At 34.3% G+C, this 115,343-nt stretch carries 95 protein-coding genes, 1 other RNA gene and 2 pseudogenes (2 of these 98 only partly in view); 57 read left to right on the top strand and 41 right to left on the bottom strand.

Features of this window, described 5'->3' with window-relative positions:
* The 6 genes from ugpE to BJB63x_RS04555 form a co-directional block, all read right to left on the bottom strand.
* Positions 1-98: the start of a sn-glycerol-3-phosphate ABC transporter permease UgpE gene (gene ugpE / locus BJB63x_RS04580; RefSeq protein ID WP_078719191.1), read on the bottom strand. It extends 754 nt beyond the left edge of the window; only the first 98 of its 852 coding nucleotides appear in the window; its start codon is at positions 96-98; its stop codon lies beyond the left edge, outside the window.
* 10 nt (positions 99-108) lie between these two features.
* A complete protein-coding gene (ugpA, locus tag BJB63x_RS04575) occupies positions 109-993 on the bottom strand; it encodes a sn-glycerol-3-phosphate ABC transporter permease UgpA (protein ID WP_078719190.1) in 885 nt (294 codons plus the stop codon).
* A 98-nt stretch (positions 994-1,091) separates the two neighbouring features.
* Complete coding sequence (gene ugpB / locus BJB63x_RS04570; RefSeq protein WP_078719189.1) at positions 1,092-2,417, bottom strand: sn-glycerol-3-phosphate ABC transporter substrate-binding protein UgpB; 1,326 nt, start codon at positions 2,415-2,417, stop codon at positions 1,092-1,094.
* A 300-nt stretch (positions 2,418-2,717) separates the two neighbouring features.
* The gene (locus BJB63x_RS04565; protein ID WP_078719188.1) at positions 2,718-3,671 is read right to left on the bottom strand and encodes a metal ABC transporter solute-binding protein, Zn/Mn family; all 954 of its coding nucleotides are present in this window, start codon (positions 3,669-3,671) and stop codon (positions 2,718-2,720) included.
* Entirely contained in the window at positions 3,638-4,555 is a 918-nt protein-coding gene (locus tag BJB63x_RS04560; protein WP_078719187.1) for a metal ABC transporter permease, read from the bottom strand. Before BJB63x_RS04560 ends, BJB63x_RS04565 begins: the two co-directional genes overlap by 34 nt.
* A gap of 24 nt (positions 4,556-4,579) precedes the next feature.
* Complete coding sequence (locus BJB63x_RS04555; RefSeq protein ID WP_078719186.1) at positions 4,580-5,311, bottom strand: ABC transporter ATP-binding protein; 732 nt, start codon at positions 5,309-5,311, stop codon at positions 4,580-4,582.
* A 701-nt stretch (positions 5,312-6,012) separates the two neighbouring features.
* Here BJB63x_RS04555 and nrdH point away from each other — a divergent pair.
* The 4 genes from nrdH to nrdF are packed head-to-tail and all read left to right on the top strand — an operon-like array spanning position 6,013 to position 9,750.
* Positions 6,013-6,234: a glutaredoxin-like protein NrdH gene (gene nrdH, locus BJB63x_RS04550; protein WP_078719185.1), complete on the top strand. Its 222-nt coding sequence runs from the start codon at positions 6,013-6,015 to the stop codon at positions 6,232-6,234.
* Positions 6,234-6,626: a class Ib ribonucleoside-diphosphate reductase assembly flavoprotein NrdI gene (gene nrdI, locus BJB63x_RS04545; RefSeq protein WP_078719658.1), complete on the top strand. Its 393-nt coding sequence runs from the start codon at positions 6,234-6,236 to the stop codon at positions 6,624-6,626. Before nrdH ends, nrdI begins: the two co-directional genes overlap by 1 nt.
* 17 nt (positions 6,627-6,643) lie before the next feature.
* Entirely contained in the window at positions 6,644-8,764 is a 2,121-nt protein-coding gene (nrdE, locus tag BJB63x_RS04540) for a class 1b ribonucleoside-diphosphate reductase subunit alpha (protein WP_442855954.1), read from the top strand.
* An 11-nt stretch (positions 8,765-8,775) separates the two neighbouring features.
* Positions 8,776-9,750: a class 1b ribonucleoside-diphosphate reductase subunit beta gene (gene nrdF, locus BJB63x_RS04535; protein ID WP_078719184.1), complete on the top strand. Its 975-nt coding sequence runs from the start codon at positions 8,776-8,778 to the stop codon at positions 9,748-9,750.
* Here the strand turns inward: nrdF and prmC are convergent.
* From prmC to secA, 4 genes are all read right to left on the bottom strand, one after another.
* Positions 9,747-10,613 (bottom strand): peptide chain release factor N(5)-glutamine methyltransferase, encoded by an 867-nt coding sequence (gene prmC / locus BJB63x_RS04530; protein ID WP_078719183.1) that lies wholly within the window; start codon positions 10,611-10,613, stop codon positions 9,747-9,749. The genes nrdF and prmC overlap by 4 nt on opposite strands.
* Positions 10,610-11,689: a peptide chain release factor 1 gene (gene prfA / locus BJB63x_RS04525; protein WP_078719182.1), complete on the bottom strand. Its 1,080-nt coding sequence runs from the start codon at positions 11,687-11,689 to the stop codon at positions 10,610-10,612. Before prfA ends, prmC begins: the two co-directional genes overlap by 4 nt.
* A 179-nt stretch (positions 11,690-11,868) precedes the next feature.
* Entirely contained in the window at positions 11,869-12,282 is a 414-nt protein-coding gene (locus BJB63x_RS04520; protein WP_078719181.1) for a Fur family transcriptional regulator, read from the bottom strand.
* Between the two features lie 16 nt (positions 12,283-12,298).
* A complete protein-coding gene (gene secA, locus BJB63x_RS04515) occupies positions 12,299-15,013 on the bottom strand; it encodes a preprotein translocase subunit SecA (protein WP_078719180.1) in 2,715 nt (904 codons plus the stop codon).
* A gap of 414 nt (positions 15,014-15,427) precedes the next feature.
* Here secA and BJB63x_RS04510 point away from each other — a divergent pair, with 414 nt between their 5' ends.
* The 4 genes from BJB63x_RS04510 to BJB63x_RS04495 all read left to right on the top strand — a co-directional run bounded on the left by BJB63x_RS04510 (position 15,428) and on the right by BJB63x_RS04495 (position 19,895).
* Positions 15,428-16,381 carry a peptidylprolyl isomerase gene (locus tag BJB63x_RS04510; protein WP_078719179.1) on the top strand — a complete coding sequence of 318 codons (954 nt, stop codon included), beginning with the start codon at positions 15,428-15,430 and terminating at the stop codon, positions 16,379-16,381.
* A gap of 79 nt (positions 16,382-16,460) precedes the next feature.
* Positions 16,461-17,699: a bifunctional glutamate N-acetyltransferase/amino-acid acetyltransferase ArgJ gene (gene argJ / locus BJB63x_RS04505; protein WP_078719657.1), complete on the top strand. Its 1,239-nt coding sequence runs from the start codon at positions 16,461-16,463 to the stop codon at positions 17,697-17,699.
* A gap of 130 nt (positions 17,700-17,829) precedes the next feature.
* On the top strand, positions 17,830-18,243 hold the full coding sequence (gene mutT, locus BJB63x_RS04500; protein ID WP_078719178.1) for an 8-oxo-dGTP diphosphatase MutT: 414 nt from the start codon (positions 17,830-17,832) through the stop codon (positions 18,241-18,243).
* 296 nt (positions 18,244-18,539) lie between these two features.
* Positions 18,540-19,895, top strand: a complete 1,356-nt coding sequence (locus tag BJB63x_RS04495) for an L-cystine transporter (RefSeq protein WP_078719177.1) — start codon at positions 18,540-18,542, stop codon at positions 19,893-19,895.
* A 1,034-nt stretch (positions 19,896-20,929) separates the two neighbouring features.
* On the opposite strand, the gene BJB63x_RS04490 is transcribed toward BJB63x_RS04495, so the two are convergent.
* The 8 genes from BJB63x_RS04490 to BJB63x_RS04455 all read right to left on the bottom strand — a co-directional run bounded on the left by BJB63x_RS04490 (position 20,930) and on the right by BJB63x_RS04455 (position 28,311).
* Positions 20,930-21,424 carry a F0F1 ATP synthase subunit B gene (locus tag BJB63x_RS04490; RefSeq protein WP_078719656.1) on the bottom strand — a complete coding sequence of 165 codons (495 nt, stop codon included), beginning with the start codon at positions 21,422-21,424 and terminating at the stop codon, positions 20,930-20,932.
* 11 nt (positions 21,425-21,435) lie between these two features.
* Positions 21,436-21,981 carry a F0F1 ATP synthase subunit B gene (locus BJB63x_RS04485; RefSeq protein WP_078719553.1) on the bottom strand — a complete coding sequence of 182 codons (546 nt, stop codon included), beginning with the start codon at positions 21,979-21,981 and terminating at the stop codon, positions 21,436-21,438.
* Between the two features lie 225 nt (positions 21,982-22,206).
* Entirely contained in the window at positions 22,207-22,437 is a 231-nt protein-coding gene (locus BJB63x_RS04480) for a F0F1 ATP synthase subunit C (protein ID WP_006589457.1), read from the bottom strand.
* A 51-nt stretch (positions 22,438-22,488) separates the two neighbouring features.
* Positions 22,489-23,247, bottom strand: a complete 759-nt coding sequence (locus tag BJB63x_RS04475) for a F0F1 ATP synthase subunit A (protein ID WP_078719175.1) — start codon at positions 23,245-23,247, stop codon at positions 22,489-22,491.
* A gap of 2 nt (positions 23,248-23,249) precedes the next feature.
* On the bottom strand, positions 23,250-23,675 hold the full coding sequence (locus BJB63x_RS04470; protein ID WP_078719655.1) for an AtpZ/AtpI family protein: 426 nt from the start codon (positions 23,673-23,675) through the stop codon (positions 23,250-23,252).
* Positions 23,676-23,951: 276 nt separating this feature from the next.
* The gene (gene der, locus BJB63x_RS04465) at positions 23,952-25,385 is read right to left on the bottom strand and encodes a ribosome biogenesis GTPase Der (protein ID WP_078719174.1); all 1,434 of its coding nucleotides are present in this window, start codon (positions 25,383-25,385) and stop codon (positions 23,952-23,954) included.
* 4 nt (positions 25,386-25,389) lie between these two features.
* Positions 25,390-26,061, bottom strand: a complete 672-nt coding sequence (locus tag BJB63x_RS04460; RefSeq protein WP_078719173.1) for a DUF2659 family protein — start codon at positions 26,059-26,061, stop codon at positions 25,390-25,392.
* A 477-nt stretch (positions 26,062-26,538) separates the two neighbouring features.
* A complete protein-coding gene (locus tag BJB63x_RS04455; RefSeq protein ID WP_078719552.1) occupies positions 26,539-28,311 on the bottom strand; it encodes an SLC13 family permease in 1,773 nt (590 codons plus the stop codon).
* Positions 28,312-28,704: 393 nt separating this feature from the next.
* Here BJB63x_RS04455 and BJB63x_RS04450 point away from each other — a divergent pair, with 393 nt between their 5' ends.
* Together BJB63x_RS04450 and nhaA are read left to right on the top strand one after the other, a co-directional pair.
* Positions 28,705-30,405: a hypothetical protein gene (locus BJB63x_RS04450; protein ID WP_078719551.1), complete on the top strand. Its 1,701-nt coding sequence runs from the start codon at positions 28,705-28,707 to the stop codon at positions 30,403-30,405.
* Between the two features lie 148 nt (positions 30,406-30,553).
* On the top strand, positions 30,554-31,930 hold the full coding sequence (gene nhaA / locus BJB63x_RS04445) for a Na+/H+ antiporter NhaA (RefSeq protein ID WP_078719654.1): 1,377 nt from the start codon (positions 30,554-30,556) through the stop codon (positions 31,928-31,930).
* Positions 31,931-32,403: 473 nt separating this feature from the next.
* Here nhaA and BJB63x_RS04440 read toward each other — a convergent pair whose 3' ends face one another.
* Positions 32,404-33,657: an aspartate kinase gene (locus BJB63x_RS04440; RefSeq protein ID WP_078719171.1), complete on the bottom strand. Its 1,254-nt coding sequence runs from the start codon at positions 33,655-33,657 to the stop codon at positions 32,404-32,406.
* Positions 33,658-33,842: 185 nt separating this feature from the next.
* On the opposite strand from BJB63x_RS04440, the gene ubiG reads away from it, so the two are divergent.
* Entirely contained in the window at positions 33,843-34,586 is a 744-nt protein-coding gene (gene ubiG, locus BJB63x_RS04435) for a bifunctional 2-polyprenyl-6-hydroxyphenol methylase/3-demethylubiquinol 3-O-methyltransferase UbiG (RefSeq protein WP_078719170.1), read from the top strand.
* 24 nt (positions 34,587-34,610) lie between these two features.
* Here ubiG and grxC read toward each other — a convergent pair whose 3' ends face one another.
* Both grxC and BJB63x_RS04425 read right to left on the bottom strand, forming a co-directional pair.
* Positions 34,611-34,865, bottom strand: coding sequence for a glutaredoxin 3 (grxC, locus tag BJB63x_RS04430; protein WP_078719169.1), 255 nt, complete (start codon positions 34,863-34,865; stop codon positions 34,611-34,613).
* Between the two features lie 32 nt (positions 34,866-34,897).
* Positions 34,898-35,653, bottom strand: a complete 756-nt coding sequence (locus BJB63x_RS04425; protein ID WP_236823847.1) for a ComF family protein — start codon at positions 35,651-35,653, stop codon at positions 34,898-34,900.
* Between the two features lie 238 nt (positions 35,654-35,891).
* Between BJB63x_RS04425 and BJB63x_RS04420 the strand changes: the two genes are divergently transcribed.
* A complete protein-coding gene (locus BJB63x_RS04420) occupies positions 35,892-36,761 on the top strand; it encodes a methyltransferase domain-containing protein (protein WP_078719168.1) in 870 nt (289 codons plus the stop codon).
* A 233-nt stretch (positions 36,762-36,994) separates the two neighbouring features.
* Here the strand turns inward: BJB63x_RS04420 and glyS are convergent, their stop codons facing one another.
* The 4 genes from glyS to BJB63x_RS04400 all read right to left on the bottom strand — a co-directional run bounded on the left by glyS (position 36,995) and on the right by BJB63x_RS04400 (position 43,069).
* The gene (glyS, locus tag BJB63x_RS04415) at positions 36,995-39,223 is read right to left on the bottom strand and encodes a glycine--tRNA ligase subunit beta (protein WP_078719167.1); all 2,229 of its coding nucleotides are present in this window, start codon (positions 39,221-39,223) and stop codon (positions 36,995-36,997) included.
* Entirely contained in the window at positions 39,223-40,167 is a 945-nt protein-coding gene (locus tag BJB63x_RS04410) for a glycine--tRNA ligase subunit alpha (RefSeq protein WP_078719166.1), read from the bottom strand. Before BJB63x_RS04410 ends, glyS begins: the two co-directional genes overlap by 1 nt.
* A 106-nt stretch (positions 40,168-40,273) precedes the next feature.
* The gene (locus BJB63x_RS04405; protein WP_078719165.1) at positions 40,274-41,956 is read right to left on the bottom strand and encodes a tetratricopeptide repeat protein; all 1,683 of its coding nucleotides are present in this window, start codon (positions 41,954-41,956) and stop codon (positions 40,274-40,276) included.
* 96 nt (positions 41,957-42,052) lie between these two features.
* Positions 42,053-43,069, bottom strand: a complete 1,017-nt coding sequence (locus BJB63x_RS04400; RefSeq protein ID WP_078719164.1) for a polyprenyl synthetase family protein — start codon at positions 43,067-43,069, stop codon at positions 42,053-42,055.
* A 212-nt stretch (positions 43,070-43,281) separates the two neighbouring features.
* Between BJB63x_RS04400 and BJB63x_RS04395 the strand changes: the two genes are divergently transcribed.
* The 8 genes from BJB63x_RS04395 to serS all read left to right on the top strand — a co-directional run bounded on the left by BJB63x_RS04395 (position 43,282) and on the right by serS (position 50,645).
* Positions 43,282-44,070, top strand: coding sequence for a tRNA1(Val) (adenine(37)-N6)-methyltransferase (locus BJB63x_RS04395; protein WP_078719163.1), 789 nt, complete (start codon positions 43,282-43,284; stop codon positions 44,068-44,070).
* Positions 44,071-44,169: 99 nt separating this feature from the next.
* Complete coding sequence (locus BJB63x_RS04390) at positions 44,170-45,018, top strand: S49 family peptidase (RefSeq protein ID WP_078719162.1); 849 nt, start codon at positions 44,170-44,172, stop codon at positions 45,016-45,018.
* 252 nt (positions 45,019-45,270) lie between these two features.
* The gene (locus BJB63x_RS04380; RefSeq protein WP_078719160.1) at positions 45,271-46,176 is read left to right on the top strand and encodes a 4-(cytidine 5'-diphospho)-2-C-methyl-D-erythritol kinase; all 906 of its coding nucleotides are present in this window, start codon (positions 45,271-45,273) and stop codon (positions 46,174-46,176) included.
* A gap of 307 nt (positions 46,177-46,483) precedes the next feature.
* Complete coding sequence (gene nagZ / locus BJB63x_RS04375; protein WP_078719159.1) at positions 46,484-47,515, top strand: beta-N-acetylhexosaminidase; 1,032 nt, start codon at positions 46,484-46,486, stop codon at positions 47,513-47,515.
* A 208-nt stretch (positions 47,516-47,723) separates the two neighbouring features.
* Positions 47,724-48,023: a twin-arginine translocase TatA/TatE family subunit gene (gene tatA, locus BJB63x_RS04370; RefSeq protein ID WP_078719158.1), complete on the top strand. Its 300-nt coding sequence runs from the start codon at positions 47,724-47,726 to the stop codon at positions 48,021-48,023.
* A gap of 73 nt (positions 48,024-48,096) precedes the next feature.
* Positions 48,097-48,465, top strand: coding sequence for a Sec-independent protein translocase protein TatB (gene tatB / locus BJB63x_RS04365; RefSeq protein ID WP_153300773.1), 369 nt, complete (start codon positions 48,097-48,099; stop codon positions 48,463-48,465).
* Between the two features lie 64 nt (positions 48,466-48,529).
* Positions 48,530-49,309 (top strand): twin-arginine translocase subunit TatC, encoded by a 780-nt coding sequence (tatC, locus tag BJB63x_RS04360; RefSeq protein ID WP_078719156.1) that lies wholly within the window; start codon positions 48,530-48,532, stop codon positions 49,307-49,309.
* A 58-nt stretch (positions 49,310-49,367) separates the two neighbouring features.
* A complete protein-coding gene (gene serS / locus BJB63x_RS04355; RefSeq protein ID WP_078719155.1) occupies positions 49,368-50,645 on the top strand; it encodes a serine--tRNA ligase in 1,278 nt (425 codons plus the stop codon).
* A gap of 345 nt (positions 50,646-50,990) precedes the next feature.
* On the opposite strand, the gene BJB63x_RS04350 is transcribed toward serS, so the two are convergent.
* The 5 genes from BJB63x_RS04350 to BJB63x_RS04330 form a co-directional block, all read right to left on the bottom strand.
* Positions 50,991-52,040 carry a BID domain-containing T4SS effector gene (locus BJB63x_RS04350; RefSeq protein WP_078719154.1) on the bottom strand — a complete coding sequence of 350 codons (1,050 nt, stop codon included), beginning with the start codon at positions 52,038-52,040 and terminating at the stop codon, positions 50,991-50,993.
* Positions 52,041-52,178: 138 nt separating this feature from the next.
* Positions 52,179-53,081, bottom strand: coding sequence for a BID domain-containing T4SS effector (locus BJB63x_RS04345; RefSeq protein WP_078719153.1), 903 nt, complete (start codon positions 53,079-53,081; stop codon positions 52,179-52,181).
* A gap of 235 nt (positions 53,082-53,316) precedes the next feature.
* Positions 53,317-54,099: a BID domain-containing T4SS effector gene (locus BJB63x_RS04340; protein ID WP_078719152.1), complete on the bottom strand. Its 783-nt coding sequence runs from the start codon at positions 54,097-54,099 to the stop codon at positions 53,317-53,319.
* Between the two features lie 94 nt (positions 54,100-54,193).
* Positions 54,194-54,925: a BID domain-containing T4SS effector gene (locus BJB63x_RS04335; protein WP_078719151.1), complete on the bottom strand. Its 732-nt coding sequence runs from the start codon at positions 54,923-54,925 to the stop codon at positions 54,194-54,196.
* A 97-nt stretch (positions 54,926-55,022) separates the two neighbouring features.
* Positions 55,023-56,672 (bottom strand): BID domain-containing T4SS effector, encoded by a 1,650-nt coding sequence (locus BJB63x_RS04330; RefSeq protein WP_078719150.1) that lies wholly within the window; start codon positions 56,670-56,672, stop codon positions 55,023-55,025.
* 1,576 nt (positions 56,673-58,248) lie between these two features.
* Between BJB63x_RS04330 and BJB63x_RS04325 the strand changes: the two genes are divergently transcribed.
* The 6 genes and pseudogenes from BJB63x_RS04325 (at position 58,249) to BJB63x_RS04300 (ending at position 66,607) form a co-directional block, all read left to right on the top strand.
* Positions 58,249-58,908 carry a protein-L-isoaspartate(D-aspartate) O-methyltransferase gene (locus tag BJB63x_RS04325; RefSeq protein WP_078719149.1) on the top strand — a complete coding sequence of 220 codons (660 nt, stop codon included), beginning with the start codon at positions 58,249-58,251 and terminating at the stop codon, positions 58,906-58,908.
* A 166-nt stretch (positions 58,909-59,074) separates the two neighbouring features.
* Positions 59,075-60,280 (top strand): M23 family metallopeptidase, encoded by a 1,206-nt coding sequence (locus tag BJB63x_RS04320; protein WP_078719148.1) that lies wholly within the window; start codon positions 59,075-59,077, stop codon positions 60,278-60,280.
* A 1,574-nt stretch (positions 60,281-61,854) separates the two neighbouring features.
* Positions 61,855-62,313: a preprotein translocase subunit YajC gene (gene yajC, locus BJB63x_RS04315; RefSeq protein ID WP_078719146.1), complete on the top strand. Its 459-nt coding sequence runs from the start codon at positions 61,855-61,857 to the stop codon at positions 62,311-62,313.
* Positions 62,314-62,795: 482 nt separating this feature from the next.
* Positions 62,796-63,182 carry an Mth938-like domain-containing protein gene (locus BJB63x_RS04310; protein ID WP_078719549.1) on the top strand — a complete coding sequence of 129 codons (387 nt, stop codon included), beginning with the start codon at positions 62,796-62,798 and terminating at the stop codon, positions 63,180-63,182.
* Positions 63,179-63,399: pseudogene (locus BJB63x_RS04305) on the top strand (squalene/phytoene synthase family protein); the annotation flags it as partial. The gene BJB63x_RS04310 and the pseudogene BJB63x_RS04305, both read left to right, overlap by 4 nt.
* A 319-nt stretch (positions 63,400-63,718) precedes the next feature.
* On the top strand, positions 63,719-66,607 hold the full coding sequence (locus BJB63x_RS04300) for an autotransporter outer membrane beta-barrel domain-containing protein (protein WP_078719653.1): 2,889 nt from the start codon (positions 63,719-63,721) through the stop codon (positions 66,605-66,607).
* Positions 66,608-66,636: 29 nt separating this feature from the next.
* Here BJB63x_RS04300 and BJB63x_RS04295 read toward each other — a convergent pair whose 3' ends face one another.
* From BJB63x_RS04295 to BJB63x_RS04285, 3 genes are read right to left on the bottom strand one after another with little or no spacing between them, the layout of a single operon-like run.
* Entirely contained in the window at positions 66,637-67,608 is a 972-nt protein-coding gene (locus BJB63x_RS04295; RefSeq protein WP_078719547.1) for a WD40 repeat domain-containing protein, read from the bottom strand.
* 10 nt (positions 67,609-67,618) lie between these two features.
* Positions 67,619-68,653: a CobW family GTP-binding protein gene (locus BJB63x_RS04290; protein WP_078719145.1), complete on the bottom strand. Its 1,035-nt coding sequence runs from the start codon at positions 68,651-68,653 to the stop codon at positions 67,619-67,621.
* Positions 68,654-68,664: 11 nt separating this feature from the next.
* On the bottom strand, positions 68,665-69,408 hold the full coding sequence (locus tag BJB63x_RS04285; protein WP_078719144.1) for a creatininase family protein: 744 nt from the start codon (positions 69,406-69,408) through the stop codon (positions 68,665-68,667).
* A 943-nt stretch (positions 69,409-70,351) separates the two neighbouring features.
* On the opposite strand from BJB63x_RS04285, the gene BJB63x_RS06510 reads away from it, so the two are divergent.
* The 4 genes from BJB63x_RS06510 to BJB63x_RS04270 all read left to right on the top strand — a co-directional run bounded on the left by BJB63x_RS06510 (position 70,352) and on the right by BJB63x_RS04270 (position 76,240).
* Positions 70,352-70,492: a hypothetical protein gene (locus tag BJB63x_RS06510; protein WP_153300758.1), complete on the top strand. Its 141-nt coding sequence runs from the start codon at positions 70,352-70,354 to the stop codon at positions 70,490-70,492.
* A gap of 438 nt (positions 70,493-70,930) precedes the next feature.
* On the top strand, positions 70,931-73,855 hold the full coding sequence (locus tag BJB63x_RS04280) for an autotransporter outer membrane beta-barrel domain-containing protein (RefSeq protein WP_153300757.1): 2,925 nt from the start codon (positions 70,931-70,933) through the stop codon (positions 73,853-73,855).
* Positions 73,856-75,479: 1,624 nt separating this feature from the next.
* On the top strand, positions 75,480-75,665 hold the full coding sequence (locus BJB63x_RS04275) for an ATP-binding cassette domain-containing protein (RefSeq protein WP_078719652.1): 186 nt from the start codon (positions 75,480-75,482) through the stop codon (positions 75,663-75,665).
* A gap of 188 nt (positions 75,666-75,853) precedes the next feature.
* Positions 75,854-76,240 (top strand): hypothetical protein, encoded by a 387-nt coding sequence (locus BJB63x_RS04270; RefSeq protein WP_078719142.1) that lies wholly within the window; start codon positions 75,854-75,856, stop codon positions 76,238-76,240.
* Positions 76,241-76,505: 265 nt separating this feature from the next.
* On the opposite strand, the gene BJB63x_RS06705 is transcribed toward BJB63x_RS04270, so the two are convergent.
* Positions 76,506-76,637, bottom strand: coding sequence for a hypothetical protein (locus BJB63x_RS06705; protein WP_257787798.1), 132 nt, complete (start codon positions 76,635-76,637; stop codon positions 76,506-76,508).
* Between the two features lie 5 nt (positions 76,638-76,642).
* Between BJB63x_RS06705 and BJB63x_RS06505 the strand changes: the two genes are divergently transcribed.
* Complete coding sequence (locus tag BJB63x_RS06505; protein ID WP_194284803.1) at positions 76,643-76,810, top strand: hypothetical protein; 168 nt, start codon at positions 76,643-76,645, stop codon at positions 76,808-76,810.
* 293 nt (positions 76,811-77,103) lie between these two features.
* Positions 77,104-77,241 (top strand): hypothetical protein, encoded by a 138-nt coding sequence (locus BJB63x_RS06500; protein ID WP_153300755.1) that lies wholly within the window; start codon positions 77,104-77,106, stop codon positions 77,239-77,241.
* Between the two features lie 698 nt (positions 77,242-77,939).
* Here BJB63x_RS06500 and BJB63x_RS06700 read toward each other — a convergent pair.
* On the bottom strand, positions 77,940-78,065 hold the full coding sequence (locus BJB63x_RS06700) for a hypothetical protein (protein ID WP_257787797.1): 126 nt from the start codon (positions 78,063-78,065) through the stop codon (positions 77,940-77,942).
* A gap of 12 nt (positions 78,066-78,077) precedes the next feature.
* Here BJB63x_RS06700 and BJB63x_RS06495 point away from each other — a divergent pair, with 12 nt between their 5' ends.
* Complete coding sequence (locus BJB63x_RS06495) at positions 78,078-78,224, top strand: PfkB family carbohydrate kinase (protein ID WP_153300754.1); 147 nt, start codon at positions 78,078-78,080, stop codon at positions 78,222-78,224.
* A 112-nt stretch (positions 78,225-78,336) separates the two neighbouring features.
* Here BJB63x_RS06495 and BJB63x_RS04260 read toward each other — a convergent pair whose 3' ends face one another.
* The gene (locus tag BJB63x_RS04260) at positions 78,337-78,516 is read right to left on the bottom strand and encodes a YegP family protein (protein ID WP_078719545.1); all 180 of its coding nucleotides are present in this window, start codon (positions 78,514-78,516) and stop codon (positions 78,337-78,339) included.
* 306 nt (positions 78,517-78,822) lie between these two features.
* Positions 78,823-79,362, bottom strand: a complete 540-nt coding sequence (locus BJB63x_RS04255; protein WP_078719141.1) for a helix-turn-helix domain-containing protein — start codon at positions 79,360-79,362, stop codon at positions 78,823-78,825.
* Between the two features lie 345 nt (positions 79,363-79,707).
* Between BJB63x_RS04255 and BJB63x_RS04250 the strand changes: the two genes are divergently transcribed.
* A complete protein-coding gene (locus BJB63x_RS04250; protein ID WP_078719140.1) occupies positions 79,708-80,760 on the top strand; it encodes a DUF475 domain-containing protein in 1,053 nt (350 codons plus the stop codon).
* A gap of 53 nt (positions 80,761-80,813) precedes the next feature.
* Here the strand turns inward: BJB63x_RS04250 and pncA are convergent, their stop codons facing one another.
* Both pncA and BJB63x_RS04240 read right to left on the bottom strand, forming a co-directional pair.
* Positions 80,814-81,422 (bottom strand): bifunctional nicotinamidase/pyrazinamidase, encoded by a 609-nt coding sequence (gene pncA / locus BJB63x_RS04245; protein WP_078719139.1) that lies wholly within the window; start codon positions 81,420-81,422, stop codon positions 80,814-80,816.
* A gap of 53 nt (positions 81,423-81,475) precedes the next feature.
* Positions 81,476-82,012: a hypothetical protein gene (locus BJB63x_RS04240; protein WP_078719138.1), complete on the bottom strand. Its 537-nt coding sequence runs from the start codon at positions 82,010-82,012 to the stop codon at positions 81,476-81,478.
* A gap of 154 nt (positions 82,013-82,166) precedes the next feature.
* On the opposite strand from BJB63x_RS04240, the gene ettA reads away from it, so the two are divergent.
* A complete protein-coding gene (gene ettA, locus BJB63x_RS04235; RefSeq protein ID WP_078719137.1) occupies positions 82,167-83,816 on the top strand; it encodes an energy-dependent translational throttle protein EttA in 1,650 nt (549 codons plus the stop codon).
* A gap of 2 nt (positions 83,817-83,818) precedes the next feature.
* Here ettA and BJB63x_RS04230 read toward each other — a convergent pair whose 3' ends face one another.
* Positions 83,819-84,163 (bottom strand): DUF2293 domain-containing protein, encoded by a 345-nt coding sequence (locus BJB63x_RS04230; protein ID WP_078719136.1) that lies wholly within the window; start codon positions 84,161-84,163, stop codon positions 83,819-83,821.
* A gap of 1,273 nt (positions 84,164-85,436) precedes the next feature.
* A complete protein-coding gene (locus BJB63x_RS04225; protein WP_078719135.1) occupies positions 85,437-85,751 on the bottom strand; it encodes a hypothetical protein in 315 nt (104 codons plus the stop codon).
* 644 nt (positions 85,752-86,395) lie between these two features.
* Between BJB63x_RS04225 and BJB63x_RS04220 the strand changes: the two genes are divergently transcribed.
* The 22 genes and pseudogenes from BJB63x_RS04220 to BJB63x_RS04115 all read left to right on the top strand — a co-directional run.
* On the top strand, positions 86,396-86,908 hold the full coding sequence (locus tag BJB63x_RS04220; RefSeq protein WP_078719134.1) for a lytic transglycosylase domain-containing protein: 513 nt from the start codon (positions 86,396-86,398) through the stop codon (positions 86,906-86,908).
* A 97-nt stretch (positions 86,909-87,005) separates the two neighbouring features.
* Positions 87,006-87,395: RNase P RNA component class A (gene rnpB, locus BJB63x_RS04215), an RNA gene on the top strand.
* Positions 87,396-87,640: 245 nt separating this feature from the next.
* Entirely contained in the window at positions 87,641-88,648 is a 1,008-nt protein-coding gene (gene rsmH, locus BJB63x_RS04210; RefSeq protein WP_078719650.1) for a 16S rRNA (cytosine(1402)-N(4))-methyltransferase RsmH, read from the top strand.
* Positions 88,645-89,049: a cell division protein FtsL gene (gene ftsL / locus BJB63x_RS04205; RefSeq protein ID WP_078719133.1), complete on the top strand. Its 405-nt coding sequence runs from the start codon at positions 88,645-88,647 to the stop codon at positions 89,047-89,049. Before rsmH ends, ftsL begins: the two co-directional genes overlap by 4 nt.
* Positions 89,049-90,772 (top strand): annotated as a pseudogene (locus BJB63x_RS04200) (peptidoglycan D,D-transpeptidase FtsI family protein). The gene ftsL and the pseudogene BJB63x_RS04200 overlap by 1 nt, the downstream one beginning before the upstream one ends.
* Before the next feature lie 44 nt (positions 90,773-90,816).
* Positions 90,817-92,283, top strand: coding sequence for a UDP-N-acetylmuramoyl-L-alanyl-D-glutamate--2,6-diaminopimelate ligase (locus BJB63x_RS04195; RefSeq protein ID WP_078719131.1), 1,467 nt, complete (start codon positions 90,817-90,819; stop codon positions 92,281-92,283).
* Entirely contained in the window at positions 92,264-93,685 is a 1,422-nt protein-coding gene (locus tag BJB63x_RS04190) for a UDP-N-acetylmuramoylalanyl-D-glutamyl-2,6-diaminopimelate--D-alanyl-D-alanine ligase (protein ID WP_078719130.1), read from the top strand. Before BJB63x_RS04195 ends, BJB63x_RS04190 begins: the two co-directional genes overlap by 20 nt.
* Positions 93,686-93,707: 22 nt before the next feature.
* On the top strand, positions 93,708-94,778 hold the full coding sequence (mraY, locus tag BJB63x_RS04185) for a phospho-N-acetylmuramoyl-pentapeptide-transferase (RefSeq protein WP_078719129.1): 1,071 nt from the start codon (positions 93,708-93,710) through the stop codon (positions 94,776-94,778).
* 4 nt (positions 94,779-94,782) lie between these two features.
* Positions 94,783-96,189 carry a UDP-N-acetylmuramoyl-L-alanine--D-glutamate ligase gene (gene murD / locus BJB63x_RS04180; protein WP_078719128.1) on the top strand — a complete coding sequence of 469 codons (1,407 nt, stop codon included), beginning with the start codon at positions 94,783-94,785 and terminating at the stop codon, positions 96,187-96,189.
* Between the two features lie 128 nt (positions 96,190-96,317).
* Positions 96,318-97,475, top strand: coding sequence for an FtsW/RodA/SpoVE family cell cycle protein (locus BJB63x_RS04175; protein ID WP_078719127.1), 1,158 nt, complete (start codon positions 96,318-96,320; stop codon positions 97,473-97,475).
* Positions 97,465-98,601 carry an undecaprenyldiphospho-muramoylpentapeptide beta-N-acetylglucosaminyltransferase gene (gene murG, locus BJB63x_RS04170; protein ID WP_078719126.1) on the top strand — a complete coding sequence of 379 codons (1,137 nt, stop codon included), beginning with the start codon at positions 97,465-97,467 and terminating at the stop codon, positions 98,599-98,601. The genes BJB63x_RS04175 and murG overlap by 11 nt, the downstream gene beginning before the upstream one ends.
* Positions 98,585-100,012, top strand: coding sequence for a UDP-N-acetylmuramate--L-alanine ligase (gene murC, locus BJB63x_RS04165; RefSeq protein ID WP_078719125.1), 1,428 nt, complete (start codon positions 98,585-98,587; stop codon positions 100,010-100,012). Before murG ends, murC begins: the two co-directional genes overlap by 17 nt.
* Positions 99,990-100,964, top strand: coding sequence for a UDP-N-acetylmuramate dehydrogenase (murB, locus tag BJB63x_RS04160; RefSeq protein WP_078719124.1), 975 nt, complete (start codon positions 99,990-99,992; stop codon positions 100,962-100,964). The genes murC and murB overlap by 23 nt, the downstream gene beginning before the upstream one ends.
* A 230-nt stretch (positions 100,965-101,194) precedes the next feature.
* Complete coding sequence (locus BJB63x_RS04155) at positions 101,195-102,115, top strand: D-alanine--D-alanine ligase (protein ID WP_078719544.1); 921 nt, start codon at positions 101,195-101,197, stop codon at positions 102,113-102,115.
* On the top strand, positions 102,082-103,011 hold the full coding sequence (locus BJB63x_RS04150; protein WP_236823846.1) for a cell division protein FtsQ/DivIB: 930 nt from the start codon (positions 102,082-102,084) through the stop codon (positions 103,009-103,011). Before BJB63x_RS04155 ends, BJB63x_RS04150 begins: the two co-directional genes overlap by 34 nt.
* Positions 103,008-104,309, top strand: coding sequence for a cell division protein FtsA (ftsA, locus tag BJB63x_RS04145; protein WP_078719122.1), 1,302 nt, complete (start codon positions 103,008-103,010; stop codon positions 104,307-104,309). The genes BJB63x_RS04150 and ftsA overlap by 4 nt, the downstream gene beginning before the upstream one ends.
* Before the next feature lie 66 nt (positions 104,310-104,375).
* Entirely contained in the window at positions 104,376-106,121 is a 1,746-nt protein-coding gene (gene ftsZ / locus BJB63x_RS04140; protein WP_078719121.1) for a cell division protein FtsZ, read from the top strand.
* Between the two features lie 203 nt (positions 106,122-106,324).
* Complete coding sequence (gene lpxC, locus BJB63x_RS04135; RefSeq protein WP_078719120.1) at positions 106,325-107,191, top strand: UDP-3-O-acyl-N-acetylglucosamine deacetylase; 867 nt, start codon at positions 106,325-106,327, stop codon at positions 107,189-107,191.
* A gap of 166 nt (positions 107,192-107,357) precedes the next feature.
* Positions 107,358-108,251 (top strand): outer membrane protein assembly factor BamD, encoded by an 894-nt coding sequence (locus tag BJB63x_RS04130; protein ID WP_078719119.1) that lies wholly within the window; start codon positions 107,358-107,360, stop codon positions 108,249-108,251.
* A 6-nt stretch (positions 108,252-108,257) separates the two neighbouring features.
* The gene (gene recN / locus BJB63x_RS04125) at positions 108,258-109,925 is read left to right on the top strand and encodes a DNA repair protein RecN (RefSeq protein ID WP_078719118.1); all 1,668 of its coding nucleotides are present in this window, start codon (positions 108,258-108,260) and stop codon (positions 109,923-109,925) included.
* 111 nt (positions 109,926-110,036) lie between these two features.
* Positions 110,037-112,193, top strand: coding sequence for an NAD-dependent DNA ligase LigA (gene ligA, locus BJB63x_RS04120; protein WP_078719117.1), 2,157 nt, complete (start codon positions 110,037-110,039; stop codon positions 112,191-112,193).
* Positions 112,194-112,572: 379 nt separating this feature from the next.
* Positions 112,573-115,343, top strand: the 5' portion of a protein-coding gene (locus tag BJB63x_RS04115; RefSeq protein WP_078719649.1) for an autotransporter outer membrane beta-barrel domain-containing protein. Its footprint extends 85 nt past the window's final position; the window shows 2,771 of its 2,856 coding nt (coding positions 1-2,771); the start codon lies at positions 112,573-112,575; its stop codon lies beyond the right edge, outside the window.

The raw sequence follows: 115,343 nt of genomic DNA, 5'->3' as shown, positions 1-115,343 counted from the left end.
GCGATAATGGCAACGTAAACTGGAAAGCAGATAATAAGAATACCAATAATGAGAATGAAATGGGTTAAAAATTTCAAAAAAGGACGATTTTCAACCATAATCTCTTTCCTAATATTGGACGCGACGTTCAATCCAGCGGAATTGGATTAGTGTTAAAATAATAACCATTAGCATTAATATGGTTGATTGCGCAGCTGATGCACCGATCATTTGATTTTTAAAACCATCTTCATACACTTTATAAACGATTGTGCTTGTTGCACGTGCAGGCCCTCCAGAAGTCATGTTATCAATAATACCAAATGTGTCAAACATGGCATAATTGACATTAATAATAAGAAGAAAAAAAGTTGTTGGCGAAATTTGAGGAAATATTATAGTCCAAAATCGTTTAAAAGGGCCAGCACCATCAATAGCTGCAGCTTCTATTTGTGAGTGAGGAACAGATTGAAGACCAGCAAGAAAAAAGAGAAAATTATAGGAAATCTGCTGCCAACTAGCTGCAATCACAATCAGAATCATAGCTTGAACACCGTTAATACGATGATTCCATATAATACCTATTTTTTCAAGGAGGAAAGGAAAAGTTCCAATAGTTGGATGGAAAATAAATAACCATAATATACCTGCTAATACAGGTGCAATTGCATAGGGCCAGAGTAAGAGCATAGTATAAGCTTTTTTTGCATGGATAATACGATCAACAGAAACAGCTAGAATAAGTGATATTGTCATTGAAACAAGAGTGACAGAAACAGAAAATATGATTGTTGTAAGCAGTGATTGTATATAATTGGTGTCAGAGAAAATAGTTATGTAGTTTTCAAGACCAATAAAGGTTGTTGAAAAACCAAAAGGATCTTCACGTTCAAATGATGATTTTATTGCTTGAATGGCAGGCCAAAGAAAAAACAAAAAAGTTATCGCAAGTTGAGGGAGGAGTAGCCAATAAGGAAGGAGGCTATTTCTAAAATATGCATGTTTTTCTTGCATGTGCGAGGCTCTTTAAATAAGAGTCATTGGGAAAAGAAAATTGAAATACGTCGACTTTGAAATCGAATTTTTCAACCTTGAACAATGATCATGAAACTTTAATGATTGGCTTTTTCAAATTCGCGTAAAAGCTTATTACCACGTTTAACTACTTCATCTAATCCCTCTTTTGGTGATTTGGAACCATTCAGAACGGCTTCTAATTCTTGATCGAGAATAGAACGGATTTGCGGTAAGCTGCCAAATCTTATCCCTTTTGAATTTTCTGTCGGTGGATTGAGATTAATTTGTTGAATGGCAATATCCGCACCTGGATTCTTATCATAAAAATTTTGTTTTATGCTTAACTCATAAGCGGCTTTTGTGATGGGAAGGTAACCTGTTTTTTGATGCCATTTAGCTTGATTGTTTACTTGCGAGAGAAATTTAAGAAAAGCTGCTGCACCTGCATATTCTTTAGGTGTATGACCTTTAAAAGCCCAGATAGAAGCACCGCCAATAATTGAGTTTTGTGGAGCATCTTTTACATCAGCATAATAGGGAAGAATACCAAATCCAACATTAAATTGGGCTTCTGCAACAACTCCACCGCGTGATCCTGACGATTGTATCAAAATCGCACAACTTTGCGACATAAACATTGGTACTGAATCAAGCGCACCAGCTGGACCTCCGTAACGAAAGATACCTTGATCTGACCATCTTTTAAGGTCAGTCCACATGCGTATTTGTAAAGGTCCGTTCAATGTTAATTCTGCATCGAGTCCATCAAGTCCATTTCTTTTTGTTCCTATAGGAATATTATGAAATGCTGAAAAATTTTCTATGCCAATCCATTGAGCTGCATAAGTCATTGTAAAACCACAACTTGCAGCTTTGTTATCAAGAATTTTTTTTGAAAAATTTTCTATATCTTTCCATGTTTTGGGGGGGCGTTCTGGATCAAGTCCTGCTTTTTTAAAAATATCTTTATTATAAAAAAGAATCGGTGAGGAAACATTAAATGGCATAGAGAGCATACGTCCCTGAGCATCAGAATAATAGCCACTGATAGCAGGTAAATAGTCTAAAATGTCAAATTTTTGCTTTGTATCAGCCATGAGTTGGTAAAGTGGATAGATTGCACTTTTTGCAGCCATCATAGTGCCTGTGCCAACTTCATAGATTTGAGCAAGAACTGGTTGTTGTTTCCCTCGAAATGCTGCGATAAGCGATATCATACTTTCTTCATACTCACCGCGAAATGAAGGAACAATTTTGTAATCAGATTGACTTGTATTAAAATCGTTAATGAGATTTTCAGTTTGTTTTCCTAAATCTCCACTCATAGAATGCCAAAAGCTGATTTTTGTTCGTGTAAAACCGGTTGTTGTTGCAGTTATAGCAATCATAAATGCTGCTGCAGAAAGATAAAGACAATTCATGATTCACCCTTTTTAAATTGATGGAGTGCGTTTTTCTCAGGACTATTAATATAATTCATCAATATATCATGACGGTTCTATTTCAGAAAGATGTCAGTTCATTTAAACATGAACCATGCAAAGGTCAAACGAATTTGTGTAAATTGACTAGTTTTACAACTTTTATGATTGTCTCGATATCATTGTAAAGTAAACTTGTAAAATAGCCAGTAATTCCGAAAGAAAATTAAAAAAAGATAATAAGAGAGGCAAGCAGTCAAGGGCGCTTAGATGAGGTGATATAATCTTTAGGTTTATTGTTTACATTCCAGTAATATTATGTGTCTTAAGTTTGGTTATCGCATTGATGATGGTGTTAACGTTATACTCCATCATATCAAGATAAGTTGCAGCAGGGCCTTCTTTTCCTGATAATGCATCGGAATAAAGTATACCACCAATTTTTAAACCTGTTTCTTTTGAAATTTGTTCTATAAGACGAGGATTAGAGATATTTTCAACAAATAATGCGGATACTTTATTGTTTTTAATTTGTTTGATAAGTTTTGCAACATCTGCTGCAGTAGCTTCCTTTGAAGCGCTTTCGGGAGCAAGGATGGTGAGATTGTATTCATGAGCGAAATAACCAAAGGCGTCATGAGATGTGATAATGGTTCGCTTGTCTTTCGGAAGAGTAGACATTTTCTTTGTGATGGTTGCATGCATTGCTTTTAGTTTTTGAATATAGATACGAGCATTTTTATTATAATTTTCACATGATTGTTGATCGATTTTACAGAAAGCAATGGCGATATTTTTGATGTAAATTTCAACGTTGGGGATAGTTTGCCAAGCATGTGGATCAATACTACCATGATGATGTATCCGATGTGTGCTGTTGTTTTTTTGGTATTTAATTTCATTAATTTCGAATGGGGAAATATTAGCACTAACTTCCACAAGAAGTGCTTTTGTTCCGGTTGCTGTAGTGAGCCGGTTTATGAAACCTTCTAAATGCAGACCGTTGATGAAAATAATATGAGCATTTTTAAGAGTTTTTGCATCATGAGGAGTAGGCTCGTAACTATGGATGCTTGCATTAGGACCAACAAGGGTAGTGATCGAAATATAATCACCTCCTACATTTTTTACCAAATCTGCAATAATAGAAAAGCTTGCGACAACATTAATTTTTTGATGTGCAGTGACAGAAAGAGGGAAGAGAAGCAACAGGAGAGAGTTCAGCAGAACAAATTGTTTAATAAATTTATGCATTTTGTTTTCTTAATGATAGAAGGGATGTATAAATAAAGGCGGGGCAACAAGGTTATAATAAGTCCGCGTGGGCTTATGAGACAGGTGATAAGATAAATAAATCCGGCTACTATAATAATAGAAGCACCGGAGGGAAGGGACATGTGAAAAGAAAGCAGAAGGCCAAATACACTGGAAATTATTCCTAAGATAACCGATAATATACAGATAGGGCCCAAACGCGAAAGCCAAAAACGAGCAGTGATGGCGGGAATCATCATAATGCCGACTGACATCAGTGTGCCTAGTGATTGAAACCCACCAGCTAGGTTTATTACCATTAGCCCAAGTAATAATATATGAACATATTTTCCTAGCGGAGAGAGTGATTTAAAAAATAATGGATCGAAACTTTCTACTACAAGAGCTCGCCAAAAAATACAAAGACTACTTATTGTTATGAGCATTATAAAAGTAATCAACGAAAGTGCTTGTGTGTTAATAGAAAGTACTGAACCGAATAAAAGATGCAATAAGTCAATTGTTGATTTTTTGAGTGAAATGATCGTGACGCCTGTTGCTAGTGCAAAAAGATAGAAAACTGTCATTGAAGCATCTTCTTTTTGAAAGCCATTTCTTGAAATTAAAACGGTTGCTAGAGCGACAATAATACCTGCTCCAATGCCACCAATAGTCATGGATATGGGAGAAAAACCACAAAAAAGAAAAGCGATTGCAACACCAGGAAGAATAGCGTGTGATATCGCATCACCTGTTAAGCTCATACCACGTAACATTAAAAAAACCCCGATAGGACAGGCACTGATTGTTAATAAAATAGAACCAATTAAAGCATTTTGCATAAATTGAAAATCAATAAAAGGTGCGAGAAAAAATTCGTACACGTATGATGATCCAGTTTAGATAAACTAATTAACAGAAAAAACTTGCTCTTGTGGATTGATATGGAAAAAATTAGGTATGAGAAGTGGTGTGATAAAATGATTGTTAGTGCTTAATAACTGTTTTGTTTCCCCATAAAAAACATGTTGTTTATTGATGTGAATCGTTTGTGGAAAATATTCTTGAACAATAAAGGGTTCATGGAGCGCTATAAGAATTGTTCGACCTTGTTGTCGCCATTGAGTAATCAATGCAAGGAGATCATTTTTGGTCTTAAGATCTACACCGTTGAAAGGTTCATCAAGCAAGATAATGTCAGAATCTTGCACAATAATGCGTGCAAAAAGAGCGCGTTGTAATTGGCCACTTGATAGCGTAACAAGTGGATGGTGTGCTAATTTTGTAAGCCCAACTATTTCTAGTGCATTTTGAATTTTATCTTGATAAGACCGTTGGCTTTTCCATAATCCACAAAAAGACCATAGTCCCATTTTAAGAATTGTTTCTATATCGATTGGAAATGTTCGATCAATATCACAATATTGCCCAAGGTAAGCAATACAACTTCTCGTTGGCTTTTTAATTTTACCACTAATTGGTTTAATTAATCCGGCAATAGTTTTAAGAAATGTAGATTTTCCAGAGCCATTATCACCAATTATTGCAATTAATGAACCCTTTTTTAGCTTTGCTGAAAATTTTTTTATGACAATTTTGTTGGTATAGCCTAATGTCACATTGTCGAACTGTAAGTGCATAATTGATACTATTCCTTATTATTTTCCCCTAAAAGGTTATGTTATATAATTACATTTGTCAATAAAATGTTATATTATTACTTATGTTTTTAGTAAACTGTGTATGGCAGTGTGAAGGTCGTGGAAAATTTTAAATAGCTTTGAATTTTTCTTGACGAAATCATGTGTATGTATACTATATATAGTGTCAGAATGATTGGTGATTCAAAATAAGCGCTAAATTAATCGGATGTCTGTTTCGTTTGAGACCAGATTGTTCACAGTATAGTATAGTACCAATTTTTAGAGTAGCAGTTCAATTAGAATATCGCCTTAGAGGGATTTGTTGATTGTCTATGTATTATTTTACATTAGAAAAACAAATAGATACTTAACAGAGTAGCTACAAAAATAGTTTATAGTGTGGTGCTTTTAATTGGAAAACAGTAGAAGTAAAAAAATGCGAGTAGATAGTTGTTGTGCAACAGAGAGCAATTGTTTAGGCCTTAAAGTCTTTATTTATTTGCATTATTTTTTGTTTTTAAAAAAATGTAGTGATTTAAAGCTGGATCCAGAAGTTTGTTAAGTCATTTTTAATTGAAATATGACTAAGCGTTTTTATTACGTAATTACTATTTTTGTTTATTTTGTGAGTATTGTGAAATTATCAGAATTAATTTTTTTCTGATTTGTTTTTTTTTGAATTATGGAAGTCGGAAAGAATGATCACTATTTATAGTAAACCATCTTGTGTTCAATGCAATGCTACCTATCGTGCCTTTGATGCTAAGGGTATTAATTATAATGTTATTGATATTTCTCGTGATGAACAAGCGTATAGTTTTGTCCAGTCTTTGGGATATCGCCAGGTGCCTGTAGTAGTTTGTGGTGACAATCATTGGTCAGGTTTTAGACCAGATATGATTAATGGTCTCTGTGGCTAATGGGTCTTATTGTTTATTATTCGAGTGTAACGGGTAATACTGAACATTTTGTTTCTCAGCTTGATCAACGGCTTTTCAAAATTGATAAAAAAAATTCATCAATATTGGTCGGTGAGCCGTATGTGTTGGCTGTACCTACTTATGCAGATGGTGAAGGTAGATTGGCTGTTCCAAAAGCAGTTATTCATTTTCTTAATGAGGGAGAAAACCGTAAATTGATTCGTGGTGTCATTGGTGGCGGAAATCGTAATTTCGGTTGTTATTATAATTTAGCGAGCAAGATTATTGCAGAAAAATGCTGCGTGCCTTGCCTATACCGTTTTGAGCTGCGGGGAACTGAAGAAGATGTTATTTGTGTGAAAAAGGGATTGGAAAAATTTTGGAAGCAATAAGTGTAAAAAAACTAGAGATGTCAGATCAAATTACAGATTATCATGCACTCAATGCGATGCTTAATCTTTATGATGAGAATGGTCATATTCAATTTGAGATGGATAGACTTGCTGCTCGGCAGTATTTTCTCCAACATGTTAATCAAAATACGGTTTTTTTTCATAATTTAAAGGAGAAAATAGATTACTTGATAGAAGAAAATTATTATGAGAGAGAGTTATTTGAACTTTATGATTTTTCTTTTATCAAAAAGCTTTTTAAACGCGCTTATGCATTTAAATTTCGTTTTCCTACTTTTCTAGGTGCATTCAAATATTATACCAGTTACACATTAAAGACTTTTGATGGTAAACGCTATCTTGAGCGTTATGAAGATCGTGTTTGTCTTGTAGCTTTATATTTAGCACAAGGGAATAAAGCCCTTGCTGAGGGGTTAGTTGATGAAATTATTACAGGACGCTTTCAACCAGCAACACCAACGTTTTTGAATGCAGGTAAGAAGCAACGAGGTGAATTAGTGTCGTGCTTTTTATTACGCGTTGAAGATAATATGGAATCAATAGGCCGTTCGATCAATTCAGCTTTACAGCTTTCAAAACGTGGTGGAGGTGTGGCACTTTGTTTGACTAATTTAAGAGAAGCAGGGGCACCGATCAAGAAAATAGAAAATCAGTCATCAGGTATTTTACCTGTGATGAAAATGTTAGAAGATGTGTTTTCTTATGCTAATCAACTTGGGGCGAGACAGGGGGCTGGTGCTGTTTATTTGCACGCACATCATTTAGATATTATGAAATTTTTAGATACGAAGCGAGAAAATGCTGACGAAAAGGTCAGAATTAAAACACTTTCACTTGGTGTTATTATTCCTGATATTACTTTTGAGCTTGCTCGTAATAATGAGGATATGTATCTTTTCTCATCTTACGATATTGAGCGGGTTACAGGAAAACCTTTTAGCGATATTTCTTTGACAGAGCATTATCGCTTTTTTGTTGATAATTCAAAGATACGTAAAAAGAAAATAAGTGCACGAGTTTTCTTTCAGACATTGGCGGAAATTCAGTTTGAATCTGGATATCCGTATATTTTATTTGAAGATACGGTCAATCGGACTAATCCAATATCAGGTCGTATTAGTATGAGCAATTTATGCACAGAAATTTTGCAGGTGAGTGAAGCAAGTGAGCTGGAAACAGATTTGACCTATCGTGCTGTTGGTAATGATATATCTTGTAATCTTGGCTCAATGAATATTGCAAAAGCGATGGAGAGTGATGATTTTGGAAAAACAGTGGAAACAGCTGTTCGTGCTTTAACAGCTGTTTCTGATATGAGTAATATTACTTGTGTGCCTTCTATTGCGAAGGGCAATGCCGAAAGTCATGCGATTGGTTTGGGGCAAATGAATTTGCATGGCTTTCTTGCACGTGAAAAGATCTATTATGGAACGCCGGAAGCAATTGATTTTACCAATATCTATTTTTACACAGTCACATATCACGCATTGCGTGCTTCTAATTTAATTGCACGTGAACGCCAAAAAATGTTCGTAGGGTTTGAAAAATCAGCTTATGCAGATGGACATTTTTTTATAAAGTATATTGAGAGAGAATGGAAACCACAATTTGAATTGGTACAAGAGCTTTTTACACGTAATAATATTATTATTCCTGGCCAAAAAGATTGGCAAGAGCTCAAACAATTAGTTGCTCAATATGGGCTTTATAATCGCTATCTTCAGGCTGTACCACCTACAGGATCTATTTCCTATATTAACTATGCAACTTCTTCTATTCATCCGATTGCTTCAAAGATTGAAATTCGCAAAGAGGGGAAAATTGGACGTGTTTATTATCCTGCTCCTTATATGGATAATACGAATTTAGAATTTTATCAGGATGCTTATGAAATTGGGCCTGAAAAAATTATTGATACTTATGCTGTAGCTACGCAGCATGTTGATCAAGGTCTTTCTTTAACGTTATTTTTTCCTGATACAGCAACTACACGTGATATTAATCGTGCGCAAATTTATGCCTGGAAAAAAGGTATAAAGAGCATTTATTATGTACGGTTACGGCAAATGGCATTGAGTGGAACAGAAGTTGAAGGTTGTGTTTCGTGTAGCTTATAGGAGATGATTATATGACCAAAATTACAACCAAAAATCCTGTTGTTTGTGCTGTAAATTGGAATAGACTACATGACGAAAAAGATCTTGAAGTTTGGAATCGTTTAACTGGTAATTTTTGGTTGCCTGAGAAAGTACCACTGTCCAATGATATTCCTTCGTGGGCTAGTTTGACGGAGGAAGAACGAAAACTAACAATTCGCGTTTTTACAGGTCTTACTCTCCTTGATACGGTTCAAAATACTGTAGGAGCTATTTCGCTTATGGCAGATGCTGTAACAGAACATGAGGAAGCAGTATTAACCAATATTGCATTTATGGAAGCAGTTCATGCACGTTCTTATTCTTCTATTTTCTCAACTTTATGTTCGACAATGGAAGTTGATGATGCGTTTAGATGGTCGGAAGAAAATACTTATTTGCAGAAAAAAGCCAGATTAATACTTGAGCATTATGAAGCGAATGAACCGCTAAAGAAAAAAATTGCTTCGACTTTTCTTGAGAGTTTTTTATTTTATTCCGGTTTTTATTTGCCCATGTATTGGTCAAGTCGTGCTAAGCTGACTAATACTGCTGATTTAATTCGGCTTATTATTCGTGATGAAGCTGTTCATGGTTATTATATCGGTTATAAATTTCAATTAGGCTTTGCAAGGCTTGATGAAGCTAAAAAGCAAGAAATAAAAGATTTTGCTTTTAACATACTTTTTGATCTTTATAATATTGAGTGTAAATATACTGAAGATCTTTATGATTCTATTGGATTAACAGAAGATGTTAAGGTTTTTCTTCATTATAATGCAAATAAAGCATTAATGAATTTAGGTTTTGAAGCTCTTTTCCCACCTGAAGTGTGCCGTGTTAATCCTGCTATTTTAGCAGCTTTGTCTCCGAATTCTGATGAAAATCATGATTTCTTTTCAGGATCAGGTTCTTCTTACGTTATTGGTAAAGCAGTTGCAACTGTGGATGAGGATTGGGCGTTTTAATGAGTAAAGGAAAAGAGAAGCGCTCGAGGTATTCCGTTTAAATCTTCGCGTATTTTTAAACATTTAAATCCATTTTTTTCAAATAAATCACAAACTTTTTTTTCCTGAGAAAAGCCAATTTCAACGGCGATATAACCTTTCTCTTTTAAATAATTTTCTGATTCATGGGCCAATTTTCGATAAAAATCAAGGCCATCTTCTCCACCAATCAGAGCGCGCAATGGGTCATGTTGGCTCACTTCTTTTGCAAGATTTTTAATTTCTTTTTCTGGAATATAAGGGGGATTAGAAATAATGAGATCAAACTGTCCTTTGATGGAATCAAACCAGTTACTGAGAAGAGGTGTAAAACGGTGGGCAACATTTGCATGTTGTGCGTTTTTTGTAGCTGTTTTTAAGGCATCTTCGGAAATATCAACTGCTACAGCATAGATTTGAGGAATTTGCTTAAGAATTGCAATGGCGATAGCTCCACTTCCTGTTCCCATATCAAGCAGTGTAGCTTGCTCTGATTTTTCTATATGTGTTTTGAGAATTGGTAAAACAAGATCAACAAGTGTTTCTGTATCAGGACGTGGTTCCAAAGTATCTTTGGACAGAGCAAATGGTATGCCGTAAAATTCTCGTTCTCCTATAATGCGATAGACTGGTTCACCTGAAATACGCCTATTTATAGCTTGTTCTAATTGTACGAGCTGTTTAGAAGATAAATACATATTTGGTCGAATAATTCTATCAAATGCATTAGTGCCTGTTATCCACTCAACGAGTATTTTTGCGTTAAGGTCGGCTTCAGAAATTCCTTGATGTCGAAATTTTTCTCGTGTTTTCTGAATAGTATTGCTGAGGGAATGATCATTCATTTATTATGATCCATTTCAGTAAGGAGTGTTGTCTGATGATCAGAAATGAGTGCATTAATTAGTTCATTTAAATCCCCTTCCATAATACGATCAAGTTTATATAGAGTCAGATTAATACGATGGTCAGTTACACGTCCTTGTGGAAAATTATAGGTACGAATACGTTCTGATCGATCACCAGAGCCAACTTGAGTTTTTCGGGATGCTGAACGTTCACTCTCTGCTTTTTGTCGTTTAATATCGAATAAACGTGCACGTAAAATTTGAAGTGCACGCGCGCGATTTTGATGTTGTGATTTTTCTGCTTGCACAACCATAATCCCTGTTGGTATATGTGTAATACGAACAGCTGAATCTGTTGTATTGACATGCTGCCCACCTGCACCAGATGCACGCATTGTATCAATACGGATATCTTCTGGGCGAATTTCAATATCAATCTCTTCCGCTTCTGGTAAGACTGCAACAGTGGCGGCTGATGTATGGATACGTCCTCCTGTTTCTGTTTCAGGGATGCGTTGCACGCGATGCACACCTGATTCAAACTTAAGCTTAGAAAATACACCTTTTCCTGAAATGGTAGCAATAATTTCTTTATATCCACCGACTTCACCATCACTCAAAGAAATGACTTCAACTTTCCAGTTATGAGTATTAGCATAACGTTCATACATACGGAAAAGATTTCCTGCAAAGAGTGCTGCTTCTGATCCTCCCGTTCCTGCTCGGATTTCAATAATAACACTTTTTTCATCAGCAATGTCTTTGGGCAAAAGAAGAATTTGAAGTTTTTTCTCAATTTGCTGAATTTTTTGATATAATGATAATAGCTCCTCTTGAGCCAAATTACGTATTTCTGTATCTGTTTTTGTATCACTGATTATAGTTTCGAGCTCTGCTATTTCTTTATGGAGAGAATTTAATTCTCGTATAGGAACTATAATTGGCTGTAATTCTGCGTATTCAGAAGCTAATTTTACATATGTTTCCGCATTTGGGTTCTCAGCCATTTGACTTTCAATTATTTCAAAGCGTTTTTCAAGCTGCTTCATACGATCTTGTGGCAAAGAAACCATGTGCAATAGTGGCCTAATTTATTAAATGTTAGAAATTGATAATGATAATATTATACCATTATGTTGTAGAGGGTGATAAAGAAGAAAAATACTCTTTCCAATCAAATTTTAGAATAAATTTATGTATAGACTTAATGTGCATAAGTAATTGCTTTCATTATACACGTAGGTCTATTAATTTAGGAATTGCGTTTTTTCCCGTAAATTTCAAGACGATGATGAACAATATTGTAACCAAGGGAATAAGCAATTTCTTCTTGCAGTTTTTCAATGATAGCAGAATGAAATTCAATAGCTTCTCCTGTTTCTATATCAATAAGATGATCATGATGTTTGCCTTTTGCTTGTTCGAAACGAGAAGGGCCTCCATTGAAGGTATGGCGATGAATTGTTCCATTTTCTTCTAATGTTTTCATTGTGCGGTAAACAGTCGATAGTGAAATACTAGAGTCTATTTTATGAACACGCTGAAAGATTTCAAACGCATTCGGATGATCATCTGTATCAACTAAAACATCAAGAATAATACGTCTTTGACGCGTTATCCTTAGACCGGCAGCCCGTAATTCTTTTTCATAACTTTGTTTATTCATTTAATTCTTTAACTTTTTAGGTAAAGGATCCATGACAATGTTTGTATTTTTTTCTTGAACCACAAGGACAAGATTCATTTCGTCCAATTTTTCCCCATGTTGTTGGATCATTAGGATCACGTTTTTGCGGATTGACTAACATATTTTCGTTTATCTGTGTCCCTGCCGTTGTGTTGTTTTTTCTGCTCTGAGTATTAGAAGAATATTGGGAGAGCAATTTTTCAGGCTTTTGTGATTCCATGGGTTGTTGAATGATTTCAAAATGCATGAATTTAGAAATAAAATTTTTACGGAGATTAATGAGCATAGTTTGAAAGAGTTCAAATGATTCTGTTTTATATTCATTGAGAGGATCTCGTTGTGCATAGCCACGAAAGCCAACAGCAGAACGTAAATGATCTAAATGAACCAAATGCTCACGCCATAACATGTCAATTGTTTCAAGCAGTATAACTTTACTAAAGTAAGCAATTACTTCTGGATTATAGCGTTCAGAGCGCTCCTTTTCAAAGTTTTCAACAGCTTTTGTTATGCGTTCTACAATTTGCTCTTCTGCAATTCCTTCTTCCTTTGCCCATTTTTCTATTGGAAGATCCAAATTGAAAATCTGATATAGTTCCTTTTGTAGATCTTTCACATTCCACTTTTCTGCATATACTCCGTATGGAATATAAGTTTCTACCAGATCTTCAATTACTTCATTACGCATTTCAGTGATCATTTCGGTTAAATTTTCTGCGTTCATGACTTCCATGCGTTGCTCGAAAATAACTTGTCGTTGATTGTTCATCACATCGTCATATTTTAAAAGATTTTTACGAATTTCGAAATTTCGCGCTTCGACCTTTTTTTGAGCTTTTTCAAGAGCCTTATTAATCCATGGATGGGTAATGGCTTCATCCTCTTTTAGTCCAAGCTTTTGTAGCATACTATCCATACGGTCGGAGCCAAAGATACGCATGAGATCATCTTGAAGAGAAAGAAAAAATTTCGAACGCCCAGGATCACCTTGACGACCAGAACGACCGCGAAGTTGATTATCAATGCGACGACTCTCATGGCGTTCAGTCGCGATGACGTAAAGACCTCCAGCAGCTAACACTTTCTCTTTAAGTCGTTGAACATCTTCTTTGATTTCCTCAATTTTAGCATTTCGTTCTGGACCTTCAGGCATATTCTGTAATTCTTGCCGAATACGTATTTCAACATTACCACCAAGTTGTATATCGGTACCACGACCTGCCATATTGGTTGCGATAGTCAATGCTTTGGGAACGCCTGCTTGCGCTATGATATGCGCTTCCTGTTCATGATAACGAGCATTCAAAACTTGAAAATTAGTAATACCTTCTTTCCGCAAGCGTTCTGCTAATTGTTCTGACTTTTCAATAGAAGTAGTTCCAACTAGAATAGGTTGTCCTTTTTCATGAGCTTGACGAATATCACGAACAATAGCTCGATATTTTTCCTCTACAGTTCTATAAATTTCGTCATCTTCATCGCGGCGTTGAACGGGTAAATTTGTAGGAACTTCAACGACATCAAGATTATATGTATTATTAAATTCTTCAGCTTCCGTTGTAGCTGTTCCAGTCATACCAGATAGTTTTTTATACATACGAAAATAATTTTGGAAAGTAATAGAAGCTAAGGTCTGATTTTCTGGTTGAATAGTGACATGTTCTTTGGCTTCTAATGCTTGATGTAATCCTTCAGAGTAGCGTCGTCCTGGCATCATACGACCAGTAAATTCATCAATAATAACGATCTCACCATTGCGGACAATATAATCTTTATCACGGATAAACAATTTATGTGCTTTTAGAGCGTTATTAATATGGTGAACAATTGTAACATTTTCTATGTCGTAGAGGCTTTCATTTTTGAGATGCCCAGCTTTTTTGAGCATTTCTTCAATTTTTTCAGTACCACTTTCAGTGAAAGTTGTTGTTTTTTGTTTTTCATCTATTTCGTAATCTTCTGGTGTTAGGAACGCAATAAATGCATCAATAAGGTTATAAAAGTCAGTACGATTTTCTAAGGGACCAGAAATAATAAGCGGGGTTCGTGCTTCATCAATAAGAATTGAATCAACTTCATCAATAATTGCATAATGATGACCACGCTGCACCATTTGACTACGATCAAAAGCCATATTATCGCGAAGGTAATCAAATCCTAGTTCATTGTTTGTTGCATAGGTAATATCACATGCATAAGCTGTTCGACGAGAATCATTATTAAGATTGTTAAGAATGATGCCGGTTGTCATTCCTAAAAAATTATAAATTTTTCCCATTGTTTCAGCATCGCGACTGGCAAGATAATCATTTACTGTAACAACATGAACCCCTTTTCCTTCTAATGCATTAAGATAGACTGGTAAGGTTGCCATTAATGTTTTACCTTCACCGGTGCGCATTTCAGCAATTCCTTGGTTATGAAGAACCATTCCACCAATAAGCTGTACGTCAAAAAGACGCATGCTATAAACACGTTTCACTGCTTCACGGACAGTTGCAAAGGCTTCTGGTAAGAGCGAATCAATAGTTGTTCCTTCAGTTAATCGTTTACGGAATTCAACGGTTTTTTGACGTAATTGTATATCACTTAGTTTCTGTAATTGTTCTTCTAAGGTATTAATTTGTATTGTTTTTTGGCGCAGTGCTTTAAGGCGGCGTTCATGAGCCGAACCGAACAATTTATGCGTAAGAGCACCTAAATTGACCATTTCTGGTCCTTTCTTTTATTTATTGTCACCGCAATTGGGTGTTTGTATATTGTACCTATTACTCTGACTCACTTAAGATTTTTGATATAATCAAGTGCGAGCAGTGTTTTTATATTGATTTGTGTGTAGTATTTTTCATTTCATTTCTAAAGTAGAGATTAAGGGGCTAAACTCATCGTGTCAACTTTAGTGATATTATTTGAATAGCAGGTTATGTAGTAATTTAGGGTATAATGTGACATTTTTCTATATTATCGTGCTTTGTATTATGTGGAATAAAAGCGTAATTAAGATAAAAGGATGAGTTTTTGTGAAAATAAAATTATCAAATTTATCTATGTTTAGGTTTTAAAGTGCTATGGTAAAAAAGTTTGAATTTGAAAATGCATTTATTTTTTTAAAGGGAGTATATTTATGAAATTCAATTTTAGTGCTCTATTTTTGGCATCAACTTTACTGGTTAACATAAATATGGATGTAATAGCCAAAGAGAATGTAAAGTCTGCAAAAAGTGATTTAGATACTTTAGAGAAAGCTGTTGAAAAAACAGTTCCTCTTTCTCATGTAATAGCAGTGATTGATGGAAAAAATATTACGGCGGGGCAATTGGATGAACTAGCACTCGAAATAAATCCTAATTTAGTTCGTATTCCTGATGAACAACGTCGTGTAACAGTTTTAAAAGCCTATTTAGATATGCAAGCGCTTGCTAAAGCAGCACTAAAGAAGAAAATGGATAAAACAGAAGCTTATGATAAGCGTATGGCAGTAATGCGGGATAATATTCTTCAGCAACTTTATTTTAAAGAAATGATTGTTGATAAGATTGCAGATGCTGATGTGAAAGCTCTTTATGATAAGGAAATTGCTGCTTTACCTAAAGAAGATGAGATTAAAGCGCGTCATATTTTAGTTAAGACAAAAGAAGAAGCGGAAGCAATTATTAATCGTTTGAATAAAGGTGAAAATTTTGAAGAAGTTGCAAAAAAGGACTCAACAGATGGTTCTTCTGCTGTTGGTGGAGATCTTGGTTATTTTAGTCGTGGTCAAATGGTTAAACCATTTGAAGAGGTTGCATTTAATTTGAAAGTCAACGAATATACTAAAAAGCCTGTTGAAAGTCCGTTTGGTTGGCATGTTATTAAGGTAGAAGATCGTCGTTTGAAACAGCCTCCCGTCTTTGATGATGTTAAGGATGTATTGCGTACACAGCTTATAAGAGAACGATATCAAACGCTTATCACTGACTTGCGGAGTGAGGTTGATGTAAAATATCCTGATTCTAATTTTGCAAAACTCATGCAGTCAATTAATGAAAATGGAGCACCATTTTTGGGTGAAACATCCAATTTAGATGGAGGAGAATAATATTTTCCTCTGCTGGGTCTTTTAAAAGACTCAGCAGCTTTATTAAGTTGCATTCAACTGAATTTATGGAAAAGCATATATGGCTGTCAAGATATCGCCTTTGTCACCTAAAAAAATACAAGAGCTTCCAATATTATCCGGTGTGCGGATAGCGACAGCCGAAGCTGGTATTAAATATAAAAACCGTACAGATCTTCTTTTTATTGTGTTTGATGAACCAGCCAACGTAGCAGGTGTTTTTACACGTTCAAAATGTCGGTCTTCTGCAGTAGATCATTGTCGTGCATCGCTTTTTCACGGGGTTGCTAGGGGTCTTGTTGTTAATTCTGGAAATGCAAATGCTTTTACAGGGTATAAAGGTAAGCGGACAACAAATGCAATAGTACATTCTGCAGCCAATACTTTAAAGGCGCAAGAAAATGAAATTTTTATAGCTTCTACAGGTGTTATTGGTGAACCAATGGATGAGGCTTGTATTTTAAATCTTTTGCCTGATATGGCTTTTAAAGCTGAGGAGGGACACTGGTTAGAAGCTGCGAAAGCTATTATGACAACTGATACGTTTCCAAAACTTGCGACACGTCAATTTGATTTTGGGGGGGAGCTTATTACTATTAATGGGATTGCAAAAGGTGCTGGTATGATTGCACCAGATATGGCAACGATGCTTTCTTTTGTGGTGAGTGATGCATCGATTTCTTCAGATATACTCCAAATTATGTTATCAGAAGCTGTTCAGGAAACTTTCAATTCAATTACTGTCGATAGTGATACTTCAACGTCTGATACATTAATGGTCTTTGCAACAGGAAAAGCGAAGGGTTATCTCCCTTGTTTGAAAAGTCAATCTGATCCCCGTTATTTGACATTTACAAAGCACTTGCGTGAGCTTTTGCATGAACTTGCATTACAAGTTGTTTGTGATGGTGAAGGAGCTCGTCATTTAATTGAGGTATCTGTAATTGGCGCTTCAACAAATAGTGCTGCTAAGACTATTGCTCTATCAGTTGCAAATTCGCCACTTGTAAAAACAGCTATTGCGGGTGAAGATGCCAATTGGGGAAGGGTTGTTATGGCAGTTGGTAAAGCAGGTGTTGAAGCAGATCGCGATCGATTGAAAATTTGGTTTGGTGAACATCGTTTGGCTTTCAATGGTGAACGTGATCCTCATTATAGTGAGGAAGCAGTGAGTGCTTATATGAAGGGTCAACACATTAAGATTTGTGTTGATATTGGCCTTGGAAGTGGGAAAGCAACGGTTTGGTCTTGCGATTTAACGAAAGAATATGTTTCGATTAATGGTGATTATAGAAGTTAGTTCATATAACACAAACTTGAATATTTGATATTTATGTACTTTGAGAGAATTACTAGATATTAGTTGTTTATTTTAGGATAGAAATTTACAATAGGAAAAATAATAGTCATCTATTTTTTTGGCCATTAGTATGTATATAAAAAAATCACTTCTTCTTGTTGTTGCATGTGCATTATTAGATCATGATAATCGGGTTTTGCTTGCGCAACGACCTCGAGGAAAATCATTAGCTGGTTTATGGGAATTTCCTGGTGGAAAGATTGAAAAAGGTGAAACGCCAGAGGCATCATTAATTCGTGAATTATTAGAAGAGCTTGACATTCGTGTTCAGCCAAATGATTTATTGCCTTTAACGTTTGCAAGTTATAATTATGAAACCTTTCATCTGTTAATGCCATTATATACTTGTCGTCATTATAAGGGGGTTCCAAAAGGACGAGAAGGGCAAAATTTAGAATGGGTTTTCATTAGTAGTCTTGATAAATATTCTATGCCTGATGCTGATAAGCCATTGATTCAAGCGTTAAAAAATTTGCTGCTTTGATATGTTGATAGAGGAAAAAATATTTATGAACAATAGGGAGCTCTTTTCGCTAATATTTTTTAATTAAGTGATCTTAGTCACTTGGTTTTTTAAACAAGATCTTTGCGATTATTATGAGAATTTCTATATTCTTGAAAATAAATTATTTGATTATTATTGCGTACTTTAATTGTGTATTATTTACGCTGGAATAAAATAAGGAAGTATTCATAAATTTATTTTTTTTTGAAGATATTTTATTTTAGATAAATAATTTTCTTTTTAATTATAAAAAATAATAATACTAGGCATAAGTAATGACATTTAGTTTTTTTATTAATTTAATTTTATTTATTATTTTTTTGTTATGCCTTTTTCATAGCAAGAAAATTAAAAAAAGTCTTACGTTGCACGTTATAATAAGCCTTGTTGCTGGTTTGATTTTTGGTAGTATTTTGCAGATTATTTATAAGGAAGGTAATCCCATTCTATTAGAGTCTGTTGAATGGTTTAACATTGTTGGTAATGGATATATATCGTTGTTAAAAATGATTGTTATGCCATTGGTTTTTGTCTCTATCGTTTCGGCAGTAGCACATTTGCATTCTGTTTATGCTGTTGGCAGGATTGGTATAATAACAATTTCAATACTCCTTTTGACGACATCTTTTTCCGCATTGATTGGTATCTTCGTGGTTAATCTCTTTGGTCTCACTACAAATGGTTTGGTGCATGGAGGAGAAGATATATCGGCTATTCTTGGAAGTCATATGTCTCAGTTTGACAATATAAATATACCAAAGGTGATTTTATCATTTATTCCTCAAAATTTATTTGCTGAATTGATAGGGACAAAGCCTACGTCAATTATTAGTGTTGTTATTTTTTCATCTTTTTTAGGAGCAGCGGTTATTCTTTTAAAAAAGGATGAACCAGATAAAGGAGAAAAGGTTCTTTTATTGATTCAGGTTATACAATCTTTAACTATGCGATTAGTACGTATTGTAATTTCTTTAACACCCTATGGTATTTTTGCACTTATGACTAAGGTGGGAGCAACTTCAAACGTTGCGGATATTTTAAAGTTATTGGCTTTTATTGTCATTTCTTACGTTGGTATTATTCTTATATTTGGAGTTCATATTATATTACTTGGTATATCAGGCATTAATCCATTTCGCTTTTTCAAAAAAGTTTTTCCTGTTTTAACATTTGCCTTTAGCAGTCGTTCAAGTGCTGCTAGTATTCCTTTGAATATTGAGGCACAAACTCAATGGATTGGTGTACCTCAGTCAATTGCCAGTTTTGCAGCTTCCTTTGGTGCGACAATTGGACAAAACGGTTGTGCAGGTCTTTATCCAGCTATGCTTGCGACTATGATAGCACCTTCTGTTGGTATTGATCCTTTTGATCCTATTTGGATAGTTACCCTTGTTGGTGTTGTAACATTAAGTTCGATTGGTGTTGCTGGTATTGGCGGAGGAGCTATTTTTGCTGCGTTGATTGTTTTACCAATTATGGGACTTCCTGTTACTTTGGTCGCTGTATTAATTTCTATTGAACCTCTAGTTGATATGGGACGTACGGCTCTTAACGTAAATGGTTCAATGTTGGCTGGAACTATAACAAGCCAGATATTATGTACAACAGATAAAAGTATTTTTGAGAAATAATTTTCATATTAAGGCTATTGCTTTTTCCTGTTTGTTTCGATTGTTTTTTCAGTGTAGCCTCTATTACCTATTAAAAATTTTATCTCTTTATACAACATAAGATGTAACGTCTTACAAATTTGCATATTGTTTAAAAATCATAATTTTACCGTAAAACTGAATTTTATTAGAGTCTTAGAACTACCAAATTTCGATACTTTTGAAAGTTGTCGCATCTTTAGAAATTTTATAATTTTATCATAAATCTAACAATTGCACTTATTTAATTTTCAAATTCAATAAAACTTATTGGAGTTGCTTTTTTTTATATTTCTTTAATCTTTGGGAGCTCTAGTATAATAAAATTTATAATTGTCAGCTATTATATCTTCTTTTGTAACTTTATATTTTGGATAACAGTTTTTATGTATAAAAGGAAATACTGCTATTTTTTCTTTTTACAAAACAATAATTACAAGATTATAGCAGAACCACTTACTTCAATAGCTATTTTAAGTTGTTATTTCTTAGCTTGATAAAAATTTACTATGATTATAAAATTCTACTGTTCAGTAAAAAATATTGTTTAGTATAATTTTCTAGCTAGCTTATAAATTCAGGTTTCACTACCAAACATTTTTAGAGCTGACGTGAATCAAAAAATTTCTTTAAAGGCTTTTTAGTTATTCAAAAGGGAAATATTTATTATCAGATCCTTATGTCACATTTACTGCGAATAAAAACTTCTAAATTATAACCTCAGTTAAGGCTCTGCATTATTTAAATCAGCAATTTCTAATCATAAAGCAAGATTAATGTTAATTATTATCTTATAATTTAAAACTTGTGGTAAAATTAAAATTAAGTAATAGTCGAATAATCTGTTGTTTTGTTTATTTGTTTCAAAATTCATCAAAAAATTCTTTTCTTAAGATGCATGGTAGGGATAATTTTACATCATAACAATATTTCAACAGTCAATTATAATCTCAATAGTCAATAAATTAAACATCTATTCTCAATAGTTTATTGAACAAATTCTAATCAAGGGCATATCAATTGAAGTATGTTTTTACTTTTTTTAGAGACTCTTTAACAAGAGACTCTTTAATTAAGCTATTCGCTCGCTCAGCGTTTAATTCTTTTATAAGAAGGGTATTTGCAGCAGAAACTGCTAAATCAATGGCAGATAAAGCAACCATTCGCACTGCATTAACTTCTGCTTGAGCAATTTTCTGTTCCGCTAATCTATTACGACTTTTTATATATTCTTCTGTTTTTGCGCGAGTTTCAATAAGAATAACTTCAATTTCACGTTGAGCCTCAGCAATAATCTCTTGCATTTCTTTTTCTATTTCCAGATTTCTACGCTGATATTCAGCAAGTATTTCCTGTGCCTCTTCACGAAGACGAAGAGCTTCATCAAGCTCATCCTTAATACGTTTTGCACGCATATCAAGCTTACGTATCAATATAGCTGGAACTTCAAAATAGATTAAAAGAGCTAAAAAAAGAACTAATCCAATAAAAGCCCAAAATGTATCAGTCATTTTTGTGATCCTTAATGACGTACAGCCTTAACAGCTGAGCTGACAGATTTTTTACTAACATCAACATCAATTAATTTCTTAACGATTTCAAAAGCAATTTCTTCTGCGATTAAACCAACATTCTGCATTGCTTTATTTTGAATTTCTTTAATTTTATCTTCAGATTTTTTTAACTTTTTCTCTAAATCTTCTTCAATTTTTTTTCGTTGAAGATCAGCTTTTATTTTGATGTCATTACGCTCTACCTGTATTAAAGCTTTTGCTTCTAAACGAGTCTTTTCTAATTTTTTTTCATAGAGTTTAACTACAGTATCTGCTTCCTGTTTCAGACGCATTGCCTGATCTAAATCAGATACAATCCGATCTCGACGTGTTTCAATAACACCACCGATACGTGGTACTATTACACGAGAAATGAAAAGATAGAAAAATCCAAAAGAAATTGCTAGCCAAAGAAAATGTGAACCAAAATACATAAAATCGAACGGTGGAAAAGCGCGACTTGTATGCTCTGTAATACTATTAAACTCTACTTCATTACCATGATACTCAGGCATCTCAGTATCTTCATGATCAAACTCTGATTCATCATCAAAACGTTCTGGCATTTTAGTATTTTTTGCATCATCGCTAGAAATCAACATTTAATTTTCCTTCGAAATAATCATTCTGATTCTATTAATAAAAGCCTTTGATGAGCAATAACTCACTTTATTTATTAAGAGTTAAAATTATGTCTGTTCTCAATCAATCGATAAAACAGACATGGTTTTTAGAAATGATTAAACTGCAAAAAGAAGCAAAAGGGCAATAAGCAGTGAAAAAATACCTAAAGCTTCTGTTACAGCAAAACCAAATACTAAACGACCAAATTGACTATCTGCTGCTGATGGGTTTCGTAAAGCACCAGAAAGGTAGCTTCCAAAAATATTTCCAAGACCGAGTGCGGTTCCAGCCATACCGAAGCAAGCAAGACCGGCACCAATATATTTTGCTGCAAGTACTAATTCCATATTATTCTCCTTTGAAGTGAAATTGCATAATTTGACGAAAATCCGTCGGTTTCAATGCCCTGGATGGATTGCATCATTGATATACATACAAGCTAAAACTGTAAAAACATAAGCTTGAAGAAAAGCAACTAAAAATTCAAGAGCAGTAATTGCTACAGTCATAGCAAGTGATAAAATCGCACCGCCTAAACCTATGATTCCAATCCCAACCATTGAAACAATGAAGCCAGAAAATACTTTAAGCGTAATATGACCTGCAAGCATATTAGCAAACAGACGAAATGAAAGACTAATAGGACGAGACAAAAAAGAAATAACCTCAATTATTGTAACCAAAGGTAGAACGATAATAGGAACACCACTGGGAACAAAGAGTTTTAAAAAATTTAATCCATGTTTATAAAAACCATACCCAATTACTGTCAAGATTACCAACATCGCTAATGAAAAAGTAATCACAATCTGAGAAGTAATTGTATAAAAATAAGGGAATAAGCCAATAAAATTGGCAACAAGAACAAAAACGAATAATGAAAAAACTAAAGGAAAAAATTTCATTCCTTGTGTGCCAGATGATTCTCGCAAAGTTGATGCTACAAATTCATAAATCATTTCGGAAATAGATTGCATCCGCGTTGGAACTAACCGACGACTTGATGATGAAATAAAAAGAAACGTTGAAGATAGAACAACCGTCAAAACGATAAAGAACGATACATTTGTGAAAGACAAATCCATATTTCCAATAGAAATATTAATCAGTCGTGAAATCTCAAATTGATGAATAGGATCGGGAGCGTGCGATGTCACTTTTAAACCTCTCTATTATCTTCTTTATTTTTTTGCAAAGCACCACGTTGTTCTAATCGGCTGGGAGCAATATATTTTACAGATCGAAGAATACTTAATGTACCAGCAACAAATCCAAGAAAAAGAAAAAATACTAATCCCCATGGTAATGAACCTAATAATTTGTCAAATCCAAATCCTAAAACAGCTCCCACAATAATATTTGCCAGAAATTCACTCGACAACTTAACAACATATGCCATTTTTTTTTGTTGTTCTTCTCCTTCAACTTCAGATTGTTCCTCCTTTAACACTTTTTTACTGATGAAAGCTAACTCTAAATTGCTGCTACGACGCTCTAAATCTTCTGATTGAAGAGAAGAAACTCGTTTGTGTTTTTGTTTTTCAATATCCCTTTTTGGCATATCGGGTCCATCGCCCTTCGCCATAATTGGCTCCTTAATTAATAACAAGGTTACAATATACTTTACCAGGTCTTGTGTAGCATATTGCTGTCAGATTTATTCGTCAAGTCCTCAAAAGAGGTCTAACACAAAGATTTTATAGATAAATAAAAACACCTAAAATTTATTTTATTGCTTAGAAATCTAATATACATTAAATTTTCAAAGATTTGCAAATACTTGTTTTTTAAACAATTAAGTGACCAAATGTCGGTTTTTAATTTTATAAAATTTAACAATTACTCAATATCTGAAGGAAAATTACTTTTTTATACGTTCTGCAAAAGGATTATCAGATGTTCGCAAAGATAAACGAATTGGTATACCTTGCATATCAAATTTATCTCGCAGTCCGTTAGAAAGGTAACGCAAATATGATTGAGGTATTTCTTCCGATCGCGAACAAGAAATCACAAATCCAGGAGGACGTGTCTTAATTTGTGTTATGTATTTAATCCTAAGTCGACGTCCGGAAACAACTGGTGGTGGATAATTGACAATCATTGTTTTAAGCCAACGGTTAAGCTTTCCTGTAGAAATACGACGATTCCATACACGATGCATCATCATGATATTTTCCATCAATTTATCAATCCCTTGACTATACTGACCTGATAAAGGGACAGCTCTCAAGCCTTTCACTTGAGGAAGAAGACGAGTACATTTTTCATATAAAGTAGTTAACGCTTCATGGTGATTTTCAATAAGATCCCATTTGTTAAAAGCAATTATAGGAACACGCCCTTCACGAATCACAAGATCAGAGATTTGTAAATCTTGCTTTTCAAAAGATGCAGTTGCATCAAAAACAATCACAACGACTTCGGCAAAACGGATTGCTTGTAAAGAATCTACAACAGAAAGTCTTTCTAATTTTTTTTGAACTTTTGATTTTCGACGCAGACCTGCAGTATCAAAAAGTTTAATACAACGATTATTCCATTCCCAATCTACGGAAATAGAATCGCGAGTAATACCAGCTTCAGGTCCTGTCAGTAAACGATCTTGCCCTAACATGCTATTGATAAGTGTTGACTTCCCTGTATTTGGACGACCAACAATTGCTACGCGAATGGTTTTTTTTTCATCGTAAACAGGATCTTCTTCTACTTTGTCATCAATATTATCATTAATAGATGAAATCTGTGTAGCAGTAATATGAGCATTTTCTTTTTCTTTCTGCAGATCAAAAACTTTGTCTGCACCAATAGCATCTACAATAGCATCACGAAGGTCTGAGAAACCTTGACCATGTTCAGCAGATACTGGGCAAGGCTCACCCAACCCTAATGACCATGATTCGTATTCTCCTGCTGTCGCTGTTTTTGACTCAGATTTATTGGAAACGAGCACAATTGGTTTTCCTGATTTGCGAATAAGTGAAGCAAAATCTAAATCACTAGACGTTATCCCACTCTTAGCGTCAAGCACAAATAAAATGAGATCTGCTTCATCAATGGCAATCTTTGTTTGGGAACGCATACGACCTTCAAGTGTATGGTTATCTGCTTTTTCTAAACCAGCTGTATCAATGACATTAAAGTGCAGATCTTGAAGTTTAGCTGGATGTATGCGTCGATCACGAGTTACACCCGGTTGATTATCAACCAGAGCCAGCTTTTGCCCAACCAAACGATTAAATAGTGTCGATTTTCCAACATTAGGTCGACCAACTATAGCAATGGTAAGGCTCATCAATTTATTCCTTGTTTATTTTTCCACTCGCTCGAATAAGATCAAGCATAATTTTTGCTCTATCTGTTACTTTAAATCCTAGAGCGCTCTCTTCAACAATTTTCTGGAAATAATAAATTGCATTGTCCATTTTATCAGCTTTATAAGCAGCTAAGCCTAAGGCTTCTCTTGCAGACATGCGCATAGGATCAATATCATTGGCCATATCCTTAACACGCTGTATCACATCATCTAATGTTCCTATATCAACTAAAATATAAGCTGCCCGAATTTTTGCAACTTTCCGCAAAATCTGCGGTGCTTTTTCATCAGCTGCAATCATATCAAACATTTTTACTGATTTAACAGCATCACCTCGTTCCATCCACAGAGAAGCTTCACGTAAATTAGCAAGAAAAGGATATCCACCAAAATCAGATTTTTTAACACTTTCTAAGTGCTTAATCGCTTCATCGAAATGATGTTCATCCGCTAAATCAAGGCTTTTTATAAATGTATCACCAACATTGCTGGCTTTACTCATCTGCTGCTGCTGATAAATTTGATAGAAAGCTATCATCAAAATAAAAACAATAATTACCCCAATGATTAAAAAACCATAACGTTTCCAAAAAGCGTAAAATTTTTCTTGACGAATTTCTTCATTAACTTCATAAATAAAATTATCATTTGTCATATATTCTACCTTGAAAAAAAATTATTATGCGCTTTTACATAGAATGAATAAAGTTAATAATCTTAATCAACAAAAAATTCTATAATTTCAGTTGATGAAATTAGAGTGAGTGTTTATTTTCATCGATTGAATTTTTTAATTATATACCACTTAAAATCGATCTAAAATCTGTTGATTAGTATTACAGCTTTGATATTTTACCTTATATAAAAGTGTGAAAACTATTTTTAATACCCTCATTTATTGATACTCAATTGATTACTCATTCAAATATAATACAGGTTATTTAATTCTTATTATTTTTTATAATAGCTCTGTAATGTTAAAGTATAACATCTAAGAGAAGATAATTTCATATAAATAATTATCTTTTGAGTATTTATTTTATAGGTCTATATAATTTCAATAATATTATTAAATCTCTCTTTTTTATCTACATGAACTTTTCTACAACTCACATCTAAATTTAAGAGTATTCTATTGCAGTGGCCAAACCCACATTAACATAGGAACAGCAACGATTGCTATTAATATAGCTAATGGAATACCAAAACGTGGATAATCACTAAAACGGTAACCACCTGGACCCATCACTAACATATTGCATTGATGTCCAATAGGTGTAAGAAAATCACATCCAGCACCTATCGCGACAGCCATTAGAAAAGCTTCAGGTTTATAATGAAGAGAATGAGCAAAACTTGATGCGATTGGTGCTATCACCATTACTGTTGCGGCATTATTTAAAAATGGTGTCACCAACATTGCCGTAATTAAAATGAGTGCCAATGCTCCAGATGGTGGTAAAAATACAGCCAATTGACTTAGCCAATGACCAATTAAATTTGTACATCCTGTTTTCTCTAATGCTTCACTCACTGGAATAAGAGCTGCTAATAATACTAATATTTGACCATCTAGAGTTTGATATAAATTCCGTGCCGGAAGAACGCGAAAAATAACCATTGCAACGGCGGCTGCAAAGAAAGATAACGCAGCTGGAATAATCTGGAAAGCTGTTAAAGCAATTGCTATAAATAAAATAGACAAAGCTGCAAGACTATGCCGTAAATTACCAAACATAATATTACGTTTTGCTAATGGTAGACATTTCAATTCCCGTAGTAAATTTGGAATCACTACATCTTGCCCTCGTAAAACAATAACATCTCCAAGACGAAAAATGATATCACTAAGCCTTCCCCGAACCCTTTCATGTTGACGACTTAATGCAAGAAAACTAACATCATAACGCTCAAAGAGTGAAAAATTTTTAGCACTAATGCCAATAAGAGGTGAGTCATGTGCGATAACTGCTTCAATAATATCAAGATCATTGTCTTTGTCGTTGGTAGATATGACACGGCCGGTAAAAAATTCCAAACGGTAAGAATTAATAACAATATCTAACCCCTTGTGCGACCCCTCCAACAAAACAATATCTCCCTCAGAAAAAACAAAATCGGGCAATGGAGAAATAAATACTTGGTTTCTAACCACCTGAATAACCATAACTTCGCCATTTGATGGTTTAACAAGGTCAATAATGGTTTTACCAATAATCGGAGAACAAGCTGGAATATGTATTTCTGAAACATAATTACGTATATCAATAGCATCATCAAATGATACATCTGAATGTGCACGGATAGGTAAACGCCAAGAAAAAAACACCAAATATAATACTCCAGAGGCGGCAACTGCTATGCCGACTGGCATAAAATCAAACATGGTAAAGGGGGCTCCTGTTAAACGCTCTTGCATAGCTGAAATAACAATATTAGGAGATGTGCCTATCTGTGTCATAAGACCACCCAATAAAGAACCAAATGCCATTGGCATTAAAAATACTGATGGTGTGACCTGAGAACGTCGAGCAAACTGAAAAGCTATCGGAAGCATGATAGCCAAAGCACCAATGTTTTTCACAAATGTTGACAAGAATACTACAGAAAGAACTAAAAAAGCTAGTTGAAGCCGTACAGATTTCACATCAGGCCATATATGTTGAATAATCAATTCCATTACACCAGAGCGTGATACAGCTGCACTAACTACAAATACGCTACCGACAATAATGACGATATCATTATTGAAACCGCTAAACGCCTCTTTTGGACTAACAAGACCTACTGTACAGGCAATCAATAATGTACAAACAGCAACAATATCATAACGAAATCGGTCCCAAATAAAAACAATCATCATGAGACAAATCATAGAAAAAGCCATTATTTGATCTTCTGTCATGACATCCATCTCTCCCTATTAACTTAGAATGATTGCAAAGCACATATTGTTTTTAACTGTTCCTGTCATTAGAAACAAGATCAAACCAAATATGGCTACAATTGAATAGGTGATTAAAAATATGAATAGTTGATTAAAAATGATCAAAAGATAATATAAAGCTAATATTTAGCATATACTTTATCATAGTTTTTGCAGAAAATGAAACTAAAGAAAATTGGTGATAGTTAATAAAAGTTTATTGAAAAAAAGATGATAATAACTCTACATGCATGCAAAATGCAAAAGGGGTAAAAATCGATAATTGTTTAATAGATATTACAGTGTATTTGTAATTGTAGGGGAATTTATCTAAATTTTTGCATTATGGATTATAAAATCGAAAGAAAAATGATGGCCAATTTTAGTAGTCAGTATCAAAACAAACAAAAAAACGGGTTGATATATATCATTCGATTTATCGCTATTTTTGTTATCATATTCGTTGGGGGATTTTATATAGCAAAGCCTTATCTTGATAACTTTGTGAAAAAAGAAATGGCTCGTCATTCTATCGATGTTGAGACATCGGAAGTTAGTATTATAGGAAAAGTTAACTTAACTAATATTATTCTCCCAACCCCTAAAGGTATATTACTTAAAATTGGCTCTATTTCAGCTCGTCCTCCTATTACCTTCATTCCAGGAACTTTCAAACTTTATAATATTGATTTAAAATACAATAATATTCATTTACAAATACCCAAAATATCTATCGATAATGTATTTTTAAAGGAAAGAGATATCACAATTAAATCTCTTATTTTGCAGTTGCTTATGCGTCTTCATATCACATCAGTTTTTGCTCCAGACATGTTTCTTTTCATAAACAGTGGAAATAAATCAGCTGAAAAAATCAACATAAAGAACTTTCAAATTTCTGATTTTAAAAATGGGCGCATTCGTTCTATTGGTATCGACAATATGATAACGAATATAAATCTTGTATTAACCTCTGCAAATGACGCTCAGGAAGTACGTCTGATAGCTAAAAGTGATGAAATGAAAGCTTATAATATCAATATTGATTATGCCCACTCTATCATTTTTGGTACAAGTAAAACAAAGAAAAGCAAGACCGTTATTGGTTCCATTACACTCGATAATATAATAGTCGATATTTTTGGAGGAAGCAACAAAAATACCTCTTTCTCTCTTGGTAAGTTTAAAACTTCTTGTCTTAAAATGAAACCGATGGAACGTTCCCCTGAGAAACTTATCAAGGCCTATCTTAATGCAAGAGAGACAAATAATCAGGAAGATGTAAAAGCCGTAAGAAATGACGCTCTCTTAAATAGTTTTTCAGCTATAACATCTATTGATGTTACCATTAATAAAGCAGAAATTAATATGCCGCAGCTTAAAACAAAACTTGAATCATTTGAATTGAGACCAAGTCAATGGCAGCAATCCATACCTCAAAAACTTTTACTTTCTCTCAATGGTTTTTCAATTTTATCTAAAAAAATGGAAAAAAAGGACTTAGATTTTCTTAGAAAAATAAATTTTGAAGATTTGAATCTTTCAGGAAAAATTGATATTTCATACAATGAAGAAGAACGTACACTTTTGCTAAATACGATATCTTTTAATATGAAGGATATCGGGTCTGGGAGTATATCAGCGAAAATAATTAATATTGATAAAGCATTCTTCTCAGGTCAAAAAGATACAATGATTATTGCTTCTCAGGATTTTAGCGTACCTGAAATTGATATGAATTATAAAGATACTGGTTTCATTGATAAATTTTTCTCTTATCTTGCACAAAATTTCGGTGATCATGATTATAATCTCAAAGAAGAGCTTTATGATTATTTTTATCTACTTGTAACCAAAAGTTTGAAAATTTTATTAAAAGATCACGATGAAGCTGAAAATATTTCAAAATCCTTTGGAGATTTTGCTAAAAATCCACAAACATTAAAGATTAAAATGAGAGCAAAAGATAACAAAGGTCCTACAGCTATCGATTTTAAAAATATTTTGCAAAATGATTTATCAAATATTTTAAATAAAATGAGTTTAACCGTCAAAAATGAAGCATCTTTTTAAAAAAATAATTAGTTTTAAATCATTTAGTTATAAATTAAAGGTGATCGTTCCTCTTTTCATCTTTATATGATACTATGAGAAGTATCACGAAGATAATCTGTAAACAAAAATATATATTAGCAAAATTGTTGATATTTGGAGTTGTTTTATGCCTAATGTGTCATCAAACCGCTTACCCAATCGTGTTTCTGTTGTAACCAATCGAGCACTTTCTGCTATTGAAGGTTTTCTTCATATAGAAGCTCTAAGTGGTATTATTCTGTTAATTGCAGCAGCAGCAGCTCTCATTTGTGCCAATTCTAAATATACTTCTCTTTATGAAGCACTTTGGCATACATCTCTTGGTTTTAATTTTGGACATTTAAATCTTTCATGGGATCTGCACTTTTGGGTTAATGATGTCCTTATGACTATATTTTTTCTTGTAGCGGGTATGGAAATTCGGCGAGAAATTCATGAAGGAGCTCTTGCAAACTTCAGGCAAGCAGTTTTACCAATTGTTGCGGCAATAGGAGGAGTTTGTCTTCCTGCTATTATTTATCTTAGCTTCAATTTAAATGGTGGGTATACGTATGGTTGGGCGACACCAACTGCTACTGATATTGCTTTTGCCCTAGGGATTCTTGCCCTTCTTGGAAAAGCAATCCCCTCCAATCTTCATATCATTCTTTTATCATTAGCTATTATTGATGATATCATCGCTGTTTTAATTATTGCTTTTTTCTATTCAACCAGCTTGGATCCTAGTGGTTTAGTTATTGCTGTAACAGGTATTGTATTGGTTTTATTTTTTCAATGGATTGGATTTGCATCGGCATGGCTTTATATTATGCCGGGTGCAATTATTTGGTGGGGCTTAATGGTAACAGGAGTGCATCCATCACTTTCTGGTGTAATTTTAGGCATGATGACTCCAGTTTTTCCTACCCGTCATCTTGTAGCTCCACTTACAATGCTCAGCAATGCAGTAAAATCTCTTCAAGAAAAAAATACTACCAAAGATCTGCATCATATTTCAATTACATTAAAAAAAGTACGTAAAGGACAACGTGATATGATTGCGCCTGTAATTCGTGTTCAAAAAGCGCTACATCCATGGGTAGCGTACGGTATAATGCCAACTTTTGCTTTTGCAAATGCTGGCGTTAGTTTTGCAAATTTCGATCTTTCTTCTGGTAAATCATTTCTAATTGTTCTCGGTATTATTATTGGTTTATTTGTTGGTAAACCACTTGGTATTATTACTGCTAGCTATCTTGCTGTAAAATCGGGTCTTTGCCGTCTTCCACCTAACATGACGTGGGGAGGAATATTACTGATTGGATTTTTAGCAGGTATTGGCTTTACAATGTCTATATTTGTTTCAATGCTTGCTTTTAAAGATATTGTTCAACTTGATTCTGCAAAAATTGGTGTACTTTGTGGGTCTGGTCTATCTGCTTTTATCGGCCTTGGATATGGCCTCTTTTATATCAAAAAAAGTAAAAAACATATGATAAATCCAAATAAAGAAAATGATGATTAAGTCTTAACCGAACCTTTAAAAATAGGGTTGGTTTATTTAGATTAATTTTCTCATAATTGTAAAAATATAATAATTATTTTTCATAATTGAAAGAATAATTGCATTATATGTAATAATAATTCAATTTACAGATTACATAAAATTTAAAAAATTACCAAGCATGTAGAACATAATAAGAATAAAATTCAATCCCTATATTTTACTTAATTTGGCAAATAATTCGATCACATTATACCTCACAATTCGAGTTATATATTTTTATAGTGTAAGACAGGAAAGGTGTGATAGTTTTACGCTTTTTAAAATTGTCGCATATATCCACGAATCACTCAGAAAATAATAATACATGTGTTAAACATTAAACAGAGAATACATGTTTTTCTTTCATCAAAGACTTATTTTGTATAATTTACGATTACTCGACATGTGTAAATACATTTTGTTATTCTAGAGATTTTTAAGATAGAAAATGCTTATTCTTTGTCGAGGTTATAAATGCCATGTAACGTTTTAACCGCGAGTTCAGTATAAGCGCTATCGATCAGAACGGAAATCTTAATCTCTGAAGTAGTGATTGCCTGAATATTAATACCTTTTTCAGCTAAAGCCTTAAATGCTGTAGCCGCAACACCTGCGTGGCTACGCATTCCGATCCCAATAATTGAAATTTTTGCAAGATCACTTTCAGATTGGATAACATCAAATCCAATTTTTTTACGATTTTTTTCAAGAAGTATAACTGCTCTCTCTACATCTGCTGAAGGTACTGTAAAAGTCATATCAGTTTTCGAACCATCTTCAGAAGTATTTTGCACAATCATATCAACATTAATATGCTCTTCGGCTAAAGGGCAAAAAATTGCTGCAGAAATACCTGGATGATCTGCAAGTCGGCGTAACGAAATTTGTGCTTCATCTTTAGCAAAGGCAATACCAGTAACAGTTTTTTGTTCCAAAATTTCATCCTCACTACAAATAAGTGTTCCAAGGGCAGTAATCAGATTGTTCATACAAACAGCATTGGGATCCTCAAAACTTGAGCGTACAAAAATACGAACTTTATGCACCATAGCCAGTTCAACAGAACGAACCTGCAAAACTTTTGCTCCAAGAGAAGCCATTTCAAGCATTTCTTCAAAAGCTACTTTTGATAAACGGCGTGCTTTGGGCTCGATACGAGGATCGGTTGTATAGACACCATCTACATCTGTATAAATATCACAACGATCAGCTTTTAAGGCTGCTGCTATTGCAACGGCACTTGTATCTGATCCACCACGTCCTAATGTAGAAATTCGATTATTTGGAGCTAAACCCTGAAAACCAGCTATAACTGCCACTTGCCCTTTCTGAAGACGTTGTATCAAAGTAGATCCATCAATATCTGTAATTCGTGCACTACCATGAGCATCATCAGTATGAATAGGAATTTGCCAACCAAGCCATGAACGTGCATTTATTCCCATTGACTGAAGTTTAATAGCTAATAAACCCGCTGTTATCTGTTCACCAGAAGCAACAACGACATCATATTCATAAGCATCATTTAATGGTGCAATATCACGTGTCCATTGAACAAGTTTATTGGTTGTACCAGCCATTGCTGATACCACCACTGCAACTTCATTCCCTGCATCTACTTCTCTTTTAACATGCTGTGCAACATTATGAATATATTCAATGTTTGCTACAGATGTTCCACCAAATTTCATGACAATACGCATTATTTATAACACTCTTATGATTTTTTTTAAGTAACAATAAGCATAAAGCTTTGTGCTGCTGCATCAAGTTTCCATTTTGACATAAACAATATCTATCATTTTCACAAGTCTGACATGTTTATGTTAATTTGAGCTTGACTTTAGAAAGAATTCACATGACTTGATAAGTCAAATAAAAGGAGAGCGATATGATAAATGAGATGCCTACAACAATTGATCAGAGTGAAATTGATCATTTTTCGCGTATTTCTGCTGAGTGGTGGGATCCACAAGGAAAATTTCGACTACTTCACAATTTCAATCCAACACGCCTTGCATATATCAAAGAAAAAATCTGTTTGGCATTTGATCGTAATCCTATTTCACTTATGCCTTTTGAGGGTTTGAAAATTCTTGATATTGGTTGTGGAGGTGGTTTGTTATGCGAGCCAATGGCACGCCTTGGAGCAACTGTAATAGGAGTTGATGCTGCTCAAACGAATATTGAAGTCGCAAAAATCCACGCAATGGAAGGTGGTCTTTCAATTGATTATCGCACTACTACTGCAGAAGCCCTTGCAAGTGCAGGTGAACAATTTGATGTAATCCTTAATATGGAGGTTGTTGAACATGTTATGAATGTTGATCTTTTTATAGAGGTTACGGCTAAAATGCTTAAGCCACAAGGACTCATATTTGTTGCAACACTAAATCGCACATGGAAAGCATGGGGGCTTGCCATTGTAGGTGCTGAATATATTTTAAAATGGCTTCCTAAAGGGACACATGACTATAAAAAATTTCTAAAACCTCAAGAACTTAAAAAATTATTGTGCACAAATTCTTTAGCTATCATTGATGAAATTGGTATTACTTATAATCCATTAACTGATAGCTGGAACCCCTCACGCGATATGGATGTTAATTATATACTTCTTGCAAAACGGCCTTAATGAACACATTATAGCAAGCAGTTGTTAAGCATCTTTCAGTAGAGAATCAAGCTTTCCTTCAGTATCTAAAGCATAAAGATCATCACATCCCCCAACATGATAATCTCCTATAAAAATTTGTGGGAATGTATTACGCCCATTTGCTCGTTGCACCATTTGTTGGCGAAGAGAAGTTGATGCATCAATATCAATGTATTTTACTCCTTTTTGATCAAGCAAAGCACGCGCTTTTATGCAATAAGGACAGTTAGGACGTGTATAAAGTGTGATTTCTTTCATGATATTCTCCAATGGTTTTTATGTAATACGCTTTAAATAAATTCCCAATAATAAGGCAAAGTAAAATTGTCTTTTAAGACACGCGAAAATGTCAATACATTAACCTTTTGTGCACCTGCATGTTTTAATGTTTTAGCTGCTACAGTAACCGTTACACCTGTTGTCAAAACATCATCAACAAGCAAAATAGAGCGTCCTTTTAGATGCGTTTTAACTTCACTAGGTACCTTAAAAGCATTTTGCATATTCATTTTTCGTTCTTTGGCATATAAACCAACCTGTGGGCGTGTGTGTCGGTAACGGACAAGCCAGCCAGGTTTGAAAGGTTTTTTCTTTTTTTCTGCAATATAGCGAGCAAGTTCAGCAGATTGATTATAACGTCTCACAAAAAAACGACGAAAATGTAAAGGAATAGGAATAATAAAGTCGCAATCATTAATAATTTCATGTCCAGCAAGTATCATCGAATTCGCCATAAAAGATACTAATTCTAAACGGTCACCATATTTCAATTGTTTTGCTAAAGTTCGCGCTAAACCTTTATGAACAACAGCTGAGCGTAAAGACGAAAAGGGAGGAGGATTCTGAATAGCTTCACCGCTAAGAAAGCCTTCTCCCATATCGTACGCAAAAGGAGTTCCCATAATAGGACAGTAGGGTTTTGTGATGAATTGAAGATCTTTCCAACAGCCAGGACAAATAATCCCATAATCGGAAACAATTTTTGCACATCCATAACAAATTGGTGGATACAAAATTGTTATTAAACGCTTGATTAATTTATTCAATATATCACCAATAATCAAAAAAGTATCTTCAAATTATTTTAAATAAAGTTATTAATTACTATAAATAATTCGCAAAAATTCTTTTATATCTTAAAAGAATAAAATTTAATTTTTTAACTCCTCTATTCTTTTTTGAAATTATTTTTTTTGTATTATAAAATTCATATAGCGTGTATGAAATAATCCTATTATAAATCATATAATCTCAAAATTAAAAGTGCTAAAAGTACTATAAGATATGTCTCCTCCTTTGATCTTTGATTACAATTGTATTGAACAATTTCGTCAACGTGCTTTTAAAAGAGCAAAAAAAGGGTGTGATTTTTTGCTTTCTTATGTGGTTGATGATCTCCACAAACGTCTCAATGCTGTTAATCGTAATTTCATATTGGCCTTAGATTTACATGGTCATACAGGTCTTGCAGTGCAAACTTTAAAAAAATCTGGTAAAATAGGTTCTATAGAACGTGTTGAAACCAATATTCTTTACCAAAATTACGACAATCCATTTCATTTGCGTCATCGAGAATTGCTTGATTTTCCTCAGCATTACTGTGATCTTATTGTTTCACTTCTCTCCTTACAGTTGACTAATGATATTCCTGGTGTTCTCAGTCAAATAAAAAATATCCTTAAACCAGATGGCTTATTTCTTGCTGTTATGACTGGAGCTGGTACGTTAAGGGAATTGCGTGAAAGTTTAATGCAAGCTGAAAACGAAATTTACGGTGGTGTTAGCCCAAGGATTTATCCCTTTGCAGATATTCGTGATGTAGGAGCTCTCTTACAGCGTGTGGGTTTTGCTATGCCCGTAGTAGATGTTGAAGATATCACTATACGCTACAATAGCATGTTTGATCTTATGCGTGATCTTAAAGCTATGGGAATGCAAAATGCACTTCTTAGTCGCTCCCGACGTCCTGTATCAAAGCGATTTTTCTATCTCGCTGATGAAATTTATGCAAAAAAATTCAGTGATCCCGACGGTCGTATTCGTGCGCATTTCTCTTTCATTTGGCTCTCTGGTTGGGCTCCTGACCCAAAGCAACAGAAACCCATACCTCCAGGATCTGCTCAAATGTCTCTTGTAGATTTTTTAAAAAAATAATATTCTGATATATAAAGATAATCTATTATTTTTTTCATACTAAATTAAAAGTCGAAAAAAATAACACTTTCTTATTTTGAAGCAAACAAAACTACTTATTTGCATGTCATTAAACAATTGATAGAGAAGTAGAATTATTTGAGTTATTATTTTTATGGCTTTTATTTTAAGACATTTAGTGTAGAAAGTACTAAAAATAAAAGAGATGCATCGTGTTTTTACTTAGAAGTGCATTAGATTTTAGACTGTAATTTCGAGAAATCTGCAACGTTTTGTGTAATTATGCGAATACATTCAAGAAGAGCAAGACGATTAGCTCGAATATTTATATTGCTATCATTTACAAATACTTTTTCAAAGAATGCGTTAATAGGCTTTTTGAGGAGTACTAAGCTATTCAATGTAGATGATAATTCTTTTACATGAATATGATCAGCAAGCTTTTTTTCTATTTCAATTGTTGTTTGATAGAGCTGTTTTTCTTCTGTTTCAATAAAAAGCTCAGGTCTAACTTCGTTTATTATTATCGTTCCGTTTTTTGTTTCATTTTCAAGAATATTGATAGCGCGTTTTACTGCAATTAAAAGGCTGTTCCCATCATTGGTGTTGATAAAGGAGGTAAGTGCTTCAACTCGGCGCACAATTAATAAAATATCATCGGCATCTTTTGTTAAAACAGCTTCAACAATATCATGGTGCGCGCCTTCATCTTTGAGATAACCTTTTAGTCGTTCATGAAAAAATGCTAATAAATCTAATACAATATTTTCCGTTTTTTCTACAAATATATTTTGAAGTTGTGTAACTTTTGTTTCAGATGTTGCGTACTGAATTTTTTGTTGTAATAAAAAATTCATTGCCTGATGAAAAAGCGGCATAAGGCTTATTTTCCAATTATTTAGAAGAATAAGCTTGATAATTCCCAATGCTGCTCGTCTTAATGCATAAGGGTCTTTTGAACTAGTTGGTTTTTCATTAATGAACCAAAAACCAGCTAGCGTATCAATTTTATCAGCTAATGCAACTGTTATAGCAATAGGTTCACATGGGATACGATCTTTAGGTCCCAGAGGCTTATAGTGGTCTTCAATGGCTTCAGCTACACGCGAATCTTCTCCTTGAAGTAATGCACATTTTCGTCCTATCAACCCTTGCAGTTCAGGAAATTCACCAACAATTTCTGTTTGTAAATCAGCTTTTGCTAATACTGCTGCACGTTTAGCCAATATAGAATCTGCTTGTATTAAAGGTGCAATTGTTTGTGTTAAAGCAACAATTCTTTCTACTCTTGCACCTTGTGTTCCTAATTTAGCATGGAAAGTAACATTCAAATAATCAAGATTTGCTATTCGTTGATCGAGAGGTTTATTTAAATCAAGATCGAGTTTTTTAGCAGAAGATTCTAAATGCTTAATATTGGGTAAATTACACTGATCTGTTTGCCAAAAATAGAGTGCATCAGAAAGACGGGCATTTACGACTTTACTATTTCCCTTAGAAATTTCTATTCCTTTGTCACTGGCAAGAATGTTGGCAACAAGAATGAAATAGTTAGAGAGTTTGTTCTTTTCACCTCGTTTGCGTGTTACAAAGCATTTTTGATGAGTTTGAATGGTCAAACGAATAATTTCTGGGGGAATATTGAGAAAAGTTTTATCAAAGGTACCCATGAGTACAACAGGCCATTCAACGAGTCCTGAAACTTCTTCCAAAAGAGTCTTATCTTCAACTAATTCCAAGCCATTTGCAAAGCAAAGATTTTGAGCATCTGCTAAAATAATATTTTTTCGTCTCTCCGCATCTAAGATAACTTTATGGTTTTCAAGTTGTGTTACATAGTCATCAAAACGGCGTACCTCGATAGGTTTTCCATTACTTAAGAAGCGGTGACCATAGGTTAAGTTATTACTTTTTAGGGAACCAACTGTAAATGGAATAATGTGTGTTTCACCAATTGCTGATCCAAAAACACAAAGAATGTTTTGTAAAGATCGTATCCATCTTAAGGCACCACTTTTAGATGACTCTTGCCCCCAACGCATAGATTTTTTCCATGGGAAATTACGAATAATATCAGGTAAAATATCTGCAATGATTTCTTCGGCTAAACGACCTTTTTTGGTTGTTTTGGCAATATAAAAGTCGCCCTTTTTATTATCATGTATAATGTCTACTTTGGAAATATCATTTAGACCTGTAGCGCGTAAAAAAGCATCAATAACTTGTTTTGGTGATTGTACATTAGGTCCTTTACGTTCTTCATGAACATCTGGCGAACTTTTGGAAAGACCGCGTATATTTAATGTTAACCGACGAGGTGTCCAATATTCACAGGCTGCTTTATAAGTTAAGCCTGCATTAACAAGTTTATCTGTAACACATTTTTTAAGATCAGAAGCAGCTCTGCGCTGCATGTGAGCAGGGATTTCTTCACTAAAGAGTTCAAGCAGGAGATCGGGCATTATACATCTCCGTTTTTTGATATATTACCAGCTTCGGTTAATAAGAAGGCTTCACCGCAGCGGCGTGCAAGATCGCGAACACGAAGAATATAACTTTGTCGTTCAGTAACAGAAATAACACCACGTGCTTGTAAGAGATTAAAGATATGGCTTGCTTTAATACATTGGTCGTAAGCTGGAAAGACGCATAAATGGGACCTATTCTCTTTTTTTGGCTTTCCAGCATCAAGAAGTGCGATGCATTCACGTTCTGCGTTAATGAACTGTTGTTGCAAAAGGTTGATATTAGCAAATTCAAAATTATAATGTGAATATTCTTGTTCTGCCTGTAGAAAAATATCACCATAACTTATTCGGTTTGCACCATCTAAGCCGTTAAAATTAAGATCGTAAACATTACTGACATCTTGAATATACATTGCTAATCGCTCAAGCCCATAGGTGATTTCTCCTGAGACTGGAGAACATTCAATGCCGCATACTTGTTGAAAATAAGTGAATTGAGAAACCTCCATTCCATCGCACCAACATTCCCATCCAAGTCCCCAAGCACCAAGTGTTGGACTTTCCCAATCATCTTCAACAAAGCGGATATCATGGAGCTTCATGTTAAGGCCGATAGCTTGTAGAGAGCCGATATAAAGTTCTTGTAAATTTGGAGGAGAAGGTTTAAGGAGCACTTGAAATTGGTAATAGTGTTGTAAACGGTTAGGATTTTTACCATATCGCCCATCCGTTGGGCGTCGAGTAGGTTGGACATAAGCTGCTTTCCAAGGGCGTGGACCTAATGAACGTAGTGTTGTAGCTGGATGAAAAGTTCCAGCCCCTACTTCCATGTCATAAGGTTGCAAAATTGCACATCCATGCTGAGCCCAGTAATTTTGAAGGCTTAAAATAAGTCCTTGAAAAGAGCATGTGGAATTTAAATTTGAAGGTGGGTTCACTCTTTGAATACCATTTTAATGTTTAACCGATAATAAAGACTAAAGGAATTTCAGCTTTTATTACTGTCTATTGCTTCATATTGTTATGGTCAAGTATCATCATTTTTTACAGACCAAACTTTATTTTTTCTTTAATTCTTTCCGGATTTTCTGGTTCTCCATCAATTGCATGGTTCCACTGAAATATCGCTTCACGTTTGCACCCAACTTGCCAATAAGCATCACCCAAATGATCATTAATTATTGGATCACTAGGTTGTAACCTAACAGCAGTTTCTAATGTTCTAACAGCTTGGGAATATTGTTTAAGTTTGTAATAAGCCCATCCTAAAGAATCAAGAATATAACTGTTTTGTGATTGTAAAGTAATAGCTTTTTTTAGCATATTTAATGATTCTTCAAGTTTTTGATTACGATCAATAAGGGAATAAGCTAAATAATTAAGTACTTGCGGTTGATCCGGAAAAAACGTAAGCGCTTTGCGAAAATCAGTTTCAGCTTTTGACCATTGTTTTAGATAATTAAATGCGATGCCACGTTGATAAAAAAGTTTCCAATTATCTCGTTGAAAGTCTTTTATTTTTGCAATAGCTTGATCCAGGATTTTGATCGCTTCAGGAAAGTTATTTTCCTGCATATAGATAGCAGCTAGGGCAATGATAATATGGCGGTCATTAGGAAATTTTTTCTCTAATAATATTAATAATTTGATGGCTTCATCGCGGTTTCCATTCTTAGTAAGAGTCAATGCAAGTTGGAATTGTCCATCCCTATAATAAGGGGAGTTAGGTGGTAAAGCACGATAAATTTTAATTGCTTGATCATAATCATCGAATTTTGCAGAAATTTTTGCTAATTGAAACAGCGTTGCTTCATTTTTAGGATAAAGAACTAAAGAGAATTGTTGAAAAATACGTGCAATCCGTTCTGAGCCTTTTTTATTAAAAATTGTTCCGAAATTATATAATACTTCGCCAATTCCTTGTTGAGGTGTTGTAATAAGATTTTCTATATTGGCTCCTTTTTCAACTTTTTGACGGATATTTTTTAGTGTTTCATAGCCTAATAATATCTTTTCTCCATACTTGAGAGTTTTTATAGCATCGTTACGCATGTGCTGACGTAATTGGAATGAGGCATAGGCTATAATAACGCGTTCATAGGTATCTGTGGCTGTAATGGCACCTTGTTGGTTTTTTAATGCTTGAATGAAGTATTTTTTTGCATCTTGTGGGCGTTTTGCTAAATCACTCATGAGTGCAAGATGATAATGTATAAAAAAGTTATACCAAGTTGGTCCTAAACGTTTTTCAAGGTCAGTGATTGCTTGAAATTGATTACCAGATTCAAATTTAGTCCAAGCATTGGTTAGCTCAAATATTAGATTATTATCAGAGATGGATGTTTTAGCTTGTAGAAGTAGTTGAGCTTCTTTGTAATTTTTTTTGATAAGATTTTCTATTGATAATGTTAAGGAAATGAGAGGCGTAATAATGTTTTTTTCTTTCAATTTTTTTGCTTGTCGAACAGCTTCTGTGAATGCTCCTACACTTAGCATTGCTTGAAAAATTTCTTTTTGTGTTTCAAGATTATTAGGTTTATAAGTAAGTGCTTGTTGAAAATAATGGATAGCAAGATTCATTTTATTTTCGTAATTCGCAATTCGTCCTGCTAGATAAGCACCTGTAAATGAATTTGTATCAATTTTTTCAGCTGCACTGTAAGTGGGCAGTAGCATTAGTATGATTCCTATGAGAGTAAAAAAATGGGATACTGTTGCACTGCGCATAAAGTTAATCCTTCTTAAAAGATAATTAATTATTTCTATAATTTATAAACTATGTCTGATTGTTTTACTGGAAAATACTGTGATTCTTAAAAAGAATCAGTTTACACGTTCGATACAAAAGTCGATAATATCAATTAATGCATTTTTAGCAGGATTTTCTTTTATTGAAGAAAGAGCATCAATTGCAAGTTTTCCATAAATTCGAGCTTGCTCTATTGTATCGGTTAGACCATCGTATTTTTCTATTAATTGTTTTGCATATTTTAGGGCTTCATCATTGTTATGGTTATTTTCAAGAGCTTGTTTCCAAAATGTTTTTTCTGTGTCATTACCGCGTGTATATGAAAGAATAACAGGCATCGTAATTTTGCCTTCTCGGAAGTCATCACCAATATTTTTTCCTAGATATTGAGCACTGCTACTGTAATCAAGAACATCGTCAATCAATTGAAAAGCTAATCCTAATGATAGACCATATTGATGTAATGCAGAACGTTCTTCATGTCCGTAACCAGCAATAATTGGTCCGACTTCAGCAGCTGCTGAGAAAAGAGCAGCTGTTTTTGCATTTATAATTTTGAGATAGTCTGAGACGTTGGTTTCTATATTTTTTGCGGCGGAGAGCTGCATAACTTCTCCTTCAGCAATGATTGCAGCAGCATTTGCTAAGACAGAGAGTGCTTCCAGAGAACCAACATCTACCATCATTTTAAAGGCTTGTCCTAATAAAAAATCACCAACAAGAACACTGGCTTGATTGCCCCAAATCATTCGTGCAGTAGATTTTCCCCTTCGTAGCTCGCTTTCATCGACTACATCATCGTGTAATAGGGTTGCTGTATGCATAAACTCAACTGCTGTTGCGAGTTTTATATGTTTATCACCTTGGTATCCAAACATATGAGCAGCGGCTAGGGTAATCATTGGGCGTATTCGTTTACCACCGGATGAAATAAGATGATTAGAAATTTCAGGAATCATTTCAACGTTCGATTTGGCCATAGAAATGATCAATTGATTTATATGCTCCATATCTTCTTTAGTAAGATTTAAAAGAGAATGGAGAGAATTCTGCTCTTTTTTTTCATGATTTAGTTTTGTTATGGTGCCCAATTTGTTCACTCCTAAAATATTTCGAATAGATATTTTTTTAGCATAAAGAGGGATGAGTTTTGACTCAAGCTTTGGTGCTGATTTGAAATGAAAGTTTTAATAATATTGAAAAAATATTTTTTTTACACTAACCATATAAATTAAAATAGGGTAGTTTAAATAGAGATCTCAACAATATAGATAACATAATCAGAACAATATTAAGCTTTTAGATGTGTAGGATAAACAATCATAGTGATGAAACAATAGATGCTTTTCATCATGGTAAGTTTTATTTAGTGCAACCACGTTTACAGGGTCATCGTTCTGGTATGGATGCTATGTTACTTGCTAGTTTGGTACCTAGTGTTTTTAAAGGGAAGGTTATTGATTTAGGGGCAGGTGCTGGTGCTGCAGGACTGGCAGTTGCTTCACGTTGTATTGAAGCTCATATTACATTAGTTGAACGGTCTTCTTTTATGATATCTTATGCTCAAAAAACACTCACACTAAAACAAAATGAGAAATTAGCTAGCAGAGTTTGTTTATTAAATGCAGATATTACTTTAAAAGGTAAGGAACGTTTAAAGGCAGGTCTAATGAATAATGCTTTTGATTTTGCAATTATGAATCCGCCTTTTAATAGTTCAGCAGATCGTAAAACACCTGATGAGGAAAAATTAGAAGCACATGTTATGCCTGAATTAATGTTTGAAAATTGGTTCCGATGTGCATCAGCAATTGTTAAACCAGGTGGATATTTAGGATTAATTGCACGTCCACAATCATTGACTGATATATTGTATGCTTTGGAAGGACGTTTTGGTAATGTACATATAATTCCTATTCATTCACACGCTGACACAGCTGCGATTCGTATTTTGTTTTATGCAAAACGGGGGAGTAGAGCAAGTTTATCTATATTGCCAGCATTGATTGTGCATAAGAGTGGTAGTCATGTTTTTTCACCAAGAGTTGATGCGATTAATAATGGATATATCAGTTTGTGGGACAGTTTTTAATACTTGCGTTTTTAAATTTATTTCTTAAATTCAAATGAAGAGTTTTATTTGATAAGAATTGTTTGTCTTTTGGATTTCTTATAGGGAGCTTTTGTTTTGATGGGTTGTATAAAGAATTTAATTTCACGTTGTTTTCATTCTAATACGGTTCAAATCCCTGTAGTACGGCTTCAGGGAGCGATTATATCATCAAATTCATTGATGTCACATACACTGTCATTGGCGAGGTGTGCAAGCCTTTTAGATAAGGCTTTTTCTTATAAAAAATCACCAGTAGTTGCTTTAATTATTAACTCTCCTGGTGGTTCGCCTGTTCAATCGCGTCTTATTTTTCAGAGAATTCGTGATTTGGCAAATGAAAAAAACAAACAGGTTTTCACATTTGTTGAGGATGTAGCAGCATCGGGTGGTTATATGATTGCTTGTGCTGGGGATGAAATTTTTGCTGATCCTTCCTCTATTGTTGGTTCCATTGGTGTTGTCTCAGCTTCCTTTGGTTTTCCTGAACTTTTGAAGAAAATTGGTGTGGAGCGTCGTGTCTATACAGCAGGAAAAAACAAGGTTACATTAGATCCATTTCAACCAGAAAAGAAAACAGATGTTGACCATTTAAAATCTTTGCAACTTGAAATTCATCAGACTTTTATTGATTTGGTTAAGGAAAGGCGCACGTCAAAGTTGTCAGATGATTCAAATATTTTTACAGGAATGTTTTGGAACGGACAAAAAGGTGTTGAGCTTGGCTTAATTGATGAATTAGGTAATGTCCGTTCTGTTATTAAAAAAAGGTTTGGTAATAATGCAAAGTTACGTTTGATTTCTCCTCCGAAAAGTCTTTTATCATCTAAAGTCCCTTTAGGTATTTCTGCTGATGTTGCTTATAAGGCAGTTGATGGCGTTATGATGGCGGTAGAAGAGCGGGCACTTTGGCAACGGTATGGTTTGTGATGAAAATAGTGCTTCAATAAATGCTTAAAAAGTTTTTAATTGTTATCAGAAATGCCAATAGGAGAAAAAATTAACAATGGTACGTTTTATTTTATTTAGTTTGATGTGTACTATAGCTCTTTATAGCTATTGTTTATTGAAGTGCTGTTTACAATCAGTATATCGGTATATCTTTCGTTCAAAAGTTAAATCATATACAAGTATAAAAGCAACATTAGTGAAAGATCCTTGTACAGGTGAATATTACGTTCAATGATATCAAATGCACATGTTTCGCTTAAAAAATGTTTTTATGTATTTACGCCTATTAAATTGAATTTAGCTTTGCACGTTGTAGGGCGGCGTGCTGATGGCTATCATTTGTTAGAAAGCTTGGTTTATTTCAGTCTTAGCGGTGATTGTTTAGGTTATATGCCTTTTGAAAATGATCGCTTTGTTGTAACAGGCCCTTTTGCGAATAGAATTGTTTCTGACACAGAAAATTTGGTTATCCGCGCCCGTGATTTTATGCACGAGAAATTTCCTAAAAATGCTAAACCTAGCTTTTTTCGGCTTGTTAAAACATTGCCTATTGCTTCAGGTATTGGAGGTGGATCGGGTGATGCTGCAAGCGTATTGCATATGTTACATCGGCAATGGAAACTTGATTGTTCTTGTGAAAAATTAGCAGAAATGAGCTTGGTTCTTGGAGCTGATGTTCCGATGTGTTTATTTGCGTTGGAATATCAACGGCCACTTTTTGTTAAAGGAATTGGTGATGATATAACACCCGTAAAGGAAGCTTGTTCTTTTGCAATGGTATTGGTTAATCATGGTCAGCACATTGCTACAGAGACTATTTTTAAAGCTTTAGAAGAGTGTAATCATTCTCATTTGAAAATCGATTTATCTGCTTTCAAGACGGTTTTTTCATTGGTTGAATCTTTACAAGAAACGCGTAATGATCTTTTTATTCCTGCATTAAAAATTGCTCCTCAGTTGACCGAAGTCCTATATGCATTGGATAAAAGTGGAGCTCTTTTTTCTCGTATGTCTGGTTCAGGTGCAACGTGTTTTGGAATTTTTAAAGATCAGCAAGCAGCACAAAAAGCAGCTTGTTTTATTAAATCAATATATCCAGATTGGTTTGTGAAACCTATCATGACTTTAGGTACATGATGATGTTAATAAGAAAATAATTTTGATTTTTTGCGTTTTTGATTAAATTTACAATATAAAAATTTATTAGATTTTTCTTTAAATCGGTAAATGTTTAGCATCATTTTTATTTTATAATATTTTTAATTTGCAATTTTCTAAATGATAGTTTTTATGGGAAAGCAATCCTTGTTATTAAAAGAAGCGATTTTTTGTACATAATATTAAAGATATGACTTTTAAATTGATATTGGGTATAAGGTTATTTTAACTACACTGGGAATTTTTTATAAAAATATTGGGTAGTCAGTATTGGGGAGGTATGATTATGTCAGGAATAAAAGCTATAATTTCTGGTGTTTCTGGTCTTTTTCTGGAAGATTATGAGAAAGAATTTATTATTGAGCATAAGCCTTGGGCTTTTATTTTGTTTGCGCGGAATATAGGTGCAGTGGATGATCTAAAAGCACTTACTACTTCTTTACGTGAATTAAGTAAACGTGATGATGTTTTTATTTTTATTGATCAAGAAGGTGGGAGAGTGCAACGTTTGCGTCCACCTTTGGTACCCAATTATCCGGCTGCTAAAGCCTTAGGAGAAATTTATAAAAAAGATCAAAATAAAGGAATTCGTGCTGCGTGGATTATGTCACGGCTTCATGCTTTTGATTTGATGAGATATGGTATTAACGCGAATTGCATTCCCGTTTTAGATGTACCCGTGGCAGGAGCTCATGATGTGATTGGAACGCGCGCTTATTCTCAAGATCCAAAAGCTGTTGCTGCATTGGGACGTTCTGCTGCTAGAGGGCTTTTAGATGGTGGTGTTTTACCGGTAATGAAACATATACCTGGGCATGGGCGAGCATTTTCTGATACACATTTAGAGCTAGCACGTGTAGATGCATCACTTGATATTTTGGAGCAGAGTGATTTTGTTCCATTTAAAAATTTATCTGATTTACCGGCTGCAATGACTGCCCATATCGTTTATGAAGCGATTGATGATAAATTACCAGCAACGCTATCTAAAAGGGTTATTGAAAATGTTATTCGTAAAAAAATAGGTTTTGATGGGCTTTTAATGTCGGATGATTTATCAATGAAAGCCCTTTCAGGGAGTAAACTTTCAAAAAATCTTTCAGATCTAACAAGTAAAATTTTTTCGGCAGGTTGTGATATTGTTCTTCATTGTCATGGTAAACAACAAGAGATGCATCTTGTTGCTAATGCTGCTCCATTTTTGGAAGGAAAAGCATTGGAGCGTGTATGTGATATTTGCTTTAAAGTTACAAAACCTGATCATTCCGATGAAGATGCTTTAAGAGAAGAATTTTCAAATCTTGTAGCTCTTGTTTAAATGGAAGAAGAGAAGTTTTAATATTAGAGTCCATGATAATATGATATGCAGAATTGAAAATGTTATTTTAAAATAGCAGTTTTGTTGCCTTTAATTTGTGAAGAAAATATAATATTAAGCAGAATATAAGGACATAGTTATGTTTTGAATAATATTTATAGAATGAGTGTAGGCGAATTAAATTAGTCTTAGAGGTATAGATGAAGTAATGGGTAATATTTTTTCACCAACGCATTTAATTGTAATTTTGCTGATCATCCTTGTGCTTTTCGGGCGTGGTAAGGTCTCTGAATTAATGGGTGATGTTGCTAAAGGTATTAAAGCTTTTAAAAATAACATGAAGGAAGAAGAGGAAAATATTGAAAATGAGTTTGAAGTGGTTGATTATTCTAAAACAATAGATGTTGAGTCTCGGCATTCTCCACCATTATCAGCAAAGCGTGCGGTAGGTTCAAAAAACGGCACTTCTTCAACTAAGACGAAGAAGGATTCTGTTTCGAAAGAGTGATGTACGAAGTAACTAAAGATGAGATCATAATTTTAGCCATAGTCTTTGTAAATGGAGAAGTTGAGTATAAGCGATGTTGGGAATTGATGGATCCGAATTTCTAGTTATCTTACTTATTTTCGTCATCGTGGTTGGACCAAAAGATTTGCCTAAAATGCTAAAAGTTATAGCAAAAGCTTTTACATATGTGCGTTCAACAGCTAATGAATTTCGTCATCATTTTGATGATGCAATGAAACAAGCTGAGTTAGATGACTTAAAAAAGATATTGTCAGATACCGGTGATTTTAATTTTAGAAAAGATTTAGAAGCCGCTTATGATTCAATATATGATGAAAAAAAGGGTGTTTCGGATAATTCTGATTTTAATACAACACCCCATAAAAAGGAAAAGATATACAGATTTTTGAATTTGATACAAGTGAAATTAATGAAGATTTGACAGTATCTACTTCTAATAGTCATGAAATTATTTATACATCTTCTAAAAATAAGGGAAATACATCGTGAGTTCTGAAAAAGATGAAGTTGATGTCAAAGGCACACTTCTAGAGCATTTGATTGAGCTTCGTCAGAGGATTATTGCAGCTCTGATTGTGTTTTTTATAGCTTTTATTTTGTGCTTTCTTGTCAAAGATTATATTTTGAATTTTTTGATATGGCCTTATCAGTGGGCGATCGAGATATCAGATGATTATCCTGGAAATATTCGTCTTCAATCAACACAAGTATGGGAAACTTTCTTAACGAAGATAAAACTTGCTGGATTTGGTGCAGTTATTTTATCATTTCCTTATATAGCTTTTCAGCTGTATAGTTTTATAGCACCAGGACTTTATAAAAATGAGCGTAGAGCTTTTTTGCCATTTCTTATTAGTGCACCAATTTTATTTATTATTGGAGGAGCATTTGTTTATGGTCTCTTAGCTCCACTAATGCTGTGGTTTAGTCTTTCTCAACAAGTTTTACCGGATTTTCATTTAAGGATAGAGTTTATAGCTCGTATCTCAGACTATTTAAATTTTATGATATCTTTTATCTTGATTTTTGGTTTGATTTTTCAATTGCCTCTTATCACAAGTCTTTTAACGAGAGTTGGACTATTAACTGGTCATATGTTAGCATCCAAACGAAAGTGGGCCATTCTAATTTCTTTTATAGTTGCTGCTATGGTAACACCATCAGATTTTTTTACTATGTTCGCAGTGGCTTTACCAACTGTCGTTCTTTATGAGGTATCAATTTTGATTGCGTGCTGGATGGAAAAAAACAAAAAATCCTTATAGTGAAATTATATTTTTTACGGTACAAAGTGAGTAGAAATGATGCAAAAGAGGGTTTTTAATGCTTGATATTAAATGGATCCGTGATCATCCTGAGGAATTAGATGCGGCACTTGCAAAGAGAGGTATTGAGCCACAAGCTAAAAATTTGTTGGAGTTTGATCTTGAGCGTCGCTTCCATGTTTCTAAAGTACAACAAGCGCAAGAGTTGCGCAATGCATCTTCAGAAAAGATAAGACAAGCCTTGGCTGTTGGTGACCAAAAAACCGCTGATTATATTAAAGCTCAGGTTGAAGAAATAAAAGTTTTTCTTTCTTCTGCTGTTTTAGAAGAAAAGAGGCTAACAGATAGATTAGAAGAAGCTCTTTCAGTAATACCAAATATTCCATTAGATGATGTTCCAGAAGGAAAAGATGAAAGCGATAACGTTGTTGTGCGCCATTTTGGTACTCCACCGACATTTGATTTTTTCCCAAAGGAGCATTCCGATCTTGGTCAAAATCTTAAGCAGATGGATTTTGAACGAGCTAGTCGATTATCAGGTTCACGCTTTACTGTTCTTTCAGGTTCATTAGCGCGTTTGGAAAGAGCCTTAGGCCAGTTTATGCTTGATCTGCATGTTGATGAACATGGTTATCAAGAGATTTCAGTTCCTCTTCTTGTCCGTGATGAAATTGTTTATGGAGCAGCCCAATTACCAAAATTTTCTGAAGATCTTTTTCGAACGACAGATGGTCGTTGGCTTATTTCTACAGCCGAGGTACCTTTAGTCAATTTAGTCAACGGTGAAATTCTTGATGTAACAGAATTACCTTTGCGTTTTACGTCTCTTACTCCTTGTTTTCGTTCAGAAGCGGGTGCTGCAGGGCGTGATACACGTGGTATGTTACGTCAACATCAATTTAGGAAAGTAGAACTTGTATCGATTACCACAAAGGAGCAATCTTTAGATGAACTAGAACGTATGACAGAATGCGCAGAAAATGTTTTGAAGCGTCTTGGTTTACCTTTTCGTACTGTTGTCCTTTCTACTGGAGATATGGGATTTGCAGCGCGTAAGACTTATGATATTGAAGTATGGCTTCCTGGACAAGAATGTTATCGTGAAATTTCAAGTTGTTCAGTTTGTGGTGATTTTCAAGGTCGTCGCATGAATGCTCGGTATCGTCTAGAAGGTGAAAAAGCATTGCGCTTTGCTCATAGTCTAAATGGCTCTGGTACAGCTATTGGTCGTTGTCTTGTAGCTATTCTTGAAAATTACCAACAAGCTAATGGTTCAATTATTATTCCGGATGTTTTACGACCTTATATGCAAGGGATGAATTATATTACAGCTTAATTGAGTAAAAAGAGATCTGACATATATTTATTTTTGATAAATGATCGCTAATAAATTGTATAAATCGTTTATCGTTTTTTATTGTGCATCAGCGTTTTGAATAGGGTTGTCTTCTTTTCAAAAGAAATCATTGATTCAGAATAGAGAACCGCTTTGTCGTGCGCGATTTATGCGTGCTATTCACTTTCGATAAAATACAGATTTTTATTTTTTAAACTGTTTTTAATGATAGAAAATTTTTTACCAAATTGAAAAATACAAAAACATTCTTTTAAAATCCTTCCTTGAGAATTTTTTCTAAAATATCCCCTCTTTTATAAAGATTGAAAGAAAGATCTCACGTTGTTAACCGGTTATAGCTATCCCTTTTTGGTTAGAAGGCTTTTTTGATTTAATTCCATTATGCAAGTTTTTGGCTTTTGTAACAAGCTTTATAAGTTTTTTTGACTGCTGTTCTGATATATCCATACTTTTAGCAAGCATTTTATGATCACCATTCTTAATCATTGTACGCTCTCTTTTTGAAAGACGATCATTAATTTGATTTAAAAAAGTCGTAAGCTCTTTTTTTAAATAAGTACTATTAATCTTGTGTAAAGCAGTGGCTTGTATACTAGGTGGTAGATTAAGAATATCTTCTACGTCTTTATTAAGCATATATACTGGTCTACTAAAGCGTTTTTGTTTTTCTCTATGATGTTCAAGAACTAGGTCCTTAGAATATTTTATAGTGGTTGCATATTCTCTAATAGCCATACTGAGGTTCAAAGTATGTTTTTCAGCTGTTCTACGTTTTGGACTTTTTATTCCAAATTTTTTAAAACCTGCAAGTTTAGCAAAAGACTTAGGGGAGGTTCTCATTGTATTAGAAAGTAATTTTCCAAACTCTGGATCGCTAATAATCTGTTCCATCTGGTGGTTTAATTGTTCCGAATTTCCGAATACAATTCCTGCAAGACACTTAATTTCTTTTTTTTGTTCTCGAACAGAAGGATTACAGAGAACCTTTTTGATAATTTCCTCTTCAGTTAAAGAAGGTAATCTTTTTCCGTTTAAAAAATATTTAGAATCTTCTTTAACTTGATTCATATAATTACTGTTACGTGTGTTAAAATTTGCATAAACCATATTACTAGATTTAGGAGGGGCTATATTGACATTTTCATAGAAATCTGGCTCGGAATTATAGCCATCCGAATCGGAACTAAAACTGGTATTTTCATAAATGCTTACATTATCAACCTCTTTAGTGTGTGTAATTTCTTCAGTGTGTGTAATTTCTTCATAGAGATCAGAACTTTCATAGTAAATTGGTTCTTCTACTTTATCGATGGCGATATTCTTGTTTAGGTTTCGATTAAGTACTTTCGAGACAATTTGTTTTGCTTTTAACATTTTAAATTTTCCTAATCTATATTTAAAATTCTTGAATAAAGTTTATAAATATACTTTTAATTTTTAATATATTTAACTTAATTTATAAATATCTTATAGCTACAATCCCCTTATATTCATCTAAGGAGATTATAAAAGTTAACTTGTTTGAGATATTTCTATTTTGTAAGGGGTCTTGTCTATCGGAATATTGTAGTACAGATCTTTGACGTCATGAAAGGTATTTATAATATTCTCTGCCTTTTCCTTTGATATCTCCATACTTCCTGCGAGCATCTTACAATTACCAGCCTTAAGCATTATCTTTTCCTCTCTTGAAAAACGACAATTCATCTGATGTAAAAAACTTGCGAGTTCGCTTTTAAGCTTAGAATTATCCTGATTTTGAAGAATCTCGTTCCTTAAGTCTTTTGGAAGATCAAGGATACGTTGTGTTTCAACACTCAGCATTTTTACTGGTTGTACAAGGCGTTTGTTTTTTGCATTATGATGTTTAATAACTCTTTTCATAGAATCTTCCACAGTATCCGCATATTTTTCAATTTCTTGACTGAGTTGAGAAATATGTTTTTCAGCTGCTCTACGTTTTGGACTTTTTATTATTCCAAATATTTTTGAACCTGCAAGCTCACTAATAGCTTCAGGAGAGTTTTGCACTGTATTAGAAAGTACTTTCCCTAAAGTTACATCATCATTGATCTGTTTTAGTTTGGAATCTAATTGGCTCGGATTTGCGAATACAGTTTTTGCTAAATGCATAACTCCTCTTTTTTGCTCTTGAACAGAAATATCAGATGCAGCCTTTTTGATAAGTTGATTCGGAGTTAAAGGATCTAATTCTTTTGGAGCGATGAAAAAATATGCGGGATTTTTTTCTTGAACTTTATTCTCATAATGATTTTTATTGATTTCTATATATTGAACGTTTTCTTCCTTGTGAGGATTTTTATTTTCATTTGACTTAGAATTTATAAGAACTTCTGCATATTGAATGGTTTCATTCTCATGATGAGATTTAATTTTTTGATCCTGTTTCTCCATAATTTTCAACCTTTTTAACAAGATTTATAATTTGTTGTACTTTGTCTTCTGATGTCTCTACGCTATTAACAGTCAATAAAATAATATACACTCCTTTATTTATTTAATTATTTCCAACTATATAAAGCCCTCCACTACGTCTAAACTAAGAAAACATTCTCTTTTAAAATATTTCTTTGAAAGTTTCTTCTAAAACAGTCCTCTTATAAAGATTAAAATGAAAAACTTTACATCTTTATTTGGTTATAGCCAGTCTTTGGCGAGGAGGTTTGATTAATTTAATCTGATTTCGCATCTCCTTGGTTTGCTTAATAATTTCTATAATCTGCTTCGCTTTGTTAGTTGGTACATCAATACTTTTAGCAAATGATCTAAAATCATTACTATTAATCATTTTATGTTCATCTGCTGAGAGACGAGAGTTGACTTGATTTAAAAAAATTGAAAGTTCTCTGTGAAGATTAGGATTCCCCTTTATTTGTAAAACATTTTTACGTGCTTCTGATGACATGTCAAGAAAATGCTTTATTGTTTCTGTAGGTTGCTCTACTATTTGTGCAACGCGGTATTGCTCTTCTCTATGAGCTTGAAGTACTTCTTTTTTAGAAAATTCCAGACAATCCAAAAATTTTCTAACTGCTTCATTGAATTGAACAATATTTCTTTGAGCTTCTTTACGTTTTGGACTTTTTATTCCAAGTATTTTAAAACCTGCAAGCCTAGCATGAGTATCATGTGCAATGTTTATGGAAAGTTGTTGTAAGAAATCTGGATTTTCATGAATTCGTTCTAATTGATTAGTTAACTTCTCCCATTTTTTGAATACAAATTTTGATAAATGCTCAACTTCTTTTTTTTGTTTTTGAACAGAAGGATTATATACAGCTTTTTTTATAAGTTCACTCTGGGTTAAAGAAGCTAGTTTTGAGGAAGGAATAAAAACATGCTCAAAACCTTGTTTTTGAATTTCATTCAACTTGAGATTTATAAAAATTTCTGTTTTTTTTGGTCGCTTCATGTTTTGATTTTTGATATATTTACATTGTCAAATTCCAAACATTTTATATTCGTCTACTGAAGATAAGACACGATTTAAATTCAAAAAATTTTTTTTAAATCGTTAGAGAATGCGATGAATAAAAAAAAGGTTTAATTGGAGTAATTTCTTCTTTCATTTCTTTTACTTTCTTAACAACATCTATAATTTCCTGACTCTTGTTTTTTGATATTCCCAGACTATCAGCGAGCATTCTAGAATTACAATCCTTAAGCATTTTAAGTTCGTCTTCTAGAAGACAAAAATTGATTTGATTTAAAAAAATCGAAAGTTCTTTATGAATTTGAGGTATGTTCTGATCTTTTAAAACTTTCTTCCACTTGTCTTTTGGTAGATCAAGCAGATGCCGCACTTCATCGCTAAGCATTAATACTGACCTTCCGGAATACATTTGTTTTTTTTCATGACTAACAGTGATTTCTTGATGAACAGTTACTATGATATCTACATATTTCTCAAATGCTTCACTGAGTTGAGAAATATGTTTTTCAGCTTCTTTACGTTTTGAACTTTTTATTCCAAGTATTTTAAAACCTGAAAGCTTAGAAAAATATTTAGCATCATTTCTAAGTTTATAGGCAATAGCTCCCACAAAAAGTGGATACTCCTCCACTCGATTTAGCTGATTAGCTAAAGCCTTTCTTTGTCCAAACACAATTTTTGATAGACGCTCAACTTCTTTTTTTTGTTTTTGAACATAAAAATCGTCTAAAATCCCTCTAGCATATGACTCTTCACTTAAAGAAGATATTTTTCGAGGAGAAATAAAAAAAACAAGATTTTCCATATTTTTTTTTAAAACTCATTATCTTTTTTTTGTAAAACTCCGAAGAATTTTCCTAAAAACAGTTTCCTTATAAAGGCAAATGAAAAATTTTACACTTTTAAGCTAAAGCCATTGCTTTTGTACGAGGAGGTTTAGTTAATTTAATCTGATTTTTCATATTTTGAGCTTCTTTAACAGTTTCTATAATCTCCTTCGCTTTATTGTCTGGTATATCAATACTTTTAGCAAGTAAGCTAAAATCATTGTTTTTAATCATTTTATTTTCATTTGCTGAGAGACGAAGACTAACTTTACTTAAAAAATTATGAAGTTCTTTGTAAATAGTAATATTCCCCTCTGTTTTCAAAGCATTTTCACGCTCTTCTTGTGACATACTAAGAAAATGCTTCACTTTTTCTGTAGGGTTTTCTACTGCTTGCCCAGTTCGGTATTGCTCTTCTCTATGAGCTTGAAGAACTTCTTCTCTAGCAGATTTCAAACAATCCGCAAACTTTCTAACTGCTTCACTGAGTGGAATAACATTTTTTTCAGCTTCCTTACGTTTTGGACTTTTTAGTCCAAGCTTTTTAAAACCTGCAAGTTTACTAACAGATTTAGGATCATGTGCAATGCTTACGGAAAGCTGTTGTGCAAGATTTGGATTTTCACAAATCCGTTCTAGTTGATTAGTTAACTTTTCCCGGTTTCCAAACACAAGTCTTGTCAAACGCTCAACTTCTCTTCTTTGTTCTCGAACAGAAGGACTCGTTACAGTATTTTCCATAATTTGATAGTCTGTTAAATTAGGCAACTCTCTTCCTGGGATAAAAACTTGATTAATGTCATCGAGAGCCTTAAATGTAATTTTATCACCTATTTTAGCATTCCGAAGTTTGTCCCTTGGAATAACATGTCTATTGCATACAACCAAAGAATCAGCTGTTCTAATCACAATAGTATCCAGTTTACGGTTTTCAAAAACACCTGTGTAGCTTTTTCCTGGAATTGGTGTTGTAACAATTCGTTCTGCGAGACTTTTTTCTTCATCGTTGGACTTAATTTCATTTATGGCGGCTTTTAAATCTTGAACCTTTTCTGGATTAGAAGCATCTTCAAATAGATGTTTCATAGGTCCTAAATTGTCATTCGCCGCATTGACAACTGCATCTTGCATACGTTTTTGTGTTACAACCGAAAAATCTATCTTACGATTCTCACTTTGAGAGAGTTTTTCCACAAACAATCGTTGCGTAATTTCATTACCATCTAAAAAAGCATGCGCATGACTAAGTAATGCGTAAATAGTTGATATATCTTCGGAAAATTTTTTCTGTTTCTCTTGTTCTTTTGATATATCTTCATTCCTTTTAGCAAGCTTTTCATTAAGTTCAGTTAGGCAGAGTTTTACTCCCTCATCAGAGGCAAAAGGAAGAACTTGTTCGTTCGTTGACACGTTAGCAGTTGTACCATCTGACATTTTAACTGCGGTATCACGAGTTTCTCCAGCCCAGTCAAATATTTTTCCAAATAATTGCTTATGAAGCTGTTTTAGATAAGAGTGATCAATTTTTTTTGGTGTTGGTTCTTGGTGCACATTAACAAATTCTTTTGCTACCATATGTGCACATTTCATCTTAAAGACTTGACTGTTTTGTATATTAAGTTTATTTTTTAATACATTGCTATTTTCACTATAGGTATAATTATTGCTTTGTTCTAATAACGATTGCTTTGCTTGTTTTAAGGCATTATGATCTCTTATCGACATGATTATTCCTTCACAAATTATGTTACATTAAGTACTAAATTTTTTCAGTAAATAATTCCTCATTCACGCTTTTTGTTAAGGTTTCGAGCATTTTATTAATGAAATTTTACCTTCCAATCACATATATAACAACATCTGCACTAAATAACTTAACAATGCTTTTATAATTATTGCGATATGATAGAAACAAAACCAACAGTTTAAGTTATTTTCATGCAACCTTCCTTGATTTTTAAAATCAGCTTTTAACTTTTATAAAGTAAAAAACACATTTTCACTTTACCACGCTATGGTTTAGTAATTAAGATTTAAATAGCATTTCGTTCTTTAAATACTTAAAAATAAAATATTGTCAAGTAGTAAATTTACCTCATTTTAAGTTTAATATCCTTTTTTATTCAATATTATTTACTGCTATTCAATAGTTTTTTTACCATACATACATACATACATACATACATACATACATACATACATACATATAATCATCTCTCCCTTTAATTTCTTAAATACGATAAGTATAATACAGAAATCTATTTATGTTATGTGAGTAATATAGTATAAGTATTCATTGGATTCGCAGTATGTGACATTATTTGATAGAAGATGAAATTATGAAAATTTTCTGATAATAAAACTCTTAAAAAGAGTTTTTAAAAGCGTATATTAAAGCTCTAGTATATAAAAAGCTCAGTAAATTCTGCTATTTTAGTGGTTGTTTATAATATTTAACTATTTCAGTTTTTTATCGCTTTACTCAATAAGCTTTCAGTCTATTAGAATTCTTTTTCTTTATTTCTCATAAACTTAGAGGGAGGGTAATCAATAATGCTTTAAAACAACAAAGGTGATTCTAAAAAACTATTTTAAGGTCTCTTAAATACTAAGACCAACCTTATAACCAGCGTGCTCAATTTGAGTGCAATGAAGGAATTTATTCGAAAGTTTTGTTAAATTATTATCTTAATCTTCTCAAAAGGTTGGAGTGCTGATATATTCAGATTTATTATGATTAGGACGTTTATAATATAAGTTTTGTATAAAAAATCCAAATATTTCTTTTATGTATAAAAAAGAGAAATTTTAGGATACACAAATTTTATATTTTCATAAAGGTTTGTTTCTCTATAAATCATATTTTTGGTGGTTGATAATCTAGTACTTAAATTAAGGTAGGAGCATTCAAAAATACATTGTTATTTAATTTTGTGGACAGTTTCAAACTACTGAAGCTTTAGTAGTTTTTTCTAATGTTATGATTAAGAGCATATTATAATTGGAAGCTATTTTGCACTTCATTAAATATCCATACATATCGTGATATCTACGTCGTTTTTTATTATCTTTCTATTTATATTGGTAGTTTATTCTTAATAAATTAAGAGGAAATTGGAATATCCGCTAAAGTGTGGATTCTGAGAGGGAATTAAAAAAACAAAAGCAAGCAACCCATTGGTTTTATTTGTAGGGTGAATTGATGGTATTTATATGCAAAGTTTGACTGTTTATGAGAGAACAACACATATATATTAATATATTAATGGGATAGCTATCGCATTGGAGTTCAAATGATATCATGGAGCAGAAAGGCATTTTACGATTTCGTGAAGAGTTAGCAGGACTTGTACTAAAAATGCGCAGTAAAGGCATTGATGATATAAACTTTTTTGCGGCATTAGAAAGAGTTCCACGTCAGAAGTTTGTTTCTGCTCCTTGGCTTAACAGTGCCTATGATAATAAGGTTATTCCGATTGAATGTGGTGAATATATTGAGCGTCTAGAGGAGCAGCTTTTGATTCTTTCCGCATTATCGTTGAAAAAAAAACATCGTGTTTTAGAAATTGGTACAGGTTCTGGTTTTTGCACTGCCCTTATGGCTTGTCTTAGTGATCGTGTGACGACGGTTGATCGTTATAAAACACTTGTTGATTTAGCACGACAAAGATTTGAGAACTTAGGGATTGAAAATATTATTATACGGCAGATCGATGGAAGTCGAGGTGTTACCGGTTTGGGATCATTTGATCGTATTCTCATTTGGCCATCACGTTCTAATGAACCAAAAGAATGTTTAGAATTACTAGCAGGAAATGGGCTTCTAATTCAAGCTATTGGACCAGATGAAGGGATACAAAAAGTGATGCGTTATACAAAAATTGGTAGCCAATTTGAAAGCTCAGAAATGTTTCAAGTACGTTATCAACCCTTAATTGAAAATATTGCAGAAATTTTGTAATTGTGAATTTAAGATATTGCTAAATGTTTTAGTTGTTCTACCTAATGACGAATACATTTTGATTTTATCATAAGGATATTTATGGATATTTTTTTAAATTTTAACTCTTAGGTAAGATTAGGAAGCTTTAATAGAGTGATTTAAATATTAGCTAGTGAGCAAAACTATGCATTTAAAGGTTTTGAATAGCATTTTAAAGTTTAATTTTCTGAGAGTGACTCTTTCAGTAGTAACAGCAATAACTAATGGTTGTAGTTCTAATACACAACGTTTTTCTAGTGATTCTTATAATAATACCACGTCTGTTCAGTCAACTACATTCATGACTATGACTGACAATCCACGAATGTTATCACAAAATGTTGAAATACAAAGCAGCGAATTGCCACCTGTAGAATCAAGTGGTGTTTCAGGGATTAATTATAATTCCCCATATAATGATTCTTCAAGACAAGAGGAAGTGTTTTATTCTGATAAGAACAAGCAGTTTTTTTCTGATGGGCGGGTTATGGGAACACCGCCTCAAAATCTTGGAATTCTTCCTCGTTCACAGGTAAATACTTTGCCTGTTTTTAAGCGGAACTCTTATATTGTGCAAAATGGAGATACATTATTAAGTATTGCACAACAACTGGGCGTTAGTGTTGATGCGCTAAGATTAGTTAATGGTATAAACGCTAATTCTATTTATATTGGTCAGTCGTTGATTATCCCAGATCGAAGTACAAAAATGGCTTCAAATCTTCAAGATAGTACTTTAGATGTATCAAAAAAGGTATCTTCATATCAGTCTAAGAATTTATCTTCTGTTGAACAGAAAAAAATTCCTACATCTGTATATAAAGAACCCATAAAAACTGCTCCTGCGGTAAAAAACAATACGTTAGAAATTGAGAAAAATTCTCCTACACAGGTAAAAACACATAAGTCCATAAATGATTCATCAGATCAAATTACTGATTCAAATAATATTGTAATTCCACAATCAACAGGTATTTCTAAAATGAGGTGGCCAGTGCGAGGGCGTTTGTTGAGTCACTTTGGTCAAAAGAAAGGAACTACAATTAATCGGGGAATAGATATTACAGTGCCAGAAGGATCATCAGTAAAAGCTGCAGAAAATGGTGTTGTTATTTATGCAAGTGATGGGTTGAAAGAGCTTGGTAACGTTGTCATGATTCGGCACGAAAACAATATTATTACTATTTATGGGCATAATAGTAAGCTTATTGTTAATAGAGGACAAAAGGTTCGACGGGGTGATGAAATTGCAAAATCGGGTTTTTCAGGAGATGCTAAAACACCGCGTGTTTATTTTGAGGTACGTAAGAATTCTCTACCCGTCGATCCTGCTGAATATTTAGAAAACTAAGCTGGTTTTCGAAGTAATACAAGGTCATTTGAATCCTTTTGCTTTGGATATAAAATAATGTTTTCTGAGTTATTATATGACGAGCTTGAATATTAATTAATTAGATCACGTTACTTTATGATGTTGTATAAATCAAGTAACTAGCTGCAATATCATTTCATTTGTCAAGTATTATAGGTTTGCCGAGAGTAATCATTCATCTAATGGTGAGATGAGCGGGTCATTTATTATTTCTTGATTGTTAAGAGAGTAGGCTATTTTGATCTAATTACTCTTAAATTTTGTGTATAGAAAAAGCCAAAAAGCACAAAAAGATACTACGGATTTGTAATTTTGTGGAGACATAGTTGTCAATGGAAATGATAGTTGTATATTGATATAGTCGTTCTTTTAAAAGTCCCAGAGTGTCTGAAAATGGATTCTGAAATTAAAGTTATGTAGTATAGCTTTCATAGAGATTTTAACGAGTGTTTTAAATGAATAGTGAATGCCACTTGATAATGTTCTATTCAAGCGTTAAAATTGGCAAAAAATATAAATCCACTTTATGAGATCTTGAAATCTTTCATAAATAATTTTTTTCTTATCAATTTTTAGTGTGAACAGCTATTGCATCAAAAATTCTACAGTGAACCACAATAGGAGCAACTGATTGAACACAGGATTCATAAGTTTACCTCCACAGCTTAATATTCCGACTACGAAAAAAGCTGTGAACCATGATTCTAAAAATATCACAATAGAAGAGATGATACAAGAAATGATAAGGGCATGAGTAATAAATGCTGGTTTGAAGAGAAAGCAATTGTAAAAAATCGAAGAAGTGGCCCATATTCCAACACTACACATGACGAAAGCTAAAGGGGTACTTATTGTTATTGTTTTTGAAAGTAACACTAATTTCATAATAGACAACATCCCTTTTATTAATAATCAATTAACAAACCACTATTATAGATGATTCATGTAGATTGTATCAATATGTAGTATTTTGCTATTGACAGTATTTCAAAAATCGTGTCTAAAACTCCACATTGCTATTTGCATTATGAAGTTTTGAATTTACAGTCCTTGAAAGTTTTTGCTTTCGGGGGTTTTTTTTGGGGGGAGGGGATATAAAAGGATCTTGTTATCTAAGATAATAAAAAATATAAATTCCCTTTTTTTTTAATAGAGCGCATATTATGTTCCCTGATGTTTGGTGAGAACGTTTAAGGAGAATACAAATTAAAAGTACACGTTTTTTGAAGAAAGCTATTTAAAAACAACCGAGGAAGTCAGTAAAAGTATATAAAAAATGGGATGATTTCTGTATTTAGAATAACAAATTCTAAAATATTCTTCTTTTTAAATTTAGAGAAAATTTTATATTTACATGATATACAGAAAAACGAAATAAAATTTTTTTAATATTTGTTCGTTGCTTTCTTGTTCTTAAAGTTTTATTTCCTTTGAAATAAGTTGCAACTGTATGATGTAGTTTTACAGTATCTAGATGAGTTTTCTTCTTCTGAGTCAAAAACTTATTTTAGTAAAGTGAGAGATACTTGAAGTTTAATCTATAGGAGATAAAAATGTTGGTTACTAACGCTTATGCTCAGGCTATAAGTGGTACTTCGAATGGAGCATCATTTATTACCTTTATCCCTTTCATTTTAATTTTTGCAATTATGTATTTTTTGATCATTCGTCCACAGCGTGCACAAATGAAAAAGAGGCAGGAAATGCTTAATGCTGTGCGTCGTGGAGATACAGTTGTAACGGGTGGAGGTATTCTCGGTAAAGTTACAAAAGTATATGATGAGAGTGGCGAGTTAGAAGTTGAAATTGGAGAAGGTATACGTATTCGTGTTATTCGTTCAACATTGGCTGATGTTCGCGTTAAGGGTGAACCACTATCGGAAGAAAGATCAAAACTTGGCACTAAAATAAAAGAATCCAAAATTTCTAAAGATAAAGTTGGAATAAAGAAAAATGTGTCTACTAATAAAATAAAAAAAGTTATACAAAAGAAAAATAAACCAAAAACGTAGTTGTGATTTATATGATCTTTTGAAACATTATTTTTACGGATACATAATGGCTTTTTGTATAAGGGCCATTATATTTTATGAGTGGCTTGCTAATTGATAAATTCAATTGCATTGCTTTTTTAAATAGATTATTTTAAAATAAACTAATTTAATTGATGAAATATTACAGCAGTTTATAATTTTTATTACTTAATGTGCTTGCTGTATATCACCGAGTTTTTTCTCAAAAAATTGAGATGATTTCCCCTGTTTATAATATACGTGCTCGTTGCATTTTATTGCAAACTTTTTAGCATTATTTGCAATATTTCTTAGAATATTGCTCTCTTTGTTTATTTTGGTGGTATTGATATTAAAGATTTTATGTATCTTTGGTAAAATGTTATAGTTTCACGATTATGCGTTAGTTTTTATTATTAGTTTATATGTTGATTTAGGAGAGAAAAATGCAATTGGGTTTTCAAAAATAAAGGATGCTTATTATGTCATATGCAATTCAAATTCGTAAAGCGCATTTTCCAGGACGTGCACCTATTGATGCTTATGGGAATGGCGGATTTCGTTTCGCAGATATGTCTCATAAAGGTTCTATTATTTGTTTACCGTCAGGTATTTATGGTATCAACATGGCAGGGCCTATTCCTACACAGGATAATATTTCTCGTGTTTTGGAAGAAGCAAATAAGATTGAGATTTTATTGATAGGTACTGGACTCGAATTGTTAAGCTTACCCGAAAAGCTAAGGTTTCTTTTATGGGAAAAGCATATTTCAACAGATACAATGAGTACGGGAGCTGCAGTACGTACGTTTAATGTTCTATTGGCTGAAGATCGTGCGGTTGCTGCGTTATTATTTGCAATAGAATGACAAATTTTCTTCCTTATTGTCTTGATATTTTACGTAATACAGATCGTGATCGATAATATCAGTTTTATTTGTACCCAAACAAAAACGTAGAGCATTAGCTGCTCTTTACCCTTTTAATGCAGAGGTTGCTCGTATTCGTGAAAGTGTACGTAATCCACTTATTGGTAAGATACGATTATGTTGGGGCCATGATTCTATTGCTAATGATGAAAGACAAATAATAAAATGCGTGATTATAAGTGTTATTTTTTATTTAAATTAGTTTTTTTTGTTTTTTGGTCAATATTTACTGCATTCTATGTTTTTAGTTCAGCTCTATAAAGTTATTGAGAGACTCTTTCTTTAAGATCGACCTTAAAGAATATTTCTGTTAAGAGATATTAAGTGTTTTTAATTGGTAAAGGTTAATACAGAGATACGGTATGTAATAAAGATACTTTATTTATAATAATAATTTGAAATGTATTTATTGATGTAATATAGTTCATAATGTGTTAATATGATATTAAATATTTTTAGCTTTATTGAGTTGTTACATGTTAAATATTAAATATGCTGCAAATCTTCTCTTCTCTTCTCTTCTCTTCTCTTCTCTTCTCTCTTCTTTTCTTCTAGCTAATACTGGTCATCCAGAAATTAGAAAATGTTCTAGTAGCGTACAATTGGACGATCGTACTTTTACTGTAAAAGAGTGTCTAGACAAAGCAGATCCCATTATAAACTACTTTATAAAAGAAAAACGATATTATGTGACACGGCAAAACAAAGATAAACAAAAAAATCAGAAGCAAAGACAAGAACAAGAAAGAGAAATCACACTAAGTGAAGGGGAAATTGCACTATATGTGTTGAATAGTGCTATCCTTGATTTGGAGCGTATTAAGATTTCGGGTCCAGTACGAGAAGGTACTCGTATACCTAAGCATATATATGGTGTGCGGGTAGAACAAGAGGGTGCGGTTATTTCAGGTAAAGGAACCTTGAAGGATTTAACAGTAGGTCTTAATGCTGAATCCAATAGTTTAATATACCTGGGATCAGGATCAATTGAGGATAGTGAGGTTGCTGTTTATTCTCGTGGTGATTGGGCTTATATTAGTTTAGATGGGGTCAGCATTAAAGTCGGTCATAAGGGGGTAGGTCTTTTAAATAAGGACAATGCTTCTATTATGATGGGGAGAGAGGAAGGCAAGGGAGATATTACTTTTACGTCAGGTAATGCAGTTTATATAGATACAGGAGAGATTATTTTAGACAATATTGCTATTAGTAATGTTAAAGGAAGTGACGATATTAACCATCAGCATGCTGTATTTTCTTCTACTGTTCAAACTGCTTTTCATATACGTCCAGGTAGTGTTTTAACGATGGAGAAAGGAGATGTTACTCTAGAATATGCACATGGTCTGGTGTTTGATGTTGAAGAGCCGAAAGAAACTGTAAAATCAAGTGAAGAAGCTTTAAAACCAATTGAGGTTGATATTGATGGTACAAATATTCAAGTAAATAGTGACCAATTTTATGGCATGTATTTACATCATCTAGATAAAGATAAGAAGAGCGAACCTTCTAAAAGTATAGTTGTTTCTTTGAAGAAAGCAAATTTTACTGTTCCCAAAAGTACGGTTATTTATAGTGATAAGTCTGATAATAATCATGATCTCAGCCTTAAATTATCGGAGAATACAACTGTTTCTGGTGATCTTTTGTTGCAAGCTAATAGTGGTGTTTTAAAGATTGAGGCTGACCACTCTAAACTAGAAGGTGGTGCTTTAATTACCAATAGAGCTATAGTGGATTTGCATTTGAACAATGGTTCGACATGGACTTTAACAAGAAGGGCACAGCAACAGCAGCGTTTAAATGGTTTGAGTGCTATAGATTCATCTATTTCTACTATGCTTCTTTCAGATAGTAGTGTTATTTTTAAAAAGCCGATATCGAATGTTTATCAAACGCTTCGTATTGGTAAAGGGAGTGGTACTGTTTATACAGCAAAGGGTAATGCACAACTTTATATTAATACTTATCTAAATCAAGGGGGTGAAATTGCTAATCAAAAGACGGATCGAGTTTTAATCGATGGAGATGTATCTGGTACGACTACAGTTCATGTTTTAGCTGTTTCAGGAAGTGGCGGAGATGAAATGGATCGAGTTGGAAATAACAAAGGTATTTCTATTATACAGGTTTCTGGAACAGCTGAGCAAGATTCTTTTAAGTTGTCGAATAATTATATGACCTTAGATAATTTACCTTATCAATATCGTCTTTATGCTTATGGTCCAGGTTCTGATTTAGGTCCTGCGGATCCAAGACAAAGATTGGTTGGAACTAATGGGGAAGAAGGAAATAGAGGTAATAAATCTAATAAAGGTTTTTGGGATTATCGTCTTCAAGTTGAATATATTGATCCTCTTGAACCTCAACGTTCGGAGAAACCAGATTTACCTAAAAAAAGGGTGCTGGCAGTTGTACCACAGCTTCCAAGTTATTTGGTTTTGCCTCATGCTTTATTCCATACAGATTTTGTAGATATGAATAATCAATACGAGCTATTAGAAGCTAGGCGAAATGGGATCAATGAAACTGGTAGCAGTGAAGAGGCAAACTTTTTTATACATGGTTATGGCGGTCATCATCGCTATGCTTCAAATTTGACTGTTTTTGAATATGGTTATAATGCTGATCTTGACTATAATGCTATGATGGCAGGTGTTGTAAAGACATTAGAGAGTAAGCATAGTGCTTTGTCTTTAGGAGCTATAGGAACTTATAGTAGGCTCTCTCTTCAGCCTTATGCTGTTGAACAAAGTCAAAAGAGTGTATTTGATAAATGGTCAGGAAAGTTTTATGCTCACTTACAGCGTGATACAGGCTTTTATATGAATGGGCTTATTTCTTTTAGTTCCTTTAAAGGTATTGTTTCGACTTTGGCTCGAGGGAAAACAGCGACTTTAAAGGGTGATCTTCTGAGTTCTTCTTTAATGGGAGGGCAAGCTATAGTAACGAATTATGATGGGTTTGTTATTGAGCCACAGATACAAGTTATTTATCAGTCTGTCATGTTTGATAAGGCTCGTGATATTGATCGGTTTGATATAGATTTAGGAAATCATAACCAATGGATTGCACGTGTTGGTAGTCGTTTCATTAAAGTTATGACAGGGTCTGAAGAGGAGCGTATAGTTTCTTTTTATAGCAAATTTCATTTTGCGCATAGTTATGAAAATAAACAGATAGTACATTTTAAAAATGCTTTTCAGTTAGGGGCATTTGGTTCTACAGTGGAGGCAGGGCTAGGCATTCATGCCCAATTACTTTCTGAAATAGTGTTTCATGGCGATTTATTATATAAACATAAACTCACTAAAGCAGGTTTCTCTGGCACAAGTATTTCTGGGGGTATACGCTATCAGTTTTAAAGTATAAAAAACGCTTTATTGTTATGTTTTTAAGTGGTCATATTTATGATGCCGCATTCACCATTTTCACTGCCAAATGCAAGGTAATTACCTGTTTTATTCCAACTGAGTGCTGAAATGGCACTATTACTGCAGGATTTAATAAATATTTCTTTTCCACCACTAAAATGTACACATGAAATCATTCCATCGTTAAAGCCTATAGCTACAATTTCTTTGCTTGGATGGCATGAAACTATACTAACAAGTGCATTTGTTCGTACTCCAAGCTCTAATGGTGCTTTACCTATTGGGCCATCTTTCGTATAAAAAGGCCAAACAATTGCAGCTGATGCACCTGATGTTGCTAGCCACTTTCCTTTTGTGCTCCAAGACCAGCTTTTAACTTTGCTTGGATAGCCACTCATACGTAAATGTTGTTTGTCTGCAAGGCGCCAACCATGTAAGGCATTCTCTTGCATTGTAGAAATTACATAATGGTTATCTGGTGAAAAAATGACATCACAGTGTGCTCCTTTCCATTCTAGGATAGTTGGTTTTGTTTGTGTCAATAACCAATGAAGAGTAACACCATTATAGTGTGCAACCGCAAGCCGTAATCCCTTTGGGGCGAAGGCCAAACTTTCTACACTGTATTCGTGCAAAAATTCTTGTAAACCTTTACCAATATCAGCTGACATTAGACGCGAAGAAGCAAAAGCAAACACGTTATGTGGGCCAAAAGAAACACTGTTGATCCATTTACCTTCTTGTACACCCAATATCTCGACGCGGCCATCTATTGTTGTTTTACATACTTTACCATCTTCTCCACCCGTTATAATAGCTGTATTATCAGGAGAAAAGTGGCTTGAAATTATTCCTTTATGCACTTCAATGATTTGCGGGTTTTGTTTGAAAAGAACAATCAAACCCTCTACTGAAATAAAAGCTGGTCTATCGTTAATAAAACCACAAGATAAACAATAACTTTGCAGATTATAAGGGATAATACTTGGCATTTTGACTCGCTTATATGCAATTTTCAAAATCAGTTTTTAATTTTTCAGCATCGAGAAAACGACCAATAAAGACAAGTCGGCTTTCACGCTTTTCATTTTGACGCCATGGACGTTGATGTTGTCCTTCAAGAAGCATATGTATACCTTGGATAACATAACGATCATCATCATCGTGAAATGCGATAATACCTTTTAAACGTAAGATATTAGGACCTTGTTCTTGGGTAACTTGTTGTAGCCATGAGAAAAATTTTTCTTGTTGAAGAGCACCTGTTTTTAAACTTACAGAGGTTATCGTAACATCATGCATAAGAGATTCATGGTTGTGTCCATGATAATGTTCGTGATTGCATTCGGGACCACACACATGATCTGGGTTTTCATGATCAAGAAAATGAGGGTCATTTTCTAAAGCTCGTTGTAAGTCAAATGAACCACGATTAAGAATTTTATTAAGAGGAATATTAGCATGTTCTGTTGCGTAAATAATGGCATTAGGATTAATGGCGTAAATAAGAGATTCGATGTGTGCTCGTTCTTCTACACTAACAAGATCGATTTTATTTAGCAAAATGATATCAGCAAAAGCAATTTGATCTTCCGCTTCACGGCTTTCTTTAAGTTGAAGCGGTAGATGTTTTGCATCAATTAATGTAATGACACTGTCAAGAACTGTTTTTTCACGTACAGTATCATCCATAAAAAAAGTTTGTGCGACTGGAGTAGGATCAGCAATTCCTGTAGTTTCTATGATGATAGCATCAAATCGATTAGAGCGTTGCGTTAAACTTTCTAAAATGCGAATAAGGTCGCCACGTACTGTACAACAAACACAACCATTATTCATTTCATAAATTTCTTCTTCTGATTCAACAATCAGATCATTGTCAATACCAATTTCACCAAATTCATTGACAATAATTGCATAACGCTTGTTATGGTTTTCATTTAAAATTCGATTGAGAAGAGTAGTCTTTCCTGATCCAAGATATCCTGTAAGGACTGTAACAGGAATTTTGGAAGGTGTATTGTGTATTTTTTCCATAGTTATGTCTTTCATTGTAATGCATCTATTTTAAATTTTTTGATATCATCAAGTAAGGCGCGAAGCTCGCAAAGAATATGGGAAAAAATTGCTTTACCTGCTTGTGCTGTTGCTTGGTTTGCATTTCCTGCAGCCCCTTTTTCATTAAGATCATGCATCATCCATCCAAAAGCATGAGGTCCATAGGCTCTTAAATATCGATAATTTTGAATCATCTCAGCTTGCTTATTATGAAAATTTTCTGCTTTCTCCATATGTACTTTTTCTGGTGCTAAATAGAGCATTAGGGAAGTTTCAATAAATCCTCCATGGATATCAAGATGTTTCTGAGATGGTTCCATTAAGTCTTCTGGTAAATCGAAACGATTCCAACTTGTAGCTACTGCAAGCATTGAAAAACGTCTTCTTAATTCCGTAATGACGATGTTTATTAAAGGTGAATTGCCTCCATGAGCATTGAGGATAAGAAAACGTTTGATGCCTTTATGATAACAATTTTCACCAATGTTGATCCAACGTTCTATGGCTTTAGAAAAAGTCAGGGTTTGTGTACCAATAACATTCATATGTTCTACCGAATAGCCAACTTTTTCAACGGGTAAGAGTGTGATTTGAAATTGCTCTTTTGTTGCTAAGGTAAGTGCTTTTGCAAAAGATTCAGCAATAATCCAATCGGTTTCAAAGGGAAGATGATTACCATGATACTCATGTGCCCCCAAAGGTAAAAGGGCAAGGGGAGGAATGTCCGATACCATAAATTTATTGCCAAAAAAAGAAGTGAATAAATGTGATGTAAGTAATTATCTTCAACTGTAATCTATATACAGAAGAAACGCAAATATAGAGTATTTTTTTAATCAAAATATGTATGAACTAAAATCAAAACTTTATTGAAAGTGATGTTTTAGATTATTTGGATGATCTCATTACTTTTAAAGCATTAATTCTCAAGATATTAAATAATCTGGATATAATTATGTTTCTCAAATTAATACATATTTATATTTTAGTATATATTTGAAAGACAAAAATTTCCTTTGAATATTATAAAGATTGATTAGTTTTTATTAAGTTCAAAAAATGAATTTAGAATTATAGTTTTACTGTATTATTCTACGCATAGTGAATTATATATTCTGCATATTATGAAGAAAGTTAATTATAATTTCATTTATTAACAAATCATAGTAAGCTTAAAAATTATAATAAATATAAATAATAAAATTTTTCCTATTCTAATATCAGAGATTGTAAATCTTCAAAAGAGAAATATTGAAATTAATGCTCATGGTATGAAAATAAATATTGTAAAGCTAGATTCACTTAATATCGACAGATAATAATGGGAAAATGGTAATAAATACTGTTCAAAATTCTTCTGATAACATTGAGATTAAAGCTTCAACTATAAAAGCGGATGATGATAAATCTTAATAGTGAATGCAATTTTCACATTTTTTAGTAATCTGGCTATTTATGACTTTTTATAAATTATCTTTTCAATCTTAGTATATTGAAAAAATACCTTGTAATAAATGATCGAGAATAAATATAAGTGCCATTCTGCAACATGTTTTTAATATGGATGAATTTTTTATCCTTATTATATGTTTAAGAAAAATATGATAACTTAAAGCGGGGATAAAAAAGCGATATTAGAAGGTGAATCTTTGAACCCTTTTTTAACGGGAACAGATTTTGACGATTTATGATAGTTTTTTTAAAACGCAGTTACAGGTTATTTATCAGCTTTTCATGTTTGATAAGGCTCGTGATAATGATCAGTTTTATATTGAACTAGGATATGATCTCTGGAAACGCGTATTGGTTACCCTTTGACAAAAGCTTTTATAATGATTCGAGAGATGTTGTGCTGTTTCCTTTTATAGCAAATTTCATTGTGCGCGTAGTTACAGAATAAAATAGGTTGTGCATTTTAAATGCTTTCTAGTTAGGGGCTTTTGTTTCAACAATGGAAATTTTAGATATTTGGTCTAATTATCTATCAATATATTGCTTCATAGTGAGCTGATATATCAACATAAATTCACCAGACCAGGATTCTCTGTAGGAGTTTTTAAAGTGGAGTGCGTTATCAATTCTAATTTACCTATCTGATAAATCTTTTTTGAGATCTTGCTTGTTGTAGATTTGTTTCTATCTTTACATAAAACACAAAATGTATTAAACTATATAGAATTTACTTAGCTTTGTATTTCTAATTTTGAGTGGGTGCCTTTCACATTTAAATGCAGGGGAGAAAGTTTGAAATGAATTATGATCAAAGTGTTTAATAATTATTGGTATATCTTTGCAACAGCTATTTTTTGTTCGGTGCAGAGTAGTGTGAAATCAGAACCCAATCAATCATCTCAGTGTAATGAAAATGCTGAAGGTGGTTATACGTCAATTTATAAATGTAGTGCTGCTGGGAAAAAAACAATTCAAAATAAGACTTTTCAGACAATAATAGCAGATGGGAAAGATGTAGATATTAATGGGACAAATATAACGCTGGGTAGTTTAGATAGAATGTCTGAAAAAACTGAACGTAAATTATATGGTGTGGATGTATCGAAAGGGGGAAAAGTCGTTCTAACCCAGTCCGTTTTGAAGAATTTACATATAGCTCTTCATGTTAGTGATGGAATAATTGGGATGTATAATGGTGCGATTGAAGATAGTGATATGGCTGTTCAGGCATTGGGGAAGCCAACGAATGTTATTTTAGTCAATCCACAGATTAAGACGAAAGATGGAAAAGCGAGTTTTTTGAGTATGAATGGTGCAAGTGTTGAGGTAAAAAACGGTGGGATGCTTGATTTTACAAACAGTGATGCAGTTTATACAGCTTTGATGGGGAGTGTTAATTTCGATGGTACTACTATTATTAGAAAAGGTGGGAAAGAAAAACAAACAAATTATGCTGTTTTTCATATAGATCAAGGGGGCTCTATTGATTTTAAAAATGGCAATATTAACGTTACTGGTGTTCATGGTCTATTATTGGAAAATACGGTTGCTACTTCTAATTCGATTCGATTGAGTCAGAATTTACAAAAAGACATTAAAGTAACAAAGGCCAACATCGAAAGATCGAATATCGAGGTAAAAGGAGATAAATCCTACGGTATATATTTTAAAGGAGAGAATCTAGTAGCAAGAGTCAAAGCGGATGAAAAAGCGGATGAAGAAGATTTAGATATGACAGCGATTGAACCTGGAATACGACTTGTTAGTTTAAGAAATACGAATCTGACGGTTTTAGAGAGTCCAGCCATTTATAGCACTGATTCAGAAGGAAGTAACGTTGCCTTATCACAAAGTTCTATTAGCACTGGTCATTTATTGTTAGTGGCTGAAAAGAAATCTTCGGTGCTTGTTTTAGCTGATAATTCTTCACTCACAGGGGGTATTTATGTTGATGACAGCTCTACTGCTGAACTTTATTTAAGTGGTAATTCTGTGTGGTTTTTGACACAAACCAAACAAAATTATAAAGAGTTGGATTTGAACAATTTATTTATTTCAGTAGTCAGTCTTGATAGTAGTTCCATTAATTTTAAAAGATTAAAGTCTAGTGAAACCTATGATTATAGAACACTTCGCATTGGGAAAGGGACAGGTGATGTTTATATTGCGAGGAATAATGCCCAGATTCATTTAAACACAAGTTTGAGTCCTGATGGTTCGCTTGATAGTCAGAAAACTGATAGAGTTTTGATCCATGGTAATGTTTCTGGTAAAACTACAGTTGATGTAAGAGGTATTTCAGAAAATCGAAGAGGCAATACAAACAATACAAATAAGAATAATTTTGGAAATACTCAGGGTATTTCCCTTATTCAGGTTTCTGGAATAGCACAACAGGATTCCTTTAAACTGAAAGGCGGTTATATTACAGTAAATGCTTCTCCCTACCGATATAAGCTTTCTGCTTATGGTCCAAGTTCTAATTTAGGGTCGGCGGATCCAGGACAAAAATTGGTTGGAAATAATGAGAAAGAAGAAAATGAATCTAATAATGATTTTTGGGATTATCGTCTCCAGAGTGAATATATCGCTCTACCTCCAGTAGAACCTGTTCCTCCAGATTCAGATGTTCCTTCACCATCTGAACCTCAGCATCCAAAGAAACCAGATACATCTGAAAAAGTGCCGGTTCCTCCAGATCCAGATATTCCTTCACCATCTGAACCTCAACATCCAAAGAAACCAGATACATCTGAAAAAAAAGTGCCAGCAATCGTGCCGCAACTTCCAAGTTATTTGCTTTTGCCTCATGCTTTATTTCATGCAGATTTAGTAGATATGAGTAATCAACACGAATTTTTGGAAATCATGCAAAATACTATAAACGAGCCTGAGAAAAATATAAAACCAAGCTTTTTTATACATGGTTATGGTGGTAATCACCGTTATGCTTCGAATTTGACCGTTTTTGAATATGGTTATGGAGCTGATCTTGATTATAATGCTATAACGGCAGGTGTTATATTAAGCACGTTAGAGCGTAAGCATAGTGCTTTGTCTTTAGGAACTATAGGAACTTATGGTAGGCTCTCTCTTCAGCCTCGTGCTGTTAAACAAAGTCAAAAGAGTATATTTAATAAATGGTCAGGAAAGTTTTATGCTCATTTGCAGTATGATACAGGATTTTATGCGAATGGATTTATATCTTATGGTTCTTTTAAAGGTGCTGTTTCTACTTTAGTTCGAGGAAAAACAGCGACATTAAAAGGTGCACTTTTAAGTGCTTCTTTAATGGGAGGTCGAGCTATTATAACGAATTATGATGGGTTTATTATTGAACCGCAACTTCAGGTTATTTATCAGTCTGTTATATTTGATAAAGCTCATGATATCGATCAATTCGATATTGATTTAAGGAAACATGATCAATGGATTGCGCGTGTTGGTGGTCGTGTCACCAAAGCTTTGGCAAGGGGTGAAGAGCCATGTATTGTTTCTTTTTATAGTAAACTTCATCTTGTACATAATTATAAAAGAAAACAGATAGTATATTTTAAAGATGCTTTTCAGTTAGGAGCATTTGGTTCTACAGTAGAAGCAGGTCTAGGCGTTCATGCCCAATTACTTCCTAATATAGTGCTTCATGGTGATCTGTTATATAAACATAAACTAACTAGAGCTGGTTTTTCTGGAACCAGTATTTCAGCTGGATTGCGCTATCAGTTTTAAAACATAAAAATTAGCTTGTTTTTGTTTTGAACAACTGTTTATAAATTCCGTTAAGTTTTTTAATGGAACTTATAAAGATTAAATTTATAGTTTTCAGAAATAAAGGCTTTTATCTTTATTTATAATTTCTATAGACATATCAGGCTGCTAAGACACAGAGTAACGTATTTAGAAATTGGCTTATGCATTTCGATTTAGAAATAAATTTTTAATATAGATTGCTTTCTGAGTTGTTTGCTGTAGTCTGCCATTACAGCGAGTTAGATTGGTCTCAAGGTAATTAGAATTAAAACTACTGATATCGTACTAAACAACAGTTGTAATAATTGTTTTAAATTTGGCATTGTTTATTGAATATTTTAACTTATTCTTTTTAGATTATTTTAAAAGCCAATACAAAGACTGAATATGAGATCAGAACTGTATTATGTTATGATAATAATTTGAAGTGTATTTATTTGTATAAGCTGAGCTATATTAAGTTGTTGGATATTAAATGTATCATAAATTCTTTTCTTGTTTCAGTTAATGCTATAGAAGCGAGCATTTTATCTATATTTAATATATTATAATATAAAATTTTTTAAAGACGATATCTCAATATCATTTGTAAATGATATACGATATTTATTGATGGAATAAGTCTAAAATACACAATATATGTATTGAATAAAGTTACGATTATTAGTGCAGATGATGTAATTATTATGGATATTCTATTTAAGTCAATGCAGATGTATCATTAGTCTATAAAGTTGTGAAGGTAAAATAGATAAAGGTGATTTTGAAAAGAGCAGGTTTGCAGAAATTGGCAATAGGTTTTTATGCTGAGATGGGTGTCATAGATAAAAACATAGAGATCAATTGAAAGTAAAAAAATTGATATTTATTTTTATGATGATAAACTTTTATTAATTTAACCAACACAGAAATTATGGTATTTCATAGAGGAATAGGTTTTATAAAATGTTGAAATGTACCTATTACAATGATAAAATGATAACCGGAGATATTGATTTTACAACAGATTATGCAGTTAATGCCGAAGAAAGAAAGTTATTTTAGACAAAATTACTATTGTGGGGATAAATGTAATAATACTATTTAGTAGCAGATGCTTCATCTATGATTTCTGTGAGCAGTTATAGGGAAGCATGGTATGGACAGCTCTTAAAATAATACAATATTTTATCTTTTTTCATGTTTAGTTATAAAATTTATATCAGAAACTATACAAAAGGCGGAGCTCTTTTGGGAATAAATAATTGGGGTCAGCTTTCTCAATTTAGGAAGGTAACATTTGCTTTTCTAGTTTATTATATGCACAGCTTATCGGTAAGTTTTTTACTTTTAAAGAAATGAATACGCTTATTATTTCTGGCATTAGTTTATTTGTTTTTTCATTTTCTCATGCAATTAATTTAATGATGTATTCGCGGAATTCATCTATGTATCCACATGTATTGATGCGAATAGGTCAATTTTTTCCTTCGCAAGTATTATTGTGCTTATTGGATTGGCATTCTTTGAGTTCAAGAGAAGTCACATGACAAACATTTTGAAACTTAGCAATATTATCTTTTCATGGATACAGGTTTTAAAATCTATAAATTTGAATTAGCTCTTGGTCGTATTCACTTTTATAGGCGAAAATGGAGCAGAAAAATCAACTTTGATGCGCTTGATTAGTGAAATTTATCAGCCTGATTTCTTCAATAATAGTCGCGGCCAAATGTTGTTAAAGGGGAAAGAATTTAAACTTTCTAGCCCCAAAGAAGCCATTGAAATGGGGGTAGCGATTATTCACTAGCAATTAAATTCTTTTATCTGCTTTGTTAATTACAGACAATTTGTTTTTAGAACGTCAAAAAGTTAATCATTTTAGCTTCATATGTAAAAAACAATAAAATCCCGCTATACAAATCGTATTAGATCGACTCAAACAAAATAATTTCACCTTTAACACAAATAGGAAAATTAAATATTGAAGCACAGCAGATGGTTGAGATTGCTCGAGCTCTTTTGTTTGATGCTGATATTATTATCATGGATAAGCCAACAGCTCTTCTTTCTCAGGTAGAAACTGAATCACTTTTTTCAGTTATTCGTGCTTTAGCAGCTGAAGAAAAAGCTATTGTTTATATTTCTCATCGTTTGAATGAGATTTTTGAATTTTGTCACGATATATCAGTATTGCGTGATGGAAAAATGCTGTTTACAGGCAAAGCTTCTATGCTTGATGAAAAAACTTTGATTCGTCACATGGTGAGATGTGATATCCAAGATCAATATTCTCATATTGAAGTAAAAAAAGGGGAATCTCTTTTAGCGGTTAAAGATCTTATTGCTGATGCAGAGGTGTTCAACCTTTTGTTGCTACCTTAGCTGTTATGTCAATTTTGCGTGGTATTACTTTGAATTTATAGTAATGTTCAGCTAATTATTGGTTTTGGTGAGAACGCTAAATGTTTTTATTGGGGTAGGTTATATTGGATTTTTTCCTTTTCCAATTTTAGTGGTCGGATTTATCTTTATTGTAAGCGCTATTATTTTGATTTTTACTCGCTTATGGCGCTATGTTTACGCTTTGAGTGGCAGAGAAACAGTTACAAATTTCAGGTATAGATGTTCATAGTGTTAAGGTTATCATTTATGCGTTTTGTGGTTTGACTGCTGCTGTGGCGGTTTTAATTGAAACATCGCGTCTAGGCAGTGCATAACCAACGGCAGGAATAGGGTATGAACTTGATGCTATTGAAGCAGTTGTAATGGGTGTAGTCATCTTTCGTGTGGCTTGGAATGCTTTTAGGAACTTTGATTGGTGCATTAATTATTGGTGTTCTGAATAACGTTCTTAATATTCTGGAAGTTTCATCTTACTATCAGCAAGTTGTAAAAGGTACTGTTATTCTTTTAACTGTTTTGATTGACCGTGATTTTAAATTTGCACAATAGAGATTATAGTTTATAAGGAGAATACCTATATGAAAGCAATATGATATATATTAACAGTTTTTGTGATAGCTATTATTTTATCTATTTTGATTATTAGTAGCTAGGCAGCTGAAAAAATCGGTTTTGTTATTTCCACTTTAAAATAATTCATTTTTTGTAGCACTTAAAGATGGCGTGCAAAATAGAGCAAAAGAATTAGTTTATGATCTTATTGTTTGGATAGCCAGAATAGAATCCTGTTCGTGAGTTAGCAAATACTGTGAAGATATTGTAAGGCGAATATTAAAGTTTTAATGATTAATTCCACCGATTCTGATTCTGCGTGGAGTTTAATTTTAGTTGCTAATAGCGCTAAAATTCCTGTTATTACTCTTGATCGTTCTGTTAATGAAGCTAAAGTTACGGCACATATAGTAATATTGAAGGTGTAAAATTGCTGTTAAGGTTTTGTTTAACTCTTTAGGTAGAAAATGAAAGATTATTGAATTAGAAGGGGTTTCTGGAACATTTGCTTCACGTGAGTGAGGACAAGGTTTTAATGAAGCAGCAGCTTCTTTGGGATTGAAGATAATTGCAAAGCAGCCAGCAAATTTTGATCGTATACAAGAAATTAATGTGACTGAAAATTTGTTACAATTGTATAAAGATGTTGATGCTGTTTTTGCATAAAATGATGAGATGGCTTTTAAAGTAGCGCGTGCTGTATAGGCAAGTGGACGTAATATTATAGTTGTTTGTTTTGATGGTACAGGTAAGGGATAGCCGCTGTCAAAAGTGGTGCACTTTATGCAACGATTTCGCGGCAATTAAACGAAATCGGGAAATTAAGTGTGGAAACAATAGATAAACTCATCAAAGATGAAGCAATAGAAAACCATATTTCTATTCCGTTGAAATTAATGATAAAGAATCAGGAAAAGAATAATAGATGAAATTGTATGTTTATTTATAATTAATTTAGGGAGCTTTAATGTAAAGAAAATTGTATATGTCTACACCTTCTATTATTGTTTTTGATAGTATTAATATTGATATGATATGTCAAGTTTCTGATTTTCCCTTAAGAACTTTATCATTTGATTCATATTATGACACCTAATGAAACAGAAACCGAAAAATTAACAGGTATTTATCCAATAGATATAAAAGCAGCTTGTTTAGCAGTAAAGGTACTTTTAAAGCGTGGATTAGAAATCGCTGTTATAAAAATAGGAAATAAAGGAGTTTGTTTTTTACAAAGAATGAAGGGTTTCATCTTTCCTTTTAGGTGGAAACAATTGCTGCTATTGTAACTGGTGATAACTTTAATGGCGGTTTAGTTGCTGGTCTAACAAAAGATATGTCTTTTGCAGAAAGTAATCACTTAGCTGCTGCATGTGGTGTTTTGGCAACTACAAAAAAAAAGAGCATCTGATTCCGCTCCATCGCGGGAAGAAGTTAATGCTCTTCTTGAAAGCCAGAGTATGGTACGAATTCAATATATGAAAATATAAAATGAAAACTCTTTTGTTTTGTGCTAACAAACATTAAGACTGAAGTTCTTTGATAGAAGTATTACGTGTAATTTTTTTGATTTGTTCAATTCCCATTAGAGTATCTTGTTTTGTTGAATAACCTTGACTAGAAAAAGCAATTTTTTTCTGATCTTTTGAGATTAAACGCCAATACCACTGATTGCGAACACCCTGAAATATCTCAAAATACATATTTTCTGTCCCATAAATAATCTTCGTCAAAGAAATTCTAACATATTTGATATCAGAAGACACATTATCATGGTAGAAAATCAATATGTTTTTTTTAAAACTTTTTTGATTTTCAACAAAATTTTTGAAAATAAATCGTAATTGTATGATTTTTATATCATTATCAGTAAATGCAAATAATATTTAATCATTTTACTACGATAGTAAAAGGTCATAAAATAAACTAATTTTACCAGATAATAAAAATAAACTTATTTTTATTATCTGGTAGTGAAGTGACTCTATCGTACTTTTACAATATAAAAACTATTGATTAGAAATTCTTTCTTTATGGGCTATACTTCGAATAAGTAGATCAACAAATAAGCTAAGAGCATAAGAATTAGCGAGCTTTGCTTTCATATGAACAAGAGAAGCAGCTGCTTTGGAATTTAGCCCATTAGGAACACCTTGTGATAATAAATATTGCTGTAATTTCTCATAAGAGCTTTCAATTTTATCTTGATTTGGTTCGTCACTGTGTGCGCTATTTGTAAGAATATCTTCAAGTCCTTCAATTTTTTTAATGAAGTAGTCCCAATCAAATTCTCCTTTAGTGTATTCAGTGTCGAACATTTTACCTTGCCCAGTTAAGAGCCAATTAATATTGACGCCATACAACGTACGATATGTTTGTAATACGTTGAGATTAGGCTCTCTTTCTCCACGCTCATAAAAAGCAATGGAGTTTTTTGTCATGTTAAACTGCTTGGCTAACGTTTCACGCGGCGGATCACCTAAAGCGATGCGTATATGACGTAGACGTTTTCCAAATATAGTTTTTGCTTCTGTTTCAGGACGCGCCATGAATTATCTCCCTCAAATAAATCATCATGGTGTGAGCTTTTGTCCATAAAGGCACACAATGTATCAATATATCATTACTTTATAATAATATTTGTAGTCAATATTTATAATTTTAGTTCTCTTATTTTTTTTGAATTTTTTAGTGAAAATTTAAATTTTTATTGGTATTCCACAATTTATTATATTTTTTGTCTAGAAAAAAATACATTTATCAAATTTTCTCTTGTTTTTTCTTAGAGAGATTCCGTATAATTTTTACCATATACATTTTATTTTTTCTATTAATAGATGTAATACTTCGATTTATAAATTATAGGTTGAAGAGATGGATTTTGAGAAATAATCATGGCCCCATTAGGTTATTTTAGATGGGCTTTTTTCTTCACAATTATTGGTATCTTTTTAGGTAGCCTTATTGGTTGGCTCGAAACAGGAACGATTGTTGGTTGTCTTAAATATTTTTTTATTTGCTGTGTTTTGGGAATTTTAGAAATTTCTTTGTCTTTTGATAATTCTATTATTAATGTGCGTTTTCTTGGAGAAATGAATCAGTTATGGCGTCGTCGTTTTTTGACATGGGGCATTTTGATTGCAGTTTTTGGTATGCGAATTATTTTTCCATTGTTGGTAGTTGCTGTTGCTGCTTGGATTAATCCAATTGCTGCATTCAAATTGGCAATATGGGATCCCCATCAATATGCTGCAATTTTAACAGATGCTCATAACACTATTGCAGCTTTTGGTGGAACTTTCCTTATAATGGTTGGTTTAAAATATTTTTTTGATTCTGAAAAAAAAATACACTGGCTCGTTTTTATAGAAAAGCCAGCCCAAAAACTCGGTTCATTTGTGAAAATTGATATTATAGTTGTTTTGATGCTCATGTTATTTTTTTCAAGACAGATTGTGGCAGAAAATAAGTTAATTGTTTTATTAGCAATGTTATTTGGGCTTTTGACATTTTTGATTGTCGAAGCAATTTGTTCACTTTTGGATTCTCAAAAAAATACTTTGATTGGAGTCTCTAAAGGAGGAGTAGGTTCATTTCTTTATTTAGAAATTCTAGATTCTAGTTTTTCGTTTGATGGTGTTGTAGGTGCTTTTGCATTTTCTCATAATCTTTTTATCATTGCTATTGGTCTTGGTATTGGTGCATTTTACGTGCGAGCCATGACGATTATGTTGTTTGAAACAGGAACCTTATTGCATTATCGCTATCTAGAGCATGGTGCTTTTTATGCAATTTTGGTTTTGGCTGTAACTATGTATATGCAAATTGTTATGCCGATCCCTGAGGCATTAACAGGGCTAATTGGTGTATGTATTATTGGGATGGCGTTTTATTCCTCTATTCGTTTTAGATCTAATCACTCAGATGAACATATTACATTTCAATAATAATGAGAATATGAGGACTTTTTGATTGCTATTATAGTAGTTAGGAAGGAGGTTTAGGAGACCATCAATAATTCTACACCGGCTTCATTCATAGCTTTGAGCATTGTATTAAGTGATCCGTTTAAATCAATACCAGCACAAGCGTTCAACAAAACATTGACTTTAAAACCGCATTTTACAGCATGGAGTGCAGAAAATCCAACACAGAAGTCAGTTGCCAAGCCACACATGACTAATGTTGTAAAATTATGTTCTTTGAGATAACCATGTAAACCTGTTGGTGTTTTCTGGTCACTTTCAAAGAAGGCGGAATAACTATCAATTTCCTTATTATATCCTTTTCGAAGGATAAGTTGTGCTTTTTCAACTTTGAGAGATGTATGAAATTCTGCTCCTTTTGTTCCTTGTACACAATGATTAGGCCAAAGTATTTGAAGACCATAGTTAAGTTTAACAGTGTCATAAGGAGCTTTCTCAAGATGAAAAGAGGCAAAGCTACAGTGGCTTTTTGGATGCCAATCTTGGGTTAAAATAACATGATCAAAATGGGATATAAGGTTATTGACAGTAGGGAGAATAGCATCACTTTCTGGTATTGCAAGCGCTCCGCCTGGTAAAAAATCATTTTGAATATCCATGACAATTAAGGCTTGTTTTTTCATAAGTTTATTCCAGTAAGTTTGTGGATGGTTTGCTTTTTTGTTTTTTTTAAAGATTATGTTTCATCTTGAAGTCTTGAAAGAATCTCATGAATGTCAGTACTCATTTTATCATTATCAAGCCAAAAGAGAGGAATAGATAAATCTTTACGATAATTTTGATAATTTTGCGTCAATTTTAACCATTTGCTAATGGGAAGAGAATAGTAGTCAGTCACCGCTATATGTTTGCGCAGAGCCTTGGTAATCATAGGGCTTTGGACATCAGATCCCATAAGACGACGTTCGTTTTTTAAACATAGTTTGTACCACATAAAAAGAGAAGGTGAATACCATTTTGGTTTATGACACAAGAGTAACGAAAAGAGATGAGGATTTTCTACGGCATACTGTATAGCCCATAGTATAAGGAAAGAAGGAGCATAAAGGATAGATTTATTTTGTGGTTCTATATTGCATTGATAGGCTGGTTTGATACGGTAAAAATGCAATTTCAGATTTGGTATAGAAAAAAGAAATGATTTTTGATAGCATGTCTCAGGTATAGTTAAAAGTATTTGCTTTTTTCTCTTCAAAGGAATGTTTTTTTGCATTTATAGTCGCAGTAGGGGTTGTGAGATCAGGAAAAATATATCAATTATAGAGCAAAGAGTTGTTAAGGCAATAATTAAATGCTACCCTTTGGCAAAAATTAGGAAAAGTGAAATAGTATTTTCATAATATATCGACGATCTTAAAGAGAAATTTATGGCACGTCAATTTATCTATCATATGGCTGGGCTTAATAAGGCTTATGGCAATAAGAAAATTTTAGAAAATATCCATCTGTCTTTTTATCCAGATGCGAAAATCGGTATTTTAGGTCCAAATGGTGCTGGTAAATCAACTATTTTACGTATTATGGCTGGATTAGATAAAGAATATACTGGAGAAGCATGGCTTGCTGACGGAGCACGTTGTGACTATCTTCCGCAAGAACCTGTTCTTAATACAAGTAAAGATGTACGTGGAAATGTGATGGAAGGGCTTGCCGATAAGCAAGCAATTGTAGATCGTTATAATGAATTAATGATGAATTATAGTAATGAGACAGCTGATGAAGCTGCTCGACTTCAGGATGTTATCGATAGTCAGAATCTTTGGGATTTAGAAAGCCAAGTAGAAATGGCTATGGCTGCTCTTGGTTGTCCATCAGGGGATAAAGATGTGACAAAACTCTCAGGAGGTGAAAAGCGACGTGTTGCACTTTGTAAATTGCTTTTATCGAAACCCGATTTATTGCTTTTGGATGAACCGACAAATCATTTGGACGCTGAGACAACGGCTTGGCTTGAAAGGCATTTACGTGAATATCCAGGAGCAGTGCTTTTAATTACCCATGATCGTTACTTTCTTGACAATGTAACAGGTTGGATTTTAGAATTAGATCGCGGTAAAGGAATACCTTATCAGGGCAATTATTCTGCTTATTTGGATGCTAAAGCTAAACGTATAGCACAAGAAAGTCGTGAGGAAGTTGCTCGTCAGCGTACATTATCACGCGAAAAAGAGTGGATAACTTCTAGTCCGAAGGCGCGTCAAGCAAAGTCGAAAGCCCGCATTAAGGCTTATGATGCATTGGTTCAGGCATCGCATGAGCGTCGTCCAGGGGATGCACAAATTATTATTCCTATTGGTGAAAGATTAGGACAGGTTGTTATTGAAGTTGATAATCTGTCAAAAGCATATGGTGATCGTGTATTGATTGATTCTCTTTCTTTTAAGTTGCCTGCAGGTGGTATTATTGGAGTTATTGGTCCTAATGGTATGGGAAAATCTACCTTGTTTAAAATGCTGACTGGGCAAGAAAAGCCAGATTCAGGAAAGATACGTATTGGAGAAACAGTTCAGGTGAGTTATGTTGACCAGAGTCGTGATACATTGGCAGATAATAAAACTGTTTGGGAAGAAATTTCCGGTGGGAATGACATCATTAAGTTAGGCAAATATGAAGTGAATAGTCGTGCTTATTGCAGTGCTTTTAATTTTAAAGGTACAGATCAACAGCAGAAAGTGGTACAGTTATCAGGAGGACAGCGCAATCGCGTGCATTTAGCTAAGATTTTGAAAGCAGGAGGAAATGTTCTTTTTCTTGATGAGCCAACAAATGATCTTGATACAGAAACATTGGGTGCGTTAGAAGATGCGTTAGAGAACTTTGCTGGTTGTGCAGTTATTATATCGCACGATCGTATGTTTCTTGATCGATTGGCAACACATATTTTGGCCTTTGAGGGGAATGGTCATGTGGAATGGTTTGAAGGTAATTTTTCTGAATACGAAGTAGATAAGGTTAGTCGTCTTGGACCAGACTCTATTAATTTTAGGCGTGTCAATTATAAACCTCTTATACGTTAAGACTATTTGTTTTGAAGTGATACTAAGTAGATACTGATGTCATCTATATTTTCTTCACGTTTCAAAAGGCGATTTGAACCCCATTCGATAAGTTTTTTGTTAATTGCATCAAAGACAAAAAAGAGTGCCGAATCCCGATCATAATCTTCACAAAGTAAATTGTCGTATTCTGTATGCTGATGGCGTATATGAGCAATTGTTGCTAACCAAACTGCAATGGAAGGAGGAAGGTATTTCATCGAGGTTCGTGCAGCAGCGGTGGAAATATATTGGCTATCAAGATATGGAACTTGTGGGATAAGAGCTATTAATTCTTTAGAAATTATCCGTTTTCTTCGTATTGTCATAAGTTTAGTTTTTACACTGCTTTGTTATTTTCATTTTATAGATAACATAAAAATGGTACTTTATAATTGACCATTGAATGGTTAGCGTTTTTATTACAACATTTTATTTTAGGGTTATAGTATCAGTAACTTAGAGCTTAGAAAGATAGAGTATATAATTCAAGTGTATTTTCACGGAAATGAGGATAATTTTTGTAGCGTGTTCATCGTTAAGTGTATGTGATATTTCCTATTATATAGCAATTTCATATCTAGGTATTTGCCATTTTATAATTCTATAGGAGGAAAGTATGTGTGTATTGATCGGTAGTTCATTGAAACCTATTACTGGTTTGAAAGCTGTTGGGAACAATTATAAATTGTGATAATATTTTGATGAGATTTTAATAAAAATTAAGATTGTTATAAGGAATCTGATAACAGCTAATTAAAATAGATTTGCTCTAAATTGGATCATTTTTGAATGTTTTTTGCCTTATTTTTTTCATTTTTATAAGAATTGTAGTTTTTTTTGCATTTTTTTATAAACGATCACAAGAATTTCTTGTTGTTTAAAATATTTTATTTAATATAAAAGCACTGTGTTATTCACCTTAATAGGTGATGCAAGCAGACAGTCAGGGAACCTATTCCCCCCCCCCGCGTGGATCCCTTAGATTGTCTGACCCGGCTGAAGTGTTTCTTCAGTCGGGTTTTTTTTAAATATATGTGTTCTATAATTTTGTTTTTCATTAGAACATTTGAGAGCTGTCGTGAGCATAATAAGGCCATCACATTGATTAAGCGCAACAAGCTATAGATCCATATCAAAGTATCTCTACAAGGTTAGTTTTGATTTCACGAAAGAATAGAAGAGGCTTAAATGCTATATAAGAATTCAATATTTTTCAGTGGATGGCTTGTTTTTCTTATAGATCATCGTACTCAGGGCATACAAAAAGGAAAAATAAATAAATTTATCTGATGTGAGTAATATGAAATCTTGAGAGAAGATATGATACCTTAGAAGGTAATCGGAGCAAAAAAGGTTATTGAATGAACTTCATCTCTAGAAGGAAAGGAAACATAGAATATGGGTTTTGAGTATTTAGTACATGTCCTATTTTGATTGTACTTCTTAATATAAAAATTAAAATCTTGAGTACACTTCTTCACTATTATTTTGAAGATGAGTGAAAAATGCGACGGGACAGTAAAACCATTTACAAACATATAATTGTCTTAAAATTATAAAAAATGATTAATAAGAGTTTACAATAGAAAGACGTGGAATTTATTCTGATATAGCTCTGATCACGATTGCTGCAAATTTTTGCGCTTGCTCATTATTTTGACCGCTTGCAAGAGCAGAAGCAATTGCATCTTTGTGTGCTTGATAAACAATTTTTTGTTTTTGTCGGTCATTCATTTTAGAAACGCTCATTGTAACTTTCGGGAGAGATATTGCTTCTTTTGACTGCATGTCTTTTGTTGTATTAATCTGTTGAGAAACAATCATCCTATTAAATAAAAAGTAATAGGTTAATAAACTAGTTATAAAGATAAGTAAAAAAACTACGATAACATTATGCCAACAGAATTTTATCATTTTTAATCCTAAAAATTACAACATATAAAAATATTAAATTGCATCTAAATCACAATAATTTTTTAAATTATAATTTAATATCTTCTGTTTTAGAAATAATATATAAAAGTCATATATTGTTTTTTTGAAAATGAAATTCAATCACATTTTTGTGTAAATGTATATTTAAAGTATTGATTATAATGAGTAATTTCTGAGCATTAGGTTTTTAACATGCTTTAGTTATTGAATATAACAGATAGTCGTTTTCAAACTATTATGTGATGACAGTTAAAAAGGTATTAAATGCAAGTATTTAAGCTTACATTGATACGATAGAATTATTAATTTAATATTAATAGAATTTTGATAATATTGTATTGAAAGTGATAAAATTTTTTCTACTTAAAATTTCTCATCGTAATATATGAATGATAAATGCATTATATTTTTCACTATATTATAAATTTTTATTAGTTTTTTTCTGTATAAAATAAAAAAATATAATCAAAATTTTGAAGAGTTATTCTCTGATATTATAAATATCTTGAAATTATCTTAATATTTTCATTTTTATGACGTTTTTTGGCTTTTTTTATTCAATAAAATACATTTTCAAGATCATTATGGTTAGGATTACAAATGTATTAGTGAAGAGAGAAAGAATGCAGTTCTTGAAAATCTTTTTAAGTACAGCATTTGCTGTATTTTTTATGTTAAATATCAATATAGCTTTTGCAGGAATGAATATTGTAGATTCAAGTAAGAGTTCAGTATTTACTTCTTCTAAGCTATCTGTGCGTCCTTATGAGGGTCTCATTCAAAAAATTGCGATTAAACATAAAGTTCCTATTAATTTGGCACATGCTGTTATCAATGTTGAGAGTAGTTATAATGCACGCACAAAAGGTTCTTCTGGTGAAATAGGATTAATGCAAATTAAACCTTCTACTGCGCGATGGCTGGGTTTTAATGGTCCTGTAAAAGATCTTTATGAACCTGCAATCAATCTTGAATATGGTATGCGTTATTTGGCTCGGGCACATGAATTAAGTAGGGGAGATACATGCCGTACAGTTCTTAAATATAATGCAGGTCATTCTGCAAAAAAAATGAATTCTGTTTCTGCAAGATATTGCTCAAAAGTTAAAACGTATTTAGCTTCATTGAGAAGGTAATGTGTTTTGTAACCGATTAACTTATCTTGATAAGACTTATAAAATATCTTTTGGTTACTATTTTCACTTTTTGAAAAATATTGTATAGATAATGAAGTCAGTCGGCTGGGCAACCGCGCGTGTCCAATGCTAAAAAGTGATAGGTGAGGAAAGTCCGGGCTCCATGGAAAAACGATGCCGGGTAACGCCCGGCGGGGGTGACCCTAGGGAAAGTGCCACAGAAAGCAAACCGCCTATTTTTATAGGTAAGGGTGAAAGGGTGGGGTAAGAGCCCACCGCGCACTCAGTAATGAGTGTGGCAAGGTAAACCCCATCGGGAGCAAGACCGAATAGAAATGATGTGCAAGGTTTGACTTGCAGCCAGTTTCCAGGCGAGTCATTTGGGTGGGTTGCATGAGGCGGATGGTAACATCCGTCCTAGATGAATGGTTGCCATGTAAAGAGTAAACTTTACTAACAGAACCCGGCTTATAGGCCGACTGATATTTTCTATATAATAAAGAATTTCATATACATTATTTATAGAAATGCATATTTTTTGGAGTTTTTACGTTTAAAAATAAAGCGTTTTTTAAAAATTATAACATTTCTTTAAGTATTAATGAGACAATGTGTTTAGTGATTCAGCTTTAATTTGATTGACTACTTCGTAGTAAGGACAAGAATTAAAGTTTTAGTTATGATAATGTCATATGCCATTGATGGCTATTGATTTGAAAAACATAAGTCAAGATGGGTTATTTGATAAGGCAGGATAGTGGAGTTGAACGCCATATTCCAGTATTGTTGCAGTCGGTATTAGCTGGAATTGCACCATTAGCTGGAGCGAGAGTAATTGATGGCACCTTTGGTGCTGGTGGTTATTCGCGTGCTCTATTGAATGCAGGTGCAGAAGTTATTGCGCTTGATCATGATCCTCATGCAATTCGTGAGGGACAAGCACTTGTTGATCAATTTTTTCCACGTCTTCATTTAGTTCAAGCAAAGTTTTCACAGTTGGATCGCGTGGTGAAAGAGCAGGTAGACGCAGTTATTCTTGATATAGGTGTTTCTTCTATGCAGCTTGATGAAGCCAAACGTGGTTTTTCTTTTCAAAAAGATGGTCCATTAGATATGCGAATGGCACAGACCGGTTTTACAGCAGCTGATGTTGTTAATTATTTAAAGGTAGATGATTTGGCGCAACTGTTTAAGACGTTAGGGGAAGAGCGTTACGCAGGTCGAATTGCACGGATGATTGATAAACGTCGTTGTGTACGTCCTTTTTTACGTACAATTGATCTTGCTCATGCTATCGAAACTTTAATAGGGCGCAAACCAGGTGATCATATTCATCCTGCAACGCGTGTATTTCAAGCACTGCGCATTTATGTTAATAATGAGCTTGGCGAACTTGCATGTGGTTTATTCGCTGCTGAGCGCGTTTTAAAAGCAGAAGGCCGTTTGGCAGTTGTTAGCTTTCATTCGCTTGAAGATCGCATGGTAAAAAAATTTTTATCTGCTCGCTCGGGTCATAGAAAGAGATCACGTTATCTTCCTGAAATAAAATCAGTTCCAGCGACCTTTGTTCCTTTGTTTAAAGGTGTAAAAACTGCGACACAAGAAGAATTACAGCAAAATCCTCGTGCACGTTCTGCGAGGTTACGTATTGGTATACGGACTCAAGAAGCTGCTGTTGCAGCGGATATGAAATTATTTCGCTTGGCAGAAATTGCTCGTTTTGAAGGCAGTAAGAAATGATAATTTTTCGCACATTAGATGTGATTTTAGTAGTCGTTATGATCTGTATGGCAGGTCTTACTTATAAGATTAAATATGATGTCCAAAAACAAATTGGTGAATTGCATCGTATTGAGCGAGAAATTGCAGCCGAAAAAAATATGGTTAATTTGCTCCATACTGAATGGGCTTTAATGATTGAGCCTTCACGAATGAAAAAACTTGCAGAACGTTACCAAAAAGAACTGAACTTGGAGCTAATACAACCACGTCAAGTTGTAAAATTAAAAGATATTCCAATGCGTTTGAAGGATAAAATTGAAGAATTGATTAAGCAGAATACTTTTGAAGATGATAAAGCTTTTTTAGTTGAGAATCGTAGTGCTCATAGAAATAGTTTTGTTCAAAAAGGTGGACGGTGATGCAATTATCATTTCCGTTTTCACGAAAGAAAAATTATTTAAGTAGTCAATTGAATCCTCTAATTCCTTCTATGTGCCAACCATATTTTAACCGTTCACGCTTGGTTTTTTCTTTATTGTGTTTTATTTTTCTTTACGGACTTATAGGAGGGTGTCTTATTTCCTATGGGCTTAAAGGTGGCCAAATTGAAGAAGCAAAAGGACCGATAATGGTACAATTAGCTTCTCGACCTGATATTATTGATCGCAATGGCCGTTTATTAGCAAAAGATATTACAACCTATTCTCTTTTTGCTGAACCACGTCGCATTATTGATGTGGATGAAACGGTCGAATTGATCTCGACAGTTTTGCCAAAACTCAATTGGCAGGAAGTTTATAAACGTTTAAAAAAAATACAGGTTTTTCTTGGATTCAACGTGGGTTAACTCCAACGCAAAAGGCACAAATTATGGAACTCGGCATTCCAGGTATTGGTTTTCGTACCGAAATACGTCGTTTTTATCCAAGTGGATCTATAGCTCCACATATTCTTGGCATGGTTAATGTTGATAATCAAGGCCTAGCTGGCATGGAAAAATATATTGATGATAATGGTTTGAGTATTCTTCGTGCGACTGGTCTTGCAAGTGAGGAATCATTGAAGCCAGTGCAACTTTCGATTGATGTACGTGTTCAGGCAATCGTACATGCTGAACTGATGGAAGCCATGAAACGTTATAAAGCAATTGCTGCAGGAGCTGTTATTCTAAATATTCATACCAGTGAAATTTTAGCTATGGCCTCTGTGCCTGATTTTTCTCCTGCGAATCCTGTTGATGCTCTTAAAAGTGATCGCTTTAATCGGATGACAGCTGGAACTTTTGAAATGGGGTCAATTATCAAAAGTTTTACTACTGCAATGGCACTTGATTCAGGTCTTTTGCATTTAAATAGTATTATTGACGCTTCTCAACCAATTCAGGCAAGTCGCAATCATTTTATTCGTGATTTTCATGGGAAAAATCGCCCTTTAACATTATGGGAAGTTTTTATTTATTCTTCTAATATTGGTTCTGCCAAAGAGGCTTTAGCAATAGGAGTAGATGGACATCGCAATTTTTTAAAACGCCTTGGTTTACTTGATCGTATGTTAACAGAATTACCTGAAGTTGCCCAACCAATTTATCCTCGTTATTGGAAGGATATCAATTCCATGACGATTTCTTTTGGACATGGTATTGCAACAACGCCATTGCAAACGGCGGTAGCTGCTGCCGCTTTAATGAATGGTGGTTTGTTGATTGACCCTACGTTTTTAAAACGCTCTAAAGAAGAGGCTTTGAAACATGCCAAACAGGTTCTCCATCCTCAAACAAGTCAGGATATGCGTTATCTTTATAAATTGAATAGCGATATTGGTTCGGGTCGTAATGCGAAGGTGGTGGGTTATCGTATTGGTGGTAAGACAGGAACATCTGAAAAAGTTGAAAAGGGGAAATATTCTAAGGAAAAAAACTTTAATAGTTTTTTGGCTGCTTTTCCTATAGATAATCCGTCTTATATTGTCTTAACAATCATTGATGAACCTAAACCTGAAGATAAAAAACATTCAGCAACAGCAGCGATGAATGCAGCACCAATGCTTGCAAACATTATTCGTCGTTCGGCTATTTTTCTTGGAGTAGAACCGGATTTTAGGAAAGAATATGAACCAATTATAAGAACAAAAAGCGATTTTTGACTATCGAAAACGGTAGTAGAAAATTAATATAAAGGTAAATAATTATGTTGCTTGGAGAATTATTTATAGAGTGTATTAAAGATAATTATCTTGCATCAATTGAAATTACAGGGATAAGCGCCGATTCTCGTCAAATATTGCCAGGTTATGTTTTTGTGGCGCTTAAGGGAAATCAAAAGGATGGCAGAGAGTATGTAAATGATGCTGTAAAGCGTGGTGCACGGGTAATCGTTACAGATCATGATTTTGTTTTTGAGAATTCACTTGTTCCCGTTGTCCGTGTTTTGGATGTGCGCCATAGTTTAGCTATAGCTGCCGCCCGTTTTTATGATTCTCAACCTGAAACAATAGTGGCTGTTACAGGTACAAGCGGTAAGACATCGGTTGTATCTTTTGTTCGGCAAATTTGGAAATATGTTGGTTTTTGCGCTGCTAGTATAGGAACAGTGGGTGTTGTTTCCCCTAAACGTCAAGATCTTGGTTCTCTAACCACACCTGATCCAGTGATATTGCAGCGTTTATTATGTGAATTTGCCAATGAAGGTGTTACACATGCAGCTCTTGAAGCTTCTTCACATGGACTTGATCAATGTCGGATTGATGGAGTGCGTTTAGCTGCGGCTGCTTTTACTAATTTAGGGCGTGATCATATGGATTATCACAAGTGCATAGAGGATTATTTTTATGCTAAGATGAGATTATTTGATACGCTTTTACCACAAGATGCACCTGCTCTTATTTTTGCAGATGATATTTACTCACAAAAGGTTATCGATGTTGTTATACAAGCTCACCGACCAATTTTGACAATTGGACGTACAGGAAAATTCATCACACTTAATCGTGTTGAAAATCAACAATTAAAACAATGTGTCGAATGCCAGATGGGAAATAATATTTATACATTTGATTTGCATCTTGCTGGGGATTTTCAAGTAGCTAATGCACTTATAGCTGCAGGTTTGGCCATTGCAACACATGCACCTCCAGATATGGTTTTTCGCTCTCTTGAAAAGTTACAAGGAGCACCTGGTCGGTTAGAATTGATTGGAGAAACGGAAGATGGTGCTCCTGTTTACGTTGATTATGCGCATAAGCCAGAGGCTTTAGAGCAGGTATTACTTTCTGTTCGTCCTTTTACACAAGGACGTTTGATTCTTGTTTTTGGTTGTGGTGGTGATCGCGATCAAGGAAAAAGAGCTTTGATGGGAAAAATTGCAGGAAATACAGCTGATATTGTGATTGTAACGGATGATAACCCTCGCACAGAAGCTCCGGAGAAAATTCGAAAAGATATTTTACAAGCAATACCGGAAGCAATAGAAATAGCGGATCGCGGTGAAGCAATTTATTATGCGGTGGGATTGCTGAAAGCTGGAGATACATTAATTATTGCAGGAAAAGGTCACGAGAATGGACAAATTATAGGGAAAAAAACATATCCTTTTTCAGATCGTTTGAAAGTGATTGCTGCTTTAAAGGAACTAAAAAATGATAGCTTTATGGGATAAGCAGGCACTCATTTCTGCGATGAATGGTTTTACAGTTGGATGTTTACCAGAAATTTTTCCTGGGATTTCTATTGATAGCCGAACTCTTATAAAAGGTGATGTTTTTTTCTGTATTAAAGGGCATAATCTTGATGGTCATGATTTTGCTGCACATGCTTACGCACAAGGCGCTGGAGTTTTAGTTGTTGCAGAGAATCGTTTGGATGAAGTGAAAAAAATAGATGCTCCAATGATTGTTGTTCCTGATGTTTTGCGAGCATTAGAAAATCTTGCGCAAGCAGCGCGTAAACGTTCAAAAGCTAAAATTATAGCTATTACAGGTTCTGTAGGGAAAACGACAACAAAAGAAGCTCTTAAACAAGCACTTGAGACTGTTGGAAAGGTTCATGCTAATCTTGCTTCTTTTAATAATTGCTGGGGTGTTCCACTAACTTTGGCGCGAATGCCTATAGATAGTGATTATGGTATCTTTGAAATTGGTATGAATCATAAAGATGAAATTCGTCCTTTGGTGAATTTGGTTCGTCCGCATGTGGTATTAATTACTCGTATTGCAGCTGGGCATATGGAATTTTTCAAAAATCTTGAAGAAATAGCAGATGCAAAGGCTGAAATTTTTGAAGGATTAGACAAAGACGGAATAGCTCTTTTAAATGCAGATGATCATTTTTTTTCTTATTTGCTTCAAAAAGCAAAACAATGTGGTGTGAATGAAATTCGAAGTTTTGGTCAATCTAATTGCGCTGATTATCAAGCGAAGGAGGTTCGTCTTTTAGAAAATTGCTCTTGTATGATTGTACATCTTGATCAGAAAGATATAATGATTAAAATTGGTGCACCTGGCCAACATATGGTACAAAACGGTTTAAGTGTTCTTGCTGCTTGTGATGCGGTTGGTGCTGATTTAGCATATGTTACGCTTGCTTTAGGTCGCTTTTCTCTTAAAAAAGGGCGTGGAGCTCTTTATAAACTATCTTTACCAAATGGTGGTGTGTTTCATTTAATTGATGAAAGTTATAATGCTAATCCTGCTTCTATGCGTGCTGCTCTTGATCTTCTTGCGACAGGACCAATAGGTGTAAGTGGGAGACGAATTGCTATTTTGGGTGATATGCTTGAATTAGGCAATCACAGTGAAAAATTACATCGTGATTTGCTGGAACCTATATGTGTTTCTGGTGCTCATTTGGTTTTTTTGGTTGGCAAAGAAATGAAGTTTTTAGCCAATGATCTTTCTGCTTATGTTAACGTTTATCATGCTGAAAATATTGAAGAAATTTTGCCACTTGTTTTTTCAGAAATTTCGAATGGAGATCTTATTATGATTAAATCATCTCATCGCATTTATTTATCAAATATTGTGACTGTAATTCTTGATCGCTATAAAGTGATTTCTTTATAATTTTAATTAGGTTTTTTTCACTATGATGCTATTTTTTTCTTTGTTTAATGACTGGATTCCAGGTGTTAATGTTTTTCGGTATATTACTTTCCGAACTGTTGCGGCTATTCTGACATCAGGTTTAATTGTTTTTTTGTTTGGTCCAAGTATTATTTCTTTTCTTAAAAGTCGGCAGGGTCAAGGACAACCAATTCGAGCTGATGGTCCTCAAACTCACTTTAAAAAAGCTGGGACACCTACTATGGGTGGATTAATGATTTTAATTGGTATTATGGTGTCGGCATTTTTATGGTGCGATTTATTAAATATTTATTTTTGGGTGTCATTGTTTGTTATGCTTTCTTTTGGGATGATTGGCTTTTATGATGATTATCTTAAGGTGACAAAGAAAACACATAAAGGTTTTTCTGGAAAAGCACGGTTAAGTTTGGAATTTATAATTGCTGTCGTTGCCTGTTTTATTATTTTAAAAGTTGGCTCACCAGGATTAGCTTTGCCTTTTGTAAAGGATTATTTTATTAATTTGAGTTGGTTTTTTATTCCTTTTACCGCTTGTGTTATTGTAGGTACGGGTAATGCTGTTAATTTGGCAGATGGTCTTGATGGGCTTGCTATTGTTCCCGTAATGATTGTCTCTTTATCTTTTGCATTGATTGCTTATCTTGCTGGTAATGTGAATTTTGCTGATTATTTACAAATTCATTATGTGGCGGGCACAGGTGAGTTAGCTGTTTTACTCGGAGCAGTTTTTGGTGCTGGTCTTGGTTTTTTATGGTTTAATGCACCCCCAGCGGCTATTTTTATGGGAGATACCGGCTCTTTGGCTCTTGGAGGATTATTAGGACTTGTTGCTGTCGCAACGAAGCATGAAATTGTTTTAGCTGTTATCGGCGGACTTTTTGTCTTAGAAGCGATGTCAGTTATTATTCAGGTAGGTTGGTTCAAACTAACGAAAAAACGTGTATTCCTTATGGCACCGATACATCATCATTTCGAGAAAAAAGGTTGGACAGAAAGTCAGATCGTGATACGCTTTTGGATTATTGCAATTGTCTTAGCGTTGATCGGTCTTTCAACACTTAAATTGAGGTGAAATCTTGATTTCTGTTGAGTGTTATAAAGGCCAAAAAGTTGCTGTATTTGGATTGGGGCAATCAGGAATAGCTACAGCAAAAGTTTTGATTTCTTGTGGTACAGAAGTAGTTGCTTGGGATGATAATTTTTCTAGTGTGGAAGCTGCTTGTAAGGAAAACATTCCGACAAAGAATTTATATCATGAGGATTGGTCAGAATTTGTTGCATTGATTTTAACCCCTGGAATACCTTTAACTTACCCAAGACCACATTGGGTTGTTGAAAAAGCACGTCAAGAAAATATAGAAATTATTGGTGATATTGAGCTATTTGTTCGTGCTCGCAATCTTTTTTTACAGCAACATGGTTTTTGTGATTGGGATGTTCCGTTTATTGCTATTACGGGTACAAATGGTAAATCAACAACGACTGCTTTACTTTCCCATCTTTTAGAAAAAATGGGTTATGATGTGCAAACAGGGGGAAATATTGGAACAGCAATATTAAAGCTTAAACCGTTTGTTAAAAAACGTATTTATGTTATTGAATGTTCATCATTTCAAATAGAATTAGCTCCATCTCTTCAGCCAACTGTTGGTCTTTTGTTGAATTTAACACCCGATCATATCGATCGCCATGGTAGCTTTGAACATTATACACAGGTTAAAGAGCGTGTTATTTCTAAAGCTTCTCGTGCTCTTATTTCATTTGATAGTTTAGCTTGTCGTGCTTTATATCAAAAGCTCTTTGATGAAGGTTATCAGATTGAGCCGGTTTCTAAAGAGCGTTTTATTAAAAATGGTTTTTATGTAGAAGGAACAAAGCTTTTTTCTGTTCGTCATGGTTATCGTCATCTGCTTGCGGATTTGACTAATATGACTTCGTTACGTGGAAACCATAATGCGGGAAATGCTCTTATGGCTCTAGCAACTTTGCAGATGTTAAAAATTACTACCTTAGATATAGAAGAGCATTTAACAAGTTATTTAGGGCTTCCACATCGAATGCAGCAGGTGTGTAAGATTGGATCTATTTTGTTTATTAATGATAGTAAAGCTACCAATGCAGAGGCGTCTGCTTCTGCACTTGCTACTTTTAACAATATTTTTTGGATTGTTGGAGGACAGGCAAAAGAAGGTGGGATTGATGCTCTTAAAGGATTTTTTTATAAAATTCGTAAAGCGTATTTAATTGGTACTGCAGCAGAAAATTTTGCGCGCATTATTGGTTCTTCTTTTCCTTTTTCGATGAGTCTAACTTTAGAAAATGCAGTCCGCGAAGCGACCAGTGATGCAACCTGTGATGTAACGCAGGACGCTGTAATTTTGTTTTCTCCAGCTTGTGCAAGTTATGATCAATTTAAGAATTATGAAGTACGTGGGGAGACTTTTGTTTCTCTTGTTATGCAGTTAAAGAGGAAGGATTTATAAAAAGTTGTTTTATGTAACAGTCTAGAATCTTTTTGAGTGTAACTTAAGTTTTTAAGTGTTTATTAAAGATAATAGGAAAATCATATCATTTTGTTTTGGATGTGATTATAAAATGTAAAGTGAAAATGATGATTACTCGCACAGATCGAGGCCCAATCTCCGATTGGTGGTGGACAATTGATCGCTCTATCTTTACTGCTTGTCTGATTCTTATGGGAATTGGTATTATGTTATCTTTTGCAGCTAGTCCCTCTGTTGCAAAAAAAATTGGGATTGCTGATAGTTTTTATTTTGTTCGTTGGCATATTATTTTTAGTATTCCCGCATTTGTTACTATGATTACTATTTCTTTTTTTTCACCTCGTAATATTCGCCGTTTATGTATTCTATTGTTGATTACGAACCTTATACTTATGATTGCAACTTTGTTATTTGGTCTTGAGTTAAAGGGAGCGCGGCGTTGGATTTCTATATGTGGTGTTTCTTTGCAAGCGTCAGAGTTTATGAAACCGGCTTTTGTTATTATATCCGCTTGGCTTTTTGCTATACAGGTAAAGCATAAGGGTATTCTCACCTATATGTTGGTTATTGCACTATATGTGATTTGTTGTATGCTTCTTGTTTTGCAACCAGATATTGGTCAAACACTTTTAATAAGTGCTACATGGGGTGGCTTGTTTTTTGTTGCAGGTGTACCTCTTATTATTATCTTCTTATTTCTTATTCTAGGAATTTTAGGAGGTTTTTTAGTTTATTTTTTTGTACATCATGTGCATGAACGTATCAATGGTTTTTTAACAGGTGAAGGTAATACATTTCAGGTTGATGTAGGACGTGAAGCTATTTTGAATGGTGGATGGTTTGGTCGAGGCCCTGGTGAGGGTACAGTTAAACGTATTATTCCTGATAGCCATACAGATTTTGTATTTTCCGTTGCAGCTGAAGAATATGGTATTATTCTTTGTTTATTAATTACAGCCCTTTTTGGTTTTATTGTTATACGCTCTCTTTATTTAGCATTAAACACCCGTGATATCTTCATACGTTTTGGTATTACTGGTATGGCAATGATAATTGGTTTTCAATCAGCGATTAATATGGCAGTTAATCTTCATTTAATGCCTCCAAAGGGTATGACACTACCATTTATTTCTTATGGTGGCTCATCTATGATAGCGATTGCAATTTCGATAGGCATTTTACTAAGTTTGACACGCCGTTGGCCAGAAGCACGTGTTTCAACTTTTCTTTTAACTTCTGTTTCGGATTCTGCTTATGAAACATAAAAAAGTTATTGTTTTGGCCGCTGGTGGTACAGGTGGGCATCTTTTTCCTGCAGAAGCGCTTGCTGTTGAATTGAGAGAGCGTGGATATGATGTTCATTTGACGACAGATGAAAGAGCTAGACGTTTTTTACGTCATTTTGATGAAGAGCACGTTCATATTATTTCATCTGCAACTTTTGTACGATGTCGTCCTTTTGCACTTATAAAAACATTTTGGTATTTGCTAAAGGGGATGTTTCAATCATGGATGCTTTTTTGTAAATTGCGACCTGTTCTTGTCGGTGGGTTTGGTGGTTATCCTACTTTTCCGCCAGTTTTAGTTGCTACCTTAATGGGATATAAGACATTTATTCATGAGCAGAATGCTGTTATGGGACGTGCTAATAGATTGTTGGCATCTAGGGTTAATGCTATTGCTGGTGGTTTATTATCAGCTAACAGTATTTATGATTATAAAACATTCCTTACAGGTAATCCTGTTCGTAAGTCTGTTCTTCAAGCTGCAAAGATTCCTTATCGTTCTTCTACGGGTGAACAACCATTTCATTTTTTAGTTTTTGGTGGTAGTCAAGGGGCGGCTTTTTTTTCACAAGTTGTTCCTGGAGCAGTTGCCTTACTTGATCAAAATATACGGGAACGTTTACGTATTGTTCAGCAGGTTTATGATGAAACCGTAGATCTAATGAAAATTTATCATGATATGGGAGTACAGGCAGAAATTGCACGTTTTTTTGATAATATGGCTGAACATATCGCTCAGTCGCATTTTATTATGTCACGTGCTGGTGCTTCAACAGTTTGTGAAATAGCTGTGATTGGTCGACCAGCTTTACTTATTCCATATCCTTATGCTCTTGATCACGATCAAGAAGAGAATGCGGTTAAACTCTCTGAAATGGGAGGTGCTCAGATTATAATAGAAAAAGATTTAAATACACAAACACTTGCTTCTCTCTTGACAAAAGTCTGTTATGAGCCACACTTATTGGAAAAACAGGCGCTAGCTGCAAAAAATGTTGGGCAACCTCATGCGACTGTTATTTTAGCGAATATGATTGAAGCGTTGATTCAAGGACGATCATTATCAGATATTAAAAAGGAGTTTTTTGATGAAAATGCCGCTTAATATTGGCCTCATACACTTTATAGGAATTGGAGGTATAGGCATGAGCGGAATTGCTGAAGTTCTTCATAATCTTGGTTATAAAGTTCAAGGATCCGATCAAACTCATAACGCAAATGTTGAACGCCTAAAGAATAAGGGAATTAATATTTATTTAGGGCATCATGCTGAAAATTTAGGAGCAGCAGAAGTTGTTATTATTTCTACTGCCATTAAGAAAACGAATCCTGAATATATTGCTGCCAAAAAGAGGCATTTACCGATTGTTAAGCGTGCAGAAATGCTTGCTGAGTTAATGCGTTTTCGTCGGACAATTGCTATTGGTGGTACACATGGAAAAACAACGACTACGTCAATGGTAGCTGCACTTCTTGATTCAGGTCGTTTTGATCCGATAGTCATTAATGGTGGTATTATCAATGCTTATGGGACCAATGCACGTATGGGAGGCGGGAATTGGATGGTGGTTGAGGCTGATGAAAGTGACGGGACATTTTTAAAATTACCTGCTGATATAGCTGTGGTTACTAACATTGATGTTGAGCATTTAGACCATTATGGCAATTTTAATGCTTTACGTGAAGCTTTTCGGCAGTTTGTAGAAAATGTGCCTTTTTATGGTTTTGCTGTTATGTGTCTTGATCATCCAGAAGTTCAGACATTAGCTAGTCGTATTCATGATCGTTGGGTGGTTACGTATGGTGCAAACCCACAAGCAGATGTTCGTTTTCTTAATCTTTCGATGGAAGGTCAAAAAACGCGTTTTGATATACTCATTCGATCACAAAAAAAAGGAGAAAAAACTGAAATCAACAATTTGATTTTACCAATGTCCGGGAAGCATAATGTTTCTAATGCTACTGCGGCAATTGCTGTTGCACATGAACTGGGCGTTTCACCTGAAGCTATAAAAAAAGGATTAGCAGAGTTTGGAGGTGTAAAACGACGTTTTACGAAAACAGGGGATTGGAATGGAGTTGAGATATTTGATGATTATGGACATCATCCAACCGAAATAAAAGCTGTTTTGCATGCAGCACGTGAGAGCGCACAAGGACGAGTCATTGCAGTTGTGCAACCACATCGTTATACGCGTTTATATCATTTGTTTGATGATTTTTCTGCTTGTTTTAATGATGCGGATACAGTGATGATTACACCGGTTTATGGAGCTGGTGAGGAGCCAATAGCTGGTTTTAGTTCTAAAGAATTAGTAGAGCATATTCAGATGGCTGGTCACCGTGATGTGCGTTTGATTAATACTTTGGAAGATGTTACTTCTATTGTATCTACATTAGCTAAATCTGGTGATTATGTAGTTTTTCTTGGTGCTGGTTGCATTACACAATGGGCTTACGCATTGCCCAATCAATTAGTGGTACTTGATAACAATGATGAGCTTTCAGCCGATTGATGGTGAAGGGCTGTTAAAGAAATTACAGCCGGCATTAAGTGGTATACAGGGCAAATTAACGCCCAATTTTGATATGCGTAAGGTGACGTGGTTTCGCACCGGTGGATTCGCTGAGATTTTTTACCAGCCTTCTAATGAAGCAGATTTAGTTTTATTTTTTCAATCTTTGCCTGAATCTATTCCTGTAACGATTGTGGGGATCGGCTCTAACCTTTTGGTACGTGATGGGGGTATCCCTGGTGTTGTTATTCGTCTTTCAGCGAAAGGTTTTGGACAGTTGAAACGAGTGTCATCGAAGCGCTTTTTGGTTGGTGCTGCGGTGGCAGGTAAGCATTTGGCTGCAGCAGCTTTAGAGGCTGAGCTTTCTGGTTTTCATTTTTATCATGGTATTCCTGGTGGTTGTGGAGGAGCATTAAAAATGAATGCTGGAGCTAATGGTATTGAAACTGCTGAGCGTGTTATTGAAGTCTATGCAATTGATCGTAAGGGACAATACCATATCTTGAGTGTGAATGATATACATTATTCTTATCGTTGTTGCGATATTCCTGATAATTTTGTTGTTACTGCTGCCTTATTAGAAGGAGAGCAAGGGAATAGGAATCGTATCCGTGCTGCTATGAATGAAGTTGTTCTTCATCGGCAGAAGGTGCAACCTATTCGTGAAAAAACAGGTGGGTCTACTTTTCGTAATCCTGTAGGGACATCTGCATGGCGTGTTATTGATGAGGCAGGTTGCCGCGGTTTAGAGGTTGGTGGTGCTCAAATAAGTAAGATGCACTGTAATTTTATGATTAATACTGGTCAAGCAACAGGCTATGATCTTGAAAAATTAGGTGAAGTAGTACGTGCTCGTGTTTTTGCTCATTCAGGACATTTGTTACAATGGGAAATACAACGTATTGGTCAATTTGAACAAGGTCGTGTTGTTCCTTCTTTTAATTCAGAATAGTTGATTTTTTAGGTAACTAAAAAATTGAGTCATTTCAAAGAGATAGGAAAAAATTTCTATTAAAAATCAATAAATTAACAGAGAAGCTCTTGCGTCAAGCGCTTGAGTCTGATTCATTAGAGAAAATGCTAGATTATTGATTCGCAAAGATAAATCTAGTTCTTTCCTATATATAGTATTTTTTATTTTTATATATTCTGTATTTAGTATATAAAGAGGGATAAGTGGTTATAAAAGGTAAGCATATAGCTGTATTGATGGGAGGGCTTTCATCAGAGAGGTCTGTAAGTTTATCTTCGGGTTCTGCTTGCGCTAACGTTCTTAAAGCGCATGACTATTATGTAACCTGTGTCGATGTTGATAGTCGTATTGCTTCTGTTCTTGAGAAACTACAACCACATATTGCTTTTAATGCATTACATGGCTCATTTGGTGAAGATGGGCGTATTCAAGGCATTCTTGAATACTTAAAAATTCCTTATACGCATTCTGGAGTGATGGCTTCAGCATTAGCAATGGATAAAGGACGAGCAAAAATTATTGCCGCTAGTGTTGGTGTACCTGTTGCTCCTTCTTATGTAATGAGCCGTTTTTCAATTGGGTCGGAACATCCTCTGGAGCCACCTTATGTAATTAAACCTGTGCGTGAAGGATCAAGTTTTGGTGTTGTTATTGTGAGTGATGATGAAATATGCCCACCCCGTAATATTGCAAGTTCTGAGTGGAAGTATGAAGATGAGGTGATTGTTGAAAAATATATTCCTGGTCGGGAGCTTACCTGCGCTGTTTTAGGTGATGAAGTTCTAGATGTTTGTGAAATTATACCTGATCAACATTTTCAGTTTTATGATTATGATTCAAAATACAAGTCTGGTGGTTCTATTCATATTTGTCCTGCACAACTTTCATTAAATATTTACCAAAAAGTGCAAAGAATATCTTTAGCAGCCCATCAAGCGATAGGTTGTCGAGGTGTTAGTCGTTCTGATTTTCGTTTTAATGAAGAAACAGAAGAGTTGATTTGGCTCGAAATTAATACACAGCCCGGTATGACAGCAACGTCTCTTGTGCCGGATATTGCAAAAGCAAGTGGTCGTACTTATAGCGACATTGTTAAATGGATAGTGGAGGACGCGTCATGTATGCGTTAAATGTTGGTAAAATAGGAGTCTTAAAGGTGCTGTTAGTGCCGATTTTTCCACGTTTTTATCGTCGCTTTCTCCGATTTATGTCGCAATTTGTATTAGTTGATATTCATGTGCCGCGTTATTTTGGTTCTTTTGCCGTTTTTTCTTTTTTCTTGCTTTCCTTATTTTATGGAATTGTTTCTAGCAGTCATATCGACAAAATTATAAGGTTTGTGACGTCGAATTTTGGTTTTTTGATTACTCATATTGATATGAGTGGCAATAAAAATATAACGGAACAATATGTTTTGAAGCTTTTAGGACTTGATGCTCATCCATCAATTATCAGCTTTGATGTTGATAAAGCACGTTCTGTTTTAGAACGACAAATGTGGGTTCAATCGGCTTATGTTCAGAAAATTTATCCTAATCGGATATGTATTTCAGTGGTAGAGCGTGAGCCATATGCAATTTGGCAACATGACGGTGTGATGGATATTATTGATGATACAGGGCATATTATTTTACCATTTCAAGCGGGTTTAGTTCAGGATTTACCACTTGTTGTTGGGCAGGGGGCACAAAATGCAGCCAAGTTGTTTATCCAATCGCTTTCAGCATATTCGCAATTCCGTGATCGTATCCGTGCTTATATACGTGTAGGCGATAGGCGTTGGGATGTTTTTCTAGAAAATGGAGTGCGTATTATGTTGCCTGAACAAGGCGCTATTGAAAGGCTTGTCGCTCTTTCGGAGATGAATATGGCGGATGATCTTTTTTCTCGTGATGCTTTAAGTATTGATTTACGTCTTTCTGATCGAATAACGATTGCTTTATCGGATGAAGTGTTAGCACGGCATCGTGCTACGGTAATGGAAGAAGAACATATTTTAAAGCTATTGAAAGAAAGGAGTATATGATGTTTTTGAAATCACATCATGGGGGGGGACGCAAAACGCGTTTTCTGACAGTTCTTGATGTGGGTTCAAGTAAAGTTGCTTGTCTTATTGCTTGTTTACGTCCTTTGAAGCATTCGCAACATTTACACGGTCGTACACATTTTATGGAGATTTTAGGCTTCGGTGTACAGCGCTCATGCGGTATTAAATCTGGTGTTGTTATGGATATGCTTGCAGTGGAAAAGTCGATACGTTTGGCTGTTGGTGCAGCAGAGAAAATGGCTGGTTTGGTAGTGGATTCAGTGATTGTAAATTTTTCCTCAAACCGACTAAAAAGTGCATTTGTTAATGGTACAGTACATTTAGGTGGACGTGAAGTTACTACGCGTGATATGCGTATGGCGTTGGCAGACGTTTCACGTAAAGCTTTTGATGCTGAGCGTCATATTGTACATTCAGTTCCAGTATCTTATGCATTGGATGGAGATAAAGGGATCTCTGATCCTTTTGGAATGATGGGTGAATTGCTTGGGGTGGATGTGCATGTGGTGACAGCAGAAACAGCATCTTTACGTAATTTGGAAGCTTGTATTAATCGTGCTCATTTAAGTGTTGAAGCAATGGTTGCAACACCTTTTGCGAGTGGTCTCGCAGTTTTGATTAATGATGAGGCGCGTTTAGGAGCTGCATGTATTGATTTCGGTGCTGGAACAACGACATTTTCAATATTTTCTGAAGGAAAATTTGTTCATGCCGATACACTTGCGATTGGTGGGCACCATATAACTCTTGATGTTGCACGGGGATTATCTATGTCTATTGAAGAAGCGGAGCGTTTAAAAGTTATATATGGATCAACAATTTCAGAAAGTGCTGCTGATCATCATATGATTAATGTCTCAGAAATTGGAAATGAGCATTATAAAACTCAATATCCATGTGCTGTTCTTGGCCGTATCATTCGTGCACGTGTTGAAGAAATATTAGAAGTGCTTCGTGATTGTTTAAATTGTTCTGGGTTTGGTCACATTATTGGTAAGCGTGTTATTTTAACTGGGGGGGCAAGCCAGTTAACGGGTTTGCCAGAAATGGCACGTAATATATTAGGAAGAAGTGTTCGTATAGGGCGGCCTTTAGGTGTTTCTAGGCTTCCTGCTCCTGCAAAGGGAGCGGCGTTTTCATCTGCTGTTGGATTGTTAATCTATCCGCAATTAGCCGGTTTTGAAGAAAAAACAATTCAAACAACAGTGAGACAGTTATCAACCGGCACAGGTGGGTATTTTCAGCGTGTTGGTCAGTGGTTGCGTGAGAGTTTTTAAGTAAGTCTATTTGGTTATTAATTTTCATCGCTTTGGCTTGCGGTGTTTTATGAGAAGGAAAAAAACATGACGATTAATCTACACCGGCCAGATATTGCAGAATTGAAGCCACGTATTACCGTTTTTGGCGTTGGTGGTGGTGGTGGAAATGCTGTAAATAATATGATAAATGCTGGCCTTCAGGGAGTTGACTTTGTTGTTGCTAATACCGATGCACAGGCTTTAGCTATGTCAAAAGCTGAACGTGTGATCCAACTTGGTGCAGCAGTAACAGAAGGTTTAGGTGCTGGTGCTTTACCAGAAGTTGGACGGGCTGCTGCGGATGAGTGTATCGATGAAATTATCGATCATCTTGCAGATTCTCATATGGTTTTTATTACAGCAGGTATGGGTGGAGGCACCGGAACCGGAGCTGCTCCTGTTGTTGCGAATGCAGCACGTGAAAAAGGTATTTTAACTGTTGGTGTTGTGACAAAGCCTTTCCAATTTGAAGGTGCACGTCGGATGAAAACAGCAGAAGCTGGCATAGAAGAGTTACAAAAATCTGTTGATACATTAATTGTTATTCCTAATCAGAATCTTTTTCGTATTGCGAATGAAAAAACAACATTTTCTGATGCTTTTGCTATGGCGGATCAGGTTCTTTACTCTGGTGTTGCTTCTATTACGGATTTGATGATTAAAGAAGGGCTAATTAACCTTGATTTTGCGGATGTTCGTTCTGTTATGCATGAGATGGGTCGTGCAATGATGGGAACTGGAGAGGCATCTGGTGATGGACGTGCTTTGGCTGCTGCAGAAGCTGCTATTGCGAATCCATTGTTAGATGACACTTCTATGAGTGGAGCTCGTGGTCTTTTGATTTCCATTACGGGTGGTCGTGATATGACCTTGTTTGAAGTCGATGAGGCGGCTAATCGTATTAGGGAAGAAGTGGATGCTGATGCAAATGTTATCTTTGGTGCTATTGATGATGAATCACTTGAGGGTGTTATTCGTGTATCGGTGGTTGCGACTGGTATTGATCGTGAGATTAGTGATGTAATACAGCCTTCTAATCCTAAATTTCATCGGCCTGCAGCTTCAATGCGTAAAAGTGATGCTGGAGTAACACAGACTTCTTCTCAATTATCGTCGTTACGTTCTGAATCGATGGTAGAAGTTATAGAAGCTCTTGAAGTAGAAATGAAACAGCCAATTGAAGAGCCGTTTTGTCCAAAAAGTCAGTTTTTTGTGCAGTCTGCAGATACATATACTCCGAGAAGTGTAAATGCTGCTTCTTATGGGCAAAATATGCATGGACAGACATCAAATGCATTACGTATGCAAGTTGGTTGCGTTTCTCAACAGCCTGTCGCTAAAGCAGTGAATATGGAAGCAACAGCGCATGTTCTTGATGACATGACTGGGATTGTAGAACAGAAGAAAAAACAAGCGCAAATGCAATCTCATTCAATGTCAGTACGTATGCCTGAGTTAAAAGATTTCCCATCCTCTATTCGCGGTCAAAGTACAAATTTTTCTAATGCCGATCAAGGACCACGTAATCTTTGGCAGCGCTTGAAACAAAGTTTAACGTATCGTGAAGAAGCTGAACCAGAAGCTCGATTAGAGCCTGCTGTGAATTCCTCTCTGATTAAAGATTCTAATATTTCTAGTACAAAATCTCAGGGAATTTCTCAAGATACTTCTTTGTATGTGCCACGTCATTCTACTGAATTGCAGCAAAACGCGTCTCAAGATCAAAATATTTGTGTTAGTGAAGAGGATGAATTGGAAATACCGGCATTTTTGCGCCGTCAAGCACATTAATGGATAGAAAAATTTATCAAAAAGAGAATTATATATTTCTGTCCATAGTAAAATGGAGGTTTTATTATAGTATAACTTATAGAATTTTATAGAAAGTTTTAAATTTTCTCATTAAACGGTGTTATTATTTACCGTAAAGATAATTTTGATGGTCTTATGAGAGTCCAAAAAAGTTATTAAGAAAATTGAAGTGGTATTATAAGTTGGCGCAAAAATATCAATCGACTCTTAAAGATACATTAATGTTTAAAGGGCGGGGTGTTCATAGTGGACATTTATCTGTTGTAAAAATTTATCCAGCTGATGTTGAATGTGGTATTGTTTTCAAGCGTTCTAGCATAGATGAGAAAGAGCGAATATTTCTAGCGCATGCATCACAAATTGGAGCAACTGAATTATCAACAGTGCTTGGATATGGAGATATAAGAGTTGAAACAATTGAACATTTGATGGCAGCAATTGCTGCATATGATTTGGATAATCTTATTATTGAGGTGTCAAGTAATGAACTCCCTATTTTAGATGGTGCTTCATGGCAGTATTGTCGCGGTTTTGAGAAAACGGGTATTATCCAGCAGACAGCGTTGCGATCTTATTTTGTTATAAAAAAACCAGTGCGCGTTGAAACAGCAAATGCCATGGCAGAATTTTTGCCATTTAACGGGCGTCGTTTTGATGTTACGATTTCTTTTTCTACACCTGTTATTGGCAAACAACATTTAAGTTTTGATCTTACTTCACAGGGATTTAGAGATGATTTGTCTTATTCACGCACTTTTGGTTTTGTAAAGGATGTAGAAAAATTATGGGTTTCTGGGAAAGGAATAGGTTCTTCTTTAGAAAACTCTCTTATTATTGGTCTTGATAATCAAATTATTAATCCAACGGGTACTTATTTTGAAAATGAATTTGTTCGGCATAAAATGCTTGATGCTGTTGGTGATACTGCTTTACTTGGTGCGCCTTTTATTGGATTATTTCGTTCCTATTGTAGTGGACATGCGCTTAATTCAGAATTAGTTAAAGCTGTTTTACGGGACGAATCATGTTACGAAAAAAGCAATGTGTGAATAGAATAAAAAGAAAATTTAAAAAACTTTACCTTGTTCTGTATAATTTTAAAGTGGATGTTAAAGTTAGAATATGTAGATTCTATTAGTTGGTTTAAAAATGATATAATATAAAATTTAATGAGTATCTTTTTGCAAGATGACGTTTTCTGGAGGCTGAAAAATTATGAACAAACCTAATACGTATATTGGGAATATAGCACATAGAAAATTGACTATTATACGCAAAGTTTTGATTGGAATTTTTTTGGGGGGAACTTGCTGTTTAGCAGGATGTTTAGGTAAAGGTAAAAATATTCTTGATTCATCTGTGCATGTTTTAAAAATCGATCCACCGGATGTTTTGTATAATCAAGCGCTTGCTAATCTTGATGCGGGGCGACTTAGTGAAGCAGCAAAAAAGTTTGCTATTATTGAAAAACAATACGCTTATACTGAGTGGGGTCGTAAAGCATTGGTTATGGGCGCTTTTACAAATTATCGGTTAGCTAAGTATGATGATGCAATTAGTATGGCACAGCACTATGTTTCTCTTTATCCTCTGGCTGATGATTCTGCTTATGCTTACTATATTATTGGTCTTTCATCTTTCCGCCGTATTCCTGATGTTACTCGCGATCAGCGGGATACTAAGCGTGCTATTGCAGCTATGCAACTTTTAATAGAGCGCTATCCACAATCAGAATATGTCAGTGATGCTAAGGCTAAAATACGTTTTGGTCGAGAACAATTAGCTGGTAAAGAAATGCAAATTGGTCGTTACTATGAAGAAGGTCGGCAATATTTAGCGGCAGGTAGAAGGTTTCGTACTGTGATTGAAGAATATCCAGATACAAACCAGATCGAAGAAGCACTTTTCCGATTAACAGAAGTTAATTTTGCTCTTGGTTTAACTATGGAAGCACAGACAGCAGCAGCTATTTTGGGGCGAAATTACCCAGAAAGTAAATGGTATAAATTTTCTTATGATTTACTGCAAAAAAATAGTATCTTGCCTCAAGAGCACAAATCTTCTTGGATTTCACGTGTCTTAAGTGGTTATAAGAGTAAGGTGAATTGATTTCATATGCTAGTGCAGCTTTCGATTCATAATATTGTTTTGATCGAAAGGCTTGATATTCACTTTACAAAAGGCTTATCAGTTTTAACTGGGGAAACTGGAACAGGGAAATCCATTCTACTTGATTCTCTATCATTAGCTATTGGTGGACGTGGAGATGCTTCCCTTGTACGTCATGGTATGACACATGGGCAGGTGACGGCTATTTTTGATGTCCCTTTTTTACATCCTGTGCGTCGGCTGATATGTGAGAATGGCTTTGATGATGAAGGTGATATCATTTTACGGCGCGTGCAATCGAATGATGGTCGTAGTCGTTGTTTTTTAAATGATCAGGTGATTAGCGTTGCGTTGATGCGCAGTATTGGCCGCATGTTGGTTGAAATTCATGGACAACATGATGATCGTGCGCTTGTTGATATTGGTACGCATCGCCAATTATTAGATGCTTTTGGTGGTCTTGAAAGTGAAGTAGAAAATTTGCGTGAATGCTATCATGTATGGCATGCGTTAAAGGAGCGTGTGCAACAACAACGTGTCAAAGTTCAAAATGCCACACGTGAAGTTGATTATCTTCGAGCAAGTTTAGAAGAACTTGATAAGTTTGATTTTAAAGCTGATGAAGAAGATGTTTTGTCTCTTCGTCGTGCTGATATGCTTAAATTAGAAAAGATAATAACGGATATTAGAGAGGCTGATGGTCTTTTAAGGGGTCCGAAATCACCAATTCCTATTCTTGCCAATTTGGTAAGACGTTTGGAGCGTAAAATTCCTGAAGCACAGGATTTAATTACACCTATAGTGAAGTCTATTGACGATGCATTACATGCACTTGCAACAGCGCGAGATGGTATTGAAACTGCAATACAAGCTTTGGATTTTGACATTAACGAATTGGAACGAGTAGAAGAGCGCCTTTTTGCACTTCGAGGTTTTTCTCGTAAATATCATGTTTCTGGAACTGAACTGGCTCAGTTGCGCGATAAGATGTGTGCTGAACTTGCTGATTTTGATTCTGCTCAAGCTACATTAGTTCATTTGGAAACTGAGGCTCGAAAAGCGCAAAAAGATTATGACATATTGGCACAAGCACTTTCGATAAAACGCCAGGAAGTAGCACGTCGTTTAGCTTCAAGTGTTATGAATGAATTACCAGCGTTGAAATTAGAAAACGCAGAATTTATCGTTGAAATACAGAGTGATGCTGAAAAATATAGCCCAGATGGTATAGATCGTGTTGAATATTGGGTGCGCACAAATCCTCGAACACGAGCAGGGCCGATATTAAGTGTGGCTTCTGGTGGTGAATTGTCTCGTTTTTTATTAGCATTGAAGGTTGTATTAGCTGAGCGTGGGTCAGCGCCAACATTGGTCTTTGATGAAATTGATACAGGTGTTGGTGGAGCTGTTGCTGCTGCGATTGGACAGCGGTTGCTGCGTTTATCAAAAAATATTCAAGTTTTTTCTGTCACACATGCACCACAGGTAGCATCTAAAGCCCATAATCATTTTCTTATTTCAAAGGTTGAAAGTGTTGATACAGGATGCTTTGTTACGGATATCAATAAAATAGAAAATCATGAACGTGCAGAAGAAATTGCACGCATGTTGGCAGGAGAACAAATTACTGAAGAAGCACGTGCAGCAGCGCAAAAGCTTTTAGCACAGGCATAATTGAGAAGTAATGAAGATGCTAGCAAGCATATGTTCATTTAGATTCGATTCTCTTTATGATAAGCAGCGGGATTTGTGTATAGTCATCACTCAAGATTTGGAATAGAATTTATGGACAAGGATGTGATTAAAAACTTAACTGCTCTTGAAGCAGCAAGTGAGTTGGAATGGTTGGCTAAAGAAATTGCACGTCATGATGTGCTTTATCACCGTGATGATCAGCCTGAGATTTCTGATGCAGAATATGATGCTCTCCGTCGTCGTAATATGGCAATTGAAGTTCTATTTCCTGAATTAATTCGTGCGAATTCTCCTACATCTAAAATTGGCGCACCGATTTCTGAGAAATTTGAAAAATCTGTTCATACACAGCCAATGCTGTCTTTAGATAATGCATTTAATGTTAAAGATGTTAGTGAATTTGTTGAACGTATTCGTCGTTTTTTACGATTTCCAGAAACACAGATAATAGAAATGACAGCTGAGCCGAAGATTGACGGTTTATCTTTATCTTTACGTTATGAGACAGGAAAACTTGTACGTGCTGTAACGCGTGGAAATGGATATATAGGTGAAAATGTTACTACGAATGCGCAAACAATTGCTGATATTCCACAGGTTTTACAAGGTAAATTTCCTGATATTATTGAGGTTCGTGGTGAAGTTTATATGGGACAGAAAGATTTCCAGCTACTTAATGTTAGTCAACAGAAAGAAGGGAAGTTAGTTTTTGCGAATCCTAGGAATGCAGCAGCTGGTTCTTTACGTCAGCTTGATTCACGAATAACTGCAAGCAGATGTCTTAAATTTTTTGCTTATGCTTGGGGTGAAGTGAGTGAAATGCCTGCCGAAAGCCAGATGGAGATGATGGAAAAGCTTAAAGAATATGGTTTTATTATTAATCCGTTAACAAAGGTTTTTGAAAAAGTAGAAGATCTTATTTCATATTATCATTCTATCGAAGAATGCCGTCAATCATTAGACTATGATATTGATGGGATCGTTTATAAAGTTAATGATTTGATGCTCCAAACGCGTTTGGGATTTGTATCTCGTTCGCCACGTTGGGCAATTGCACATAAATTTCCGGCAGAAAAAGCTATAGCACTTTTAGAGGGTATTGATATTCAGGTAGGTCGAACTGGAGCATTAACACCTGTTGCTCGTCTTACACCTATTACTGTAGGTGGTGTTGTAGTTACCAATGCAAGCTTGCATAATGAAGACTATATTAAAGGAATTGGCCATAAGAATGAGTCAATTCGTGAGGGGCGTGATATCCGTGTCGGTGATACTGTGATTGTACAACGTGCTGGTGATGTGATCCCCCAGATTGTTGATGTTCTTGTTGAAAAGCGTCCAAAAGATACTCCTGCTTTTGTTTTTCCTCACTTTTGTCCTGTTTGTGGAAGTTATGCTGTTCGTGAAAAGGGTGAAGCAGTTCGCCGGTGTACGGGTGGGCTTATTTGTTCGGCGCAAGCAATTGAACGTATTTGCCATTTTGTTTCGCGTAATGCCTTTGATATTGAGGGATTTGGTAGAAAACAAGTGGAATTTTTCTTTCACACTCAAGATGAAATGCTTTGTATCCATTCGCCAGCAGATATTTTTACTCTACAACGACGTCAGGAAAATTCTCTGAGACGTTTGGAGAATATGGAAGGTTTTGGAGCTGTTTCAGTTCGTAAACTTTATAATGCCATTAATGCTCGTCGCAAAATTTCTTTAGGTCGTTTTTTGTTTGCATTAGGAATTCGTCATGTTGGTGAGGTTAATGCTCAACGTCTTGCCCGTGCTTACAAAAATTATGATGCTTTTGAGACTGCGGCGATGTCAGCCATTATGCCGAATGATAAATTCAGTGAAGGTAATAAAATTTGGATGGAATTAACCAATATTGAGGGAATTGGTTCTCGTGTTGGTGAAGCGATTATTGATTTTTATCAAGAAGTCCATAACCGCGACGTTTTATTGGCCTTGCTTAAAGAAGTCACTCCTTTTCATGAGGTTCCTATGGCAATAGATTGTTCGTTAGTAGCAGGAAAAATTATTGTTTTTACGGGAACTTTGGAATATATGTCGAGGGATGAAGCGAAAGCCTTGGCGGAACGGTTAGGTGCTAAGACATCCAATTCTATTTCTAAAAAAGTTGATTTTCTTGTTGCAGGTTTTGGAGCAGGATCGAAATTGGCTAAAGCACAACAATTAGGTGTTGAGGTTCTAGATGAAAAAAGCTGGCTCAAGTTAGTTGATGGGCATTATATTTAAGATTTTCATTTTAAACACTGATTCCTATAATATCATTTTTTCCAATAATAAAATACGTGATTATTAAGTGTTATTTTTTATTTAAATTAGTTTTTTTGTTTTTTGGTCAATATTTACTGCATTCTATGTTTTTAGTTCAGCTCTATAAAGTTATTGAGAGACTCTTTCTTTAAGATCGACCTTAAAGAATATTTCTGTTAAGAGATATTAAGTGTTTTTAATTGGTAAAGGTTAATACAGAGATACGGTATGTAATAAAGATACTTTATTTATAATAATAATTTGAAATGTATTTATTGATGTAATATAGTTCATAATGTGTTTATGTGATATTAAATATTTTGATCTTTATTGGGTTGTTACATGTTAAATATTAAATATGCTGCAAATCTTCTCTTCTCTTCTCTTCTCTTCTCTTCTCTCTTCTTTTCTTCTAGCTAAGGCTAATCGTCAAAAAGCTGAACAATGTTCTAGCATACAATTAGACGGTCGTACTTTTACTGTAAAAGAGTGTCTAAGCCTAAACACAGAAGGCCCTATTATAAACCACCTTCTAAAAGGAAGACAATATTATTTGTCGATAGAAAAAGATAAAACAAAAAGGAAGAAACAAATAAAAGAAATCACACCAAATGAAGGGGAAATTGCACTATATGTGTTTAATAATACTATCCTTGATTTGGAGCGTATTAAGATTTCGGGTCCAGTACGAGAAGGTACTCGTATACCTAAGCATATATATGGTGTGCGGGTAGAACAAGAGGGTGCGGTTATTTCAGGTAAAGGAACCTTGAAGGATTTAACAGTAGGTCTTAATGCTGAATCCAATAGTTTAATATACCTGGGATCAGGATCAATTGAGGATAGTGAGGTTGCTGTTTATTCTCGTGGTGATTGGGCTTATATTAGTTTAGATGGGGTCAGCATTAAAGTCGGTCATAAGGGGGTAGGTCTTTTAAATAAGGACAATGCTTCTATTATGATGGGGAGAGAGGAAGGCAAGGGAGATATTACTTTTACGTCAGGTAATGCAGTTTATATAGATACAGGAGAGATTATTTTAGACAATATTGCTATTAGTAATGTTAAAGGAAGTGACGATATTAACCATCAGCATGCTGTATTTTCTTCTACTGTTCAAACTGCTTTTCATATACGTCCAGGTAGTGTTTTAACGATGGAGAAAGGAGATGTTACTCTAGAATATGCACATGGTCTGGTGTTTGATGTTGAAGAGCCGAAAGAAACTGTAAAATCAAGTGAAGAAGCTTTAAAACCAATTGAGGTTGATATTGATGGTACAAATATTCAAGTAAATAGTGACCAATTTTATGGCATGTATTTACATCATCTAGATAAAGATAAGAAGAGCGAACCTTCTAAAAGTATAGTTGTTTCTTTGAAGAAAGCAAATTTTACTGTTCCCAAAAGTACGGTTATTTATAGTGATAAGTCTGATAATAATCATGATCTCAGCCTTAAATTATCGGAGAATACAACTGTTTCTGGTGATCTTTTGTTGCAAGCTAATAGTGGTGTTTTAAAGATTGAGGCTGACCACTCTAAACTAGAAGGTGGTGCTTTAATTACCAATAGAGCTATAGTGGATTTGCATTTGAACAATGGTTCGACATGGACTTTAACAAGAAGGGCACAGCAACAGCAGCGTTTAAATGGTTTGAGTGCTATAGATTCATCTATTTCTACTATGCTTCTTTCAGATAGTAGTGTTATTTTTAAAAAGCCGATATCGAATGTTTATCAAACGCTTCGTATTGGTAAAGGGAGTGGTACTGTTTATACAGCAAAGGGTAATGCACAACTTTATATTAATACTTATCTAAATCAAGGGGGTGAAATTGCTAATCAAAAGACGGATCGAGTTTTAATCGATGGAGATGTATCTGGTACGACTACAGTTCATGTTTTAGCTGTTTCAGGAAGTGGCGGAGATGAAATGGATCGAGTTGGAAATAACAAAGGTATTTCTATTATACAGGTTTCTGGAACAGCTGAGCAAGATTCTTTTAAGTTGTCGAATAATTATATGACCTTAGATAATTTACCTTATCAATATCGTCTTTATGCTTATGGTCCAGGTTCTGATTTAGGTCCTGCGGATCCAAGACAAAGATTGGTTGGAACTAATGGGGAAGAAGGAAATAGAGGTAATAAATCTAATAAAGGTTTTTGGGATTATCGTCTTCAAGTTGAATATATTGATCCTCTTGAACCTCAACGTTCGGAGAAACCAGATTTACCTAAAAAAAGGGTGCTGGCAGTTGTACCACAGCTTCCAAGTTATTTGGTTTTGCCTCATGCTTTATTCCATACAGATTTTGTAGATATGAATAATCAATACGAGCTATTAGAAGCTAGGCGAAATGGGATCAATGAAACTGGTAGCAGTGAAGAGGCAAACTTTTTTATACATGGTTATGGCGGTCATCATCGCTATGCTTCAAATTTGACTGTTTTTGAATATGGTTATAATGCTGATCTTGACTATAATGCTATGATGGCAGGTGTTGTAAAGACATTAGAGAGTAAGCATAGTGCTTTGTCTTTAGGAGCTATAGGAACTTATAGTAGGCTCTCTCTTCAGCCTTATGCTGTTGAACAAAGTCAAAAGAGTGTATTTGATAAATGGTCAGGAAAGTTTTATGCTCACTTACAGCGTGATACAGGCTTTTATATGAATGGGCTTATTTCTTTTAGTTCCTTTAAAGGTATTGTTTCGACTTTGGCTCGAGGGAAAACAGCGACTTTAAAGGGTGATCTTCTGAGTTCTTCTTTAATGGGAGGGCAAGCTATAGTAACGAATTATGATGGGTTTGTTATTGAGCCACAGATACAAGTTATTTATCAGTCTGTCATGTTTGATAAGGCTCGTGATATTGATCGGTTTGATATAGATTTAGGAAATCATAACCAATGGATTGCACGTGTTGGTAGTCGTTTCATTAAAGTTATGACAGGGTCTGAAGAGGAGCGTATAGTTTCTTTTTATAGCAAATTTCATTTTGCGCATAGTTATGAAAATAAACAGATAGTACATTTTAAAAATGCTTTTCAGTTAGGGGCATTTGGTTCTACAGTGGAGGCAGGGCTAGGCATTCATGCCCAATTACTTTCTGAAATAGTGTTTCA

The sequence above is a fragment of the Bartonella sp. JB63 genome, from assembly GCF_002022665.1.
Taxonomy (GTDB): domain Bacteria; phylum Pseudomonadota; class Alphaproteobacteria; order Rhizobiales; family Rhizobiaceae; genus Bartonella.
This window is presented reverse-complemented; position numbering and strand designations above follow the sequence as displayed.

Bases quoted from the DNA above. Each gene is read 5' to 3' on its own strand.
- BJB63x_RS04420 (WP_078719168.1), top strand. From the start codon at position 35,892: ATGTCTCCTCCTTTGATCTTTGATTACAATTGTATTGAACAATTTCGT.
- nrdE (WP_442855954.1), top strand. From the start codon at position 6,644: ATGTCAGATCAAATTACAGATTATCATGCACTCAATGCGATGCTTAAT.
- BJB63x_RS04565 (WP_078719188.1), bottom strand. From the start codon at position 3,671: ATGCATAAATTTATTAAACAATTTGTTCTGCTGAACTCTCTCCTGTTG.
- BJB63x_RS04555 (WP_078719186.1), bottom strand. From the start codon at position 5,311: ATGCACTTACAGTTCGACAATGTGACATTAGGCTATACCAACAAAATT.
- BJB63x_RS06700 (WP_257787797.1), bottom strand. From the start codon at position 78,065: ATGAAACCCTTCATTCTTTGTAAAAAACAAACTCCTTTATTTCCTATT.
- BJB63x_RS04325 (WP_078719149.1), top strand. From the start codon at position 58,249: ATGGAGCAGAAAGGCATTTTACGATTTCGTGAAGAGTTAGCAGGACTT.
- BJB63x_RS04250 (WP_078719140.1), top strand. From the start codon at position 79,708: ATGGCCCCATTAGGTTATTTTAGATGGGCTTTTTTCTTCACAATTATT.
- murC (WP_078719125.1), top strand. From the start codon at position 98,585: ATGAAAATGCCGCTTAATATTGGCCTCATACACTTTATAGGAATTGGA.
- BJB63x_RS04485 (WP_078719553.1), bottom strand. From the start codon at position 21,981: ATGCCTGAGTATCATGGTAATGAAGTAGAGTTTAATAGTATTACAGAG.
- murG (WP_078719126.1), top strand. From the start codon at position 97,465: ATGAAACATAAAAAAGTTATTGTTTTGGCCGCTGGTGGTACAGGTGGG.
- BJB63x_RS04335 (WP_078719151.1), bottom strand. From the start codon at position 54,925: ATGGAAAATCTTGTTTTTTTTATTTCTCCTCGAAAAATATCTTCTTTA.
- der (WP_078719174.1), bottom strand. From the start codon at position 25,385: ATGAGCCTTACCATTGCTATAGTTGGTCGACCTAATGTTGGAAAATCG.
- grxC (WP_078719169.1), bottom strand. From the start codon at position 34,865: ATGAAAGAAATCACACTTTATACACGTCCTAACTGTCCTTATTGCATA.
- BJB63x_RS04340 (WP_078719152.1), bottom strand. From the start codon at position 54,099: ATGAAGCGACCAAAAAAAACAGAAATTTTTATAAATCTCAAGTTGAAT.
- BJB63x_RS04195 (WP_078719131.1), top strand. From the start codon at position 90,817: ATGTTGCTTGGAGAATTATTTATAGAGTGTATTAAAGATAATTATCTT.
- BJB63x_RS04405 (WP_078719165.1), bottom strand. From the start codon at position 41,956: ATGCGCAGTGCAACAGTATCCCATTTTTTTACTCTCATAGGAATCATA.
- ugpB (WP_078719189.1), bottom strand. From the start codon at position 2,417: ATGAATTGTCTTTATCTTTCTGCAGCAGCATTTATGATTGCTATAACT.
- BJB63x_RS04260 (WP_078719545.1), bottom strand. From the start codon at position 78,516: ATGTATTTTGAGATATTTCAGGGTGTTCGCAATCAGTGGTATTGGCGT.
- BJB63x_RS06500 (WP_153300755.1), top strand. From the start codon at position 77,104: ATGATTAATTCCACCGATTCTGATTCTGCGTGGAGTTTAATTTTAGTT.
- BJB63x_RS04150 (WP_236823846.1), top strand. From the start codon at position 102,082: ATGGATAGTGGAGGACGCGTCATGTATGCGTTAAATGTTGGTAAAATA.
- BJB63x_RS04290 (WP_078719145.1), bottom strand. From the start codon at position 68,653: ATGGAAAAAATACACAATACACCTTCCAAAATTCCTGTTACAGTCCTT.
- BJB63x_RS04225 (WP_078719135.1), bottom strand. From the start codon at position 85,751: ATGATAAAATTCTGTTGGCATAATGTTATCGTAGTTTTTTTACTTATC.
- ftsL (WP_078719133.1), top strand. From the start codon at position 88,645: ATGATAATTTTTCGCACATTAGATGTGATTTTAGTAGTCGTTATGATC.
- ftsA (WP_078719122.1), top strand. From the start codon at position 103,008: ATGATGTTTTTGAAATCACATCATGGGGGGGGACGCAAAACGCGTTTT.
- BJB63x_RS04300 (WP_078719653.1), top strand. From the start codon at position 63,719: ATGTTAAATATTAAATATGCTGCAAATCTTCTCTTCTCTTCTCTTCTC.
- ubiG (WP_078719170.1), top strand. From the start codon at position 33,843: ATGATAAATGAGATGCCTACAACAATTGATCAGAGTGAAATTGATCAT.
- ettA (WP_078719137.1), top strand. From the start codon at position 82,167: ATGGCACGTCAATTTATCTATCATATGGCTGGGCTTAATAAGGCTTAT.
- serS (WP_078719155.1), top strand. From the start codon at position 49,368: ATGCTTGATATTAAATGGATCCGTGATCATCCTGAGGAATTAGATGCG.
- BJB63x_RS04270 (WP_078719142.1), top strand. From the start codon at position 75,854: ATGGTTGAGATTGCTCGAGCTCTTTTGTTTGATGCTGATATTATTATC.
- BJB63x_RS04345 (WP_078719153.1), bottom strand. From the start codon at position 53,081: ATGGAGAAACAGGATCAAAAAATTAAATCTCATCATGAGAATGAAACC.
- prfA (WP_078719182.1), bottom strand. From the start codon at position 11,689: ATGGTTTCTTTGCCACAAGATCGTATGAAGCAGCTTGAAAAACGCTTT.
- nrdF (WP_078719184.1), top strand. From the start codon at position 8,776: ATGACCAAAATTACAACCAAAAATCCTGTTGTTTGTGCTGTAAATTGG.
- BJB63x_RS04330 (WP_078719150.1), bottom strand. From the start codon at position 56,672: ATGTCGATAAGAGATCATAATGCCTTAAAACAAGCAAAGCAATCGTTA.
- BJB63x_RS04495 (WP_078719177.1), top strand. From the start codon at position 18,540: ATGACATTTAGTTTTTTTATTAATTTAATTTTATTTATTATTTTTTTG.
- rsmH (WP_078719650.1), top strand. From the start codon at position 87,641: ATGGGTTATTTGATAAGGCAGGATAGTGGAGTTGAACGCCATATTCCA.
- yajC (WP_078719146.1), top strand. From the start codon at position 61,855: ATGTTGGTTACTAACGCTTATGCTCAGGCTATAAGTGGTACTTCGAAT.
- BJB63x_RS04280 (WP_153300757.1), top strand. From the start codon at position 70,931: ATGATCAAAGTGTTTAATAATTATTGGTATATCTTTGCAACAGCTATT.
- BJB63x_RS04295 (WP_078719547.1), bottom strand. From the start codon at position 67,608: ATGCCAAGTATTATCCCTTATAATCTGCAAAGTTATTGTTTATCTTGT.
- prmC (WP_078719183.1), bottom strand. From the start codon at position 10,613: ATGAATGATCATTCCCTCAGCAATACTATTCAGAAAACACGAGAAAAA.
- mraY (WP_078719129.1), top strand. From the start codon at position 93,708: ATGATGCTATTTTTTTCTTTGTTTAATGACTGGATTCCAGGTGTTAAT.
- BJB63x_RS04390 (WP_078719162.1), top strand. From the start codon at position 44,170: ATGGGTTGTATAAAGAATTTAATTTCACGTTGTTTTCATTCTAATACG.
- BJB63x_RS04455 (WP_078719552.1), bottom strand. From the start codon at position 28,311: ATGACAGAAGATCAAATAATGGCTTTTTCTATGATTTGTCTCATGATG.
- BJB63x_RS04480 (WP_006589457.1), bottom strand. From the start codon at position 22,437: ATGGAATTAGTACTTGCAGCAAAATATATTGGTGCCGGTCTTGCTTGC.
- ugpA (WP_078719190.1), bottom strand. From the start codon at position 993: ATGCAAGAAAAACATGCATATTTTAGAAATAGCCTCCTTCCTTATTGG.
- ligA (WP_078719117.1), top strand. From the start codon at position 110,037: ATGGACAAGGATGTGATTAAAAACTTAACTGCTCTTGAAGCAGCAAGT.
- BJB63x_RS04380 (WP_078719160.1), top strand. From the start codon at position 45,271: ATGATATCAAATGCACATGTTTCGCTTAAAAAATGTTTTTATGTATTT.
- BJB63x_RS04240 (WP_078719138.1), bottom strand. From the start codon at position 82,012: ATGCAAAAAAACATTCCTTTGAAGAGAAAAAAGCAAATACTTTTAACT.
- BJB63x_RS04190 (WP_078719130.1), top strand. From the start codon at position 92,264: ATGATAGCTTTATGGGATAAGCAGGCACTCATTTCTGCGATGAATGGT.
- BJB63x_RS04350 (WP_078719154.1), bottom strand. From the start codon at position 52,040: ATGTTAAAAGCAAAACAAATTGTCTCGAAAGTACTTAATCGAAACCTA.
- nhaA (WP_078719654.1), top strand. From the start codon at position 30,554: ATGCCTAATGTGTCATCAAACCGCTTACCCAATCGTGTTTCTGTTGTA.
- nagZ (WP_078719159.1), top strand. From the start codon at position 46,484: ATGTCAGGAATAAAAGCTATAATTTCTGGTGTTTCTGGTCTTTTTCTG.
- BJB63x_RS04255 (WP_078719141.1), bottom strand. From the start codon at position 79,362: ATGGCGCGTCCTGAAACAGAAGCAAAAACTATATTTGGAAAACGTCTA.
- nrdI (WP_078719658.1), top strand. From the start codon at position 6,234: ATGGGTCTTATTGTTTATTATTCGAGTGTAACGGGTAATACTGAACAT.
- tatA (WP_078719158.1), top strand. From the start codon at position 47,724: ATGGGTAATATTTTTTCACCAACGCATTTAATTGTAATTTTGCTGATC.
- recN (WP_078719118.1), top strand. From the start codon at position 108,258: ATGCTAGTGCAGCTTTCGATTCATAATATTGTTTTGATCGAAAGGCTT.
- BJB63x_RS04285 (WP_078719144.1), bottom strand. From the start codon at position 69,408: ATGGTATCGGACATTCCTCCCCTTGCCCTTTTACCTTTGGGGGCACAT.
- argJ (WP_078719657.1), top strand. From the start codon at position 16,461: ATGGCTGTCAAGATATCGCCTTTGTCACCTAAAAAAATACAAGAGCTT.
- secA (WP_078719180.1), bottom strand. From the start codon at position 15,013: ATGGTCAATTTAGGTGCTCTTACGCATAAATTGTTCGGTTCGGCTCAT.
- BJB63x_RS04460 (WP_078719173.1), bottom strand. From the start codon at position 26,061: ATGACAAATGATAATTTTATTTATGAAGTTAATGAAGAAATTCGTCAA.
- BJB63x_RS04220 (WP_078719134.1), top strand. From the start codon at position 86,396: ATGCAGTTCTTGAAAATCTTTTTAAGTACAGCATTTGCTGTATTTTTT.
- BJB63x_RS04520 (WP_078719181.1), bottom strand. From the start codon at position 12,282: ATGAATAAACAAAGTTATGAAAAAGAATTACGGGCTGCCGGTCTAAGG.
- BJB63x_RS04490 (WP_078719656.1), bottom strand. From the start codon at position 21,424: ATGACTGATACATTTTGGGCTTTTATTGGATTAGTTCTTTTTTTAGCT.
- BJB63x_RS04310 (WP_078719549.1), top strand. From the start codon at position 62,796: ATGTCATATGCAATTCAAATTCGTAAAGCGCATTTTCCAGGACGTGCA.
- BJB63x_RS04510 (WP_078719179.1), top strand. From the start codon at position 15,428: ATGAAATTCAATTTTAGTGCTCTATTTTTGGCATCAACTTTACTGGTT.
- BJB63x_RS04395 (WP_078719163.1), top strand. From the start codon at position 43,282: ATGTGTAGGATAAACAATCATAGTGATGAAACAATAGATGCTTTTCAT.
- tatB (WP_153300773.1), top strand. From the start codon at position 48,097: ATGTTGGGAATTGATGGATCCGAATTTCTAGTTATCTTACTTATTTTC.
- glyS (WP_078719167.1), bottom strand. From the start codon at position 39,223: ATGCCCGATCTCCTGCTTGAACTCTTTAGTGAAGAAATCCCTGCTCAC.
- murB (WP_078719124.1), top strand. From the start codon at position 99,990: ATGATGAGCTTTCAGCCGATTGATGGTGAAGGGCTGTTAAAGAAATTA.
- BJB63x_RS04130 (WP_078719119.1), top strand. From the start codon at position 107,358: ATGAACAAACCTAATACGTATATTGGGAATATAGCACATAGAAAATTG.
- BJB63x_RS04175 (WP_078719127.1), top strand. From the start codon at position 96,318: ATGATTACTCGCACAGATCGAGGCCCAATCTCCGATTGGTGGTGGACA.
- pncA (WP_078719139.1), bottom strand. From the start codon at position 81,422: ATGAAAAAACAAGCCTTAATTGTCATGGATATTCAAAATGATTTTTTA.
- BJB63x_RS04230 (WP_078719136.1), bottom strand. From the start codon at position 84,163: ATGACAATACGAAGAAAACGGATAATTTCTAAAGAATTAATAGCTCTT.
- BJB63x_RS04450 (WP_078719551.1), top strand. From the start codon at position 28,705: ATGGCCAATTTTAGTAGTCAGTATCAAAACAAACAAAAAAACGGGTTG.
- mutT (WP_078719178.1), top strand. From the start codon at position 17,830: ATGTATATAAAAAAATCACTTCTTCTTGTTGTTGCATGTGCATTATTA.
- nrdH (WP_078719185.1), top strand. From the start codon at position 6,013: ATGATCACTATTTATAGTAAACCATCTTGTGTTCAATGCAATGCTACC.
- ftsZ (WP_078719121.1), top strand. From the start codon at position 104,376: ATGACGATTAATCTACACCGGCCAGATATTGCAGAATTGAAGCCACGT.
- BJB63x_RS04470 (WP_078719655.1), bottom strand. From the start codon at position 23,675: ATGGCGAAGGGCGATGGACCCGATATGCCAAAAAGGGATATTGAAAAA.
- BJB63x_RS04320 (WP_078719148.1), top strand. From the start codon at position 59,075: ATGCATTTAAAGGTTTTGAATAGCATTTTAAAGTTTAATTTTCTGAGA.
- BJB63x_RS06705 (WP_257787798.1), bottom strand. From the start codon at position 76,637: ATGACTACACCCATTACAACTGCTTCAATAGCATCAAGTTCATACCCT.